The organism is Cytobacillus praedii, assembly GCF_001439605.1.
Classification (GTDB): domain Bacteria; phylum Bacillota; class Bacilli; order Bacillales; family Cytobacillaceae; genus Cytobacillus; species Cytobacillus praedii.
This window is the reverse complement of the sequence record NZ_LMBX01000007.1, coordinates 115,344-225,621: the sequence shown is the minus strand read 5'-3', so window position 1 is coordinate 225,621 and position 110,278 is coordinate 115,344. Positions and strand designations below refer to the sequence as shown.

General features: G+C 35.9%; 103 protein-coding genes and 1 pseudogene (1 of these 104 running past the window's edge). 18 read left to right on the top strand and 86 right to left on the bottom strand.

All coding sequences use genetic code 11. The features are described 5' to 3' along the window. Positions 1 to 107: 107 nt before the first annotated feature. The 3 genes from ASU02_RS10300 to ASU02_RS10290 all read right to left on the bottom strand — a co-directional run bounded on the left by ASU02_RS10300 (position 108) and on the right by ASU02_RS10290 (position 1,968). Complete coding sequence (locus ASU02_RS10300; RefSeq protein WP_057763332.1) at positions 108 to 584, bottom strand: CcdC family protein; 477 nt, start codon at positions 582 to 584, stop codon at positions 108 to 110. Between the two features lie 137 nt (positions 585 to 721). After that, positions 722 to 1,081 (bottom strand): response regulator, encoded by a 360-nt coding sequence (locus ASU02_RS10295; protein ID WP_057763331.1) that lies wholly within the window; start codon positions 1,079 to 1,081, stop codon positions 722 to 724. Positions 1,082 to 1,260: 179 nt separating this feature from the next. After that, entirely contained in the window at positions 1,261 to 1,968 is a 708-nt protein-coding gene (locus ASU02_RS10290; RefSeq protein WP_057763330.1) for a cytochrome c biogenesis CcdA family protein, read from the bottom strand. 289 nt (positions 1,969 to 2,257) lie between these two features. Between ASU02_RS10290 and ASU02_RS10285 the strand changes: the two genes are divergently transcribed. Beyond that, the gene (locus ASU02_RS10285) at positions 2,258 to 2,428 is read left to right on the top strand and encodes an aspartyl-phosphate phosphatase Spo0E family protein (protein ID WP_057763329.1); all 171 of its coding nucleotides are present in this window, start codon (positions 2,258 to 2,260) and stop codon (positions 2,426 to 2,428) included. Between the two features lie 65 nt (positions 2,429 to 2,493). Here ASU02_RS10285 and ASU02_RS10280 read toward each other — a convergent pair whose 3' ends face one another. From ASU02_RS10280 to ASU02_RS10240, 9 genes are all read right to left on the bottom strand, one after another. Beyond that, positions 2,494 to 4,287, bottom strand: coding sequence for an ABC transporter ATP-binding protein (locus ASU02_RS10280; protein ID WP_057763328.1), 1,794 nt, complete (start codon positions 4,285 to 4,287; stop codon positions 2,494 to 2,496). A gap of 4 nt (positions 4,288 to 4,291) precedes the next feature. Further along, positions 4,292 to 6,040, bottom strand: coding sequence for an ABC transporter transmembrane domain-containing protein (locus tag ASU02_RS10275; protein WP_057763327.1), 1,749 nt, complete (start codon positions 6,038 to 6,040; stop codon positions 4,292 to 4,294). Between the two features lie 875 nt (positions 6,041 to 6,915). Beyond that, positions 6,916 to 8,583 carry a DUF2326 domain-containing protein gene (locus tag ASU02_RS10270; protein WP_057763326.1) on the bottom strand — a complete coding sequence of 556 codons (1,668 nt, stop codon included), beginning with the start codon at positions 8,581 to 8,583 and terminating at the stop codon, positions 6,916 to 6,918. Beyond that, positions 8,555 to 8,821, bottom strand: a complete 267-nt coding sequence (locus tag ASU02_RS10265; protein WP_057763325.1) for an ABC-three component system middle component 6 — start codon at positions 8,819 to 8,821, stop codon at positions 8,555 to 8,557. The genes ASU02_RS10270 and ASU02_RS10265 overlap by 29 nt, the downstream gene beginning before the upstream one ends. Before the next feature lie 4 nt (positions 8,822 to 8,825). Continuing rightward, the gene (locus ASU02_RS10260; RefSeq protein WP_057763324.1) at positions 8,826 to 9,812 is read right to left on the bottom strand and encodes a hypothetical protein; all 987 of its coding nucleotides are present in this window, start codon (positions 9,810 to 9,812) and stop codon (positions 8,826 to 8,828) included. A gap of 134 nt (positions 9,813 to 9,946) precedes the next feature. Continuing rightward, the gene (locus tag ASU02_RS10255; RefSeq protein ID WP_057763323.1) at positions 9,947 to 10,540 is read right to left on the bottom strand and encodes a recombinase family protein; all 594 of its coding nucleotides are present in this window, start codon (positions 10,538 to 10,540) and stop codon (positions 9,947 to 9,949) included. Between the two features lie 267 nt (positions 10,541 to 10,807). After that, the gene (locus ASU02_RS10250) at positions 10,808 to 11,647 is read right to left on the bottom strand and encodes a nuclease-related domain-containing protein (protein WP_057763322.1); all 840 of its coding nucleotides are present in this window, start codon (positions 11,645 to 11,647) and stop codon (positions 10,808 to 10,810) included. 70 nt (positions 11,648 to 11,717) lie between these two features. After that, positions 11,718 to 12,533 carry an HNH endonuclease gene (locus ASU02_RS10245; RefSeq protein ID WP_057763321.1) on the bottom strand — a complete coding sequence of 272 codons (816 nt, stop codon included), beginning with the start codon at positions 12,531 to 12,533 and terminating at the stop codon, positions 11,718 to 11,720. 2 nt (positions 12,534 to 12,535) lie between these two features. Further along, positions 12,536 to 12,934 carry a hypothetical protein gene (locus ASU02_RS10240; RefSeq protein ID WP_157684506.1) on the bottom strand — a complete coding sequence of 133 codons (399 nt, stop codon included), beginning with the start codon at positions 12,932 to 12,934 and terminating at the stop codon, positions 12,536 to 12,538. 578 nt (positions 12,935 to 13,512) lie between these two features. Between ASU02_RS10240 and ASU02_RS26400 the strand changes: the two genes are divergently transcribed. Continuing rightward, positions 13,513 to 13,662 (top strand): hypothetical protein, encoded by a 150-nt coding sequence (locus ASU02_RS26400; protein WP_157684505.1) that lies wholly within the window; start codon positions 13,513 to 13,515, stop codon positions 13,660 to 13,662. Positions 13,663 to 14,144: 482 nt separating this feature from the next. Here ASU02_RS26400 and ASU02_RS10230 read toward each other — a convergent pair whose 3' ends face one another. The 9 genes from ASU02_RS10230 to yneA all read right to left on the bottom strand — a co-directional run bounded on the left by ASU02_RS10230 (position 14,145) and on the right by yneA (position 25,432). Then, entirely contained in the window at positions 14,145 to 15,641 is a 1,497-nt protein-coding gene (locus ASU02_RS10230) for a hypothetical protein (RefSeq protein WP_057763318.1), read from the bottom strand. A gap of 287 nt (positions 15,642 to 15,928) precedes the next feature. Then, a complete protein-coding gene (locus tag ASU02_RS10225) occupies positions 15,929 to 18,955 on the bottom strand; it encodes a hypothetical protein (RefSeq protein ID WP_057763317.1) in 3,027 nt (1,008 codons plus the stop codon). A gap of 768 nt (positions 18,956 to 19,723) precedes the next feature. Further along, positions 19,724 to 20,638, bottom strand: coding sequence for a tyrosine-type recombinase/integrase (locus ASU02_RS10220; protein ID WP_232426221.1), 915 nt, complete (start codon positions 20,636 to 20,638; stop codon positions 19,724 to 19,726). A 198-nt stretch (positions 20,639 to 20,836) separates the two neighbouring features. Further along, complete coding sequence (locus tag ASU02_RS10215) at positions 20,837 to 21,049, bottom strand: YneF family protein (protein ID WP_053475770.1); 213 nt, start codon at positions 21,047 to 21,049, stop codon at positions 20,837 to 20,839. 88 nt (positions 21,050 to 21,137) lie between these two features. Next, positions 21,138 to 21,575, bottom strand: coding sequence for a sporulation inhibitor of replication protein SirA (sirA, locus tag ASU02_RS10210; RefSeq protein WP_057763315.1), 438 nt, complete (start codon positions 21,573 to 21,575; stop codon positions 21,138 to 21,140). 381 nt (positions 21,576 to 21,956) lie between these two features. Then, the gene (tkt, locus tag ASU02_RS10205) at positions 21,957 to 23,963 is read right to left on the bottom strand and encodes a transketolase (RefSeq protein WP_057763314.1); all 2,007 of its coding nucleotides are present in this window, start codon (positions 23,961 to 23,963) and stop codon (positions 21,957 to 21,959) included. A gap of 170 nt (positions 23,964 to 24,133) precedes the next feature. Then, positions 24,134 to 24,364 (bottom strand): DUF896 domain-containing protein, encoded by a 231-nt coding sequence (locus ASU02_RS10200; RefSeq protein ID WP_057763313.1) that lies wholly within the window; start codon positions 24,362 to 24,364, stop codon positions 24,134 to 24,136. Between the two features lie 73 nt (positions 24,365 to 24,437). After that, positions 24,438 to 25,088 (bottom strand): YneB family resolvase-like protein, encoded by a 651-nt coding sequence (locus ASU02_RS10195; RefSeq protein ID WP_057763312.1) that lies wholly within the window; start codon positions 25,086 to 25,088, stop codon positions 24,438 to 24,440. A gap of 20 nt (positions 25,089 to 25,108) precedes the next feature. Next, positions 25,109 to 25,432, bottom strand: a complete 324-nt coding sequence (gene yneA / locus ASU02_RS10190; protein ID WP_198317424.1) for a cell division suppressor protein YneA — start codon at positions 25,430 to 25,432, stop codon at positions 25,109 to 25,111. 155 nt (positions 25,433 to 25,587) lie between these two features. Here yneA and lexA point away from each other — a divergent pair, with 155 nt between their 5' ends. Beyond that, positions 25,588 to 26,211, top strand: a complete 624-nt coding sequence (gene lexA / locus ASU02_RS10185; RefSeq protein WP_057763310.1) for a transcriptional repressor LexA — start codon at positions 25,588 to 25,590, stop codon at positions 26,209 to 26,211. 536 nt (positions 26,212 to 26,747) lie between these two features. On the opposite strand, the gene glnA is transcribed toward lexA, so the two are convergent. From glnA to hflX, 4 genes are all read right to left on the bottom strand, one after another. Continuing rightward, positions 26,748 to 28,082, bottom strand: a complete 1,335-nt coding sequence (gene glnA / locus ASU02_RS10180; RefSeq protein WP_057763309.1) for a type I glutamate--ammonia ligase — start codon at positions 28,080 to 28,082, stop codon at positions 26,748 to 26,750. A 36-nt stretch (positions 28,083 to 28,118) separates the two neighbouring features. Then, positions 28,119 to 28,520: a MerR family transcriptional regulator gene (locus tag ASU02_RS10175; protein ID WP_057763308.1), complete on the bottom strand. Its 402-nt coding sequence runs from the start codon at positions 28,518 to 28,520 to the stop codon at positions 28,119 to 28,121. A gap of 167 nt (positions 28,521 to 28,687) precedes the next feature. Further along, positions 28,688 to 29,959, bottom strand: a complete 1,272-nt coding sequence (locus ASU02_RS10170) for a methionine gamma-lyase family protein (protein ID WP_057763307.1) — start codon at positions 29,957 to 29,959, stop codon at positions 28,688 to 28,690. Between the two features lie 14 nt (positions 29,960 to 29,973). Then, on the bottom strand, positions 29,974 to 31,230 hold the full coding sequence (gene hflX, locus ASU02_RS10165) for a GTPase HflX (protein WP_057763306.1): 1,257 nt from the start codon (positions 31,228 to 31,230) through the stop codon (positions 29,974 to 29,976). Positions 31,231 to 31,509: 279 nt separating this feature from the next. On the opposite strand from hflX, the gene ASU02_RS10160 reads away from it, so the two are divergent. Beyond that, a complete protein-coding gene (locus ASU02_RS10160; RefSeq protein ID WP_057763305.1) occupies positions 31,510 to 32,112 on the top strand; it encodes a trimeric intracellular cation channel family protein in 603 nt (200 codons plus the stop codon). Positions 32,113 to 32,183: 71 nt separating this feature from the next. Here the strand turns inward: ASU02_RS10160 and spoVK are convergent, their stop codons facing one another. After that, the gene (gene spoVK, locus ASU02_RS10155) at positions 32,184 to 33,131 is read right to left on the bottom strand and encodes a stage V sporulation protein K (RefSeq protein WP_057763304.1); all 948 of its coding nucleotides are present in this window, start codon (positions 33,129 to 33,131) and stop codon (positions 32,184 to 32,186) included. A gap of 830 nt (positions 33,132 to 33,961) precedes the next feature. Here spoVK and ASU02_RS10150 point away from each other — a divergent pair. Together ASU02_RS10150 and ASU02_RS10145 are read left to right on the top strand one after the other, a co-directional pair. After that, on the top strand, positions 33,962 to 34,252 hold the full coding sequence (locus tag ASU02_RS10150) for a DUF4257 domain-containing protein (RefSeq protein WP_057763303.1): 291 nt from the start codon (positions 33,962 to 33,964) through the stop codon (positions 34,250 to 34,252). 378 nt (positions 34,253 to 34,630) lie between these two features. Next, positions 34,631 to 35,401 (top strand): DUF3298 and DUF4163 domain-containing protein, encoded by a 771-nt coding sequence (locus tag ASU02_RS10145; RefSeq protein ID WP_232426220.1) that lies wholly within the window; start codon positions 34,631 to 34,633, stop codon positions 35,399 to 35,401. 325 nt (positions 35,402 to 35,726) lie between these two features. Here ASU02_RS10145 and ASU02_RS10140 read toward each other — a convergent pair whose 3' ends face one another. The 6 genes from ASU02_RS10140 to miaA form a co-directional block, all read right to left on the bottom strand. Beyond that, positions 35,727 to 36,398: a hypothetical protein gene (locus ASU02_RS10140; protein ID WP_057763301.1), complete on the bottom strand. Its 672-nt coding sequence runs from the start codon at positions 36,396 to 36,398 to the stop codon at positions 35,727 to 35,729. Positions 36,399 to 36,445: 47 nt separating this feature from the next. Next, on the bottom strand, positions 36,446 to 37,342 hold the full coding sequence (locus ASU02_RS10135; protein WP_057763300.1) for an ATP-binding cassette domain-containing protein: 897 nt from the start codon (positions 37,340 to 37,342) through the stop codon (positions 36,446 to 36,448). Between the two features lie 54 nt (positions 37,343 to 37,396). Beyond that, positions 37,397 to 38,431, bottom strand: coding sequence for a hypothetical protein (locus ASU02_RS10130; protein ID WP_157684504.1), 1,035 nt, complete (start codon positions 38,429 to 38,431; stop codon positions 37,397 to 37,399). A 153-nt stretch (positions 38,432 to 38,584) separates the two neighbouring features. Continuing rightward, a complete protein-coding gene (locus ASU02_RS10125) occupies positions 38,585 to 39,802 on the bottom strand; it encodes a hypothetical protein (RefSeq protein WP_057763298.1) in 1,218 nt (405 codons plus the stop codon). A gap of 742 nt (positions 39,803 to 40,544) precedes the next feature. Then, entirely contained in the window at positions 40,545 to 40,775 is a 231-nt protein-coding gene (hfq, locus tag ASU02_RS10120; protein ID WP_053475754.1) for an RNA chaperone Hfq, read from the bottom strand. Positions 40,776 to 40,803: 28 nt separating this feature from the next. Continuing rightward, positions 40,804 to 41,766: a tRNA (adenosine(37)-N6)-dimethylallyltransferase MiaA gene (gene miaA, locus ASU02_RS10115; RefSeq protein WP_057763297.1), complete on the bottom strand. Its 963-nt coding sequence runs from the start codon at positions 41,764 to 41,766 to the stop codon at positions 40,804 to 40,806. 347 nt (positions 41,767 to 42,113) lie between these two features. On the opposite strand from miaA, the gene mreBH reads away from it, so the two are divergent. Both mreBH and ASU02_RS10105 read left to right on the top strand, forming a co-directional pair. Next, a complete protein-coding gene (gene mreBH / locus ASU02_RS10110; RefSeq protein ID WP_057763296.1) occupies positions 42,114 to 43,121 on the top strand; it encodes a rod-share determining protein MreBH in 1,008 nt (335 codons plus the stop codon). Between the two features lie 303 nt (positions 43,122 to 43,424). After that, on the top strand, positions 43,425 to 43,730 hold the full coding sequence (locus tag ASU02_RS10105) for a hypothetical protein (protein ID WP_057763295.1): 306 nt from the start codon (positions 43,425 to 43,427) through the stop codon (positions 43,728 to 43,730). 202 nt (positions 43,731 to 43,932) lie between these two features. Here ASU02_RS10105 and ASU02_RS10100 read toward each other — a convergent pair whose 3' ends face one another. After that, positions 43,933 to 44,562, bottom strand: coding sequence for a hypothetical protein (locus ASU02_RS10100; protein ID WP_057763294.1), 630 nt, complete (start codon positions 44,560 to 44,562; stop codon positions 43,933 to 43,935). Positions 44,563 to 45,240: 678 nt separating this feature from the next. Between ASU02_RS10100 and ASU02_RS10095 the strand changes: the two genes are divergently transcribed. The 5 genes from ASU02_RS10095 to ASU02_RS10080 all read left to right on the top strand — a co-directional run bounded on the left by ASU02_RS10095 (position 45,241) and on the right by ASU02_RS10080 (position 48,908). Further along, positions 45,241 to 45,618, top strand: coding sequence for a hypothetical protein (locus ASU02_RS10095; protein ID WP_057763293.1), 378 nt, complete (start codon positions 45,241 to 45,243; stop codon positions 45,616 to 45,618). A 171-nt stretch (positions 45,619 to 45,789) separates the two neighbouring features. Next, positions 45,790 to 46,035 carry a hypothetical protein gene (locus tag ASU02_RS26955; RefSeq protein ID WP_057763292.1) on the top strand — a complete coding sequence of 82 codons (246 nt, stop codon included), beginning with the start codon at positions 45,790 to 45,792 and terminating at the stop codon, positions 46,033 to 46,035. A 163-nt stretch (positions 46,036 to 46,198) separates the two neighbouring features. Next, positions 46,199 to 46,738, top strand: a complete 540-nt coding sequence (locus ASU02_RS10085; RefSeq protein ID WP_057763291.1) for a GNAT family N-acetyltransferase — start codon at positions 46,199 to 46,201, stop codon at positions 46,736 to 46,738. 925 nt (positions 46,739 to 47,663) lie between these two features. Further along, a complete protein-coding gene (locus tag ASU02_RS27195; RefSeq protein WP_269745972.1) occupies positions 47,664 to 47,792 on the top strand; it encodes a hypothetical protein in 129 nt (42 codons plus the stop codon). Between the two features lie 156 nt (positions 47,793 to 47,948). Beyond that, complete coding sequence (locus ASU02_RS10080) at positions 47,949 to 48,908, top strand: hypothetical protein (protein WP_057763290.1); 960 nt, start codon at positions 47,949 to 47,951, stop codon at positions 48,906 to 48,908. A gap of 55 nt (positions 48,909 to 48,963) precedes the next feature. Here ASU02_RS10080 and ASU02_RS10075 read toward each other — a convergent pair. Both ASU02_RS10075 and ASU02_RS25780 read right to left on the bottom strand, forming a co-directional pair. Then, positions 48,964 to 49,511: pseudogene (locus tag ASU02_RS10075) on the bottom strand (tyrosine-type recombinase/integrase). Positions 49,512 to 49,717: 206 nt separating this feature from the next. Next, positions 49,718 to 49,897, bottom strand: a complete 180-nt coding sequence (locus ASU02_RS25780; protein WP_082631754.1) for a DUF1064 domain-containing protein — start codon at positions 49,895 to 49,897, stop codon at positions 49,718 to 49,720. A 39-nt stretch (positions 49,898 to 49,936) separates the two neighbouring features. Between ASU02_RS25780 and ASU02_RS10070 the strand changes: the two genes are divergently transcribed. Further along, positions 49,937 to 50,122: a site-specific integrase gene (locus tag ASU02_RS10070; RefSeq protein WP_057763289.1), complete on the top strand. Its 186-nt coding sequence runs from the start codon at positions 49,937 to 49,939 to the stop codon at positions 50,120 to 50,122. Between the two features lie 77 nt (positions 50,123 to 50,199). Here the strand turns inward: ASU02_RS10070 and mutL are convergent, their stop codons facing one another. From mutL to ASU02_RS10045, 5 genes are all read right to left on the bottom strand, one after another. Next, the gene (gene mutL / locus ASU02_RS10065; RefSeq protein WP_057763288.1) at positions 50,200 to 52,074 is read right to left on the bottom strand and encodes a DNA mismatch repair endonuclease MutL; all 1,875 of its coding nucleotides are present in this window, start codon (positions 52,072 to 52,074) and stop codon (positions 50,200 to 50,202) included. Between the two features lie 26 nt (positions 52,075 to 52,100). Beyond that, positions 52,101 to 54,701 (bottom strand): DNA mismatch repair protein MutS, encoded by a 2,601-nt coding sequence (mutS, locus tag ASU02_RS10060; protein WP_057763287.1) that lies wholly within the window; start codon positions 54,699 to 54,701, stop codon positions 52,101 to 52,103. A gap of 126 nt (positions 54,702 to 54,827) precedes the next feature. Next, positions 54,828 to 55,445 (bottom strand): PH domain-containing protein, encoded by a 618-nt coding sequence (locus tag ASU02_RS10055; protein WP_057763286.1) that lies wholly within the window; start codon positions 55,443 to 55,445, stop codon positions 54,828 to 54,830. A gap of 99 nt (positions 55,446 to 55,544) precedes the next feature. Continuing rightward, positions 55,545 to 56,174, bottom strand: a complete 630-nt coding sequence (locus ASU02_RS10050) for a LysE family translocator (protein ID WP_057763285.1) — start codon at positions 56,172 to 56,174, stop codon at positions 55,545 to 55,547. 97 nt (positions 56,175 to 56,271) lie between these two features. Next, positions 56,272 to 56,820 carry an outer spore coat protein CotE gene (locus tag ASU02_RS10045; protein ID WP_057763284.1) on the bottom strand — a complete coding sequence of 183 codons (549 nt, stop codon included), beginning with the start codon at positions 56,818 to 56,820 and terminating at the stop codon, positions 56,272 to 56,274. Positions 56,821 to 57,182: 362 nt separating this feature from the next. On the opposite strand from ASU02_RS10045, the gene ASU02_RS10040 reads away from it, so the two are divergent. The 3 genes from ASU02_RS10040 to ASU02_RS10030 all read left to right on the top strand — a co-directional run bounded on the left by ASU02_RS10040 (position 57,183) and on the right by ASU02_RS10030 (position 58,470). After that, positions 57,183 to 57,581, top strand: coding sequence for a hypothetical protein (locus ASU02_RS10040; RefSeq protein WP_057763283.1), 399 nt, complete (start codon positions 57,183 to 57,185; stop codon positions 57,579 to 57,581). A gap of 32 nt (positions 57,582 to 57,613) precedes the next feature. Next, positions 57,614 to 57,913 carry a hypothetical protein gene (locus ASU02_RS10035; RefSeq protein ID WP_057763282.1) on the top strand — a complete coding sequence of 100 codons (300 nt, stop codon included), beginning with the start codon at positions 57,614 to 57,616 and terminating at the stop codon, positions 57,911 to 57,913. Positions 57,914 to 58,116: 203 nt separating this feature from the next. Then, on the top strand, positions 58,117 to 58,470 hold the full coding sequence (locus ASU02_RS10030; RefSeq protein WP_057763281.1) for a hypothetical protein: 354 nt from the start codon (positions 58,117 to 58,119) through the stop codon (positions 58,468 to 58,470). Positions 58,471 to 58,589: 119 nt separating this feature from the next. Here the strand turns inward: ASU02_RS10030 and ASU02_RS10025 are convergent, their stop codons facing one another. The 17 genes from ASU02_RS10025 to yfmF all read right to left on the bottom strand — a co-directional run bounded on the left by ASU02_RS10025 (position 58,590) and on the right by yfmF (position 77,382). Further along, positions 58,590 to 59,021, bottom strand: a complete 432-nt coding sequence (locus ASU02_RS10025) for a RicAFT regulatory complex protein RicA family protein (protein ID WP_057763280.1) — start codon at positions 59,019 to 59,021, stop codon at positions 58,590 to 58,592. Between the two features lies 1 nt (position 59,022). Then, positions 59,023 to 60,567, bottom strand: a complete 1,545-nt coding sequence (miaB, locus tag ASU02_RS10020; protein ID WP_057763279.1) for a tRNA (N6-isopentenyl adenosine(37)-C2)-methylthiotransferase MiaB — start codon at positions 60,565 to 60,567, stop codon at positions 59,023 to 59,025. A gap of 353 nt (positions 60,568 to 60,920) precedes the next feature. Beyond that, on the bottom strand, positions 60,921 to 61,787 hold the full coding sequence (locus ASU02_RS10015; protein WP_057763278.1) for a 2-oxoacid:ferredoxin oxidoreductase subunit beta: 867 nt from the start codon (positions 61,785 to 61,787) through the stop codon (positions 60,921 to 60,923). Further along, positions 61,788 to 63,524, bottom strand: a complete 1,737-nt coding sequence (locus ASU02_RS10010; protein ID WP_057763277.1) for a 2-oxoacid:acceptor oxidoreductase subunit alpha — start codon at positions 63,522 to 63,524, stop codon at positions 61,788 to 61,790. Positions 63,525 to 63,832: 308 nt separating this feature from the next. After that, the gene (locus ASU02_RS10005) at positions 63,833 to 64,768 is read right to left on the bottom strand and encodes a dipeptidase (RefSeq protein ID WP_057763276.1); all 936 of its coding nucleotides are present in this window, start codon (positions 64,766 to 64,768) and stop codon (positions 63,833 to 63,835) included. 167 nt (positions 64,769 to 64,935) lie between these two features. Further along, a complete protein-coding gene (spoVS, locus tag ASU02_RS10000) occupies positions 64,936 to 65,196 on the bottom strand; it encodes a stage V sporulation protein SpoVS (RefSeq protein ID WP_009791522.1) in 261 nt (86 codons plus the stop codon). Between the two features lie 469 nt (positions 65,197 to 65,665). Further along, on the bottom strand, positions 65,666 to 66,463 hold the full coding sequence (locus tag ASU02_RS09995; protein ID WP_057763275.1) for a TIGR00282 family metallophosphoesterase: 798 nt from the start codon (positions 66,461 to 66,463) through the stop codon (positions 65,666 to 65,668). Between the two features lie 291 nt (positions 66,464 to 66,754). Further along, on the bottom strand, positions 66,755 to 68,320 hold the full coding sequence (gene rny, locus ASU02_RS09990; RefSeq protein WP_057763274.1) for a ribonuclease Y: 1,566 nt from the start codon (positions 68,318 to 68,320) through the stop codon (positions 66,755 to 66,757). Between the two features lie 249 nt (positions 68,321 to 68,569). Beyond that, positions 68,570 to 69,610, bottom strand: a complete 1,041-nt coding sequence (gene recA / locus ASU02_RS09985; RefSeq protein WP_053475735.1) for a recombinase RecA — start codon at positions 69,608 to 69,610, stop codon at positions 68,570 to 68,572. Positions 69,611 to 69,847: 237 nt separating this feature from the next. Further along, a complete protein-coding gene (locus tag ASU02_RS09980) occupies positions 69,848 to 71,101 on the bottom strand; it encodes a competence/damage-inducible protein A (RefSeq protein ID WP_057763273.1) in 1,254 nt (417 codons plus the stop codon). 42 nt (positions 71,102 to 71,143) lie between these two features. Continuing rightward, positions 71,144 to 71,722 carry a CDP-diacylglycerol--glycerol-3-phosphate 3-phosphatidyltransferase gene (pgsA, locus tag ASU02_RS09975; protein ID WP_057763272.1) on the bottom strand — a complete coding sequence of 193 codons (579 nt, stop codon included), beginning with the start codon at positions 71,720 to 71,722 and terminating at the stop codon, positions 71,144 to 71,146. A gap of 51 nt (positions 71,723 to 71,773) precedes the next feature. Beyond that, a complete protein-coding gene (locus ASU02_RS09970) occupies positions 71,774 to 72,682 on the bottom strand; it encodes a helix-turn-helix domain-containing protein (protein ID WP_057763271.1) in 909 nt (302 codons plus the stop codon). A 22-nt stretch (positions 72,683 to 72,704) separates the two neighbouring features. Continuing rightward, complete coding sequence (locus ASU02_RS09965) at positions 72,705 to 73,496, bottom strand: DUF3388 domain-containing protein (protein ID WP_053475731.1); 792 nt, start codon at positions 73,494 to 73,496, stop codon at positions 72,705 to 72,707. Positions 73,497 to 73,654: 158 nt separating this feature from the next. Beyond that, complete coding sequence (locus ASU02_RS09960) at positions 73,655 to 73,915, bottom strand: DUF3243 domain-containing protein (RefSeq protein ID WP_057763270.1); 261 nt, start codon at positions 73,913 to 73,915, stop codon at positions 73,655 to 73,657. Between the two features lie 107 nt (positions 73,916 to 74,022). Beyond that, positions 74,023 to 74,745: an elongation factor P 5-aminopentanone reductase gene (gene ymfI, locus ASU02_RS09955; RefSeq protein ID WP_057763269.1), complete on the bottom strand. Its 723-nt coding sequence runs from the start codon at positions 74,743 to 74,745 to the stop codon at positions 74,023 to 74,025. Between the two features lie 73 nt (positions 74,746 to 74,818). Beyond that, positions 74,819 to 76,102 carry an EF-P 5-aminopentanol modification-associated protein YfmH gene (yfmH, locus tag ASU02_RS09950; protein ID WP_057763268.1) on the bottom strand — a complete coding sequence of 428 codons (1,284 nt, stop codon included), beginning with the start codon at positions 76,100 to 76,102 and terminating at the stop codon, positions 74,819 to 74,821. Then, complete coding sequence (gene yfmF, locus ASU02_RS09945; RefSeq protein WP_057763267.1) at positions 76,102 to 77,382, bottom strand: EF-P 5-aminopentanol modification-associated protein YfmF; 1,281 nt, start codon at positions 77,380 to 77,382, stop codon at positions 76,102 to 76,104. The genes yfmH and yfmF overlap by 1 nt, the downstream gene beginning before the upstream one ends. A gap of 501 nt (positions 77,383 to 77,883) precedes the next feature. On the opposite strand from yfmF, the gene brnQ reads away from it, so the two are divergent. Beyond that, the gene (brnQ, locus tag ASU02_RS09940; RefSeq protein WP_057763266.1) at positions 77,884 to 79,230 is read left to right on the top strand and encodes a branched-chain amino acid transport system II carrier protein; all 1,347 of its coding nucleotides are present in this window, start codon (positions 77,884 to 77,886) and stop codon (positions 79,228 to 79,230) included. 327 nt (positions 79,231 to 79,557) lie between these two features. Here the strand turns inward: brnQ and ASU02_RS09935 are convergent, their stop codons facing one another. From ASU02_RS09935 to ASU02_RS09795, 29 genes are all read right to left on the bottom strand, one after another. After that, positions 79,558 to 80,517: an ABC transporter permease gene (locus ASU02_RS09935; protein WP_053475725.1), complete on the bottom strand. Its 960-nt coding sequence runs from the start codon at positions 80,515 to 80,517 to the stop codon at positions 79,558 to 79,560. Continuing rightward, complete coding sequence (locus ASU02_RS09930) at positions 80,518 to 81,564, bottom strand: ABC transporter permease (RefSeq protein ID WP_057763265.1); 1,047 nt, start codon at positions 81,562 to 81,564, stop codon at positions 80,518 to 80,520. 3 nt (positions 81,565 to 81,567) lie between these two features. Then, a complete protein-coding gene (locus ASU02_RS09925) occupies positions 81,568 to 83,091 on the bottom strand; it encodes an ABC transporter ATP-binding protein (protein ID WP_057763264.1) in 1,524 nt (507 codons plus the stop codon). Between the two features lie 258 nt (positions 83,092 to 83,349). Next, positions 83,350 to 84,459, bottom strand: coding sequence for a BMP family lipoprotein (locus ASU02_RS09920; protein WP_057763263.1), 1,110 nt, complete (start codon positions 84,457 to 84,459; stop codon positions 83,350 to 83,352). An 84-nt stretch (positions 84,460 to 84,543) separates the two neighbouring features. Continuing rightward, a complete protein-coding gene (locus ASU02_RS09915; RefSeq protein WP_057763262.1) occupies positions 84,544 to 85,269 on the bottom strand; it encodes a GntR family transcriptional regulator in 726 nt (241 codons plus the stop codon). A gap of 449 nt (positions 85,270 to 85,718) precedes the next feature. Then, on the bottom strand, positions 85,719 to 88,061 hold the full coding sequence (locus ASU02_RS09910; RefSeq protein WP_057763261.1) for a DNA translocase FtsK: 2,343 nt from the start codon (positions 88,059 to 88,061) through the stop codon (positions 85,719 to 85,721). Positions 88,062 to 88,494: 433 nt separating this feature from the next. Next, on the bottom strand, positions 88,495 to 88,707 hold the full coding sequence (locus ASU02_RS09905; RefSeq protein WP_057763260.1) for a YlzJ-like family protein: 213 nt from the start codon (positions 88,705 to 88,707) through the stop codon (positions 88,495 to 88,497). Then, complete coding sequence (locus ASU02_RS09900) at positions 88,704 to 89,453, bottom strand: ClpP family protease (RefSeq protein ID WP_057763259.1); 750 nt, start codon at positions 89,451 to 89,453, stop codon at positions 88,704 to 88,706. Before ASU02_RS09900 ends, ASU02_RS09905 begins: the two co-directional genes overlap by 4 nt. A gap of 350 nt (positions 89,454 to 89,803) precedes the next feature. Continuing rightward, on the bottom strand, positions 89,804 to 91,471 hold the full coding sequence (locus ASU02_RS09895) for a ribonuclease J (RefSeq protein ID WP_269745971.1): 1,668 nt from the start codon (positions 91,469 to 91,471) through the stop codon (positions 89,804 to 89,806). A gap of 129 nt (positions 91,472 to 91,600) precedes the next feature. Then, the gene (gene dapA, locus ASU02_RS09890) at positions 91,601 to 92,476 is read right to left on the bottom strand and encodes a 4-hydroxy-tetrahydrodipicolinate synthase (RefSeq protein ID WP_057763258.1); all 876 of its coding nucleotides are present in this window, start codon (positions 92,474 to 92,476) and stop codon (positions 91,601 to 91,603) included. A 26-nt stretch (positions 92,477 to 92,502) separates the two neighbouring features. Next, a complete protein-coding gene (gene dapG / locus ASU02_RS09885; RefSeq protein ID WP_057763257.1) occupies positions 92,503 to 93,738 on the bottom strand; it encodes an aspartate kinase in 1,236 nt (411 codons plus the stop codon). Between the two features lie 262 nt (positions 93,739 to 94,000). After that, positions 94,001 to 95,050 carry an aspartate-semialdehyde dehydrogenase gene (gene asd, locus ASU02_RS09880; RefSeq protein ID WP_057763256.1) on the bottom strand — a complete coding sequence of 350 codons (1,050 nt, stop codon included), beginning with the start codon at positions 95,048 to 95,050 and terminating at the stop codon, positions 94,001 to 94,003. Positions 95,051 to 95,195: 145 nt separating this feature from the next. Continuing rightward, complete coding sequence (dpaB, locus tag ASU02_RS09875) at positions 95,196 to 95,789, bottom strand: dipicolinate synthase subunit B (RefSeq protein WP_057763255.1); 594 nt, start codon at positions 95,787 to 95,789, stop codon at positions 95,196 to 95,198. A gap of 17 nt (positions 95,790 to 95,806) precedes the next feature. Then, on the bottom strand, positions 95,807 to 96,691 hold the full coding sequence (dpaA, locus tag ASU02_RS09870; RefSeq protein ID WP_057763254.1) for a dipicolinic acid synthetase subunit A: 885 nt from the start codon (positions 96,689 to 96,691) through the stop codon (positions 95,807 to 95,809). Positions 96,692 to 96,893: 202 nt separating this feature from the next. Continuing rightward, complete coding sequence (locus ASU02_RS09865) at positions 96,894 to 97,139, bottom strand: YlmC/YmxH family sporulation protein (protein ID WP_053475713.1); 246 nt, start codon at positions 97,137 to 97,139, stop codon at positions 96,894 to 96,896. Between the two features lie 105 nt (positions 97,140 to 97,244). Beyond that, the gene (locus ASU02_RS09860) at positions 97,245 to 98,480 is read right to left on the bottom strand and encodes a M16 family metallopeptidase (RefSeq protein ID WP_057763253.1); all 1,236 of its coding nucleotides are present in this window, start codon (positions 98,478 to 98,480) and stop codon (positions 97,245 to 97,247) included. Positions 98,481 to 98,603: 123 nt separating this feature from the next. Then, the gene (locus ASU02_RS09855; RefSeq protein WP_057763252.1) at positions 98,604 to 99,557 is read right to left on the bottom strand and encodes a polysaccharide deacetylase family protein; all 954 of its coding nucleotides are present in this window, start codon (positions 99,555 to 99,557) and stop codon (positions 98,604 to 98,606) included. 167 nt (positions 99,558 to 99,724) lie between these two features. Then, entirely contained in the window at positions 99,725 to 101,845 is a 2,121-nt protein-coding gene (pnp, locus tag ASU02_RS09850; RefSeq protein WP_057763251.1) for a polyribonucleotide nucleotidyltransferase, read from the bottom strand. 200 nt (positions 101,846 to 102,045) lie between these two features. After that, entirely contained in the window at positions 102,046 to 102,315 is a 270-nt protein-coding gene (gene rpsO, locus ASU02_RS09845; RefSeq protein ID WP_053475709.1) for a 30S ribosomal protein S15, read from the bottom strand. Positions 102,316 to 102,437: 122 nt separating this feature from the next. Then, entirely contained in the window at positions 102,438 to 103,388 is a 951-nt protein-coding gene (gene ribF / locus ASU02_RS09840; protein WP_057763250.1) for a bifunctional riboflavin kinase/FAD synthetase, read from the bottom strand. A gap of 30 nt (positions 103,389 to 103,418) precedes the next feature. Continuing rightward, positions 103,419 to 104,342 carry a tRNA pseudouridine(55) synthase TruB gene (gene truB, locus ASU02_RS09835; protein ID WP_057763249.1) on the bottom strand — a complete coding sequence of 308 codons (924 nt, stop codon included), beginning with the start codon at positions 104,340 to 104,342 and terminating at the stop codon, positions 103,419 to 103,421. A 376-nt stretch (positions 104,343 to 104,718) separates the two neighbouring features. Further along, positions 104,719 to 105,084 (bottom strand): 30S ribosome-binding factor RbfA, encoded by a 366-nt coding sequence (gene rbfA, locus ASU02_RS09830; protein ID WP_057763248.1) that lies wholly within the window; start codon positions 105,082 to 105,084, stop codon positions 104,719 to 104,721. 16 nt (positions 105,085 to 105,100) lie between these two features. Then, on the bottom strand, positions 105,101 to 105,382 hold the full coding sequence (locus tag ASU02_RS09825) for a DUF503 domain-containing protein (protein ID WP_057763247.1): 282 nt from the start codon (positions 105,380 to 105,382) through the stop codon (positions 105,101 to 105,103). Beyond that, a complete protein-coding gene (infB, locus tag ASU02_RS09820) occupies positions 105,379 to 107,607 on the bottom strand; it encodes a translation initiation factor IF-2 (protein WP_057763246.1) in 2,229 nt (742 codons plus the stop codon). The genes ASU02_RS09825 and infB overlap by 4 nt, the downstream gene beginning before the upstream one ends. Before the next feature lie 19 nt (positions 107,608 to 107,626). Then, complete coding sequence (locus ASU02_RS09815; RefSeq protein WP_057763245.1) at positions 107,627 to 107,929, bottom strand: YlxQ family RNA-binding protein; 303 nt, start codon at positions 107,927 to 107,929, stop codon at positions 107,627 to 107,629. Continuing rightward, positions 107,926 to 108,210 (bottom strand): RNase P modulator RnpM, encoded by a 285-nt coding sequence (gene rnpM / locus ASU02_RS09810; protein ID WP_057763244.1) that lies wholly within the window; start codon positions 108,208 to 108,210, stop codon positions 107,926 to 107,928. Before rnpM ends, ASU02_RS09815 begins: the two co-directional genes overlap by 4 nt. 15 nt (positions 108,211 to 108,225) lie before the next feature. Continuing rightward, positions 108,226 to 109,353, bottom strand: coding sequence for a transcription termination factor NusA (gene nusA / locus ASU02_RS09805; RefSeq protein WP_057763243.1), 1,128 nt, complete (start codon positions 109,351 to 109,353; stop codon positions 108,226 to 108,228). Between the two features lie 71 nt (positions 109,354 to 109,424). Beyond that, a complete protein-coding gene (gene rimP / locus ASU02_RS09800; protein ID WP_057763242.1) occupies positions 109,425 to 109,895 on the bottom strand; it encodes a ribosome maturation factor RimP in 471 nt (156 codons plus the stop codon). Between the two features lie 236 nt (positions 109,896 to 110,131). Further along, positions 110,132 to 110,278, bottom strand: partial view of a PolC-type DNA polymerase III gene (locus tag ASU02_RS09795; protein ID WP_057763241.1) — the 3' end only. The gene runs 4,176 nt beyond the window's last position; 147 of the gene's 4,323 nt are visible here — the last part of the coding sequence; its start codon lies off the right edge, out of view; it ends in the stop codon at positions 110,132 to 110,134.

The window sequence follows — 110,278 nt, the reverse complement described above, 5'->3', positions numbered from 1 at the left end:
TATTGTTCTATTTCTATTTTAAAACAAAAAAGACTGTAGGCAAACTCGATTTTCATCAAGTTTGTCTACAGTCTGAGCCAACGACATAATTGTCGTTGGCTTTAATATTATTTTACCGAACCATAAAGTTCCTGCTGAAGTTTCTTAAAGTTTATATACATCGCTATTCGCCAAGGAACAATCATTCCAAATGCAAGAATCCAGAACATTCCGCTTAACTGGCCATAATCAATCGTTGAGCTTAGTATTAATTTCCCTGCCATGCGAATGACTAGCAGTCCAATTAATATATAAAGAAATGCTTTTGAACGCTTTAAGTATATGTCCTTATCTCTAATTTCAAATTTAGAGGTTTTTATTAATAAAATAGAAAAGAGCAATCCTACAATTACAGCCTCTGCCAGTTCTAAGGGAGTTACACGAAAGTACGGAAAAATGAACATTAGTGCACCTGTGCTCATGAAGATCGGCGGCAAGATTATCTTTTTTGCAGTTGCTGGTTTTTTCGCTGCTTTCATTCGGATGAACATGGCAAAAATAGCCATGCAGATAGCTCCAATCGATGTAATAACAACATAGTTCATTATCTTTCATCCTTCATCCTTTATTTTCATCATACATTATATCCTATTCAACTTAAATGTGGAACTTCAACATAAAAAGCTAACTCAAAAAGGTCATTTATAAGTTCGACTTATAAACCTTGAGTCAGCTTATATCATTAACTTAATACTCTATTAACAGCATCCATTACTCTGCCTTCATCAAAAGGCTTAACGATAAAATCCTTTGCGCCTGCCTCAATTGCTTCAACAACCATTTTTTGTTGTCCCATTGCCGAACACATAATAACTTTCGCTTGCGGGTATTCTCTCTTAATTTCCTTCACTGCCTCTAAACCGCTCATTTCAGGCATCGTAATATCCATGGTAACTAAATCGGGATTCAGCTCGCTATATAGACGAATTGCATCTATTCCCGTCTCTCCTTCACCGACAATTTCATGATTTGCTTTTTTAAGAATATTCGATAAGGTAATTCTCATAAATTTTGCGTCATCAATAATCAGTATCCTTGCCATAGCTGTTTCCTCCTTGATCAATGCAACGGAAGTCCTATCAATTATATCTGATTGACCCATAGAAAACTATTAAAAAGAAAATAATTTAAAATAAATGATAAAAAGAACACATGTTTAAATATATCGAATATTTTGTACAAACACAAATCTAATTGTACGACAAATTTCGTCACCGTGAATTAAAATCCTGTAAATCCACCAAATATCGGTGTTAAAATTGCAATAATCTTAGTCATCCAATCAAAAAATAATACAACTCCCATTACCATCATTATATAGCCGCCAATTTTCATAATCGTTCCACTATGCTTGCGAATCCATTTCATTTTTCCGATAAAGAAAGAAAGGATAAAAAATGGGATGGCAAAGCCTAGAATATATGCAACCATATAAAACATTGCTGAGTTTGGATTGGATGCTGCAAGCGAAATAACAGCCCCTAAAATTGGTCCTGTACATGGTGTCCAACCAGCAGCAAAAGCCATACCAATCAAGGATGAACCAATTAGTCCAGATGGCCGGTTTTTAAATTCAAATCTTCTTTCCTTTAATAAGAATTCTGGTTTAATAAACCCAACGATTAGTAAGCCAAAGAAAAAGATAAATATCGCACCAATTTGACGTATTAAATCTTGATAATCAACAAAAAAACTGCCAATAAAGGAAGTCCCAAAACCAATCGCAATAAAAATAATTGAAAATCCAATAAGAAAGAAAAGTGTATGTAACATGCTGCGCCTTTGAAGCATTGCATTTTCCTCTTTAAGCTCACCAACTGACATTCCAGTTATATAAGATAAAAAGGCTGGGTATAATGGTAAACAGCAAGGAGAAATAAAACTTAGAAAGCCAGCTGCTAACGCTAAAAATACATTTAAATCTGTCATCTTTACCCTCTCCTGTTTATACTGAGTCTTCACTCATTCTAACAAATATGCCTATGAAAAGATAATGTTTAGATTTGAACAATTTGTGTCAGTTATAATTCAATTGGAAAATGAATATGTAAAATTTTGTAGATATCCAAGAAGTTTCTTTTGAATTTTTTCCCATAATTCGCTATACTGTAGTAAATACTAACAATTTTTGTTAGAATCTTTCATGTTTTTACATGGTTTTTTTCTGGGAACCTTATGTAAGATCATTATGTAAAAAAGACTTGAAAGGAAATTGGCTGTGTCAAAACAAGATTTAATTACATTAATTGAACAAAAGAGGCAGGAACTCATTCAAGTAGCTATGAAAAATGGATTCACTTCCTCACTAGCTATTCGAAATAGCCAAGAATTGGATAAATTATTGAATGAATATAATGATATTTTCAAAAAACAAGTGTCTACACATTAGAAAAACCAGCAGTGGTCATATTACATTGCTGGTTTCTTTTTGTTTCTATTTATCATTTTTCCCTATTATCCAACTACATCCTCAACGCGATCTTCCAATCCATTCTGAAGCAGGTACATTTTATGGTATAACCCTCGCTTTGCCAGAAGTTCTTGGTGATTGCCCCTCTCTACAATTTCTCCTTGATGAAGGACTAGAATGAGTTCCGCATCCTGAATCGTCGATAACCGGTGAGCAATCGCAATGGTTGTACGCCCTTTTCTCATCTTCGCTAAGGCTAATTGGATCGCTTCTTCAGTCTCTGTATCAATATTTGCAGTTGCCTCGTCAAGGACAAGGATTTTTGGATTAGCAGCAATTGTCCGTGCGAAGGCTAGCAGCTGCCTTTGTCCACTTGAAAAAGTGGAACCTCTTTCTACAACTTGGTGCCTGTACCCATCCTCCAATTTTTCGATAAATAAATGCGCCTGAACAAATTGTGCTGCAGCTTCAATTTCCTCATCTGTCATGTCATGATTGTGAAGGCGGATATTATCCTTAATCGTCCCAAAGAAAATAAAGGGATCCTGCAAGACTAAGCCCATTTTTGTTCGCAATTCATTCTTAGAATATGATTTAATAGATTGCCCATCAATAAAAATCTCTCCTCTATCAAACTCATAAAAACGCATCATTAAATTAATAATAGAACTTTTTCCGCTGCCTGTATGACCAACTAGTGCAACAGTTTCCCCTGGTTTAGCAGTAAATGAGATATCTCTAAGGACATCCCTTTTGTTGTCATAAGAAAAACTGACATTGCGAAATTCTATTTCTCCCTCTAGTATCCTGCTATTATCTTTTTGCTGCTGTGCAGGTGCAAGCACCGTTTCATCCATTACCTTAAACACTCTAGAAGCTGCAATAATCGCCTGCTGGTACATTGAAAGACGCTGCATCATATTATTAACAGGTTCAAAGAAACGGTCCAAATAGCTAATAAAAGCGTATAAAACACCAATTTCAATCGGACTGTTAAACGATGTAATGCCAAAGAAACTTAATATCAAAATTATCGCAAAAACATAGACTAAATCAATTGCTGGTCTTAATAATAATCCATCAATTTTTATGTTACGCATTCCTGCCTGATAATGCTGATCATTAATATCCGCAAATTCCTTACGCAATCTTCTTTCTTGGCGAAACACTTGAATGATCGCCATTCCTTGCAGCGATTCACTTAACTTCGCATTTAGCTGGCTTAGCCTTTCTCTTAAATCCTGATAAAATATCGAACTATATTTTCGATAGGCTCTCATGATAAGAAAAAGGAGTGGCAGAATCACTAAGCAAAAAAGGGCCAGTTTAACATTTAAAATAAACATAGCAATAAATATTCCAATAATTAGAAAAGCACCTTGAATAAAAGTAACTAATACACTGACAAACATATCTTTAATTGCTTCAGTATCATTGGTAACACGAGAGACAATACTTCCAGCAGGTGTTTTATCAAAGTATTTTAATCCAAGAGCCTGTACTTTCGAAAATACATCTACACGAAGCTGCTGGATAATTTTTAAAGCAATCTCCTGAAACTTAAGTAACTGAAAATAAGAAACAAGAACATTCATTATCTGTATACCTACAAATGCTGCTCCTAAAGCAAAAATTGGTTCAAATACTAGATTGCGCGGATATAGGTAATCATCGATAAATATTTTGATTAATATCGGTCCTAATATGTCTCCTACAGTCGTAACAAGGAGTAATATAAATGCAAGTATAATTGTTTTCATATGCGGCTTCGTATAGGAAAGAAGGCGAAAAAGAACTTGCCGCTGCTCTTTTCCCTTTATAGCTGTCGTCTTTTCCATTTTTCTATCCTCCATGCTCCACAAGTTCTTCTAGCTGCTGATGCAGGTACATATCTTTATACCATCCATTTTCCAGCATTAATTTCTCATGTGTCCCTCTTTGAACAATTCTTCCCTCATCAAGGACAAGGATCAGGTTCGCATGCTGGATTGCACTTAATCGATGTGCAGTAATAATCGTTGTTTTTCCTTCCCTATTCTGTTTTAGTGCATTCAGAATTTCTTCTTCTGTTTTGGCATCAACTGCGGATAAGGAGTCATCTAATATTAATACTTCTGGATTCATAATCAATGCCCTAGCAATGGATATTCTTTGCTTTTGTCCTCCAGAAAGGGAAACCCCTCTTTCTCCAACGACAGTGTCATAGCCTTCACTAAATTGGAGAATATCCTCATGAATATTTGCTGTTCTTGCTGCTCCATAGATTTCATCGATCTCTGCATTAGGATTCGTAAAAGCGATATTCTCAGCAACTGATGAGGAAAATAAGAAATGATCCTGTGGAACATACCCAATTGCTTCTCTAAGTTTCTCTACCCTATATTTAAATAAGGGGTGCCCAGCAAATTGGATCGTTCCATTATATCCTTCAAACTCACGAATGAGCAATTTTAATAAGGTTGTTTTACCTGAACCTGTCTTCCCTACAATGCCCAGCGTTTCTCCTCTTTTTAAGGTAAAGTAAATATCCTCCAGAAGAGGCTCATTTTCGTCCGGGTAGGAGAACGAAGAGACATTGAATTCAATATCTCCGCTTGGAACATTCTCAATCGAGTTGTCTCCATCGATAATGTCCGCTTTTTCAGCGAGAAGAGTCATCACACGATCATTCGATGCACGTCCTCTTTCAACAATATTAAATAGCCAGCCGAATGCAAGCATCGGCCAAATTAGAAGCCCTAAATAGGTAGTAAAGGAAACGAGCTGACCAATTGTCAATTCATCGCTGAGCACATACTTTGCACCAAATGCGATTGAAAGAAAATAAGAAACACCTACTATAAGAGAAATCGTTGGATCAAATAATGAATCGATTCTTGCTACTGATACATTCTTCTGAACAACATCTTCTGATTGTTTACGAAAATCTTGAATATCCTCATTCTCTTGACCAAATGTCTTAATTACTTTAATGCCCGTCACACTTTCCTGGGTTTTATCATTAAGAGAAGAGAATGCCTCTTGTGCTTTATGAAATCTCTTATGCAGCATGGTCCCATACCAGCTAGTTAAAATGGCCATAAGCGGCATCGGAATTAATGCAATTAAAGTCAATTTCCAGCTTATTGTTGTGGCCATAGCAATAATAACAAAACCACCAGTTGCTATTGAATCAACTAAAGTTAAGACACCAGAACCTGCTGTTTGCTGAATCGCCTGTAAGTCATTGGTCGCATGCGCCATCAAATCGCCTACACGCTTTTTTTGATAAAACGATTGAGACATATTTGTAAAGTGTTGATAAAGATTATTTCTTAATTGCTTTGACAATTTTACTGCAGAGCCAAAAATCATTATTCTCCAATAATAGCGCAGGACATACATGATTGCAGCCGCAGCAATTAAAACTCCGATCCATATAAGCATAATTTTTGCTGTTAATGTATCATTTTTAATATGGTCAACAAAGAGTCCAATCACCTTTGGTGGAATTAACTGAAGAAATGCCACAAATAATAAAATGATAATTCCAGTCAAATACGCTTTCTTTTCCTGCTTAAAAAACCACATTAAATCTAAAAATACCTTCATACTCATGTCCTCCGTGATAGTAGATGAACGATTACGATATTGGATAAACCATAACTTCCTACGTATTAAATGAATTTAGTATTAATATCAATTATTTTCCATACTGCAAATTAGGTAACTTAAATAGTTTATCAAATATTGAAAAAATAAGGAAGATTTTTATTTTAGATTACACCAAAAGAAAAAGCACTCATTAAAGAGTGCTTGTCCACCATTATTTCGTTTGTTTGTTCATGGCGTTCATCATTTGATTGATTTTCTTTTGTGAAGGCTTTAAATTTTGAAATATAAAACATTGATACATCAATGTTTTAAGCCAACATACCGACCACTTTTTCTGTTAAGGAAAATATACCACTTATTTAATAGAGTGTCTACCATTGTTTAATAGATTCTTTTAATTGTGGTTTATCTTTCTTCCTATTATATATATTCCCTTAAACCTTTCATTTACCCAAGTCCCATAACATCCTCAAATAATATCTTCTCAATAAAAGCATTTTCATCTTCTAAAAAAGTTAATTATCTTTTATAATCCATCTAATCTGCATACCCTGCCACTAGAAACAAAAAGACACCCTTCTGAGTGTCCAAAATTTATTATAATATTCTCTGTAAGAGATAATGATTTTTTAAAACGTGATTAAATCAACGATATTTAACTTCTTTCTTCCTATTTATATGTGGTGGTAATGTATAATTATTGAAACAGTATTTACAATGCTTTAAAAACTGTATCACTTTATTTCATCACTCCATGAATACACAGTTTAAAAAAACTGACATTCGCTCAATATAAATAATCATCATATTGATATCTTATAAACTAATTAATTTGAGAGAATCAGAGCAGGCTTTAAAAAGAGAGATAAACTCTAAAAGTCAAATTTAAGCAATTTATCATTCTCATCTAATTCTATTTTTGTATATGCACTTATTAATTTCATTAATTCTATATCTTTCTTATTTAGCTGATAATCATTAATAGAAATAATATATTGTTTACCACTTTTCTTTCCTATATTGTGTCCTATTTTAATTAGGTTTGAGACTTGTCGGTTATCAATACCTGAGAAACAAGAAGAGTCTTGTATTAGTATTTCTAATAATTTGTTATACCTAAGGACAAGTAAGTCTATTAATAACTTACGAACTTCTCCAACACCTTCTCCTGTGTCACCTGTTAAGTTTAATTCAATTGCAAATGGTCGATTCCTTTTATGTCGATTTTTTAACTTAACAGAAAAATATGCTTCTACTTTATCCGTATAAATGTCATGTACCATTTGATATATGAAGTTTTTGTATGTATCTATTGCATCGTAATAATTTGAATAAGCATTTTTAACATCAATATATTTTTTAGCTAATTTGTCTTCTTCATCCTTTCTTTGTTTTATTATTCCATCAATTTTTGACAATTCTCCTTGTTGATACATGAGCTTTTGTAATTCCATGCTCTTTTCTTTGTAGATTGCCATTGATTCTTGATAGATTTCATTTTGAGATATAATATGAGCAATTTTTTCAATTTCTTTTTGGGATATATCTATACTTGTTTTTAAATTTGTCTTCTTATGAGCTAGCTCCCTTAATTTCTCTTCGGTTAATGCCTTTCTATCTGAGTAAATATTTTTTTGGAACTTCTCAACCTCTTCTAACCTTTTTATAATTAATTCAGGTATTTCAAATTTAGCTCTATCAAATAATTTCTTTAAATCTTGAGAAGAAATATCTACTTGTTTCAATTCTTCTAGTGATTTAGATAATCTTTTATATTCCAACTTTAACTTCTGATACTCCACCTGCATTAATTTCAAGTGATAATTTTTATCAGCATATTCATCTATAAAATCAGATTTTTCTTTGCCAATTTGGATATTTGTTATTCTCTCATCTAAAATTTCCAGTTCCTTTTCTTTCTCACTAATTGATTTCTTAATCAAAAATATTCTTTCTTCAATTTTTGATAGTTCTATACCATCAAAGAACTGCATGACTCTTTTTTCAAGTGCTGATAATTCTTTAATTGTATTCTGTATTCCATAATATTCATTGGACTCATTGGTTAAATCTTTTAACTCTAATAATTTGAATAAGGAGGTATAATCATCTAAACTTGCTTCCGTTCTCATACTAATTAGATTACTTTTTTGCGAAAGAAAAACCTGCTTACTGTATAGCTTTCTATCAATCTTAAAAAGTTCTTTGTATTCACCTAACTCATATGTTTTACCATTAACTATTAATTCAGATTTCCCCAGTACTCTTTTTACTTTAAATATATTTGCTTCAAATTCAATAAGAGCTTCTAGATACCAACCATATATTTTAGGCTTTATCATTTCTCCATTTTCATTAGCACCAAATATGTAATCAATAAACTTTAAAAATAAAGTTTTCCCGATACTGTTAGAAGTTTCTTTTTCATCATCAGGCTTGTTAACTTTACCGTAAATAATGGAAATTCCATCTTTTTCAAATGAAACTTCTCGGACTTTCTCACCATTTGGATTATTCACTATTAGATTTAATATTTTCATTATAGATTTCTCCTTCTTCAGTATACTCAATCATTCCCACCATAAACATAAGATTTAATGTTAAAATGAACTTTTGATACGTCGGAGGGTTATTTAACTTTTCATTAATATATTTCTTTTCAAACATCTTCCATAATTTATCTAAATGAATAGTTTTTTTGCCTATTACACTTAATATTAATGCCGATAAACCAATTAAACTTTCTGAATTAGAAACATACTTATTCGGTAGAATCATAATTTTAACAACTCACTTTTTCTTTTTCAAAGATGTCACATTTATCAAAGATGTATACTACTAAAATTTTTGCTGGAAACATAAAACTTCTTTTATACTCCCCAAATGCTATTAGATTTTGAATAATCTTATTATAAAGTTCAACACCATTACACTCTTTTGAAAGGTCTTCGTATTCTTGAATAATATATGAAACAACACGTTCAAATTTATCAATATAATTAATATCTTGATATACTGTGCTAACAATTTCTTCTAATAAATGTAATTCCAACATTATATCTTCAATTTCGTCTGCAATATCATTTAATTTGTTTAATGTTATTTTTGAGGGAGATGAAAGCCGATTATAGTCAGAGCTATTGGTTTTAATTTGTCCCCTGAATTTATTCTGGATTCCTTCATTTAATATGTCTATAAACTCATAGAATAGTCTAGAACTCATTGCATTATAATCAATAATAGAATTAACTTTTAATCTTGCACTTAACTTACGTAATTCATGTATACCTAGTTCCTCTAATAATTCCCTTATATAATCGATATTAACAACTTTTGCAATGAATGAAATACTATATTTAGCTTCATATTTGTTCCTTTCGTTTTGAAAGTATCTTTCACTATCATGAGGAAGATTTCTATCTATGGTATTAACAATAAAAATAAATTCTTTGATTTCACCATCCCATTTTCCATCGATATATAAGAGTTCTAATAACTTCTCGAGGTCTTCACTAAACTTCTTTTGAATATCCTGTTTTAATGAACCTCTTAATTGTTGAGGAGAATATATTTGATAAAACCTTTTTAGTTCTATTATCCAACCATCATTTTTATCATCTCCACCAGATGAGTTTGGCATTTCATATGTATAATTTTTTGAATTACAATAAACTTTTAAGATTTCCCCTACTTTTACTTGAAAATTAATATCCGTAGTTCCTTTTAAATCTGTAATAATAGTTTCTATGTAATCGTAAGTGTCTAACACTTCCCTCTCCTCCTATAAATCAAACACTATATGTCCATGTTTTCACTATAGATATATTTTACTATATAAATGTAAGAATTTATCATTAAAATTATATATTCAAAAATAAAAAAGACTCTATAGAGAGTCCAGTTTTACTTTTTCAGTTCTCTTGCTACCCTATACAAAGTGGCTCTACTAATACCAGTTATAGCTTCTATTTCTTTGACTGTTTTGGTCTTAGCATCTTTTCTATTTCTATGATTAAATAAATCTAAAGCATGTTGTAACTTAGGATTTTTCTCTGTATATTTCTTTGGTCGACCTTTGTAAACTCCTCTCTTTTTAGCATCTTCAATCCCCTCTAACTGTCTTTCCTTAATCATGTCGGCTTCAAATTCAGCTATACCAGATAGAACCGTAATCATTAACTTACCAATTGCCGTTCCTGTATCAATCTTATCTCCACCCATATTCAGGACAATAAGATATACACCTTTACTATTTAAGTATTCGATAGTGTTCAAAGCATCCTTTGTACTTCTTGCAAACCTGTCTAATTTCGTAACAACAATTGTGTCACCTTCTTGTACTGTCTCAAGGAGCAAGTTGAATTGTTTCCTGTCCTCTTTTCTTCTTCCACTAACCTTCTCCTTAAAGATTGTTTCACACCCTGCTTCTTGGAGTTGATTAATTTGTGCAGTTAAATTTTGCCCCGCAGACGACACACGACCATACCCAAATTTCATATCAAACAACCCATCCTTCATTTTGATACATGTATATGAGACACTAATAAGCTAAGTATACCAAGCGCTCAATAATGTATCAATAGGGTGTACTCAAATGATACATTTATTATTAAGAGTTTTATTAAAGTCGTTAGATTTATAAACGTTTATAAATTCTCTAATGTCTTTAATAAACTTGAAAAAGGACTGTTTTTTCACAGCCCAGAAAGTATACCTTTACAAGCAAACATTTTAACACTTCCAAAATAAAAACCTCATCATTCTTTACTGACGAGGTTCTTGATGTTCATAACAATATATATTACCATTAAACCGTTTATTGTTTGAAAAACAATATGACTTAACTTTCTCAGAGACTTCCTTCCCACATGTAAAACATGTTGATACTGTTTCCTCACTCCTAACAGCCTTTTCACTATCCATATTTTTCAATCTTTCAACATGTAAGTCTTTTATTTTTGAATCAGTAATATTCATACTCATTAATTTGTTATACATATCCTGCATTTCATCATTGGAATATATTGGTTTTTGATACAAAAGCTTAAGTACACTTATCTTTCTATTAATAAACTCAGATAACTCTGTATCATAAACTATTAAATCATTAGATTGTATCTTTCTTAATTCTTCATTCATTTTAAATGTACATCTTCTATTAAAAGACACCATTGATACATATTGTGCATCTTCTGTTGTTTCTAGAACCGCTTTAATTGCCTGAATATGACCATAATTTTGATTAAATGGATTCATCATTGGAAATTTACCATTAACGCACCACTTAGCTCTATTTCTATCACCATATATAGTCCCCGTATAATTCTTAGTCTCGATTACAAATAATGTGTAAGGGGTGATTACAATGTGGTCAATTTGAGAGAAACCTGATTTTGAATATCGATTTGGAATTAATATATCCTGTAGATACCTACAGTTTTTAGAAAGTTGGTCAAGTTGAATATTTATTTTGTATTCACCAATTTCCCCAATTCTTGCAGGTGTAACCTTAGCCTTACTATCTTTATGCTTAGTTGTAGATGTAATAGATTCTTCTTTAGATGGCTTTTTCTTAGAAAAGCCCTTCAATATTTTTGATAACATGTATTTTATTGCTCCTTAATAGTACACAGTTCTATTATTAAGTTTATTGAAAACTATGTACTAATTAATCTCAAATGTTTCTTTTTATCATTTCTCTTAACTCTTCAATCGTTAATACTTCATCTTTTCTTCTATGTATCATACGGTGGCAATTACTACAAACAGGAACTAAGTCTGTCTCGGGATTAACCAATACCTCTACTTGAATCGTGCTAAGCGGTTTAATATGATGTATTTCTATAAAATCTTTTCCCCGCTCCCCATACACTTTCTCAAAGTTAAATCCACATCCAACACAATTCAGTCCATGTATTTCAATAGCTTTTGCCCTATTATGAGGATTCCTCTCATAACGCTTACCATAATAATAAGAAGTAGCACCATCCTTATGATATACCTCATCTTCAAATAGCTCTGAATCTATATCATTTGTAATTAGGTTAACTAATTCATCATTTTGTTCTTTTATGTTAAACCTAACTAGACACTCAATTACCATTTGAAAATCATTTTTCTGTTGTTCTAAGACGCTTATCGCTTCTCCTAAAATGTAATCTTTAAAGATACCTTTATGTTTATCCTTTAAGCCAATATGATGTAAAATGCCCATTGCTTGGTAACCACGGCTTTCAGATGGATTAAGACCAATTACATTTTCATCTAACCAACGATGTGTCCTTGAGTTAAATAAATACTCAAATACTATTTTACTTCTTGTAGATTCATCATGTGCTTGAAATTCTCTTGAACGCTTAACAGGTTCAAGCTCTGGGATTTCCATTAGAGTGTCTAAAGGTAAATTTGGACAAGAATTTCTTAAATTCTGTCTTAATTCTTTTCTTGCTTCCTTTTGGATATTTCTATACCTTAAGATACCCTCTTGCAACTCTAAACCTTTCTATTAAGTTCTTTGATTAATGCCCTCCCATCTTCTATTGTCTCCGTTTTACTGACTAAAGCAATGTAGAATTCTGTATTAAGGTTCTTGTACTTCTTCTGTTCTAGCTCAGCCATTATTTTTTGCGCCTCATGAAAATTCTCAGTTAAGTGTAATAATATTGAATAAATCCTTTTATTGGGTTTTAATCCTAACAATTGAAGTTCGTTATATATTTCTTGTACTTCTCTATAAGATGTTGTTCTTCCCATTAAATATATAAAAATTTTTAAATCTGGCTTGACCATTGAACTCTTTAATTTTGCAATTATCTTTCTCAACTCATCCATTGACAATCCCCCTCTACACAATCCACTAACCAATATTGGATGTTTTTTAGCCTCATCCAACTACCAGTCCTTCTAGAACACGAGTACAAAGTACAGTTAAATATATTGTAACGATTTGTCAAAGTTTATGACAGGTATTTAGCACTACTTGTCAAATTATGTAGTCATATAGTAAAAAGGAAGTGTTATTCCTGAACGAAATAAGTGTGGTCTTAGATAATGACATTTTAGAAGGAAAGCACCTTGAAGGTATTATTGTTCCAGTAAATTGTGAGTATGGTGTTGTTATTTTGTCTTCCAACATTGAAGTAACAAATTTTATGATATTAAATCTCTATTCACTCGCCTTGAGTAAATCTCACGATGCACTAGCTTCTCTAGGTGAACTTCAGTTCCTTCAATTTTAGCGACCATTATCATGCAAGCGAGTTTATAGAAAGACTTCCACAAATGTCAACGGTGGATTTGTTATACGCTATGAGAGGAAATATTGCATAAATTGAGATGCAAGTTAACAACATAAAATTTTTTACTCAAATAAAGAGTACTGACGCTAAGAGGATAAGTGAGAAAACTTCTTGAATATTAAATTAACACCACTTCTCCACCTTAACTTTACAAATAACAGGAAAAATTGTATGCTATTTACAAGAAGTGCAGTGACTCAAGTAGGACTTAGAGAAATAACCCATCGCCTAACATTTGTCCGATGCAGGGTGGGTTATTTCTTTTTTGTTAGAGAACTAACTACCCTGATTACTGATACGATTAAGGCTAAGAAGCTTTAAATACATTGGTGCTTCGTAAGCCGTGTCTATTTCCAGATTTAAACTTGGTTTACACCTTGAACCATTCATAATATAAATCAAAAAGATTATACTGAGTAAAATGTATATTTTATTCAACATAGAGGAAATAAAATTCATATAAATAGAAATAAATGGTATAATATTCATATGAGGTGCAGTGACTATATAAATATTTGGTTGAGATTTAACCCTCTAACTTTGGTCGGTTGTAGGATGGGTTATTTATTTTCGTATGAGAAACAACTGCTATGAACACTAATACGATTAAGGCTGAAAATGAAATTGCAACCATTATTGCTTCGTAAACCAATATTCATTTCATGTATTGTAAAATACGTATAGTCACTGTCTTCTAAAAGTTTTTAAAACATTCTAGTTGTAAATTATAAATTTAAAATTAATAGTAAAACCCTTAAAAAAGCTCGTAAGTATTTTTACTGAACTTTTTTAAGGGTTTTATTTTAAAATGATTTCTTTGAAAAAATCTGACTCAAATCTTTTTTATTCAAATCACATGGAAAAATTACAATAAAGTTATACTTATGACGATGCTTATAGAGCTTTTTTAGTTTCTTTTTAGCTTTCTTAGTATACCTGATAATTCGCTCGGAATTAGAATAGCAATTCCACCATCCAAAATACTCAACAAAATAAATTTCTTTATTAACAAATAATTTCCAGTCAAACCGCCTTTTCGAAAATTCTCCTTCAAAAACATCTTTATAGTATGGACCTCTCTCAAAATCAAATTGATTGTTGATTAACCAATTTGCAATGTCCCTCTCATCCTCAGAATCCCATTTACACCCATTCAAATCAAATAGGAATTGTTTTTCTTCAAAATACATCTCTTCATAATTTTCACCATATTTATTCTTCAAGTAGTATTCTTTTAAATATTTCTTTTCACATTCTTCACACCATCTATGTAATTGGTTTAAATCATTGAAATTATTCCTGAAATCATAAACACTTTTCCAATTATTACATTTTCCACAATAGCTCTGTCCCTTTTCAAACTTTTCCCGAATTAATTTTCTAGTCATCACACCTTTCTCTCTTGCCAACCTTTCTTGAGTCATATTGTAACAATCTATACACATTGTTCTATACCCTTTTCTGTCCTTATAAAAAAAATCTACGGACTCAGGATAGACCTTAATACATTTTTTACATTTTCTCTTTTCCTTTCCAATTTGATACTTGTAAAGTCTATGTTGTCTTTTCAATTTTAATATTTTTGTAGCATACGCACGAATTGTTTCCCATTTTCTAGGGGCAAGCATTTCACATATCGATTCTTTTTCACCTTCTAAAAAGTTCGCTTGTAAAAATTCAATTTCCCATTTAAGCCATGTTTGCTTTTGTTTCTGTCTAAATAATTCTAACTCATTCCTTTTGTACCTTATACCACTTGTGGTTTTGTTTAATGAAAACGCTAGTTCATCATCAGACATAACATTCCAATTTTCCTTTATAAATCTTTCCTCTTCATACGTCCAAAATTGATTATTGGGTTGTATTCCAACAACTGTTAATATATCGTTCCATTTAGTGGTATTAAACCATTTTTGAAACTGATATGCTGATGGGAAACCATCAGCTTCCTTCATATCATCTCTACAGGGAGTTTTACCATTATGTTCAGTCATCCATCGTTTAATTTCTAGTTCTAACCACAATTTTTCACAATATGGGGAATACCTAATCTCATCAATGATGATTCCATAAATACCACTAGATGGATTCCAATTCATCCCATATTCGTCAAGCCAATACAATATGTCGTCAATAGAAATCTTCTCAAAATAGACATAAAGGTTATCTTCCTCTACTGCAATTTCTTCATTAATAAATTCTAATATATCATTTTCAAGTTCCTCATCTATCTCATTAAACAAAATTTCCAATAACATTCTATGACTTTCTGATACTCGATACTTTGTAATTGGCAACATTAGAATCCTCCATATCATTTGGATTAAAATAAGCTTATTTCCAAGAAAATATACTACATACAACTAGCTATTACAATAAATTTCGACAAAAATACCCGAAAATAATACAATATACCTATTTATATAATTAATTTATTTATGTTATATTTAAATATTAAGTACTTTATTTAGCACTTATAAAAAGTATAATTTAGTCATACAATGTAAATTCCTATCTTCCAAGACCAAAAAAAATAGTACATAGCCCCCATATTATTATATAGAAAACTATGTACAATATTTATTGGTTAGGATTTAAACAACACCTTTTTCCTACTATCCTTTTCATCTCTTTTAACTATATAGCCATGTTCACTGATTAATGCTTTAATACTTGAATTCTTTCTCATAGTATCAGAAAACTGTCTTAACTTCATATTGACTGATTCCCTTATTTCTGTATAGGAAATTTTCTGTTTATGTGAGTTGTTTTTTATATAGTCATATATTGCCTGCACATTTTTATTGTTACTCTTGCTATAAACCTTCAATTCAACTATGTTCATCGGATTCCAATCAACAAATTTGCACCTTGGAAATTTCGTTCCAATCAAGTCTAACAAAACGGTGTCACGATGGAAGAGATATACTTTCCCTTCTACATTTTTAGTATTATCTCTTTGATTACTGCGTTTAATTTCTTGCGAGTAATCCACTAACATATCAAGTAGCTTTACAAGTTCTATATTTGTATCATTGAATCTTCGCATTCTTCCATAATTAGAGCAGGTTGTGTCTTCAAGATAAATATTTCTTTGGTCAAATAAAGCCTTTGCTTTACCGATGTAGTAATGTTCTGTTTTGTGAAGTATTCCGCCAAGAACAACTATACTACAGTCTTTATACGCATTACTCCCTCTTGTTGAACCATAATGAGCTACAATAATTCTTCCTGAACTAATATAGTCATCAAGAAGTTCCTTTATAGAATCCTTATTGTCTTTGAAAACTGGGACATAAATCATTTCTAATGGATTCTCTTTAGCAATCCTTTTTACTTCTTCACAAAAAGCTTTTAATTTATCTTCAGCTTTCATGCTAGTCTTTGCACCACTAATATAATTGCATGTATGGAAAGTAAGTCCTTCATAAGTTCTGATTGGTTCACAGTTTAAAACATGAAACTTTTCATGTTGATACTCAATATCAATATCAGCAGTTCCATCAAAAATAACTGTTTTAAAGTTATTGAGTTTTTCATAAGGAATGTAATATGATGTTGTCAGTTTTACATCCCCCGACTTTTTAAATTCTATGTGACCACCATTTTTCATGATACTTTCTAAAATCTTTGGGATTTTATAAGCATCATCTCCATAGTCATATATACTATTAAATCTAGTCCAGAAATCTTTTGAAAACGAAAAATCATTATTGAAAGAATCGAGTATTTCTCTTCCAAACAACTCATCTTCTAAATATGTCTTTATTTCATCTACAACAATTTTAAACTCATCTAGAATAGTAAGGTTACCATCAAAACTACGCCAATTTAAGTTATCTAGAATGTCTTGAGAGCGTTTATTAAATTCTTTGGAATTTAAAGATTCAACAAAAGTCATTTTAGGTTTTTCATCAATTAATAGCATCTCTCTTTTAGCTATTTCACCTTTATCATTATTAAATTTTACATATTCATCCAGATTATTAGAACGATGATATAATCCTTCCTTAGTCATTAACACAATAGGATAATTTTGTTGGTTTTCACCTTGTGTGTAGTAACGACATTTGTCCTTGAATGAGCAAGCTTTCCCCCTTCTTGCTGCACAAACCTCATACTTCCCTCCATTTTCCTTGTTTAACAAGCATTCATCCTTGTCGAATCCATACATAGCAATTGCAATTTCTTTACCAATATAACTATTAATTTGTCTTTCTAGTTCCTTAACATCTTTTATTCTTTCCTTTATGATAATTGCACCATAGTTTATATTGTCTTTTATCATTTGTTGAAGAAAGTGTTTAATAATTAGAGATTTACCTCCACCCATATCTAAGGGAATCAAATAGGGTTTATCATTATTTGCCTTAAGCATAACCTGAACAATTTCATAGATATATTGTTTATGTTTTGAGTTTATTTGTTGGTTGAAAGTACTTAGTTCTTCAATAATTTTAAATGACACCTTATCAACTTGTTTTTGCTCTAATGTAGTTAATTCAAGATGTGGAAGTTCTTTCAAACTAATCATTTGTTCCTTTATTCTCATTAACTCTACTTCTATATCAATATCATATTTATTCCATACTTCAACAATGTGCCTCCATCCTAGTTCTTTAGCAAGTTGAACTAAAGGATAATGAGTACCACAGCCAGAACAATGATAAAACATATAGTTTTTATCAAACCACGCACTAGGTCTTCTATCTGTATGACTTGGCATTATGCAATGCATTGTAATTTTATCATGACACTCTTTTACGAAATTCGCCTGAAACTCATTATTTAAAAGTTCTAATATATCTTTTCTTCTAGCATCACTAATATCAATTGGTTCACTATCTTCCTTTAGGATGTTTCCAAGAGTTTCCTCTTTCAATTCTGGCAATGCTAATTTCAGTTCCTCTTGGGTATATCTTTTTTCAGCTCCTTTCATCCTCAACTTTACAATATATGGGTTATCTATGTCTTTAACATGCAAGAAGAAAGGTAGTCTCATTACCCTTGATTCATTGACACAGTTTTTATCACCATTAAAATACTGAACCAACTGCATCTGAATGTGTTTAAAGAGTCTATGTTCTCCATTATCTAATAACCAGTACACGTGGTAACCATGTTTTGTCTCTATCACGAAGTTAGGTCTTAATCCAAAACTAAGAATTTGTTCTTTTGTTGATTGTTTCCAAAATTTCATTTTCTCCATATCCCGCCTTAATTCCTTAGGTGCATCAATATCTACAAATTGACAATTAATTTTTCCACCCTTTATCACATGTTCATTGGTAGTCTTACATGAGTTCATTTCATTAAAATTAGGTGAGTTTGGAGTGAAACAAACTGCTGTATGCCCAGCAAACATTAAACATTCACTTATGTACTCAGTAAAATTTTTGAGAGTGAATTCATTTACTTTTACTTTTTCACCTTTATTATTGTTAGTGTAAAAATAATTTTCATGTACTATGACACTTATATTTACTCCTTCCCTTATATCTTCTGGAAAAAATCTGATTTCATATGTATTATCCCCATGAAAATTATTTAGGAAATTAAGCAAATCCTCTCCAAATTGATTTTTGTTTTCTTCAACTATACTCATTAATACCATGAGCTTCCTCCTCCTTTTTACTCGAAATAATAGTACATAGTTTTCTATATAATAAATTCTCAACTATGTACTAACTACCTAATGTAATTCACTAAGTAATCTAGATATTTTCTACTTCTCCTTAGAGATTGCAATTTTTTAAAAGAAAAAACAAAAAGAGCTAACAGTCATTAGCACAACAAATAAAATAGGCAAACACCTATCAATTTTAGCGTTAATGACCATTAGCTCTAAAATCAGCTCAATGGACTATTAGATATTAAAATTTTCCTTTGAATACATACTACAGAAAAACTTTAAAACGGTCAAGATGTAATAGAACAATATTCGTTAATAGATTAACTATGCAATGTTACCATTTAAATCATATAAAGATTCATTTTTTAGAAAATCATTACCCGACCATTCGAAGTATATGCATTCGTTTCGGAATTTTAATTGGAAAAGTTAAATAAATTACGATGTCAGTGCTAAAAGCAGATTTAAAGTTTATCAAGAAAACAATAAGGATAAATAGAAGTAGCAATTTAGAGAAGGTTTTTCCCCTTAAATTTGTTAGGAAAATATAGAATTGGTTTCGTATTCGCAATAAATTTCAATCAACTTTTATACGAGTATGTGTTCTGAGTGGCTCATAATAAATCAATTCTATAATACCTGTAAAATAGCCCCCTCATATAATAAAGCAGAAGAATACCTTCTGCTTTATCGACATATAGCCCTAATTTTTATAATTTCATTAAAGGACTTGATTTCTCACCATTTTTCTCATTGCTTCATTTTCTTAAAATTCATTAAGGGGCTAGAAGTAATTGCTTTATCCAATAATTGTTCATTATTCATTGTATGGAGATAGCGTTGTGTCACAGTGATGTCAGAATGCCCTAACAAGCGTGATAAAGAGTAAACATCTATTTTACCATTAGTTAAGCATTGAACAGCGTAAAAGTGCCTAAATGTATGCGGAGATACCCTCTTATCCTGTATACCTACTCTTTTACCAGCTTCTTTTATTGAATTCCATAATCCTGCATGCGAAAGGCTGTCACCAGAGTAATTTAGAAAATAATTATTCATTATTTCTCTGTCACGAAAGTATTCCCTTTTAATCCTCTCGTATTTGATTAAAATTCTTTTTAGTGCTGGACTAACAAAAACAACTCTTTCCTTATTGCCTTTACCATTAACTAAAATCGTTGTTTCTTTTACATTTTCAGATAGCAATCCTCTAATTTCCATAGCCCTAAGTCCGCAATCAGCCATCATCGCAATCATTGCTTTATTACGGGCATCTATGTAGTTTTTGAATGAAAAAGCGTCTATCATTGATTGAACTTCTTTTTGAGTAAATCCCTTTATGACCTTCTTCGGCATTTTAGGTAATTCCACTTTTTTCGCAATATTCTCTGTTAAATAGTCCTCCTTTACGCACCAATTAAAAAACGCTCGAATTAACTTGAACATTGAAACGATACTTGTTGCTTGTAATTCCTCTTTTTGCTTCCATGTCATATAGGCTTTTAAGTCATGAATTGTTACACTTTCCAATTCTTTAACCGCTCTTTTTTCAAAGAGAAACATCTTTAGTTGCTTTAGTTCTTGGCGCTTATTAATCATGGTCTTTTTCGTAAATCCCTTAGCTTGACAGTAGTAAAAGTATTCTTCTATTACATCTTCCAACAACAAAAAACCACTCCCTCTGCTGAATCTTTCAACAGAAAAAGTGGTTTATGGTTGCAAAAAAGAAAGATTAACCAAATTGAAGTGAAATTTTAGGGGAAGGATTAACCTTTCCACATTCTCTTTAGGAAAATTCCAGTATCATATTGGCTATCAATTGAATGACAAACCCTTATGTATCAAGGATTTGCTTGTCCACCATTATTTCGTTTGTTTGTTCATGGCGTTCATCATTTGATTGATTTTCTTTTGTGAAGGCTTTTGGCCCATTTGCATCATCATCATTTTAAGCATTTGTTCATTAATTGGCGGATTTTTCTTTAAATAGCTCATCATATACTTTCGAGCAATGAAAAATCCTAGTGCTATTCCAGCAAGAAGAGCTAGAACACCGACTAGAATATAAGTCCACATATAAAACTTCCTCCTTCGTGTTGTCTACCATACAGTGTACTAAACCAAAGGTTATTATACAATATTTGCTTCATATTTTCTTCTATTTTTAGACGAATTTTCTTTCTTTGATTGGTTTTAACCAACCATAACGTTGATGTTCAAGGTCAATTGCCAGAAAAGAAGACTCACTTTTCCTTAATACTTCAAAAAAAATTGTTTCCGCATCGTAGTTTCCGCTTGCTTCTAAAACTAAAGATTGATCATTCACCTCAAGCTTTGCATTGCTTCTTTTTCCCATTTTAATATAGTATGCACCTTTTTTGACGAGAAAATCATTCTTTCTATATAATTGTTGATTAACGTACTGATGAAGTTTTAATCCCGGTATTGGTTTTGTAATATATTGAATCTGCTTAGCTAAGATCGATTTCAATGCACCGGATGATTCCTCGTATTCTTGAAATAACTGAAAAAACATCTTTTCCCTGCCGAAGTAATGGGAAGCAAACTCCTCTTCAATTAAATACAAATGATAGGCTCTCATCCAAACCTCTCCTTCCGGGACAACCCCCTTTCTTCCTATTATAATGAACATTCACAAAACATTCTGTCTGTTGACGGCGAAAATTTCCTCTTGTTTTGTCGAAAAACAAACATTCACAATATTGTCAATGGAATTTAAATTTGTATATGCACCATTTCCCCCCTATAAGTACAAAACGAGTCTCCTCTGAAAGAGTGTCCACTACTATTCTGGGAGACTCGTCTGAAAGCCAGAGACTGTTAAATTTTCGATATCCTTACACGTTATCAACACTAGTGATCGAGTACATTGAGGGGGGCAGAGATAAAGTTAGTTTTTTCTCTAAATCATTAGAAAAGCTAATAAAAAAAGAAGAGCAGAATCGCTCTTCTTTGTCTATTATTAGTTTTGCAGTAATGCTTTCACCCGTGCAACGACATTACTAACAGAGAACCCATACTCCTCCATTACTTTTTCACCAGGTGCAGATGCGCCAAATTGATCAATGGCAAGCACATCACCTTCATCGCCAGCATATCGATGCCAGCCAAGTGAAGAACCCATTTCAATCGCTAATCTCTTCTTCACATCTTTCGGAATTACACTTTCTTTATATTCCTTGGACTGAGCTTCGAATCGATCCCATGCAGGCATACTTACTACAGAAGCATAAATATCCTCAAGAGCTAAAACTTTTTGTGCTTCAACAGCCAAATTCACTTCTGAACCTGCAGCAATTAATAGGACATCTGCCTTCTCTTTTCCAGCTGGTGAAACAACGTAACCGCCTTTAGATACCCCATCATAAGCATGTTTACTTGTTCCATTTAATGTCGGAAGGTCTTGACGTGTCAATACTAATGCAGTTGGCTTATCTGTTGATTCAATTGCTAGCTTCCATGCTGCAGCCGTTTCATTCCCATCTGCTGGGCGAATAACAGATAAATTAGGCATTGCCCTTAACGCAGCTAATTGTTCGATTGGTTCGTGTGTAGGACCATCTTCACCTACTGCAATACTATCGTGGGTAAATACATAGGTTACAGGAAGCTTCATTAATGCTGCGAGACGTATTGCTGGACGTAGATAATCAGAGAATACGAAGAAAGTACCTCCAAAAACATTTAGTCCGCCATGTAAAGCCATTCCATTTAATGCAGCACCCATTGCAAATTCACGCACACCAAACCAAATATTTTTTCCATCATATGAGTCAGGAGTAAAGTCCTTTTGACCTTTTATCATCGTTTTGTTTGATCCTGCAAGGTCAGCAGATCCACCAATAAATGAAGGCAAGTTTTTAGAAATGCCATTCAATGCTTCTCCTGATGAAGCACGAGAAGCAAGGCTTTTTCCTTCTTCATATACAGGAATATCTTTATCCCATCCCTCAGGAAGCTCCCCTTTAATAGCTTGATCCAGCTGTGCACCTAATTCAGGATACTCACTTTTGTATTGAGCAAACATGTCATTCCATTCTTGCTCTTTCTTTTCCCCCAGTTCTAGCACTTGTTTTCTAAAATGCGCATAAACTTCTTCAGGAATATGAAAGTCTTCTTCAAATGTCCATTTATATGCTTCTTTCGTTAATTTCAATTCATCCGCACCAAGTGGTGCACCATGAACATCTGATTTACCTGATTTATTTGGGGAACCATACCCAATTACAGTTTTTACTTCAATAAGTGTAGGACGGTTCTCATCTTGTTTCGCTTCTTCAATTGCTTTTGCAATTTCAGAAAGGTCATTTCCATCATCCACTCTTATATATTGCCAGCCATATGAAGTAAAACGCTGAGCAACACTTTCTGAGAATGATTTGTCCAGATCCCCATCAAGTGAAATATCATTTGAATCATATAGGACTACTAAGCGTCCCAAATTTAAATGGCCAGCTAGAGAAGCCGCTTCAGCGGAAACACCTTCCATAAGATCGCCATCTCCACAAATGCTGTATGTATAATGATCAACAATATTCATATTGTCCTTGTTATAAACGGAAGCTAAATGTCTTTCAGCCATCGCCATACCAACAGCCATTGCAATTCCTTGACCAAGAGGACCTGTAGTTGCATCTACACCAGGTGTATGACCGAACTCAGGATGTCCTGGAGTTTTGCTTCCCCATTGTCTAAAATCTTTAATATCCTCCATTGATACATCATAACCAGAAAGATGTAAAAGGCTGTATAGAAGCATAGAGCCGTGCCCAGCTGATAGTACAAAACGGTCACGATTGAACCATTTTGGATTATTTGGATTATGATTCATAAAACGCGTCCATAGGGTATATGCCACTGGTGCAGCTCCCATTGGCATTCCTGGGTGCCCAGAATTCGCCTTTTCAATTGCATCCATAGATAAAGTGCGAATGGCGCTTATTGATAAAGCATCATTTTGATCAAACATTAAAAACATCCTCTCTACGAGTAATCATTACTCTTATAATAATATAGACAGCTTCATCCATATTCAATAAATTGTATCAAAACCTAGCAAAAAAGCAGATTTATTTATATTTTGTCACATTTGCACAACCCTATGTAAAGAAGGAATACAAATCATATGTATTCCTCCGATTAATGAAGATTCTTTTTTTGAACCTCTTTAAGCTTTTTCGGTGTGACATCATTTCCATTTGGATCAACGATTGTTACACCTTTTAATGTATTAAACATTGATGAACGAAATGTCTCTAAATACTCTCTGCGCAGAGCAGATTGCTCCTTAGCTTCTTGTTCTGTAAGACCAGTACCTTTCGCTTTCTTAGCTAGCATATTAATACGATCAAGCTTTTCTTTAGGCAGCATAGTTCGGCTCCTTTATATTTATCATTAAACTCAACTGCCATAATACTAAAAATGCCTGCTTTTGACAAGAAGTTCACTCTGGAGATTCAGATTCAATATATTCCTTATACCTTCTATGTACAGTTGCTTTTGAAATATCATAGCCAAATCCTCTAAGAGTTGCAGCAATTTCCGAAAATGTTAAGTCATTCTTACGGAGTCTAACAATTTCTTCAACCGGAACCTCTATTCGATCCCTTCCGGAATGGACTCCCAGATTGGACAAATTTTTTTGAGGTCTATAACCATTTTTAACAGCTCTTCTCATCCCGCGTTTAATCTTTATATTATGTAGTTTCCTTTGATATTCTTCTACCATGCCGACAATATTTAAAACCATTGAGTCAGATTCTGATAGCTGCAATTCCCCACTATGAGAAATGCTAAATAATTTTATTCCTTCTTTTAATATACAGTGAAGAATGGCAATCTTCGCATTGCCCCGTCCTAACCTTGTTTCATCTTGTATTAAGATAACATCGGCTTGACCCGCTTTTATTAAAGAGAGGAGATCAAGTATTCCTTCCCGTTCCAAGTCATATCCACTAGCTTGTTCTCTAATAACCTTAACGATTTCGAATCCCATATCATTAGCAAGTTTAGTAAGCTCCTCTTCTTGCCTTAATAGGGACGTTTCCTGCGTTTCTTTTGTCGTGCTGACCCGGCAATAGATGATTGCATTCATATATTTCGTCTTCTCCTAATCTATTTACTTTGTGAGCTTGCCACTTCTGTTCCATTGTCCTTTTCTAATGCTATTGGAATAACTAGTTCATCACCTGGATAAATTCTATCACCTGAAATTCCATTATGTCTTTCAACCCATTGTACAAATTCCTTTGCTGAAAGCATATGTTCATCTGATAATTCTTCAGCCAGCTGCCAAAGCGAATCTCCTTCATCAACTGTAATTTTCATCAGACCATCTTCACCCGAAACACTATTATGAATCATTAGTATAAAAGAAGTCACTAAGCTTAAAACGACTAGAATAATAGCATAAGAATATTGATTCCACAATTTTTTCATTATATTTACACCTCAATAAGAATATATGTTCGTTTTGTTAAATCGATTATATACCGAACATTTGTTTCGTGTCAACAATTGTTCGAACTTATGTTTGTACTTTTTACTAATAGATGCTATAATTGGGAAAAGAAATCATAAGTGAGGGAATTATGATGGTAAAATTATCGAAACGGCAACAGGATATATTAAATTTTATTAAGGATGAGGTAAAGCTTAAAGGATACCCGCCTTCTGTTAGAGAGATCGGTGAAGCAGTTGGACTTGCTTCAAGTTCAACTGTTCATGGACATCTAGCAAGGTTAGAAACTAAAGGGCTCATCCGCAGAGACCCAACTAAACCTCGTGCGATTGAAATACTTGATTTAGACGAAAGTGCCGATGTGATCAATTATAAAGTTGTCAATGTACCAATTGTCGGAAAGGTAACTGCTGGTATACCAATAACTGCTGTAGAAAATGTTGAGGAATATTTTCCGTTGCCTGAAAGACTTGCTCCAGCAGATGAGCATGTTTTTATGCTTGAAATTATGGGAGAAAGCATGATTGAAGCAGGAATTTTAGATGGAGATTATGTAGTCGTCAGACAGCAAAGCACTGCTAATAACGGAGATATCATCGTTGCGATGACAGAGGACGACGAGGCAACGGTAAAGAGATTTTTTAAAGAGAAGGATTGGATTAGACTGCAGCCTGAAAACTCAACAATGGAACCGATTATTCTTCGTAATGTTTCTATTTTAGGTAAAGTAATTGGTGTATATCGTGATATTCATTAATACCTCGTCCCCCGTGTTGTTTGCACGGGGGATTGCTAGTTTAAAAGAGATTTTGCTAATATCTTAAATTCTATTTTTTCAAAATTCCATGGTACTTGAAAAAAGGCTTCCGATAAACAGATGAAAATAATCATCGTGTCAAACAGCGGTTTTCTTTATAAATTCTATTTATTATTTACATATTTTTTTATTGTTTAATTAGATATTAATTTAATAGAACTTGCTATCATTTCTTTACTGCGTTTAATTAAAGTAGCCTGAAGATTTTGGGTTAAAGGTAAGTATTACTGCTCCATAATTTGTGGTTAATCCTGAATTTCTTTAATTTTTTTTGGCATTATAGTCTAAACTTCTACTAATCCCCCCGATTAGTAATTTGAAGTGATGGCTTATCAAAATTTACAGCTAATTTATCAATCCTAATAATCTTACAGATTATTTGTAACCCCAGTTTTTGTAACTTATTAAATTATTTCATCTGAGTTAACCATTGTAAAAAACCGCTGGAGCATCCTGCTCCAGCGGTTTCTAAATTATTAATACATCGACATATATTGTTCGCGTTCCCAAGGATGGACTTGAGTGCGGAACATATCCCATTCTATTTCTTTCGCTTCAACAAAGTGTTCGAAGATATGGCCGCCTAAGGCAGAAATAATTGTTTCATTTCCTTTTAATTTTTCTAGTGCCTCAGCTAAAGTTGAAGGCAGATCATCAATTCCTTCAGCAATGCGCTCATCCTTGCTCATCACATAAATATTTCGATCGACTGATGCCGGAGGGACAAGATTATTATTAATTCCATCAAGACCCGCTTTTAGCAGAACGGCCATAGCCAAATATGGGTTTGCTGCAGGATCCACGCTTCGAACCTCAACGCGTGTACTTACTCCGCGAGAAGAAGGAATACGAATTAACGGAGAACGGTTCTGTGCAGACCAAGCCACATAGCATGGCGCTTCATAACCTGGAACTAAGCGCTTATAAGAATTAACTGTTGGATTTGTAACTGCTGTAAAACTTGTTGCATGTCTAAGTATTCCTGCAATAAACTGACGTGCATGATCACTCAATTGCAAATCCCCTTTTTCATCAAAGAAAGCATTCTTGCCCTCTTTAAAAAGAGACACATTGCAGTGCATCCCTGATCCTGCAACACCGAATAATGGCTTCGGCATGAAAGTGGCATGCAAGCCATGTTTACGGGCAATGGTTTTCACAACTAGCTTGAACGTTTGGATTTGGTCACAGGCTGTTAGGGCATCCGCATATTTGAAGTCAATCTCATGCTGTCCTGGAGCTACCTCGTGATGGGATGCTTCAATTTCAAAGCCCATTTCTTCGAGCTCAAGCACAATGTCTCGGCGGCAATTTTCCCCAAGATCAGTAGGTGCTAAATCAAAATATCCTCCATTATCATTTAGCTCAAGAGAAGGATCTCCATTCTGATCCAATTTGAATAAGAAGAATTCTGGCTCGGGTCCTAAATTAAAGTCTGTAAAGCCCATTTCTTCCATTTCATTTAAAATTCGTTTTAAGTTGTTGCGAGGATCGCCTTGGAAAGGAGTTCCATCTGCGTTATGAATATCACATATCAGACGAGCTACTTTTCCTTTTTCAGCAGTCCAAGGAAAAACCACCCATGTGTCTAAATCTGGGAAAAGATACATATCTGATTCTTCGATTCGAACAAACCCTTCAATAGAGGAACCATCAAACATCATTTTATTATCAAGTGCTTTTTCGAGCTGGCTAATAGGGATCTCAACATTTTTAATTGTTCCCAAAATATCTGTAAATTGGAGACGGATGAATTTAACATTCTCTTCAGCTGAAATGCGTCTAATATCCTCTTTTGTAAACTTTGCCATATAATAATTCCTCCCTTTTTGTTTAAAGCCTCTTCATCAGTGAAATAAGCGAGTTATATTCGCCTGACTTGATAAATGTTGATTAAATCTCCCGGCTTGTACGATTTCTTTTCTAAGATGCCTTCTGATTTCATCATTAGATAGTTCTCTCTCTGATTTATCGAGTTTAACATCAGAAGCGATTACTTCTTGATTTTTCACAAATAATAGCTGTTTGATTCCAGCCATATTGATTCCTTGATCAATTAAATCTTTTATCTCAAGGAGTTTGTCAATATCATTGAGCGAGAACAATCTTCTATTGCCTTCAGATCGAGCTGGAGAAATCAATTGGCGCTCTTCATAGTACCGAATTTGTCTTGCAGTCAATTCAGTCAGCTGCATGACAGGCCCAATTGGAAAAAGCGGCATGGAACGTCGAATGTTGCTCCCAGTCACTTCTTTCTCCTCCTTTACATTTTTTCTATTATTAGAATAATCGATGTTAGGTTAGTTGTCAAATGCATGTTAGGTTTTCTTACATGGGATTTTCAAAAAAAAATAAAAGGCTTGGATTTTTGTTATCCAAACCTCTTTATCTAATTATTTTATTTTTATAACTTCTTTTAATTAACATCGATTAGTCCCTTATCTAATAATCCGTTAAGCGCATGACAGATGGCGATTTTAACATGAGAATAAGTGAGGCCACCTTGAACATAGGCAACGTATGGAGGACGAATTGGACCGTCTGCAGATAATTCAATGCTTGCACCCTGTATAAAAGCACCTGCAGCCATAATAACATCGTCCTCATATCCAGGCATAGGACTAGGATATGGTGTTACGTGCGAATTAATCGGTGCCGCAAATTGAATAGCTTGGCAAAACGCCACCATCTTATCTCGGTTATCAAATTGAACCGCCTGGATTAAATCCGTTCTCTTTGCATCCCATTTAGGAGAAGAATTCATGCCAAATCTCTCTAGAATGGCAGAAGTGAACACTGCACCTTTCAATGCTTGACCCACAATATGCGGAGCCATGAAAAAACCCTGATACATTTCTTGGAGACTATAAAGGGATGCCCCTGCCTCCGCACCAATTCCAGGTGAAGTCATTCGATATGAGCATGCCTCCACCCATTTTTCTTTTCCGACAATATATCCGCCTGTCTTCGCAAGTCCGCCTCCAGGATTCTTTATGAGAGAGCCAGCCATTAAATCGGCTCCGATATGACAAGGCTCCAACTCTTCAACAAACTCTCCATAGCAATTATCTACGAAAACTACTACATCCGGTTTGATTTCTTTGACAAACTGAATCATTTCTTTTATTTGTGCAATCGTAAAGGAGGGTCTAGTTGCATACCCTTTCGAACGCTGAATTCCAATCATTTTTGTATTTGGTTTAATTGCCTGTTCAACAGCACGATAATCAACGGAACCATCATTCTTCAAATGCACACTATTGTACGAAATATTGAATTCCTTTAATGAGCCGTTGCCACTTCCCCTTATCCCAACTATTTCTTCTAACGTATCATAAGGCTTGCCAGTGATATATAGCAATTCATCTCCGGGACGAAGGACACCAAACAACGCAATGGAAATCGCATGCGTGCCAGAAATAATCTGCGGCCGAACAAGAGCAGACTCTCCCCCAAATACATCTGCATAAATTTTTTCAAGCGTATCACGGCCAATGTCATCATAGCCGTATCCAGTTGTAGGAATGAAATGTGAATCACTTACTTTATTATTTTGAAAGCTTTGTAATACTCTAAATTGGTTTTCATCAATTCGTTTATCAATTTGCTGAAGGACCAATGCAATTTGCTGCTCCGCTTCATTTACAATCGGCTGCAGTTTTTCCCCATTTGATAATTGTTGAAACATGTTGTTCTCCTTATCTAAATCTTATATTTACTAATTTGTCCTGCAATTTGATGATCCTCTAAAAAATAGCCTTTACAAATGTAGATTTGTTTTTCCTCATGAAAGGATAGTTCACGAAGAACCGTCTCATTTTTTAACTGTGATAGAAATTTCCCTTCTGTAGAAGGCACCTCTACATGATAAAAGCTCATCATACTTAAAACTATTTCTTCCATAAATTTCTTTAAACTATTTCGATCCTCTTCATCAAATGCGCTAATTTGGATTGTCTTCGTTTTTGCTGTTGGGACAAAATCAGAATGCCTGCAATCTTTTTTATTATATACTACTATTTGTGGGATTTTCTCATTTTCTAAATCCTCAAGAAGCTTATTTACTGTTTGTTCATGCTGGTAATAATCTGGACTTGAACTATCTACCAGATGAAGCAATAAATCCGCCTCCCTTACTTCTTCCAGTGTTGATCGAAAAGCTGCGATGAGGGTCGTTGGCAAATCTTGAATAAAACCAACCGTATCAGTTAAAAGCGTTAAGAACCCGCTAGGTAAAATCACCTTTCTAGTCATGGGGTCAAGTGTAGCAAAGAGCTGATTCTCTTCCAAGGAGTCTGCCTCTGTTAGCCGATTAAATAATGTGGACTTGCCAGCGTTCGTATATCCGACAAGGGCAATCTGAAAAGCTTTATTTTTCTTTCGTCTTTCCCGGTACCTATCTCGGTGTTTTACGATCACCTCGAGCTGCGTTTTAATATCATTAATGCGATTTCGAATATGACGGCGATCAGATTCAAGCTTAGTTTCACCAGGCCCACGCGTCCCAATTCCGGCACCCAATCTTGATAATTGGGTCCCCTGCCCCATAAGGCGTGGCAGCAAATATTGAAGCTGAGCTAATTCTACTTGTAATTTCCCTTCTTTTGAACGAGCCCTTCCTGCAAATATATCTAAAATTAATTGTGTTCGGTCAATAATTCGTGCATGAAGATCTCTTGAAAGATTTCGGACTTGGCTAGGGGATAATTCATCATTAAAAATGATTAAATCTGCTTCCACTTCTTCCTGAAGAGCAGTTAGCTCTGAGACCTTTCCTTTTCCTATGTATGTAGCCGGGTGGATGCGCTCACGTTTTTGCGTAACAGTAGCCAATACATGCCCTTTTGCTGTTTCTGTTAATGAACCGAGCTCATCCATCGAATAACCAAATCGTTGATCATCTTCATTTGTTTGACAACCAACTAAAATGACTTTTTCAAATTCAGTCTTTTGTTCCAATCAGCAACCTTCTTTCATTCATTAATCTATTTACCATCATATCAAATATCTTGCAGCAACTCTAATTTTCGTGCCAACTCAAGGTTATTTTTATTATTCCCGATTTCAAATCCTAAATTATAATAAAAGGATTGTAAATTTCGATATTTTTGGTAAAATCATAATGTTTGCAAGAAAACTAGGAATCTATATAAAAAATTAACTTAAAGGGTATCTGACAAGTTTTTCTTTTCATATCCTATTTCAATTGGTTTTCATCATCATAGAGGAGCAAAAATAATGACTTGGGAAGTTTTAAGTATGATCGGAACAATTGCATTTGCCATAAGCGGAGCGATTGTAGCAATGGAAGAGGAATATGACATACTAGGCGTGTATATTTTAGGAATTGTAACCGCCTTTGGTGGAGGGGCAATTCGTAATCTCTTAATTGGGGTTCCTGTATCCGCCTTATGGGAACAAGGACTGTTTTTCCAAATTGCGTTACTATCTATAACAGCCGTGTTCCTTTTTCCGAATAACTTATTAAAGCACTGGCAAAAATGGGGAAATTTCTTTGATGCGATTGGTCTTTCAGCTTTTGCTATTCAAGGAGCACTTTATGCATCTGAAATGAATCATCCGCTAAGTGCAGTAATTGTTGCTGCTGTTCTAACTGGAAGCGGTGGAGGGATTGTGCGTGACCTTCTCGCTCGAAGAAAGCCTCTTGTTTTAAAAGCTGAAATATATGCTGTGTGGGCCATTCTTTGCGGGCTCGCCATTGGACTTAAACTAGCTGTTTCATCTTTTGAATTATATACTTTATTTTTTGTTATTACTGGATTAAGGGTCCTTTCATATACGTATAAATGGAAGCTGCCTGCACGGAGACTGGGTACATAAAAAAACAAGGTCAGCATCTGCTGTCCTCATGAATAAAGGATTCCGTAAAGACGGAATCCTTTTGTTATCAATTAATCCTCTTCAAATACTAAATCATTGCTTCTAATCGTAATTAATTCATGCCGATCATACGTATTTTGCATCAACAACCTCATTGCTTGAGCACGAATTGATTTTTCGATGACATTCCTGATATACCTTCCATTAGAAAAACTTGCTGGGTTTAAAACTGTTTTAACCCATATTAAATGCTCCCGAAGCTTCTTCTCAGCTTCGTGGCTAAAGGTATACTCTCTTTCCTTTAACATTCGTTGCCCGATATCCATCAATTGAAGAATTGAATAATCCGGAAAGTCAATGACAAGAGGAAAACGTGAATGCAACCCCGGATTTAAGGTGAGAAAATAGTCCATTTCTTTCGAGTAGCCTGCAAGAATAAGAATAAAATCATGCTGTTTGTCTTCCATATGCTTTACAAGCGTATCTATCGCTTCTTTCCCAAAATCCTTTTCCCCGCCTCTTCCAAGTGAATATGCCTCATCAATAAAAAGGATTCCGCCTATTGCCTTTTTTATTAAATCACGTGTTTTTTGTGCTGTATGTCCAATATACTCCCCGACAAGATCTGCTCTCTCTGCCTCGATTAAATGGCCTTTTGATAAGACGTTCATTTTTTGAAAGAGCTTTCCAATTAATCGTGCTACAGTGGTTTTTCCAGTGCCTGGATTCCCTTTAAACATCATATGGAGTGCCTGTTTTCCTGCCTTCAGCCCAGACTCCTCCCGTTTTTTATTCACGTATATCCACGCATAAATTTCCTTAATCATTCTTTTCATTTCTTCCATTCCAACCAATGTACCAAGTTCATCTTCAATATCTTTAAGTGCTGCATGTTCTGGTGGAATATCTTTTGGAAGGGGTTGAGATTCAGGTAATTCTTTTGCTAACGTCTTTCGTTTCTGTGAATTAAGGACAATACTAATCTGCCCATTATTTTTCATGCGAATCGGCTGGTCCAAAAGCGTTCACCTCACGTTCTCAAAACAGTATACGCCTAGAAGTCATTTTTGTGACAAATGCCTATATAAGATCAGGGATTGATTCTTATAAAAAAATACTATATCTATATGTATTCAAGCCGCACTGACTTCATTAAAGATTTTACGGAAAACGCTCAAAAATCCCCCGCTCCAGCTAAAACCTTAGTGTTGGGAAACTAGGTTTACCTAAGACCAGTTTGAATGGTATCAATTAAAAAGCTATTAATTAACGGAAAGATGGAACGATGACTATAAAGATAAAGAAGAGTACATATTTTCCCCTCTTTTTTTTATAATAAGTAATTTCTATATAAAATAAAATACAATTATCAAATTGTCTCCCTTTTGCCATTGAACTCTAGCATCATTCTAATTGACGAACAATCGGTTTGGCTAAAAACCTTCCGCTTTTGTAATGGTATATCATTTCAGTTTCAAAGCAATAGCTATTCGGTATTCCGAAGCCATTGCTACTTTATCAAATGTATTTATTGTTTGGCCAATGCCCCTTACCCTGCCTTCAAACGGATGGTGGGAGTTATGCCTTCAGAGACTTTTAATTGAATGGTATTAGTTTGTCTGCTATTTTATCTCAAAGGCAAAGAACTATTCATCAAAATGTAATACATTAGTATGAACACCGCAAAAATGTAATTATTATACAGTAAAGTTTTCCTAGGGTAATTATTGGAAAATTCGGTATTTTTACACATTCTATTTTAACAATATTCTTATATACTAGTAATACACCAAGAATCAAACTAAGGTCGCTTAACCAAAAATCACGACTTTAGGAGTGTGAAGTGCAAATGTTGTTGAACATTATCTTCGCTGTTTTGATTGGTGGACTAGTCGGTGTAGCAGGGCATCTAAGTAAAGAGGGGAAACTAGTAGTGCCCCGAAAAACAAAAAGGTTTATTTATCTAGGATTTTGGGAAGAAGTCATCTTAGGAGCTCTTGGTGCAGTTTTTTTGGTTGTCTATACAGATCCTGATTCAACACTGAAAGTTATCCTCCTTTCCATCATTGCAGGTTTTGGAGGAGAAGCGTTGTTAAAAGGGCTGGAGCTTTTAAAGATTCGACAAAAAGATAATAGATAATGGCATCCGAGTTACAGGATCTCTAGAATCCTATCACAAAAATTTCATAATCCTTGGAAATGGCGAACAGTCTCAGTCACTGTTCGCCATTATTTAATTGCAATGATATAGCCATCATGCCATTAACTCGAATAGAACTTGTCCTTATTATTAACATATTTCAATCTCTTAAAAGTTTTTTATAGCCATTACAATTAGAAAAAAATTTAAAGATATTTTTCAAACTTTTTTCTCCCCCCTCAGCGTCTATTATATGTAACATATCAAGGATACGTATCTAACTAAACAGGGCCCTATAAAAAATATTGTTGTTAGAACGGCGAAAGAGCCACTCAAGATACCACAAATTTAATTAACTATAAAATGGAGATGTTTCTAATGAAAAAAGGCTATAAATGGATTATTGGATTAACTGCTGCTGCAGCAATCATTACAGCAGGTGTGAATACAAGCTCATCTTTTGCTAAAACTTTATCAGATGTACCAGTAGTTGGCACAATTGTAAAGGGAGTTAATTTTACTGCTGAAGGAAAAGTTGTAAATGCCCAGCTCAAGGTTCCTAAAATAGAGAGTCTTGACAATAAAGAGCTTGAGAGCAGCCTTAATCAAAAGTATATAGCTGAAAACCAAAAATTATATGATGAGTTTAAAAAGGATGTAAATGAACTAAAGGAAAAAGGAAATGGTCATTTAAGCGTCCATTCAGGCTATGAAGTAAAAACAGATGATGAGCTCATATTCTCTATCGGACGATATATGAATAAAACTCAAGGCTCTTCATCTACAACAATGACATACGATACAATTGATAAAAAAGACCAAGTTCTATTAACTCTTCCAATCTTATTTAAAAATAATGATTATTTAGCAAATATTAGTGAAAATATTAAAAGTCAAATGAAAGAACAAATGAAGAAAGACAATAATAAAGTTTACTGGTTAAACGACCCGGGTATCGAAGACATTAATCCAGCAAATAGATTCGAGCAGATTTCTGCCGATCAGAACTTCTATATTAACAAAGATCATAAATTAGTTATCTCTTTTGACGAATATGAAGTAGCACCTGGTTATATGGGCGTTGTTGAATTCATTATTCCTACTGAAGTGATTTCTAAAGACTTAACAGGTAATAAATACTTTAAATAAGTAAAAGCAGAAAACTCTAAAGGGGTTCGGGATGAAATCATTCCGAACCCCTTTAGAGTTTTCTGCAGCTTCTATTTGTTCATTACAGAAATGCAATAAATAAAAAATTCAGTTCCTGTTCCTAAGAAATATTGTTTTTTTGCAAACTTAAGGAACGGAACGATCCTTACCAATTTGTTCATCTGCTTTTTTGATTGCATCTGACCATTTGAATGAAAATTCATTTTAATTTCTTGTAGAAAAAGTTAGTCTAATTGTTGTTTCTTTGTCCCGTTCAGATGAAAAGACCTATTGCCCCATGCTATCCAGATTCCCTTGACACTTCTTAAGAGTTAGAACTGAACTGGATTATATTTACTCCTGAAATTTTCAGTTTTTGTCCATCTTTTAAATGAACTTTACTTGCTGTGTGGCTATCTCCTCCTATTACTTCAAATACTTGAGGGGATTCACCTTGCTCGTATATTTGTAAATACCCTAAACCAGATCCAGTTACTGTATAGCTCCCTTCTTCAATATCTTTTCCTACTTCCCAAATGCCTGAACTAAGTTCTGAAGATAGCTGTGTCGTTACAGGCATTATATAAGCTTGTTCAAATCCGTCAACATGAACAATATGTGAGCCATTAACATCAACCGTAATACTCTCTACACCAAGTGGAGCAGTTCCTAAAATATCATGAAATAACAATTTTCCATGTTCATCATGTATATAAACATTCCCTGTTATATGTCCGCCAATTTTATACCTTCCTCGAGGAAGGATAACATCCTCGCCATCCTTATAAATAGGATCAATGATTACTTCCTTCGCATCTAAATTACTGCGGTCAATGGATTCATAAATGGTTTCACTGGTGTTATTAATCATTTCATCCTTTTCTTTTCCAACAATCTCATAGTTTTCCTGATAGCTTATTATTTTCTCTGAGAGTTGCTGACAGCCATTCAGAAAAAGCATACTAGCAATATATAGAAATAAAATGGTTCTTTTCATAGCTTTGCACCTCCGTATGATCTAGCGAGCTGCATACATTATGTAACTCATACCTCAAGATAATATTTTTCATAATTTTCCACTGTTCCTAGAGGCCCAATCTTTAGCTCCTTCCCTTTATAGACAAGTAACCGTTCAATCCACTCTGTTTTTTCTTCTATATCCATGTGCACTAAGGGAATACAAAAAAGATGGTTGGCTATGTAAAGATGATCGTCTGGAAATTTATAATCTGTTAAGAGTTGTTTATACTCATCAGGTTTTAATTCCATTTTAATATAGTCTTTTGTTGAATCCACTAGACTTTGCTGATGAATAATGACTCCATCTTTTAGATAAAGCACTCGGTCGGCATATAAATCTAAGTTTTCGAGTAAATGTGATGCAACGAATATTAACTTTTCTTCCTTTTTCATTTGAATCAAGCAATCCGAGATCAGCACAACATTTGCTATGTCAAGGCCATTCATAACTTCGTCCATAAGCATTACTGGCGTGTCAGCCGCCATCATCATTGCAAAACATAATCTTTGCCGCATACCCAAAGAATAGGTTCTCACTTTCTTCTTAACATAGCTCGTCATTTTCAATTTCTCAATAATGGAGGGAACATGTTTTGTTGTCCCCTTCCACATATTCCCGTACAAGTTCATATGGTCTACACCAGTTAATTCTTCAAATAAATCATCTTGGTCAGGAAAGGTCACTAGTTGTTTGCGAATGGAAAGTTCATCCTTTTCCGTTTTATATTCAAACTTATTATTAAATATCACAACACCCGAATTAGGTTTCAAGTAGTTAGACATTACTTTAAATAATGTTGTTTTGCCTGTACCATTAGGTGCTACTAAACCAATAATTTCCCCTTTTTCAGCTGTTAATGTCAATTTATCTAAAACTTTTTTGTCCTTATAAGCGACAGTAACATCTTTTATTTTTATCACTGCTTCTCACTCCCTTTTATTTGAAATACACTTTACCTTATCCAATATGATGATTTAGAACACTTTCTCTAAAGGCACATCTTTCGGTTTTCTTCGATAGCTATATGTATTGATTAAATAAATGGAAATGTTCAAAAAGATTGTCACTGCCATTAACAAGATGATTGCATACTTGTAGTCTATGGAGCTATTCCCCAACTGAATGGCTAGATCACCCGATAATACTCCAGCAATATTAATGAATTTAATCGGATGTAAATAAGAAGTGTTCATACCAGCGGACACAAGCAGGTCTGGAAGATAATAGATTCCTAATCCAACAAGTAGATTGGCAAAAGCGTTTTGGAATAACATATTAAGCAATATAGAAAAATACAGCAGCACCACGGTAACAAGAGCCATTCCCAGAATAATAAATACAAGATATTGTGCAGTAGAAACTGCCACATAATCTCCAGTTTTATAAATTAATACAGGAAAAGAAAAATCTTTAGCATTTAGTTTTTCAACTGCATAAGTACACCCGATTAGAAAACCAATAAGCAAAAATGAATAAATGTATATAAAATGAACAGCAACTTTAGCATTTACTTTTTTCATGAATGATATTGGAAATCCTTTAACTAGCGTACGATGGCGCTGTTCAAATACAAGTAACTCACTCCCGCTAATTAAGATAATCGTTAAAAATAACAACCCGCTCATTGATTGTAGAGCGTTGACAAAATAATAATTTGTTAAAAATGAATCCGCACCAATTGGCAGCTTGTGATCTTTCATATAGTTTAATAGAGCATTTTCTTTAAGAATTTCTTCTCTTGGTGTAATAAGGTAATCAGGAATTCCTTTATTCCCTAGCTCATGAACCTTTAGGCGCAATTGATTTAATTCCAGGCCATTTTCTATATATTGTTCACTATCGTCCCCAATCCCCAAATAGTACACTTGAAAATTAATCAAGGAAGATTGCTTTGTAAGAATATCGTAGATTTCACTGATTTCAGGTACATCCTCACGCTGAACCTCTATATGATCAAACGTTGCATTCATAATCCTTGCTTCTTCTCTCTTTTGATCTTTTAATGACATTGGTTCTTCCTGGCTGCTATTAATAAAAAATACAAGAAAAAAAAGCAATAGGCATGAAGCTACAAACCAGTTTTTTCGATTGTGCAATAATATTTTTGTTTCAAAAAGTGTATATTTCCAGAACATATTCCATTTCCTTTCTTTTGAAATGGCTCAAATGCCTTGATAAAAACGCCGCTTGTTAATAATGCGGGAAACTGCATAAAGCACAATTTCCAAAATAAGGAGCGTAATCATTAAAACAAGAATCCCTTTTCCATACGTAATCGTCTCTAAATTCACTAAATAGTTTTTTTCCCCTGTAACGATTTTACCGAACTCAAAATACGTTTGTGGAAAATTGCTAATTTTAATACCAAATAAATCTCTTAATGTTCTCGAAAAATAAATCCGTTCGGAGAACAAAATAGCTGTGCTAATCATAAGGACAAGCCAAGCATTTTTAAATAATAAGCTTAAAACAGCATTTAGTCTTATAAAAAGATGGATTAGAATGGGTAAAAAACTGAATGCCATAATCAGAAATTTAGCCATGGATAAAGTGTTATAATCATTTAAACTAGAGCCAAAAGATCCTGTTTTCTCCGTAAGTATAATAGGGACGTGAATATCAAAAGATCCAAAACCATTTAGAATGGTAAGGACTGTGACCGATATTAATAGGAGCCCCGCCAGAATAACAGTTGTATATGTGAATGAAACAAATGTTTTTAAATTAATTAAGCGGTACCATGAAATAGGTATTCCCTGTAAAATTGTCCGATTTTGACGGTCCTTTGCCAACATATCGCTGCTAAAATAGATGGCACAAAATAAAATTGCTAACACAGATGAGCTTAAGAGAAAATTTTGGATTGTCTGCAAAGCAGTTTTTTGTTCAATTATCTTGTAGGTAATGGGCAGCTTCTCTTCTAAATATCCTTGGTAACGAAGTATCGTTTGGTTATATAAGTGAATAGTGTCCTTCCCTGGAAAAGGAGATTTTGAAATAATTAATTCATCTGAAGTAATGCCATGGAAAGCAAAATCCTTCATCCTTAAGTGGCTAAAACGAATGAAATCTTGATCTTCAAATGCGCTAACGAGTTTACTTTTTATCTTATATGAATATTCAGCCTCAGCATAAATGGCTCTCCCCGCCATGTTATGGAAACCGGTTGCGCCTCTTGATTCTCTCCCCTTTTGAATTGCTGCTATATCCTCTATCTCTTGCTTTACTTCTTGGTGATTAAAGGAGTCTGGAGTTTTTTTCGTTGGCAGGACCAAAAAACTGTAACTAAAAATCAAAACTATCAAAGAGATTATAAATAAAATATTTTTCTTGCTTTTGCTTATCGTTTTGAACTCATGGATGATTATTGATTTATTCATCTTGACTTCTCCTTTTAAGGCATCCTATTTCGAAATAAAGTTATTCTGTTCAAATTCATATGTTTTTCATACCAATCTATTATTAATCAATTTTAGTATGGTTTTATTTCAAATTTTGGGTTTTATAGGAAATTCATCTTCCTTATCCATTATAAGAGTTTAATCAAAATAGTACAGTTAAAATTTTAAAATAATTTATATTATTCGGAAAAAATATCAGATTTTAGTAATAAAATAACAAAAAAAGACATAGACAAACCGCCCATGTCTTTATTCCGTTTAATTAACTTGTAAAGATAGCTATAAGTCTATGAGTCGAAGCGGAAGATTGAAAATAGAGATGAAGACATGAAATAGGCATTCCAATCTTCCTTTACATATTAGAATGGCATATTCCAGTTAATAAATTAATCTCAGCTTGATAGAAATACTTTGGTTTTTATGGAATTTAAATAAGAAATTTAAACCAGGAATGATCAATCTTCTCTATATTGCCGTCTTAAAATCTTGGATTGTAATTTTCACTAATTAAACTGCCTTGTTCACAGACTGTTTATCCCCCCATATTCACACTTATCTAATACTTCCAATTGCTTTTTCCTGAATAGAAACAATTGCCGGATTACCATTTTTTCTTTTTTATCTAAAACTATCTCTGTATTCAACTTTTCAACTTACTCAAAAAAAACCCCCGCTACAATAGAAGCGAGGGTCACGTTCATTTATTTATATAACAAGACTTTTACTGGTTATCCATATCCAGCTGTACATTTCGCTGAGGTGCAAATGTTGAAATAGCATGCTTATAAACAAGCTGCTGCTTTCCTTCCGATTCAAATAGTACAGTAAAATTATCAAAGCCTTTAATTTGTCCTCTGATTTGGAATCCATTTAATAAAAAGACCGTTACATTGGTATTATCCTTGCGAAGCTGATTTAAAAATTGATCCTGAATATTGATCGATGTTTTCATACAATTTCCTCCTCTTTTATCTCTAATACTATGTATTCGATTTTAATTGCAGCTTTCCTTCAATATGTGTGGAAATTTCATCAAGTTTTTTTTCAAATCCTTCTAAACCCGCGGCATCAGTCATATCAAACCAGTCGACATTCATTTTATTTCGGAACCAGGTTAACTGTCTTTTCGCGTAACGTCTTGAATTTTGTTTTAACTGTGTGACAGCTTCTTCAAGCGTAACACGGGCATGAAAGTATTCATAAATTTCTTTATATCCAATTGCTTGAATTGATTGACAGTCCTTTAATCCTTGCAAGTATAATTTCTCTACCTCTGGGAGAAGTCCATCTCTTACCATTAAATCTACTCTATAATTGATACGTTCATACAGCTTATCCCGTTCCATTGTTAGTCCAATTATAGCTGTTTCATACATCAATTCAGGCTGCTGTATTTCCTGGTAATCGCTTACGGTTTTTCCTGTACAGTGGTACACTTCTAGCGCTCTAATTACTCTGCGAACATTATTTGGATGGATCTTCCTTGCGCTTTCAGGATCTATTTCCATCAATTCTTGATGCAGCTTCTCATTTCCTTCCTCATCTGCTCTTTTTTCCAGCATGATTCGAAAACGATCGTCAGAAGGAGCTTCCGAAAATTGATAATCATAAATAACTGACTGAATATATAAACCAGTTCCACCAACAATCATGGGAAGCTTTCCTCTTTGAGATATTTCCGTAATTTTCAATCGGACAAGTTCTTGAAACTCGGCAACCGAAAAAGGCTCGTCAGGATTCTTAATATCAATTAAATGATGTGGAATTCCTTCCATTTCAGTTGGCTTAATTTTTGCTGTACCGATATCCATCCCTTTATAAATTTGCATCGAATCCCCGCTAATAATTTCCCCGTTGAATCTTTTTGCTAATTCAATACTTAATTTCGTCTTCCCCACTGCTGTTGGACCAATCAGTACAACAAGCTTTTCCTTCTTGTTCAATTTACTCTCACTGCCTTTACTGCCTACTATATTATCTATTCCCTAATTGTATAACAAGGATATTTTCTCCTATCGTATCATATTGATAAAATTCTTTCCTGTTTTTTATCATTTCACTAACAAAATTAATTTCCACATCTACCCATTATTAACAGAAAAAGATCATGCTATTCATTTATCATTGGATATAATCTGCCATATTCTTTTCATTTATTAAATATATTGGTAAAAATTTCTTCGTTTTTTACATTTGATTTACGTTACGATAACAATTCCTTTTAAACCCCCAAATTCGTGTTAACGTATTAGAAGATTATATGGAATTTGAAGAAAATAGGTGGGAAATAATGATTACAACTTATGAACTAGGAATTGATCTAGGAACTGCAAATATTCTTGTATATTGTAAAAATAAAGGAATTACCTTTAATGAACCTTCCGTTGTAGCAATTGATACAGTGACACAAAAGGTTCTAGCCGTCGGCAAAGAAGCAAAAGAAATGATTGGAAAAACTCCAGGCAAGATCGTCGCTATCCGTCCATTAAAAGATGGTGTGATTGCAGATTATCAAACAACATCGGATATGCTTAGATATGTAATAGGAAAGGCAACTAAAAAAGCAGGTTTTTCAATTAGAAAACCAAATGTAATTATATGCACACCTTCTGGTTCTACGAGTGTGGAAAGAAGAGCCATTCAGGACGCAGCAAAAAATGCAGGTGCAAAGCAAGTCCATTTAATTGAAGAACCTGTTGCAGCCGCAATTGGCGCAGACTTGCCTGTAGATGAGCCCATTGCAAATGTTGTTGTAGATATTGGTGGTGGCTCTACAGAAGTCGCAATTATTTCATATGGAGGAGTCGTAGCCTGCCATTCTATTCGTATTGGTGGAGACAAGCTTGACGATGATATCATCCAATACGTTCGCAGAGACTTCAATGTCCTAATTGGTGAAAGAACTGCTGAGCAAGTGAAAATGGAAATTGGCTATGCACTTATAGACCATGAAGAATTGACAATGGATATTAGAGGCCGCGATCTTGTAACTGGTCTGCCCAAAACGATTACACTATCTTCTTACAAAATACGAGAGGCATTAAAAGAATCCTTGCTACATATTCTTGAAGCAATCCGAGCAACATTAGAAGATAGCCCCGCAGAGTTGAGCGGCGATATCGTTGATCGAGGCGTTATATTATCTGGTGGCGGTGCCCTTCTTAATGGCTTGAAGGAATGGATTGCGAATGAAATCTTTGTACCTGTCCATTTAGCACCAAGTCCCTTAGAATCGGTGGCAATTGGAACAGGCAAAGCTTTGAAGTATATTGGGAAGTTGCAAACTGCGACTAAGTAAAATAGAGAAAATGAAGTGCTCTCTGAAAATGGATGAGAGCACTTCATTGTTCTTTTACCTTAGTTAACATAATATTTTTATGATAAATAGCATATTGTGAATGCAAATTTACCAATTTCAGTTAATCCCGTGAAATTTAGCATTTATGAACGATTCACCTGTTCCTTTTTAATTTAAATAGCTCTAAAGGCTATTAATGGCTTCAAATAATCATGATGAGCTTGAACAATAAAACATGGTATTCGTTACTTTGGGGAATACTTTTACAAGGTTCAAATCATTATAAAACAAAGGGGATATACAGTGGATAAAAGATTAGCTGAAATACAAAAAAGGTTAACAAATGAACAAAAGGACTTAACAATTTTTGTAAGGCATGTATTTGATGAATATGATAAAAAAGGAGATGAGCACCGGCGACTGATGGCATCAAACGCACTAGCAGGAATAAAAACATCTGGTGTTGAAGAAAAAGTATTCTACGATACAATACAAGAAACTAAACAATGGATGCTCGATGTCTTGGAACGTACCGTACAAGACTTTGAACACACTGGTGATAAAAATTGGAATAAAAACTTTCCTGATGGTGTACATGATAAAGTTTAAATTACTTATTTCCCTTTCCAAATGAGATTGTCCCTTATTAAAAACGGAAATACACCTAATTACATTGAATATAAGAATTCTACTCATATTTTATTAATACTAAGTATTTGGAAAATCTAAGTAATTTATCTTTACTCATGATCCTTGCACACCTGGCTCTTCCCAATATAAAAGGCACCTAAATTTAGGTGCCAATCAGCAATTATTCACTTTCATTTAATGCATCAGGATATACGATGGTATTAATAACTTCTCCAGTTGCTTCATTTTTGATAATAATCGTTACTTTATAGTCGTCTGGACTAACTCCATTAAATAATTGATAGTACATTCCTGATAGAGCGAAACCTAATGAAACAAAGCCATCAAAACTATTTTCATATTTTTCTTTATCGACAATTAATGTAAATTCTGAAAATGATTTATTATGAGTAACATCTTTAATTGAAACATAGTCCTCACTATTTTTGGCATCTTCAATAGATTCCAACAATCCCGATTCTAATTCTTTCAACATTTCTTTATGCTTGGACTTTGACATGATGTAAGTTAAGGAACCGTCGGGATTTTGTTTAATATCGTCGATACCCTCATTCTTTGCTTCCTCAATTACCCCATTAATATCTTGATCTTCAAATAATGATGCCGGCAAGGTTATTTCAACATTTAATAGCCCCTTATCAACTTCTATCGATTGTTCATCTGAATTTTCTTTAACCGTTTTCTCAGAAACCCCATCTGATGATTTGTTGTTATCTATTTTCTCCTGTCCGCACCCTGAGGTCATAGCAATCAATATACTAATTAATAATAAGCACAATATTTTCTTCATTCGATTCTCCCCCTTATACACTCCTATTATTCTACCATAATTGTATAAGGATGGAAGATCATTGTTATATTTGAACTTTCTTTAATTTATTTCCTCATTGTTATCCATTGATTTTAGACTCCCCTTCGTTAATTTAGTAAAATTTGATGTGCATCTGGTACTCAGTTTGTTGAACTGAAGACTATATTTCAATTGTGAATAAATAACCCTCTGTATCTATTGCATCTAATTGTATTAGCTATTCCTCCCTTATTTAGAATTCTAGTATATGGATAAGGAATTGCCCTCGAAGTGTATGCATTCAAATAGCTTTGTTGGTAATTTTTAAAATCACCTATAGAACTCATAAAAATGAGTGCAGTAAGTCTTAATGCCCACCAGTTCCTGATCTACTAACTTCATACCACCAGCACCTGGATCTTTTTTTCTTTTTTTATAACCAACGCCACCAAGGTCTTTAGAATCTTTAGCGATGCAGCCACTACTTGTCAAGATGGGAGAATGGTTTAGCAGATAGCTATAGAGCGCCTAATGTTCATCTCTCTTTTTTATTTTATAACCTTTTTGTTACACCCCTACCTTATATATATTTGCCCACAACCAATTCCACTAATTACCAATGAAACCCTTTTCCTAAAATGTTATTATTTTCATAACTTGTTAAAAGGAGGCCATTATATGAAAAAACTTACCATCTTAATTGTTACTCTTTTTGCTTTATTTAGTTTTACGCTTTCACCTGATGCAGCTTCACCAAAAGTAATGTGGGACAATTTAGTGCTAAAACCTGGCCAAATTGGAAGAGTAACAATTTTACAAAAAAACCCATTATTCAAAGTGCAAGTTGACACTTCGGGCGTTAAACTTTTTGACCCTGTTCGGGAATTGAAGCCTGGTGAAGTTTATCGTATCTATGGTACTAAAACTATACAAGGATATGCTCCCCTTTTTGATGTTGGTGGCGGCTATTATGTTATACAAAATACCTATCCAAATTTAGGGCACCTTAAGTATGAAACTCCCTCTAAAGCAAAATTAAAATTATTAAACAAATGATAGTCACTAATTGTGACTTTTTTTTTATTTAACTGAAACTACCTTCTGTTTACTTATAAACTATTAAAAGTACCTGTTATTCTTATTAAACAATGACTAATTCTCCCAAAAAAATGCTATTATTATACAGGTATAAGTTACTATCCAAAGACTAGGAGAATTAGATCAAGTATGCTTTACATTATTATTGGAGTAATATTATTAATTCTTATGTTAGGTGCATTTAAGTCAGATAATGCTGGTTGCGGTTGTTTTCTATTTATTTTATTGGTCATTATTATCTGCATAATATTCTTCCCGATTGCTTTAAACTCTCTAATTAATAGGGTACTCTGGGATGAATTTTCACCAGTTATTTTTGAAATGATCGGCGATTTATGGAAAGATATCACCGATGGAATTTCTAATCTTTTTTAAACTTTCATATTACCTTTGTGATAGGAGAGCAATTCTCCTATCATTTAGTTCACTTCAAACTCGCACTGTATATAAATTGATTTTATGAAATATTTTTTCCTTTCAAAAAACGTTTTTTCTTTCTGATATAATGTAATGTATAAAATAGTGAAAGGAAGATTAGATGCTTAAAAGTGAAAATATTTACCTTAGACCTTTTATTCTCTCGGATGCTGACGAATTACTACTTTTGCGAAATAAAAATCGCTCATTTCTTGAGAAATATTCAATGACTCGTCCTACTACTTACTGGTCTTTAGAAGCACAGCAAGAATTAATAGTAAAATGGGAACAAAACAAACAAAAAGATATTGAATACTATTTTGGCATCTATAAAGTAAATGATCATAAACTCATTGGTACTATTAGCTTATTCCAAGTTTTGCGTGGACCTCAACAAAGGGCTTTCATTGGATATGACTTAGATCAAGAACATAACGGCAACGGTTTTACCACAGAAGCAGCTAAGTTAATCGTCAATTATGCATTTCAAACCCTTAACTTACATAGAATTGAAGCTGGAGTAATGCCACATAACATCGGATCAATAAGAGTTTTAGAAAAAGCTGGTTTTCATAAAGAAGGAATAGCAATAAAAAATGTTAAAATTAACGGCAATTGGGAAGATCATCAGGTGTTAGCTATTATAAATCCAAATGCATAACGCTGTTCATTCCTATTAAAAGTTATATTTATTCCACTCATATGTAAATTCTGTTGAGTGGTTTTTTCTTCATTGTTTATTGCACACAATCGTTCAAAATACTATTAAACATCTTGCTTATTATGTTTTTTAATGATTATTGACCTAATAATTTGGTAATTGTTGTATTATTTAATCACACCAATTTAGGAGGATTAATATGAAAAAATAGTATGATCTATTTAAGATACTCCTGTTATTTTTTTAGGCACAATAGTAGTTAGTTCAGTTATAATCGCTATTCAATTACCTGAAATCGCCAACAGTTTATGGGATATTGCATTTGCTGTTAGAGGAATTAGATAGATCATTAATAAAGAGAAGGAGCAATCCTGCTCTTTTTTAATTGGTAACATTTTTACTCAAGAGTTGATTAACTTTTTTCGCAAATCATAACTGAATGACTGTATTTTAGGATTGTTAAATTGATATAGCGTTTCGACTGACCAATAAGGTGGCATAATTCCGATTCCCTTTTCCGAAATCCATTGACTTCCATTAGCATCATATTTTCGGTCATATTATTCGTCATAATCTGAACCAACGCTATTTGCCTCTTTTGGTACAACATTGGACCATGATTCTTTAGCTACCTCATCGATATAAGCAGCAAACTCTTTAAAACCTTCTTTTGAAAATACATAAGATAAACGTTCTTCTTTCTCCTTTTTACCACTAACATTTTCAAAGATAATGGCTGATTTACGGTGTTTGATAACTAAACCATTTTCGAAAGATTTAGTTAGTTTTTATCTCACGCATATTCATTCCTCCTAAATATTGTGTCGATTTAAATATTGAATTGTCTGATTTTTACGAATTATCTTCAGTTAAAAATTGCCAATATTTGTTATAATTAGTTTGTAATCGGAAAGGAGGTAAGACAATGAAAAAGAAAATATTTTACATAGCTGTCGCGTTAGGAATAATAGTATCTTCTTCTAGTGCCTTTGCTTTAAGTGCATCAGCTTGTTGGGCAGAAAATGCTAATAAGCCTCATACATGTGGACCTTGATTAGATTGGCGCTAAGTTTCTTGGCGCTTTTTTTTATGTTAAAATCGGGATAATTCTGGTAAACTGAATAATTCTTTTGTTAATTGCTCTTACTTTATATAATCTAGACTTAATAAATGGTACTATTTTCTTATTACAATAAAGGAGAGAGTCAATTTGGAATTGAATTTAAATAAATTAAAAGAACTTCTCTATGAAAACCAAGCAATTAGAACGAAAATTCAGCAAGATTATGGTTTTGACAGAGACCCTAAGAATATTGATGAGTTCTCAAGATTATTAATCTCCTCATTAAATCAGCCCGTAAGAGATATAAACAGAGAAATATCTAACTCTGAACTTTTTGAAGCAGCTGTCAAATCATTAGGGAGTAATTCAAGAAACTGGGTAACTTTTATTTCAAAGGAAGAATCATTAAGAACACAGCTTTTCAATTATGACCCTTTAAAAACCTATGAAAATAGTAATAGCCTTGTAAATGATCTCAGACCTTTTTTTCCGGGTCAGAGTTGTTCTAATGACGTTAATGCAGTTTTAAAATGGGCCAAAAAGCTTTCAAATATTGAAAACTACTACTCTGAATACATAAAGCAAGTAATGAATGGTTTTAATAAACTTCATCAAAATAAATTCAATGTAGAAATTGATGAAAAAAATCTTTTCATTTGCATTGCTGGATTCTTCGCAAACCCACCATCAAAATGGGAGGGTGAAGAATTTCTTTCTTGTATAGACCTTCATAGAGACTTTGCAGTATTAAAATTCGATGGTATGGGATACCCACTAACAAGCGAGTTTCTAAGAAATTTAGGTTGGAACGGATTTAAACCAGATAGACATATCAAAAGACTTTTTGACAATTGGTTAGATGTAGAAAATATATTACCAGTCAGTGAAATTAAATTTTTACTAGATATCAATGGTCGAAAAAACAAAGATCTAATTGATTACATTAAATATTCCTTAATTGGCCATAAAATTTCTCCTAAGAATATAAGTCTTTCTGAAGTAGATAATTTTGTTTGGGCAGTTGGTGCATATGTTATTAAAAAGGGAAAAGAAAGCAATTATGATTCTGATGTATTATTTAGAATTCCAACGATAAGTAATACCTAAATTATCGGCCAAGCATGGATTGCTTGTACTTTCTTTAATAAACATAATACAAATTCTATAAACTAAACCCATCAACGGCTTCATCCATAATGTCCTGGTTAATCCCTATGTATCTCATGGTCACAGCCGGACTGGAATGATTAAATTTCTGTTGCAATACTGCTACGTCTTTATATTCCTGATAAAAATGGTACCCAACCAAATGTCTTTCTAAGGGTCTGAGTACCTATCTCACTCAATCCAACCTCTTGAGCTGCAGGATTGAGTATCTTCCATGTCTGAACCCTGTGTATGCGATCCTGTGACCTCTCTTTGACTGGAAAAGATATGCTGCTTTGTTCTTATCAATCGTAAACTTACTGAAATGTTGTTTGAGTTCGTTATTGATCTAAACCGTTTTAACTTTCCTGATTTCTGCTCAGTTATGGTGATATGGCTTTTATCCCTTACATCCCCCACTCTTAATACAAGAAGGTCATTAATGCGTGATCCAGTGTTAATGCCTAATACAAAATAGAAATAGTTGCGATAGTGTTGTTTCATAAGGACATCTTTCATATCCGCAATCATTGCAATGTCACGTATCGGCTGAACGGTTTTCAACGTTCTCACTCCTTATTAAATTTTGTGAACGCTCACTCTTTTTCTCAAATAAGACATTCTTTAACACCGACATCACATAGGGTTTTATTCGAACAGGCACCCCTTCACGTTCCCATGAATTAATAATCTGCGTGGAAACACCTATAACATTAGTAATCTTATATTTTGGAAGATTCACAGTCTTACAAAATTAATTAATTAACTCTTTAAAGTATTCGGAATTCGTTGGATAGTTTTTTACACTCCACAAATTGTCCATTTTTATATTTCAAGAGAGTAATTAAATCCATGAACTTTATTTCAAAAAGCTTTTGCTTGACTGCAAATTCCTTTGTGATTGAACCTTTTATATCAATTATTTGAGTACAGTCATCCAGTTTTATCACTTCATATTAAACTTGCAAATCTAAAAAGGATTCGTTTTCATGATTTACGACATACTCATGCAACTATCTATTATGTATGAAATTGGAGAAAATCCAAAAGTGGTTTCTGAAAGATTGGGGCATTCAAATGATTCAGTAACACTAGATAAATATAGTCAAGTTACACCTAATATTCAGGATGCATCTGCAGAAAATTTTTCAAAAGCATTAAAGAAAAATAACTAAAAAGCGATAAAAGTGGTCAATTCTATAAAATAACAAAGGAGAACCTTAATATATCAAAGGTTCTCCACTACTATAAATTACATCACCCGTTTAAACATCTTCTCCATCTCATAAATCGAATACTGAATGATGATAGGGCGTCCGTGCGGACATGTAAATGGGTCTGTTGTGTGTCTTAGTTCATCAAGCAAGGCTTGGATTTCATCATTTCTTAGATGGTGATTGGCTTTAATGGAAGCTTTACAGCTCATCATGATGGCTGCTTCTTCCCTTAATTTTTTAATATCCACTCTTTTCATTGAAAGAAGCTGTTCAATCATGTCTTCTATGATTTCTTTCTCTTCCCCTTTTGGAAGCCATTGGGGATGGGAGCGAATGATAAAGCTATTGTGTCCAAACGGCTCAAGGAAGACACCTACTTTTTCAAGTTCATGTTTATATTCGTCAATTTTTATATAGTCATCTGTCGAATATTCAAAAGTGAGTGGAATTAGCATTTCTTGAAGCTCACTTTCGACTTGTCCAACCTTTTCTTTAAAGTACTCGTATTTAATCCGTTCCTGGGCAGCATGCTGGTCGATAATATACAGGCCCTTCTCATTCTGAGCAAATATATATGTGCCGTGCATTTGCCCAATTGGATATAAAGGAGGGACTCTTGAAGGCTGATTTTGATTGATTTGGTTAAAATTCGAATCGTTTATAACCACCTCAGATACGTCTTCCACATCTGAAACATATGGACCAGCTGTAAAATCCCTTTCTTCATGCACCTCATTTGTATAATCAGTAAACATTTCTTTCCTCGGCTCATTTTCTATTCGAGTTTCACGAATATAGGAAGGTATAGAGTTTTCCACTGCCGTTACTTGTATAGGATTGAAGACTGGTACATGTTCCAGTTCTAAAAATGTTTGTTCCTCTCTCGGCTTTACTGCTTTAGGTTCTGTAAAACCTGTTGGAATCAATTCCTGTGACTTAAATACATTCTTAATTGCTCCTGTCACAAGTTCATTTAATTCCTGTTCTTTACTTAGGCGCACTTCCATTTTTGATGGATGGACATTCACATCTACAAGAAGCGGGTCCATCTCTATATTTAATAGAACAATTGGGTAGCGTCCTATAGGAAGTAAAGTATGATATCCCTCTTGAATCGCTTTAGCGAGCGGATAATTTTTTATAAAGCGCCCGTTGATCATTGTCGAAATGTAATTCCTTGAAGCTCTAGTAATTTCAGGAAGTGCAGCATACCCGCTAATGCGAAAATCTAGAGAAGCAGCTTCTAGCGGCACCATTTTTTTTACAATATTCATGCCGTAGATAGCTGCTAATACTTGGCGAACATCCCCGTTCCCATTCGTATGCAAAAGCTTTCGGTCGTTATGAATGAGGCGGAACGAAACTTCTGGATGAGCAAGAGCCAGCCGATTGACTACATCGGTAATATTTCCAAGTTCAGTGTGAATGGTCTTCATATATTTAAGCCGTGCTGGTGTATTGAAGAACAAATCGGACACCGTTAAATCAGTTCCCTTCCTTCCTGGAGCTTTTTCAACAGCTTCCACTTTTCCACCCTCAACTTGAACACGAGTACCAATCTCTCCTGTTGAAGTTTTCATGTCAATTCTTGAAACAGAAGCGATACTTGGCAATGCTTCACCACGGAATCCTAATGTTCGAATTCGAAAGAGATCCGTTTCATCTTTAATTTTACTTGTCGCATGGCGCTGGAATGCAGTCAATACATCGTCTTCCTCAATTCCATCTCCATTATCGATGATGCGAATTTTTGCTAATCCCGCTTCTTCTGTCTCTATTTCAATGATGGTGCTCCCAGCATCAATTGAATTTTCCACTAGTTCTTTTACGACAGAGGCTGGCCTTTCAACTACTTCCCCGGCAGCAATTTTATTCGAAAGAGCGTCATCTAACTGAATAATTTTGGACATTGCCTACACCTCCATGTTCAAACCTTTTACCCTTTTAATTTTTTGTGTAATTCATATAGAGTATTTAATGCTTCCATTGGCGTCATATCTAAAATATCAATGTCTCTTACTTTTTCAATAATTCGTTTTTCCTTTGTGCTCAATGCCGATGGTTTCTTCTCAGCGGGTTCATCAAAGAAGGAAAGCTGGGCAGCATCTTCAGCTACGTTATTCATTTTCTTTCCTGCAGGAGGCTGCTTTATCTGCTCATCCTTCTGCTCAAGCTTTGTCAAAATTTCATTCGCTCTCGTAATCAGCTCTGCTGGCAGTTCAGCTAGCTGTGCCACGTGAATTCCATAGCTCTTGTCCGCTGCGCCCTCTTTTATTTTATGAAGAAATACAACTTTGCCATTTTGCTCGATTGCGCTAACGTGAACATTCTTAACCATTTGGAGTTCTTCCTCCAAAACTGTCAATTCATGATAATGAGTGGAAAATAAAGTTTTCGCCCCTAAGCGGTTATGAATATATTCGATAATTGCCTGTGCTAACGCCATGCCATCATATGTTGATGTACCACGGCCAATTTCATCGAAGAGAATTAGACTATCTTGTGTAGCATTTACAATGGCATTCCTTGCTTCCAGCATTTCAACCATAAACGTACTTTGTCCTGAGATAAGATCATCTGCAGCACCAATTCTTGTAAAGACTTGATCAAAGATTGGCATAATGGCTTCTGATGCAGGTACATAACAGCCAATTTGCGCTAATATAGCTGTTAACGCAATTTGTCTCATGTACGTACTTTTACCTGACATATTAGGTCCCGTTATAAGGAGCATTTCTCTCTCTGCATCCATATAACAATCATTCGGCACATACTCTTGTGCGTTCATGACCTTCTCTACAACGGGGTGTCTTCCATCTTTAATCACAATTCTTCTTTCCTTTGTAAATGAAGGCTTCACATAATGTCTCTCTTCACTTACTGTTGCAAAGCATTGCAATACATCGAGCTCACTAATTGATTTTGCCAGAGCTTGCAATCTTGGGATAAATTCCTTCACATGCTCACGTACTGCGGTAAACAATTCGTATTCCAGCTCAACACTCTTTTCTTCCGCTTGCAAAATAAGTGCTTCTTTTTCTTTCAAATCAGGAGTAATAAATCTCTCTGCATTTGTTAATGTCTGCTTTCGCTCATATTGCCCTTCCTTTAAAAGGTGTAAGTTCGCTCTTGTGACTTCAATATAGTAACCAAATACACGATTATAGCCGACCTTCAAAGACTTAATGCCCGTCTTCTCCCGCTCCTGTTTTTCTAGCTGTGCGATCCATGTTTTCCCATTTCTAGTTGCATCACGATATTGGTCTAATTGCTCATGATATCCATCCCTAATCATGTTTCCATCTTTAATGGAAAGGGGGGGATTCTCTACAATCGCACGCTCAAGTAGATCGACAACCTCTTCACAAGCATCAAGCTTCTCAGCAAGTACTTCAGCCTCATTATTTGAAAGTCTTCTAAGAACTTCTTTCAAATTAGGGATCTGGAGCAAGGAACGTCTTAATTGAACTAAATCTCGCGCATTCACATTCCCGAAGGCCACTCTGCCGGCAAGACGTTCAAGATCATATACTTCCTTTAACTTTTCTCTTAATTCTTCACGTTCAAAATAGGATGCAATAAAGGTTTCAACTAGTGTTTGCCGGCGAATGATTTCCTTCTCATTCACAAGTGGACGGTCAACCCATTGCTTTAAAAGCCTGCCTCCCATAGCTGTTTTTGTTTCATCCAGCAGCCACAGCAATGAGCCTTTTTTTCCTTTGGAACGAATCGTTTCAGTTAGCTCCAAATTCCTCTTAGAAAAATAATCAATTTTCATGTATTGATTTGTTTGATAGGTAGATACTTTCTGTAAATGATCTAAACTTCTTTTTTGCGTACGATATAAGTAGTTAAATAGTCTGGATGCTGTTTGACGCAGCTTGTCCTGACTAATCTCATCAAGTAAAGCCTGATAGGAATCTTTACTCTTACAATCTTCCTCAAACGAGATTGTTAGAATAGAACGTTCTTTCAATCTCCGCTGCCAATCTCCGTTGAAATCGCGTGCTATAATGAGTTCTTTCGCACCTGAAATGGATAGTTCATTCAATAATTCATCAAAGCCTGAGCTAACCATAGTAACCTTTGTTTCTCCAGTTGTGAGATCGTTGTAAGCAAATCCAAAGGTTTCATCATCAAAAGAAGTGATTGTTGCGATGAAATTGTTTTCCTTCTCAAGAAGACCTTTCCCTTCCATCCTTGTTCCGGGCGTTATTAATTGAACGACTTCCCTTTTAACGACACCCTTTGCCTGTTTTGGATCTTCCGTTTGTTCACAAATGGCTACCTTATATCCACGTTCAACTAACTGTTCAATATATTGTGGTGCAGAATGGTACGGGACTCCACACATTGGAATCCTATCCTCTGAACCCCCTTCTCTGCTTGTTAGTGTAATTTCAAGCTCCTGTGATGCTTTAACTGCATCGTCGAAAAACATTTCGTAAAAATCTCCGAGACGAAAAAATAAAAAGGCATCCTCGTAATCTGCCTTTACTCTCAAGTATTGCTGTATCATAGGCGTATAAGCTGCCATATTATCCTCCAAATGTTCAAAAGTAACTTTTTATCTTCCTATTATATCATAAAGTTTTAATTAGTTTTGTTTCTCAAGACAAAGAAAAGCAGGATCTTAAAAATTAAGATCACTGCTTTTTATGAATCAATTATTAATATATTTTTCAAATACAAACCCGAAATCTTTTACATTGTATTTCTTTCTGCTATTCATAAGCCAATTAAATGCGGTTTCGTTTAATACTCTGAAGTTATCCACGAAATTATTATCCTGCGGAACAGCTGAACGGCTGAATGTGTTTGAAGTTAATTCCAAGCTCTTCTCTGCGTATGACATGGATACTTCATTTTCATGACAAATTTCCGAAATACGAATGAGTGCTTTATATAAGTCTTTCAATTCTTCAATATATTTCTTATGAACATCTATAGAAAAGTGGACAGACCCAATCACAAATTTTATTTCTACATCCAAATCAACCGTGCCCGCTGTCTCAAGCATCACATCTGAAATTGTATGCTCCTTGTATGAATAACGCTTTAAACTTCTTTTTTTGCTCAGTGCACTTGTTCCATCTAAATGAATTAACGCTTTATTTGTAAAACAATATTCATCCGATTTTGATTTAATTAAAAAGTAAATCTTCTCATTGTCCTCATGGAGAACGTAATCATCAGCATCTACTTTATCATAATCGATAGGCTTAATCACACTTCCAACATCACTTAATCCTAATACATCTGATGCAACTCTTTTGAACATAAACTTCCCCCCTAGACTTCTTTCAATTAAATATTTTAGCACGTGAAGGAAGAAAATGGGATACATAGTTTGTAAATAAGGACAAATTAACCAAGCAAACTAGTTCTTTTCCAAAGCTAATTTTAAACCAAATAGAATTAATACGCCTCCTGTCAGCCCTTCTACTGCTTTCATCGTTGAAGGCTTCTTCATAAAGTCACTTATAAAGTGTATTAAGTAAATATAGAAGAAAAACCAAATCATTGTTAATAAAGTGTAAGTTAAACCTAGTATTAGAAATTCAAAAAATGCATGATCACTTTTCCCTGCAAATTGAGGCAAAAAAGTAAGGAAAAAAACCGCTACTTTTGGATTTAGTAGATTCGTTAGAAACCCTTGCCTAAAGTACGTTTCTTTCCCATATTTATTAACCTGCACAGAATCATCAGCAGCTTGAGGCTGTTTTTTTATAATAAATAGAATCGATTTACAGCCAAGATAAATAAGGTATACAGCCCCTGCATATTTAAGAATAGAAAAGAGGAAAGCTGATTTAACAATAAGGGCAGATAAACCAAACACAGCTGCCATTGTATGAATAAGCAGAGCAACAAGCGTACCAGCTGTTGTTTGTAATCCTGCAGCTTTTCGCTTGGAGATTGTATTCTTTGTGATAACGGCCGTGTCAGGTCCAGGTAAAATTATCAGCATAAAAGCCATGAATATAAACAGTAAATAATTCTCCAATATTAGAGCCTCCCTTTATTAAATTTCCATAATTATAATCTAAATTTACAGAAAATTAAACACAAAAAAGAAAAAACTAGGAAGCAAAACCTCCTAGTTATTACTCTTCTTCATCTCCGACTAAAAAGTCAGGGTTTAAATCTTCGAATGCATCATCTTCAACCTCATCAAAGCCCCATTCCTCGTCATCACAATCACATTTATCATGATGAACAGCTACACATACTTTCGTTTCACCAATCACTTCAACGAGAAATTCTCTTTCCACGTGAACGATAATTTTATTTCCATTTGGTGAAATCACACATTCACAGCAGTTAGGCTGCTGCAATACACGTGCCACTACTTCATGGTCGTCAAGGCAATCAGGATCACGGTATTTTAATTTAATGACATCTTTATAATTAACACGTTCTGTAACAACCTCTGTTTTTGTATTATTATCAAAGGAATACCAAACGTTAATGTCATAGTAGCCGCTAACCTCGACTGTTTTACCGACCTTTTTCGCCTCGTACGTATGGTTTATAATCCAGCAGCCAAGGATGCTTGACGGATGGTGTTTAGGGCATATCGTATGATTGGACTGGGTGAATTTTCGTCCTTTTGCAACGACCGCCTTTGTTATTATCTCTCTGTATTCTCCCATTGCGAGCGAACCTCCTCATTCATTTTCAATTCATCCTATGCGGGATATTAGACTAGTGTGCGATATTTCTTGATGAATGTTAGGTAAATGTATTGGCATATTTCATAGTATGCTTTTTCAGGGCGAATGTGCCATATTACTAAATTAGAGAACACATATATAAAGGTGAATTCTTAAATTAAAATTCTATAAAATAGTCTGTTTCTTAAAATTTCGTCTTCAAGGCTCCCTAACATAATTTATACCTATGTCAGTATCTCCCTCCTAAATTTCAAAAAATTATATGTTTGTCCTAATTAAAACGCGGATACAGCTTGGCTTTTTCACCAATATAATACATTAACGACAAGGAGGTGATCAGGATGACCAACTTAGATAATTCCAACTTCAAGATAAATTTTAATGGCAAAGAAATAAATGGAGAAAATACCAGAGAATTTGCGGATAAAATTTCGAAAAATTTAGGGGAGACATTAAACGGACTTGTTTCTAATAAACTTAGTAACTTATCAGCAAATCCAATGAGCGGAAACCTACTCAATTCGGTTAACCCGTTAAAAAACTTAAATGGGATTTTCAGCCAAAATCCTTTAGGTTCAAATGGAGTTCAGAATATGCTCCCTGCTCTAAGCAAATTGCTGCCAGTATTTGAAACATCTGATGATAATAAGAAAATAAAACTTTCACTAAATGGGGTAACGTTACTTGACTTAGATCTTACTGATCTTACAGATAGTAATAATTCTACTGAAGAAAAATAAGGAAAAATAATACTTAAGAGGAGGTGAGAAATATGTTGTCAAATAGATGCTATGAAGAGAATCAAACTAGGCCTGTTCAGAATCGTCCTGAAGGAGTGAACGGCGTCAGCAACAACGGTGATGCATTCAAGGCCTTTACTTTCGCAGCGCAAGGAAATAGCCCACAGGTAAACATCCCTGTACAAATACCAGTGTCACTTGGTGGTTTTGCTGTTAATGCATCACTTATCAATATTCCAATTCTATCTGCTCAATTCAACGTAGCAAATGGCGGTGATTCACAAGCAATTTCAGTGAACAACGCAAATCAAGTAGAAAGCAACCACGCATAGAAAAGCCAATGCGCTTTGTTCGTCCCGCCAAGCATAAGACAAATCTGTCTATTTGGTGTTCTATGCCTTTCTTGAAAGCTTATTACCAAGAGGGGCAAAGAGATTAGCAAGACTAATAGAAATGCAGAGACTGTTTGTTTAGTCTCTGACCAAAATAAGTGTAGTAGAACCACAGATTGTCCAAGAGAAGGGAGGTATGGAAAATGATTGATAGAAATAAAAAAAATAAATTACAATTAGATCCTGAAGTACTCAAGCAGCTTGGTGTTCCTGAGGAACTGCTTGAAATGGCTGCAGAAGCCGGCATTCCCTCTATTAATAACCATGCTGCAGGCGGGATGGGTGGGCGTGCCATCAACTTAACCTACGTTGATAATTATTCAACCTTGCTTCTCGTATACACCTTCCTTCTCAACTATTTGGGCAATGATTCAAATCAAAATGGTTCAAGAATTTTAAATGAGTCTCTGCTTTCCACACTGAATGCTGCGTTACAAGAACAGCAAGAGTATAGAAAAGAATTTTTAAGAGCAGTAGATCTGCTAAGAAATAATTAGCCTCCACAACCCAAAACAGGCCGATTATCCCTCCTTTTTAATATAAAGAAAACCCCCTGTAATAAAGACAGGGGGTTTTTCAGTTCATATAGCGATGAACAAGGTACATCTGTTATTTCTTAATGATGATGAGAACAATCACTATTTTTTATTTGAGAGCCTGTTTCCCCGCTCAGCAAATCTCCACCTGTTGCAAGGATCACCTCATCTGTAACGGTGTTCGAAATAGCGTTAGCAACCATTTGCAGTAATTCATTCACTTCAATTTGAGATTGTTTAAATTCCTGAACAACAGGAATTGCATCTAATTCATTTTGAAGAGCTTCAAGCTTGTCTTCAGTTTTTTTCAAGGCTTCTTTTTTACCGAAGTGCTGTAAGTTAACCGCTTGCTTTTGCAAGCCTTTTATATTTGAAATAGTTGCACGTATTTTTTCATTTTCGTTAATTTGTGCTTCTGCACGCTTAAAAAAGTCTACTTCTTCCGTTTCAGCAATCATTCGTGCAAGCTCTTTCGCTCGAGCAATAATATCATCTTTTGTATACTTTGCCATTTTACTCCACCTCTACCACATCTAATTCTTCAATCATTTCTCCGTTTAATGACCATGTTTTTGCATTAGTTATTTTTACTTTTACAATTTTTCCAATGGCTGATTTTGGCCCAATAAAGTTGACAAGTTTATTTTTTCTTGTATAACCTGCTAATACATCAGGATTGTTTTTACTTTCGCCTTCCACTAGAACTTCGACGATCTGGTCTTGATACTTTTTCATAGCTTCAGCTGAAAGTTCATTTACAAGCGCATTTAGACGCTGCAGACGCTCCTTTTTCACTTCCATTGGAACATTATCCTGCATTTTCGCAGCAGGTGTACCTTCCCTTGGAGAATAAATAAACGTATAAGCAGCCTCATAACCAACTTCACGATATAGTGAAAGTGTCTCCTCAAACTGCTCATCTGTTTCATTTGGATAACCCACAATAATATCTGTAGTAAATGTTGCGCCTGGAACAGCAACTTTGATTTTACGAATAAGCTCTAAATAATGTTCTCTTGTGTATTTACGCGCCATAATTTTAAGAACTTCATTTGATCCAGATTGAACTGGCAGATGAATATGTTCAACAAGATTTCCGCCTTTTGCCAGTACTTCAATTAAGTAATCGTCAAAATCACGGGGATGACTTGTGGTAAAACGAATACGCGGAATATCGATTTTACGAATTTCATCCATTAGATCTCCTAGACCATATTTCATATCTTCAAAGTCTTTCCCGTATGCATTTACATTTTGGCCAAGGAGGGTTATTTCTTTATAGCCTTGTGCAGCTAATTGTCTAACCTCTTGAATGATATCATCAGGACGGCGGCTGCGCTCTTTTCCACGTGTAAAAGGGACAATACAATACGTACAGAATTTATCACAGCCATACATGATATTTACCCATGCTTTAATATTCCCTTGACGAACCTTAGGAAGGTTTTCAATTACGTCCCCTTCTTTAGACCATACTTCCACAACCATTTCCTTAGACATATATGCCTCATGCAATATGTTTGGCAGGCGATGAATATTATGGGTTCCAAAGATAATATCCACTTGATTATACGTTTTCAAAATTTTGTTGACTACAGACTCTTCCTGGGACATGCATCCACATACACCTAGAAGCAGGTCTGGTTTTTCTTTTTTCAAATGCTTTAAATGGCCAAGTTCACCAAATACTTTATTCTCTGCATTCTCACGAATCGCACATGTATTTAATAATATGACATTGGCATCCTCAACAGTGTCTGTTGGTTCATAGCCTAATCCAAGAAAGATTCCTGCCATTACCTCTGTGTCATGCTCGTTCATTTGGCAGCCATACGTGCGAATATAAAATTTTCGTCCATTTCCCATTCCATGAAATTCTTGTGGAATATCAAAATCTTTATGGTAGGCTACTTCTTCTTTTCCGCGCTTCTTCGCTTCCTTTAAAGAAGGTGGTGTATATACCGCTTCAAAATATTTGCTGTAATCCTTTTCGGATTTTTTGTCCGATGGATTAGCTGTTTGCACTTGTTGACCTTCTAGTCGTTGTTTTTCATTCATTAATTTTGTCCCCTTTCCCTGTTTTGTACCTGCGAGAAAATCTATTGGAAATTCTTAAGCCTCTATAATAAAAAATATTATCGTAATTAAGATTAACTACACACATTATTATAGTATAAAGCCTTTATGAATTGAAAACAATAGAAATCCATCCATGGGACAAGTGCCTATTCTCTGTTCTTTACTCAATATAACAAATGGTATGTACCTATTCACAAATAATAATATTATACGAATTTGTCTAAATTGAACGTGACGATTATCACATCTTATAAAAGTTATTATAGAACAAATTAAAAAAACTCACATAAAAAAATAGTCCAGGAATCTACCCTGGACTACTTTAACTTTTCCTACATAAATTCATTAACAAGTTTATCAAAATGTGCTTGATCTAGAGTTAAATCTGCATGAACTAATGGAGACTCTGAATATCCAGTTAATAGTTCTTGATAAGATTTACGCTCTGTGTCTTGGTAAATCAGACCAGTTACTAAGCCATTATGCTTCATTAATGTTTGCATTGCCAGCTCTTTATTAGAAGAATCATAGCCTTCCACATCGCTCAATTTTGTTAAATTCTCTTTAAACCAGTCATATGTATTGACTTTATTATAAGTAACACATGGACTAAATACATTAATTAAAGAGAAGCCTTCATGTTTAATCCCTGCTTCAATTAATGCTGTCAAGTCCTTAAGGTCTGTTGAGAAGCTTTGTGCAACAAATGTAGCACCAGCAGTTAATGCCATTTCCATTGGAGAAATTGCTTGTTCAATCGAACCTTCAGGTGTTGACTTCGTTTTAAACCCTGTAGCCGATCTTGGTGATGTTTGACCTTTTGTTAGACCGTATATTTGGTTATCCATAACAATATAAGTGATATTTACATTTCGTCGAATCGCATGAATTGTATGGCTCATTCCAATTGCATATCCATCACCATCACCGCCAGAAGCGATAACTGTTAGGTCTCGATTAGCCATTTTTACCCCAGTTGCGATTGGAAGTGAACGACCATGGATACCGTGTAATCCATATGAATTAATATATCCTGAGATACGGCCAGAACAGCCAATTCCAGAGACAACAGCCAAGTTTTCAGGTTCTAGTCCTACATTTGCTGCAGCACGCTGGATAGCTGCCTGAACGGAGAAGTCTCCACAGCCAGGACACCAGTTTGGTTTTACACTATTACGAAAATCTTTAAATGTTGACATTTAGACCAACTCCTTGCATCTTGAATGAATTTCATGCGGCAAGAATGGATTTCCGTCGTACTTTAACATTTTAGTGATTTTTTCAATATTTCCGACGTTCATCTTCATCATATTTGCCAACTGCCCAGTCGCGTTATTTTCAACGACAACAATCTTTTTCGCAGAATTTACGAGCGGCAATAATTCATCAGACGGGAATGGGTAAATTAAACGAATATGTGCATGGTTTACTTTCAAACCATCTTTCTCCAAACGGCCCATTGCTTCTTCAATTGCTCCGCGAGTTGAGTTGAAGCCAACAATTAATAGATCTGCTTCCTCATGTGGAGCGTTTTTGTAAACAGGGGTATCAAATTTAATATTTTCTATTTTGCGGAAGCGCTTGTCCATTTGAGCATTTCGATTAAGTGCTGATTCAGACGGCTTGCCTTGTTCATCATGTTCAACACCTGTTACATGGTGAATCCCATTTTTCATTCCAGGCACCGTACGCGGAGAAACACCATCCTCGGTTACTTCATAGCGCTTAAAATACCCTTTATTTTCGATTTCAGGGAGTTCTTCCGTTACTAGCTTTCCACGGCGAATTTCAACTTTATTGTAATCAAGAGGTTCAACAGTTTGTTTACCTAATGATAACTGAAGATCAGATAAGACAATAACAGGACATTGATATTCTTCAGCAAGATTGAATGCTTCTGCTGTATCATAGAATGCTTCTTGAACCGTACTTGGAGCCATGACAATCTTTGGAATTTCCCCATGTGTCCCGTAGATCATAGCCATTAAGTCAGACTGCTCCTGCTTTGTAGGCAGACCTGTTGATGGACCCCCACGCTGTGTATCAACAATAACTAGCGGCGTTTCCGTAATACCAGATAAGCCGATCGCTTCCATTTTTAATGATAGACCAGGACCTGATGAAGCAGTTAGCGCACGCACACCACCGTAGTTTGCACCAATTGTCATTGTTACAGCAGCAATTTCATCTTCCGTTTGAATAACCGCTCCACCAACTGGTGGAAGTTTTTTGATTAAGTATTCCATAATATCTGATGCTGGAGTAATTGGGTATGCAGCCATGAAGCGGCAGCCACCTGCTAATGCACCAAGTGCAATCGCATCGTTGCCAATCATAAACATACGCTTCTTGCCGTCTGCTTTCTCAAGCTCCATTAATTCCGCGTTGCTTCCCAAATGTTCTTGCATATTATCAAAGCCTGATTTAATGGCTTCCATATTTTTTTCAACAACTTGCTGACCCTTACGTCCAAAAATTTCTTGCACAACTTCTTTAAAAACGTTAATATCTAAATTTAAGACTGCGCATGTTGCCCCTACAGCAACCATGTTTTTCATAAGGGATGTACCTAATTCCGTTGCTAATTCCGTAAATGGAACTGCAAACATCGATGCTTTAGTATCTTCTGGTTTTATTGGATTGAACTTAGCATCCGCAATAATAACTCCTTTTTCATGGAGTTCTTTGTAGTTCAAATCGATTGTTTCTTGGTCGAATGCTACCAAAATATCAAGATCGTCTGAAATGGAACGAACTTGTGTTGTGCTTACACGAATCTTATTGTTCGTATGACCGCCTTTAATACGAGATGAGAAATGGCGGTAACCATACAAGTAGTAGCCTAATCGGTTTAAGGCAATGGCAAAAATTTCACCAGTACTCTCAATACCTTCCCCTTGTTGCCCGCCAACTTTCCACGAAAGTTGATTGATCATGACTTACACCCCTTTAGATACGTTAGAAAAATATGTAAAAACAATATAATAATTGAAGTGTAGCACTCTTTCAGAAACCTTATTTGCGATATAAAGAACAACCATTTAAATAAGGATTTTGAATGGGTACTAAACGCTTTCAATTCTAGACCTAAGTCTAAAAAAAAGCAACCCTTTCATTCTAATTATTGTCGAAAATATGAATATTTTACAACTAATTAAATAATTATAGATTTACGGCTTTTTTGTTGCCTAAATCTCGAAAAAAGTTCTCACTTTATCTAAATGATAGATCTATTCGCCTTTTCTTAGTCCTTATATTTTGGATATCTGCTAAAGAAGTTTTTATGCATAAAATTCTCAACCTGTTTACTAGAATAATATTTTACCAATTCATTTATTAAATAGTCAAAGTCCTTCACATTCCTTATACCTTTAGGCAGCTTTCCATCGTTCCCATCAAAATCTGATCCAAAGCCAACATGCTCTTCTCCTCCCAGAGAACAAACATATTCAAGATGTCTTACTATATCAGACACTGTAGCCGATTTTCTGCTTGATAAAAATTCAGGAACAAAAGTAATTCCAATCACACTATTACGATCAATAAGTGCTTCTATTTGATCATTAGTTAAGTTTCGGGGGTTCGGACAAAGCGAATAACAATTAGAATGAGAAGCAAATGGAAAATCACTATACTCAATCACATCCCAAAATCCGCGTTCAGACAGGTGGGAAACATCACACCATGTTTGGGTCGTATTCAAAACACTGACTACTTTTTTGCCAAAGGCAGATAACCCTGCGCCTCTTTCCTCGAGGATCCCGTCAGCAACATAATTGCTATGATTCCATGTTAGGCCAATTGAAGTAACACCTAACCTTAGAAGCGTTTTTAATTTGATTAAGTCATTGCCTATTGCATCGCACCCTTCTAATGTTAAAATGGCACCGATTTCATCCTCAGCTAGATTATCGAGATCTAACCGATTCTTGATCAAACGTAAGTGTGGGGAAGTTTTGATTATTTTCTCATAAAAGAGCTCAATCATGTATAGCGCCGCATTAAATCGCATTTCATGATGGATAGAGTCAGGAATAAAAATGGCAAAACATTGTACTTTGATCCCCCCTGATTTCATCCCATTTAAATTGACTTCAAGTTTCTCAGAATCATTAAAATCAATACTTGAGTCCAAAAACATTTTGTAAAGCACATCACAATGGGCATCAAAAACTCTCATTTTTATACTCATCCTTCCATCTATGTTTGGACCTGTTTATTAAAAAAAGAACCCGCTTGCTTTTTTATGGCAAACAGGTCATCTTTAATTGATTGCACTTTATTCCTCTAGTATGAAAGAAACAAAAAAATTCAATTCCGTGCAACATCCCCAGCTGCATACGTAATTTACCTAGGTTCAACAATTAGTTTTATTGCGGTTCGTTCTTCCCCATCAATTTTAATATCTGTGAATGCTGGGATACAAATCAAATCCACTCCGCTAGGCGCTACAAATCCTCTTGCGATTGCTACTGCCTTTACCGCCTGGTTTAATGCACCCGCACCAATCGCTTGGATTTCGGCACCGCCTCTTTCACGCAGAACACCTGCAAGCGCACCTGCTACAGAATTAGGATTAGATTTTGCTGAAACTTTTAATATTTCCATTCCTAGCTCCTCCTTGTTTTCCCCTCCCGCGTGCCCATGACCTTTCTTAGACAGCCATGATGTTCCCAATTTGGTGTGATACTCTTTCACCTAAAAATAGGGCATGTATATCGATAATGCCTTTTCGGAAATGAACACGTCAGTATAAATCATTCCATTGCTACTATATTCAGTTCTTAAATCACATATTCCGGCTTGGACAAAATAAAGACATAAACAAATGCGAAAAGTGCCTCGATCATCGTCATATGGACTGAACCGCCACTGACAAAGTAAAGGAAACACGATGATCGATAATGATTCGATGTTTACTTCTCGTAGGTGAGAGGGAAGTCCATTAGGCTAAGGTGCTTGAGCTGGATGCATTCAACTTGTCGCAAAATTAACAACCCTCAATATTATTATTTCTTAGTAAGAATAAAAGACTGCATCCGATTACATATTATGCTATCGGATGCAGTCTTTTGTATTATGAAAAAAATGGATTGTCATCATTAATTAATATTCGATTTATTTTTTTTGCTTTTCCACTGGTTTTATCAATTTCGATAATCACAGCACTTAACTGTTTACGTCCTTCTTTTGGCACTTCAAATCGAACAGGCAAGTTTGTTAAAAACCTTTTTAACACAGCCTCTCTTTCAACGCCTAATATCCCGTCATATGGGCCAGTCATGCCAACATCTGTTAAATAGGCTGTCCCTTCTGGTAAGATCCGGCTATCAGCTGTTTGTACATGTGTGTGTGTGCCAACAACTGCAGAAACTCTCCCATCTAAATACCAGCCCATCGCTTGCTTCTCGCTCGTTGCTTCAGCATGAAAGTCAACAAAGATCGTTGACGTTCTTTTTCTTGCTTCATGTATTAATTCATCCGCTTTTTTGAATGGACAGTCAATAGAAGGCATGAACGTTCTTCCTTGCAAACTAATTACTGCAATTTCCTCTGTATTAAATTTAAGATAAACGATTCCCTTTCCTGGATTCCCTTCAGGAAAGTTTGCGGGCCTTACTAAGTATTTAGCTTGATCAATAAATTCAAAGATTTCTCTATTATCCCATGTATGATTTCCAAGAGTCACTGCCTGTGCGCCAGCTTCTAAAAATCCTCGATAAATCTTTTCCGTTATACCTTTTCCGCCTGCTGCATTTTCACCATTTATAATCGTAATTTGTGGACGATATTTCTCTTTTAGCTTTGGGACATATTCGGTAATCATCTCTCGGCCTTGTGAACCGACAACATCCCCTACAAACAAAATATTCATTGTACTGCCCTTTCTTTATATGTATTTCTTCTATACATTGTATCACAATCTCAATCTTTCCACTCTTCTTAAGAAAGCGCATGCACCTAAGTGATCGCCTTATAAAAGCAGAAGGGACGATTTTACCGAGACAGGAGACTCAATAAGCGAAATCAAATTGAATCCGACTTTTCGTAAAGTGAGAATAAGAAGCTTGATATGCTAGAAAGCTTGCGCTAAACATTCTCAAACCCCAAGTTTATACTGTCATATCTTTCTCAATAAAAATAAAGCGATGCATTTAGCATCGCCTTACTTCGCATATTCCACGGCTCTTGTTTCACGAATAACAGTTACTTTAATATGCCCTGGATAGTCAAGCTCTTCTTCAATCTTTTTACGTATATCTCTAGCTAATCGATGTGCTTCAAGATCGTCGATTTGCTCAGGTTTTACTAAAATTCGAATTTCACGTCCTGCTTGAATAGCAAAAGACTTTTCAACACCATCATAAGATTCAGAAATCTCTTCAAGCTTCTCAAGACGGCGAATATAATTTTCGAGTGTCTCTCTTCTTGCTCCAGGTCGCGCTGCTGATAATGCATCTGCTGCGGCAACAAGAACAGCAATAATTGATGTAGGTTCAGTGTCTCCATGATGGGAAGCAATACTGTTAATCACAATTGGATGTTCCTTATACTTCGTAGCAAGCTCTACCCCAATTTCAACATGGCTTCCTTCTACCTCATGATCAATCGCTTTACCAATATCGTGAAGTAAGCCGGCACGGCGTGCTAATACTTCATCTTGACCAAGTTCCGCTGCTAGCAAACCTGACAGCTGTGCGACTTCCATTGAGTGCTTAAGTACATTTTGACCATAGCTTGTCCGGAATTTAAGGCGACCAAGAATTTTAATTAAATCTGGATGGAGGCCATGAACACCAACTTCAAAAGTTGTCTGTTCTCCAATTTCGCGGATATGCTCATCCACTTCACGGCGAGCTTTGTCAACCATTTCTTCAATCCGTGCAGGATGTATACGTCCGTCCTGTACAAGTTTGTCTAAAGCTAAACGAGCTGTTTCTCGGCGAATTGGATCAAAACCAGATAATATAACAGCCTCTGGCGTATCATCAATAATGAGATCAATACCTGTTAACGTTTCTAGTGTTCGAATATTTCGACCCTCACGGCCAATTATTCGACCCTTCATCTCATCATTTGGAAGATTTACCACAGATACTGTTGTTTCAGCCACATGATCAGCAGCACAACGTTGAATTGCGAGTGACAAGATATCCTTCGCTTTCTTATCTGCTTCTTCTTTCGCACGAATTTCGCCCTCTTTTATCATTATCGCGACATCATGAGCTACTTCCTGCTCGACTCGCTCCAAAATGATGGACTTCGCCTCTTCACGAGTTAAGCCCGAGATGCGTTCCAGCTCTGCTTTTTGTGCACGTACCATCTCGTCCACTTTGCTTTCCATCTCTTCAATATGCTGTTGTCTTTTGTTAAGAGAATCGTCCCTCTTCTCTAAAAGTGTTTCACGTTTATCTAACGTTTCATCTTTGCGATCAAGATTTTCTTCCTTTTGCAGTAAACGATTTTCTTGTTTTTGTAATTCATTTCTTCGATCACGAATCTCACGCTCTGCCTCTGTACGAAGCTTATGAATTTCATCCTTCGCTTCAATTAGAGCTTCTTTCTTTATAGCATCCGCTTCTCGCTTTGATTCTTCTAAAATCTGCTCTGCAGCATCTTTAGCTCCTGCAACTTTTGCCTGAGCAATGGACTTACAAACAAAATAACTAACAACCGCACCAACGAATAGGCCAAGCAAACTGGAGATGATGATTGCTGTAAATAGTTCCATCATTTCACCTCCTCTTGCTATGAACTTTTTGTGTTACGTCTTTAAAGTGTTGGCATGTATATTGAAATACAACATACAGCACTAAGGCTTTTCAACGTTTTTCATATCATCATAAAATGTAAAATATACATTTTTAATTGTAAAGCTGTGGTATTTCATTGTCAAGGCTTACTCTGATAGACACTCATGTTATTTATCCTCCATTTTAAAAAAAGCAAAGCTCGCAGCTTTGCTTTTTTCACCACTATATCAATCAATTAGTTGAAGTTCCTCTTGTTCATCATCACCGCTTACAACATGCTCCCCATCGAGTCCATAATGATCACGGATTTGTGTTTGAATTTGTTTACGGATTTCAGGATTTTCTTTCAAGAAGAGCTTGGCATTTTCTCGACCTTGACCAACGCGCTCATCATTGAAGGAATACCATGAACCACTTTTTTGAACAATGTCCAGCTCAGAGCCTATATCAATAATTTCGCCTTCCCTTGAAATACCTTCTCCATACATAATATCAACCTCCGCTACACGGAATGGAGGTGCAACTTTATTTTTCACAACTTTAATTTTTGTTTTGTTACCTACAATATCTTGACCTTGCTTTATCGCTTCAGCACGGCGCACTTCAAGACGGACAGTTGAGTAAAACTTCAACGCGCGTCCTCCTGGAGTTGTCTCTGGATTCCCGAACATAACTCCAACTTTTTCACGGATTTGGTTTATGAAAATAGCAATTGTTTTTGATTTATTGATTGCGCCTGATAGTTTACGAAGGGCTTGGGACATTAGACGTGCTTGTAATCCGACATGCGAGTCTCCCATTTCCCCTTCTATTTCTGCCTTAGGTACGAGCGCGGCAACAGAATCAATGACAAGAATATCAACTGCACCACTTCTTACAAGCGCTTCAGCAATCTCTAAAGCTTGCTCTCCCGTATCTGGCTGTGAAAGCAATAATTCATCAATATTAACTCCCAGCTTTTGCGCATAAACTGGATCAAGTGCGTGTTCTGCATCGATAAATGCTGCCTGCCCGCCAGCTGCTTGTACCTCTGCAATTGCATGCAGGGCAACAGTTGTTTTACCTGAGCTTTCTGGGCCGTATGTTTCAATAATACGCCCTCTAGGATACCCGCCAACCCCAAGTGCTATATCCAGCGCCAATGATCCGCTTGGAATTGTAGAAATTTTCCGGTCTGTTTGCTCTCCAAGCTTCATAATTGAACCTTTACCAAATTGTTTCTCTATTTGTTTTAACGCCATTTCTAGTGCTGCCTGACGATCACTCATTCATACTTCCTCCTCTTCAACATTCAAAAAGTCTAAGTTTTGCTCTCGTTCAAAACCTAACTCTACTATAACCGTTTTCTTATCTTTTGTCGAGAAAAAAAGCGAACATCCATTCTTCTTTTTTTAATGTCTATTCTTTCATAAAATGAAAGAATAGACTGAGAGAAATGATATTTTCAAAGCATATGACTTTGAGAAAAGCAGAAACTGACGATAATTTAAAAAAATCAGAATGCACTATTTAGCATTCTGACTTCCATTTAATCTCTTTATTAAAAAGTGGCATCCATACTTTACACTTCTAACCCGGATGGCATCTCTCGTTCCGCCAAAATTCAGCTTTTCAACTTGAACTGGCTCATCTTTTATAGAAATACCAATGTACACGGTCCCTACAGGCTTACCTTCTAATTCATCCGGACCCGCAACCCCTGTAAAGCTAATGCCAATATCTGCGTTCATTAGGGAAGCAACATTTTTTGCTAGCTCTCGCGCACATTGCTCGCTAACGACTCCATTTTCAGCAATTGTAGTTTTCTGAACGTTTAGCACATTTTCTTTCACTTCATTTGTATAGCAAACAACTCCGCCTTTAAGAAGCTCTCCTGCCCCTGGTATTGCTGTAAACACCTGCTGGAACATTCCTCCTGTGAGACTCTCAGCGCAAGCAATCGTCAGCTTTTTATCCTTAATAAATTTAATTAACTCATGCATTAAGGATGTTTCATCATAACCATAAAAGTATTCACCGACTCGAGAAAGAATTTGTTTTTCAGTCTCATCCAGCAGTCTTAAAGCCGTATCCATTTGTTTATGTTTAGCTGTTAACCGAAGAGTTACTTCCCCATCCGATGCAAGTGGCGCGATTGTCGGATTTGTTTGAGCATCAATTAAATCTTCAATTTCTGTTTCGAGCATTGCCTCTCCAATGCCAAAAAACCTTAAAACTCGGGAAAGAATCACATCTTCCTCTTGAAGCAGTGACCGAAGAACTGGGTAGCCATATTTCAAAAACATCGGTTCCATTTCTTTTGGTGGTCCTGGAAGCAGCATATAGGCATGGCTTCCACCCTCCAGCAGCATTCCAGGAGCCATCCCATGCTCATTCGGCAAAATATGCGAATCCTCTAAAACAATTGCCTGCTTCTTATTATTTTCTGTCATCTGGCGATTCGTGCGCTCAAAGTAAAGTTCAATCGATTGAAGAGCCTCATTATTCATAATCAGTCTTTTATTTACGTGCTTTGCAATCGTTTCCTTTGTTAGGTCATCTTTTGTAGGTCCTAATCCTCCAGTGAATATTAGAAGATTCGAACGCTCCTCAGCTATTTTAATTACTGCTTTAAGGCGATCAGGATTATCACCAACACAAGTATGGTAAAAAACATTAATCCCTAAATCAGCAAGCTGCCTGGACAAAAAACGAGCATTTGTATTTACAATTTGTCCTAACAAAAGTTCAGAACCAACTGCGATTATTTCTGCATTCATGTAAACGCCACCTTGTTTGTATAGGATGAAAAAAGAAAATAATTATTTTGAATTGACAAAGGCACCCTTATTCTTTGCAAAATAATCCCAGCCAGACCAGATTGTAAAGACGAGCGCTACCCAAAGAGCAATATCTGCAAAAGGAATCGAAAGCATTTCAAAAATTATATTATGCAGTAATAAAGCAGAAATAGCGACAATTTGTGTCCATGTTTTGATTTTTCCTAATTGATTGGCTGCTACCACTTCTCCCCCGCCTGCAAGAATAAGCCGTAAACCAGTTACTGCAAATTCTCGGCTTATAATAATAATTACGATCCAAGAGGCAGCGTAGCCAAGCTCAACTAGAACAATTAATGCTGCAGAAACGAGGAGCTTGTCAGCAAGCGGATCAAGAAACTTTCCTAGGTTCGTAACAAGATTATATTTCCTTGCAAAATGTCCATCCACCCAGTCAGTTGCAGAAGCAACTATAAAAATGAGTGCTCCTACTAAATGTGTAACAGGAAGTGTAGCACCTAGGATGGTAAGCTCTCCCCAAGAGAAAGGAACAAGCATAATAATTAAAAATAATGGAATTAAAAAGATTCGAGAAATAGTAATTTTATTTGGCAAATTCATGATTTTACCTCCAATATAGTAATAACGCGAAAAATAGTCATCAGATGATGACTATTCGTTGTTCGGTAAGTAGCGAATGGTTATATTCTGCGTAACCGATTGACTCGGAGGAATAGCATACTCAACTTTTTCATCATTTACATAAATCTCAGTTTCTGTCGATTTACCAATGACAATAACAGCTTCAATTTCCCTAGAAAAATCAATTACCTGACTTTCATTTTCGCCCTTTTTCAACGTACCAGAGAAAAAGGAAGTTCCTTTTCCATTTAAAATATTGACCCATGTTTCTCCAGTAGAAACTACCTTCAATTCAAAGCGGTCTGTATTTTTCAATTCATATACAGTTTTTTTGCCGCTTGATTGAGCAACAGTGACCTCTTGTTTAGGAGCTTCAATCTCTTCCTCTGCGGTCTCTTCTTCATTCGTTTGATCGTCCTGCTTTACTGAATCTTCACCAGTAGCTTTCTCTTTATCAGTATCTTTCGCAAAATCATCTGATTCCTCAATACGTACGGGTTCCTTTCCGCTGTTCTCAACGGAATCCTTCGTATTTCCTCCATCATTTGAATTTTGAAAAAAAGCATAAGCGGCAGCTAGTGCCCCAACAACAAAAATAGCAATTAATATTTTCGGAAGAATATCAAAAACCTTTGACCTTCCAGTAGAAACATTCTGTCTTGATTGTACACGTGAAAGCTTTTCTGGAATATCTTCATTTATCGTGGAAGGAATATCACTTTTAAACTCTTCAAAAATTTCCTCCGGTTCTATTCCAACAGCTTCCGCGTATTGCTTAATAAACGCCCTAACATAAAACTTTCCAGGCATCATACTATAATTGCCTTCTTCAATACCAATTAAATATCGCTTTTGTATCTTTGTTACTGCCTGCAGGTCATCAAGGCTCATGTTTTTAGCCAACCGAGCCTCTTTCAGTCGATTCCCGAGTTCTGTCAATTCACAACACCTTCCAAGTCACTTAAAAATCAAATCCGCCAAATTCAGAATCAGAAAACATCTTATTTTCATTTACAATGTCATATTTTATTTCTTCCTCTGGGTCATGACGAAGCTCAATAATATAATCGAAGTCATCGATTGAATATTGAGTGTTTTCTACAAAAATATCTGGATGCTCAACCACTTTTATTGCGGGAAGACTCATTATTTCACGGACAAGCTGCCAATGCTTTTCATTTGCTCTTCTAGATGACACAATTCCATCGATAATGAATAGATTGTTTTCGTTATATTCATCATGAATGAGCTGATTACGTATCGTTTGTTTTAAAAGAGTCGAAGAAACAAATAACCATCGCTTATTTGCACAAACACTTGAAGCAACAATTGATTCTGTTTTTCCTACTCGAGGCATTCCCCGGATTCCTATTAGCTTGTGCCCTTCCTGCTTAAATAATTCTGCCATAAAGTCAACTAATAATCCAAGCTCGTCCCTTACAAACCTAAACGTCTTCTTATCATCTGCATCTTGTTGTATGTATCTTCCATGACGAACAGCTAATCGGTCTCTTAATTTTGGAACACGCAGCTTAATTAGTTTTATTGTATCCATCGTATGTAAAATTGACTCTAACCGAACAATTTGTTCATAGTTTTTCGCTAAAATTAACAAGCCTCTTCGGCCCTGTTCCACACCATTAATCGTTACAATATTAATCGAGAGCATTCCGAGAAGGGAAGAAATATCACCAAGCAACCCCGGACGGTTCTTTGTTATTTCATATTCTAAATACCATTCTGTTTTACTCATAAAGACCTCCTTTTACCGTTGCTATACGATTTCTCTTACCTTCTATATCATAAATGATTTTACTTAAAGATGAAAGGATAAACCTATGCAAAAAATGCCATTAGCCATTTTTCGAAAAATTAAAAAAGAGAGGACCTTTCCTCTCTTTTTTAAACAATTTATTTATGTGTCCCATTATCCTCTACAAGCTTTACCATCATGCTAGCAATGGCTTCCTGCTCATCCTTGTTCGCAACAGACCAAAGATCTGAGAGGATTTTTTCCTGTTCATTTTTTGGTTCTACTTGTTTTGCTAAGTAATCACCAATCTGGTAAGCAAGGTTATTAACCGTGTCTTTACTCATCCCCTGCTGCTGTCCCTGATCGAGACGATCACCAAGAAAGTCTTTCCACTGCTGCCAATTATCAAGCACAGACATGATATTATCCTCCTTTAAAACAATGTTGTACACCATTGTACATAGTTATTTTGGATTTCAGAAAGACAAAATATGCATGTAATTTATTGACTATTCATTGAACAACTTTATGTATGCCAGCCACCGTTTACTGCAAGAACCTGACCAGTAATATAAGAAGCCTGATCAGAAAGCAAAAATGAAACAGCATCTGCAATATTTGCTGGTGAAGCCAGCCTTCCCATCGGTATTTCATTTTTCAATTCCTCAAGCTCTTCAAACGAAAAACCATCAAGCATTGCTGTCTGTACGGCCCCAGGAGCCACTGCATTTACTCGAATTCCATTAAAAGCAACTTCCTTGCTTAACGCTTTTACAAACGCAATTTGCGCCCCTTTAACCGTTGAATATGCTACTTCACACGCAGCACCCGTCTGCCCCCAAATTGAGGAAATGACCACTACATTCCCTCCTCTCTTAGAAAGCAGCTTGGGTAAAAGTTCTTTAGTTAGCATAAGCGGTGTTCTTACATGGATATTGATTAATGTATCCGCCTGTTCTTCGTCCAATTCGTGCAGGAGGCCAGAATGGCTAGTGCCGCTGTTATGAACAACTGCATCAAGAGAAAATATATTTTTCACTACTTTTTTATACCCTTTAGTTGTCGTAAGATCTGCTTGAATTGGGATATATTCCCCTCCAAAAAACTGCAATTGCTCTAAGAGCTGTTCGATTGCCTTTTTATTTTCATTGTAATGTAAATATAAAGAATAACCTTGCTCAGCTAGTCTAATTGCAGTTGCTCCTCCAATCCCCCCGCTTGCACCAGTAATTAGCACGAACTTTTTCATTTTTTCTACACCCATTTCCTTGAACAGAAGAAAGCGCCACTATAACGGCGCTTCTTCATTCTTATCTTCTCATTTATTTTTTTGGCACAACTTGACATACCGTGAATTGTTCTTCTCCTATTAGCTCATTTGCAGCCAGCTCTATATCTGCTATAGTAATGCTTTCAAGTGTTGGCACAACTTCGAATAAATCCATGTCATTAAACGCATATCTTGTAAACTGATTGGCAATATATTCAGGTGAATTAACGGCACGTAAAAATGCACCGATTTTCTTCTTTTTTGTCCGTTCGATGCTTTCATCAGTAATTGTTCCCTTTGCTTCCAAAAGAATCTTTTTTATCGTGTCTGCAAGACGGTCGGGATTACTTGTATCCCCGCCAACCATCGCAAATCCAAACCCATTCTCCTCCGTGTAATCAAATGAAAATGTTTCATCAATAAGCCCTTCATTGTATAAAGCACTATAATGCTCGGAGCTCTTTCCAAATAATATATCAAGCATCACATTCAAGCTTAATTCCTTCTTTAGCATTTCTTTGCCAGATTGAGTAACGTTACGTGCTTTTATCCCCACTAAGCATTTAGAGGTTTGCACATTCATTTGAAGTACCTGCTTTTTCTGGGCAACTGCTACTGGCTCATCTTCAAATTTCCGTTTGATTTCTGGCAGCTCTTTATACTCCTTGTGATCCTGATTATCCTTTACCATCTTCATAACTTGTTCCTGATCAACAGGACCAACAATGAACAATAACATATTGCTCGGATGATAAAACGTTTCATAGCACTCATATAGCATATCCTTTGTTATATGAGAAATCGATTCAATTGTGCCAGCAATATCAATTTTCACTGGGTGGTTCTCATACATATTTTGGATTAACCCAAAATACAGGCGCCAATCCGGATTATCATCATACATCGTAATTTCTTGACCGATAATCCCTTTTTCCTTTTCAACTGTTTTTTCAGTAAAATACGGTGCTTGAACAAAATCAATTAATGTTTCAAGATTTTGTTCCACATTAGATGTACTAGAGAACAAATAAGCAGTTCTTGTAAAAGAGGTAAATGCATTTGCTGATGCTCCTTGTTTGCTAAATTGCTGAAATACGTCGCCATCTTCTTTCTCAAAAAGCTTATGTTCTAAAAAGTGAGCGATTCCATCTGGCACCTTTACATAGTCATCTTTTCCCGGCGGAAGAAAATGATTGTCTATCGATCCATACTTCGTTGTGAATGTTGCATATGTTTTATTGAATCCATGTTTCGGAAGGATATACACATCAAGCCCATTATTTAACTTTTCATAATATAATTGTTCATGCAACTGATCAAACGTTATTTTTTCCATTATTTAACATCCCCCTTCCCTGTCAAAAAGTAAATAGTATCTAAATTTATCTTATTTGCAACGGCAATAATATCTTCCTTTGTCACATGATCCATTTTTTCCATCCATTCATCGAGGGAGATATCTTTCTTTGAAACAACATTATGATATAGAATTTCAACTATTCCTCGTGAGGTGTCAACTGTTTCAAGCAGTTGATTTTTAATCACCGCTTTCGTTTGCACGATCTCCTCTTCTGAGAAATCCCCACTTTTCATCGCATCCATTTGTTCATTAATAATTCGAATGGCTTGATCGTAATTTTTATTATCAATTCCCGACATGACCATCATTAATCCTTTATGACTTTCAAGTCTGCTTGTTACATAATAAGCAAGGCTTGCTTTTTCTCTTACATTAAGAAATAACTTTGAATGTGAGAATCCTCCAAAAATTCCATTAAACACTTGAAGAGCATAATAATCCTCATCCCCGTATTTGATATTTGTCCGGTAGCCAATATTTAGTTTCCCTTGTTTTACATCCTGTTCTTCAATTACTTCATGGAAATTGTTTTTCTGTTTATATTTATCCGAATCAATGAGTTGAGGTGTCCGTTCTGAAAATTGGAATCGCTCTTCAGCCAGCCCAACTACTTCTTCTTCCGTTACATCTCCAACTATATAAAGATCAAGTTCATCCGTCTTCATTGCATTTTGGTAATATTCATATAAGCTTTCTGCTGTAATAGAATCTACATTGTTCATATCCCCATGAACATGGAGGGAATAAGGTTCCTCCTTACACATTTCCTGAACCAATCGATAATTGGAATAACGCATTTTATCGTCATAAACGGATTGTATTCTTTGCTTCAATGTTCTTTTTTCATTTTCTACCGTTTCTTTATGGAAAGCACCTTCTCTTACATTTGGTCTCATTAATAAACCTGCCAAAAACTCGATAGCCTTTTTTAAAAGGGGCGTTGGGTCGGATAAAAACTTTTCATTGGCAACTTCCATCGACAAACTTATAATATGGAACTCGCCTTTTTTGGCCAAATCCACAAATAAACTCCCACCATATAGTTCATCTAAATAGGATCGCAGCTTTCCTGTTGTCGGGAACTCTTCGCTGCTGCTCTGTAATACATAGGGTAAAAGTGCCCGTAAAGTAACATCTTCTTTCTTTAACGGTGCTTTCATTTTCCAAACGATCGTATTGGTTTTATACTTTTCGGTCTTTACAATATGAACTTTATAACCAGCCATTGGTTTAACTGTTTCTGAAATAATATTCATATGACGTCCTCCTAATCGTTTTTATGTATCTCGTCCAAGATTTATTTTCTGCAAACACCTTTAAATTAAATCATATTCTAACTATAACTTGCCCTATTTCTTCTTTTCAAGTTATTGACACAATAGTATGTTCACAGACGCAAATTAGATATAAGTGTACTCCAGCCCCAGGTTATGCAAAGGTATCCCATGAACCCCTCGTCTTGAGTTTTTCATGGAATACATAGCAAGAAAGATCCATTTTGAATAAATATACGAGCGTTTTCAAATATATAGATAAATGTTCAGGATTTGAAATTATTCCCTAAATAATGCTGGAAAATGACTAAATATTTTATTAAAATAATATATTGTGTTCATTATCCTGATATGTTATTTTATTAAAGCAATATATCAATTGGGTCCGAGAGGTGGCAGTTTTTTTAAAATATTATATCTAAATAATAATTTTCAGAATAATTGATTTTATCAAGGGGAAATTAGTAGAAAGGGGTAGTAGTTGTGAATCAAAAGATTTCAACTTCTTATATTATTGTTTTAGGGTTAATGCTATTTGCATTATTTTTTGGAGCGGGCAATTTAATATTCCCAATTATGATGGGCCAGGAGGCAGGAGCTAATATCTGGGTAGCTATGGCTGGATTTGTCATTACTGGTATAGGATTACCTATATTAACTGTTATCTCTCTAGGTTATTCTGGGGAAAGTGATATTCAATCATTAGCAAATAGAGTCCATCCATGGTTTGGGTTAATATTCTCTATTATTTTATACTTAGCTATCGGACCTTTATTTGCTATACCAAGAGCAGGAACGGTATCCTTTGAAATTGGTATTCGTCCATTAATCCCAGAATCTTGGGATACGATGGGGCTGTTTATTTTCTCGATTCTTTTCTTTTTAGTTGCAACATTACTTTCACTTAATTCTTCAAAAATTGTTGACATCTTAGGTAAATATTTAACACCAATAAAAATAAGCTTTTTGTCTATTTTAGTCATTGTAGCTATTTTTAAACCACTAGGTGTTCTTCAGAAACCTATCGGTGAATACACAAACAATTCATTCTTCAGTGGTTTTTCAGAAGGATATTTAACAATGGATGTTTTAGCAGCTTTCGTATTTGGTATTATTATTATCAATTCGCTTCGCTCTAAAGGGGTCGAATCAGGTAAAGTGATTTTGGTATCTACACTGAAGGCTGGTTTAATTGCTGCAATTCTTTTAGCATTCTTTTATAGTGCTTTGGCATATATGGGAGCAAGCAGTGTTTCGAAATTAGGTATTTTAGATAATGGCGGCTCAGTTTTAGCTGGGGTAGCTAATCTCTACTTTGGATCTTTTGGCGGTGTCATACTTGGCGCTCTCATCACTATGGCATGTATGACTACCAGTGTTGGTCTAATCAGTTCTTGTGCCACCTATTTCAATAAAATTTTGCCTAAAGTTTCTTATCGCAGTTTTGTTATCATCTTTGCCATCTTTAGTACGGCTGTTGCTAACTTCGGATTAAGTCATTTGATTTCAATTTCAGCACCGGTATTAACAGCCATATATCCATTAGCAATTGTATTATTGTTATTAACTTTCTTCCACAATACATTTAACGGGAAGAAGATCGTTTATCAATTAAGTATGTTATTCACGTTTATCGTAAGCGTATTTGATGGATTAAATGCAGCTGGATTTGGAATAAAGCCAGTTGATCAATTATTTTCTTCTATCCTTCCATTATATGAAGTTGGATTAGGCTGGCTATTACCTGCGGTTATAGGGGTAATACTTGGTATTATTATAGGTTTATTTAATCCAATGGGAAAAGAAAAAGAGGAAGAACAATTAATTTAATAGCAATTAAAAGGCAGCCACAAGAGATTAAAGAGCATTCTTTAATCTTTTGTGGCTTTTCATTTTGAAAGGTTGGTTAAAATTTTCTTTTCTTAAAACTACAAGTCACTTCACTCTTTTATTTTGTTTGTACATTACCATACTAAATGGATTACTGGAATAATTAACATTTTGATATATCAAAGGTAGCGAAAAGCTGCCTTTTTCTCTTTAAATCAAGCATCTCTCTTTATTCAAAATTGACTCGATTATGGATAAGTGCAAATCCTGCAATCATATCAAAAAAAAGACCCACTCTTCATAATAGAGTTAGGTCTTTCATACTTTTTAACGGTTTCCTTTAATATATGGGACTCCAGATGCTTTTGGTGCGTCAGCACGGCCGATAAAGCCAGTTAACGCAAGAATTGTTAGCACATATGGAGCAATTAGTAAATACACATTTGGTATATTCTCAAGGAACGGCAAGCTTGAACCAATAATACTTAAGCTTTGAGCAAAACCAAAGAATAATGCCGCACCCATCGCACCAAGCGGATGCCATTTACCGAAGATCATTGCTGCTAGTGCCATGAACCCTTGTCCACTAATTGTTGCATGGCTGAAATCAGAAGTAATTGATTGTGCATAAATTCCACCGCCAATTCCACCAAGTGCTCCAGATAGAATAACAGCGATATAACGAATTTTCGTTACATTGATTCCCATAGTATCAGCAGCCATCGGATGTTCACCGACAGAACGAAGTCTTAAACCAAATGGTGTTTTGAAAATCACATACCATGCAATAAATGCAATAATTATTGCTACATAAGACGTATAGTATGTGTTAGAGAAAAATATCTTTCCTAAAATCGGTATATCACTAAGGATTGGAATATCTACTTTACTGAAACCTTTTTGAATGATATCAGTTTGACCTTTATCGTACATAAATTTCACAAGAAACAATGATACCCCTACTGCTAATAAGTTAATAGCTACCCCGGAGACTGTTTGGTCTGCTCTAAATGTAATAGAGGCAACTGCATGAATAACAGAGAATAGGCCGCCTACAACCATTGCTGCCACTAAGGACACCCAAGGAGTCATATCCCCAAACACATCAGCAAATGTTAAGTTAAAGACGATTGCAGTGAATGCGCCAATAACCATTAAACCTTCGAGTCCAATGTTAACCACACCGGAGCGCTCTGAAAAGGTACCGCCAAGTGCAGTAAAAATAAGCGGTGCAGCCCACAGCATAGTTGACGGGATAACAATTGATAGTATATCCATTAAGCTCACTTACTTCGCCCCCTTTTTGCCGATACGATCAATAAAGATTCGGATCATATAACTTGCAGCTACAAAGAAAACGATTAACGCAATAATTATATCAACAAGTTCATTTGGTACACCTGCTTCAAGCGGCATGTTTAGCGCTCCTACTTTTAAAGAACCAAATAAGACAGCAGCTAAAATAATCCCGATAGGTGTATTTCCACCAAGTAATGCTACGGCGATACCATCAAAGCCGACACCTGTAAAGCCACCTCTTATAGATGCGTAGCCAAATGTACCTAGACCTTCCATCGCACCAGCAAGACCAGCAAAAGCTCCAGAAATAACCATTGATAAAATAATATTTGATTTTACACTCATTCCCGCATATTCTGATGCATGCTGATTAAAACCAACTGCTTTCAATTCATAGCCTCTAGAAGTTTTTTCTAAAATAAACCACATAATAAATACACATATAAGTGCAACAATAATTCCCCAATGCAGACGAGAATAGTCTGTCAGACCTTCTAGAAACGGGGAACGAAGAGAAGCTGACGGGAAAACATCTGCTGTCCGGTCACTCTTTTCTGAAAGGACAGTGCGGATAATATAGTTTGCTACATGTAATGCAATATAGTTCATCATAATCGTAACAATTACTTCGTGAACGCGAAACTTCGCTTTTAAAAGGCCAGGTATAAATGCCCATAGTGCACCGGCAGCGGCAGCTGCTAACACAGCTAATGGAAGGTGGATGAATTTAGGTAATTCAAACGCGACTCCAACCCATACTGCCGCAAGCCACCCAACAATTAATTGACCCTCTACTCCAATATTGAAAAGGCCTGTTTTAAAGGCAAATCCAACAGCAAGCCCTGCAAGAATATATGGGGTAACCTGCCGAATTGTTTCACCAGTATAATATATATCACCAAATGCTCCATCCCAAAGAGCAATAAATGCTGCACCAGCATCATAGCCAGTTATTAACATGATAATCGTACCGACAATGATTCCTAATAATACGGCAAGAATCGGCACGATAATATTTTTCATGCGACTAGACATCTGTTATTCACCTGCTTCCTTCCGTTTAGAACCGGCCATTAATAACCCTAATTCTTGTTCTGTCGTTTCCTTCGGATCAACAATCGCAACGATTTGTCCTTCATAGATTACGGCAATGCGATCACTTACATTCATTACTTCATCAAGTTCAAATGATAGTAATAGAACCGCTTTTCCATTATCACGCTGTTCAATTAGGCGCTTATGAATAAATTCAATCGCCCCGACATCAAGACCTCGAGTAGGCTGTGCTGCAATAAGCAGATCTGGATTTCGATCAACTTCACGGCCGATAATAGCCTTTTGCTGATTACCACCCGATAAAGCCCGTGCGGGTGTAAATTCACTTGGAGTACGGACATCAAACTCATCTATTAAGCCTTTTGCTTTTTTGTAGATTTCTTTATAGTTCAGTATTCCGCCATTTGAATATGGTTTTTGATAATACGTTTGAAGGACCATATTTTCCCCAATTGGAAAATCAAGAACAAGTCCATGTTTATGACGGTCCTGCGGAATATGCCCTACACCAGATTCAGTTACCTTTCTTGGTGAAAAATTGCGAATTTCCTTTCCATTTAACAGGATTGAACCGCTTTCAGACTTTCTTAGGCCTGTGATTGCTTCAAGCAATTCGGTTTGGCCATTGCCATCTACCCCTGCTATGCCCACTATCTCTCCTGCTCTGATTGTGAGATCTAAGCCATTAATTGCTGGCAGCCCGCGGGCATCCTTTACTCTTAAATCTTGAATTTGAAGCACTTCCTGTTTGGGACTTGCTTCAATTTTTTCTGTTTTAAATGTAACTTCACGGCCAACCATTAAGCTAGCTAAATCATTAGGATTTGTTTCACTAACATTAACCGTCCCGATGCCTACGCCTTTTCGAATAACTGTTACACGATCACAAACTTCCATTATTTCTTTCAGCTTGTGTGTGATTAATATGATCGATTTTCCCTCTTTAATCAGGGTCTTCATGATTTGAATAAGTTCATGAATCTCCTGCGGAGTGAGTACAGCTGTTGGTTCATCAAAAATTAGGATCTCTGCCCCACGGTATAGTGTTTTCAAAATTTCCACACGCTGCTGCATCCCAACAGAAATATCTTGAATTTTTGCGCGCGGATCAACAGCTAAACCGTATTTCTCGGAAATCTCACTAACCTTTTTTTCCGCTGTTTTAATATCAATTTTTCCGCCTTTTGTAATCTCACTTCCAAGGATTATATTTTCTGTAACCGTAAACGGATCAACTAGCATAAAGTGTTGATGCACCATTCCAATTCCTAGATCATTGGCAATATTCGGATTGGTAATTTTTACAGACTTGCCTTTTACTTTGATTTCTCCCTGTTCAGGCTGATAAAGTCCAAAAAGGACGTTCATAAGTGTAGATTTCCCTGCACCGTTTTCACCAAGCAAAGCATGGATTTCACCCTTTTTCACTTGCAGCGTAATGTTATCATTCGCTACAATCCCAGGAAATTCCTTGCGAATACCCAGCATTTCAATAACGTAATCCATTTTTTCACTCCTTTAAAAATAAGGAAATTTTTAGTAGTAAGAGGTCAGACTTTATAAACTGAAAAAATAAACTATAGAAATAAATTCTATAACTATTTAAATCACAATTAGTCTATAGTTGATAAACCTAAGTGAAAAGTTGAATGGCTTCAACGTTTCAATTAAATTACCAAAATAGAAACTGAAATATAATCGCTTAAAAAAGGAATAAGGGGTCCGTCCTGCAACCCACTTATTCCATTTTTATTATAAGTATTATTATTCTGCTTTGAAATTAGCTAGCTCATCTAAAGTACCAGGAACAGTGATATCACCATTCTTGATTTTATCTGTCCATTCTTTTACAGCAGTTTCGATATCTGCTTTTGTTGTTACTTCTTCATTAATTGGAGCTAAGCTAACACCATCTTCAGCTAAACCATAAACAATTGTTTCTCCGCCAGGGAAGTTACCTTCCATTGACTTTTTAGAAATATCTTGTACTGCATGAGAAACACCCTTCATTGCAGATGTAATGATTACATTATGTTCTTTGCCGTCGATTTCAACTACACCTTCGCCGGATTGGTCAGAGTCAACACCAATTGCCCAAATTTCTCTTTTTGGATCTTTCTTCTTAAGATCTTTTGCTTCTGTAAATAATCCGTTACCAGTACCGCCAGCAGCGTGGAAAATTACATCAGCACCAGAAGAATACATTTGTGCAGCAGTTGCTTTACCTAAGTCAGCTTTATCGAATGCTCCTGTATAATGAACATCCACTTTAATGTCAGGATTTACAGCTTGGATACCTGCTAAGAAACCTGCTTCGAAACGCTCAATAACTGGGCTTTCCATTCCGCCGATAAAACCAATATGATTTGTTTTTGTAGTTTTTGCAGCAGCAACTCCAGCAAGGAATGCAGCTTCTTGCTCTTTAAATAATACGCTTACAACGTTTGGCTGTTCAACTACATCATCAATGATTCCGAAGTGAACGTCTTTTTGTTGCTTCGCAATTGTATCAACGTCAGCTTTTAATTTAAAACCGATTCCGAAAATTAAAGAGAAATCTTCACGAGCAAGCTTATTTAAGTTTGTCGCATAGTCTGCGTCTGATTTAGATTGAAGGTAGTCATATCCGCCTTTTCCTTGCTCAAGTCCATTTTCAGAACCGAAAGCTTTAAGACCTTCCCAAGCAGATTGGTTAAATGACTTATCATCAACACCGCCAACATCTGTTACCATTGCAACTGAGAACTTGCTTTCTTTGTCTCCGCCGTCCTTAGCTGTACCTTCATCCTTTTTGTCACCATTTCCACATGCACCTAAAATCGTTCCAGCTGCTAGTGCAAGTGACAAGACTAGACCAAATTTGCGTTTCTTCAAGGTATGTACCCCCTATTATTTTTTTACCCGATAGTAGAAATTATTATAGGTACGATCGTTTTAATTCCATTAAACCCCTATCTTTTATACTCTTTTTCTAAGGACTTGGAAGCTAAACTTATCGGCTCTAAAATAATTGACTGAATAAAGAATCGGCTCGTCCATTTCGTCGAAATGCATTTGCTTTAATACAAGTAATGCAGTTTCAGGATCACATTCGAGGATTGGCGAAACTTTTTCGTGGTAGCCAATGGGTTCAATCGAAGCAACCGCATATGCAATTCTCCGGCTAGTTCCATTTTCAAGCATATTGAAAATGGATTCTTGCTCGTGAGAAAAAGTACCAGTTAGTATTTTATCAGGAACTTTATCAATACAATACACGACTGGTTCACCATTAGCGGTTCTAACCCTTTCAATCACCACAATTTCTTCATCCATCGTACATGAGAAACGGCGTATATCCTCTTCTGTCGGTCCTATTGTTGATGAACTCAAGAAAATAGTCCCAGGCTTCATCCCTGCTTGTAATATCATGTCAGTAACGCTGCTTAGCTGTTCAATACCTGAAGTAAACAATGGCTTTGCATTTACAAATGTACCAACTCCGTGTCGCCGAATGATAACGTTTTCTTCTTCGAGAATACGAAGAGCTTCCCGGAGTGTCGCTCGGCTTACACCAAGCTGCTTTGCAAGATCAAATTCAGAAGGAAGTTTCTCTCTTTCCTTATAAATTCCATTTTCGATATCTTGCTTTAAGTGGTCAATCACTTGTAAATATAAATGCCGGTTATCTGACTTAATAGACATGCAGTGTTCCTCCAACCAATTTTCGTAAAGGACATCAGACCTCTGATGTTCAATCATTCCTACTAATCGAAAATACTATAACACTTTTTACCTAATAATGAAATAGTATTTTCAAAAATGACTTAAAAAGGTGATTAAATTATCACTCCCATTTTCAGTTGCATAATCAAAAAACAAAGAATGCCTTGAAAACGGTGTCATCGGGATTACACCTTATTTTTCACTACGCTAAACCTATTTATTAAATGAATATTTCTCTTTTATTTTCTTTAGATATTCTCATTAAAATTATCCCGTTTTTCATTATGTTAATTAGTATAGCATAAAAAAAGGCCTATCTAATGATAGACCATTTTTATTTAGGAAGTTTTCGCTAACATTAGCACTTACCAATAATTTTCATCAAAATACATGGTGTACTCTCAACATTTTTTTGAAATTATCTTTATTTATGAACTTGCTTCGTCAGAAGGCTTGCCAACTAGAACTGCCCTTGGCTTACTGCCTTCATATGGGCCTACGATTCCTCTTGCTTCCATCTCATCAATCAGCCTAGCTGCCCTTGAGTAGCCAATCCGAAATCGTCGCTGCAGCATGGAAACAGACGCCGTCTGCATTTCAAGAATAAGCTCAACTGCGTCATCATATAAATCATCGTCAACCGCAGTTGTTGTTTCCGGAATATCATCTGGTATCATTTCTTCCTGATATTGAGCCTTTTGCTGTTCAATGACAAAGCTGACAACCTCCTCAACTTCTTCATCTGACAAAAATGCTCCTTGAACCCGAACAGGCTTGGATGCACCTACCGGCAGGAAGAGCATATCTCCTCTGCCCAGCAATTTTTCAGCTCCACCCATATCAAGAATGGTGCGAGAATCAGTTGCAGATGAAACAGCAAATGCAATTCGGGAAGGAATATTCGCTTTAATGACTCCTGTAATGACATCAACAGAAGGGCGCTGTGTTGCGATAATTAAATGGATTCCTGCGGCTCGAGCCATTTGTGCAAGCCTAGTAATTGCATCCTCTACATCTGAAGAGGCAACCATCATTAAATCGGCAAGCTCATCCACAATCACGACAATGTAAGGCAATAACGGCTGTTGCCCTTCCTCTTCTGCATTATGTCTGTTCACATGATCATTATAGCCTTCAATATTTCTTGTGCCTGAATGGGAGAATAATTCATACCGTCTTTCCATCTCACTGACAACTTTTTTTAATGCTTGAGACGCCTTTTTCGCATCTGTTACTACAGGTGCCAGCAAATGAGGTACCCCATTATAAACATTTAACTCTACCATTTTTGGATCAATCATCATCATTTTCACTTCATGTGGTTTTGCTCTCATTAAGATACTCGTAATAATGCCATTAATACAGACACTTTTCCCGCTCCCTGTTGCACCTGCCACTAGTAAATGGGGCATTTTATTAAGTTCTGCTAATACAGACTCACCAGTAATATCACGGCCTAGTCCTATCAATAGTTTCGAATTCGGCTGATCATTTTGCTTTGATTCAATTACTTCTCTTAATGAAACCATAGCAACTTCCGAATTCGGTACTTCAATTCCAATAGCTGATTTCCCTGGGATTGGAGCCTCTATCCGAATATCCTTTGCAGCTAGTGCAAGCGCTAAATCATCATTTAAGCTAACAATTTTGCTCACCTTTACGCCTACATCTGGATGCACTTCATATTTTGTAACAGCTGGACCTAAATGCACCTGGGTAACCCGCGCCTTTACACCAAAGCTTTGAAATGTTCTTTCCAGCTTGGCTGCATTTGCATGAATTAATTCATATTCCCCACTTTGATCGGTCTGACGAGGAAGCTTTAATAATCTCATTGGCGGCAACTCATAATCTTTATTTTCAACCTCTGTAAATGTAATCTGTGGCGAGGAATCTATTTCTGATTCTAATGCTGAAAGCTCCTTCTCCTTTTTCAGCCCAGAACTTTCTGTTTTTTCATTCGCATACAAATCCTTTTGTGTAAAACTAGAGATGATAGGTTCAGGATTAAACTCATCGTAGGATTCTTTTCCGCTATTAATCATAATAATTGGTTCTGCTTCTTGTTCCTTCGCTTTTTCTTTTGCCTCTTTTAATTGGGCTTGTCTAACTAATTTTTTTTCTTTATGTGACCCTGACCATTCTTTCCAATCATTAATAAAAGCTTCCCATTGTCTTTTTAAGACATTAGAAATGGCTGTTCCTAGTTTGCCTAAAGCATCCCCTAGTGTTTTCCCAGTTAAAAGAATCAAGCCGATAATAATAAGTACGAAGGCAATGATTTTTGTTCCTGCTCCATCAAACAGAAAATAAAAGAGTGCAAACAGGGTTGCGCCAATCATTCCTCCACCTAAGTCTGTCGTACTCGTTTCCCCGTTTACTTCCATCCAAAATAATTCCCATGTGTTCGCAATGACACTTGGATCCTGAAATTGCCCGCCATTCGAAAGAAGCTGAAATAGCTTAACATGGCTTAATAATAGGATAGAGCATAAAATTAAATAGATTCCGAATAACTTAGTATGTAATAAGTATGGGATCGTTCTCTTCCACATGAGGTAGCCTGCAAAAACAACTAAACCTAATAGACTTAATATATACCATTCACCCATGAAGAATCTAAAAAACATAACTGTTGCTTTTCCCACCGCTCCAAGCTTTGCCATCGCAATGGCGGATAATGCAATCAGTACTAAGGCAAACAGCTCGTATTGAATTGTTTTCTTTAAATTTTCTTTTTTCTTTGTTCTTCTTCGCTTTTTTTTGGCCATTTAATCACCTAATTCAATTTCTTCTTTTTCCCATTTTAAACAAAAATATCATTTGCCATCCATTTTCAGTTTTTGAATAACCAATGCTGAAGCCCGATGATTAGGATAGCATTTGAAGGGACTCAATTGAAAGACATTCTAAACGATTCTGTTGTCTAGTCTTGCGCGACCCTAAGCTCACAAATGCGTAACGCCCTGTCAAATTGATATCCCCCATATCTTCTGTAGGCTAGGCAGGGGCTCCTCCTATAAGCTGCTATATTCTGCAATTTCATACGCTCGAAGCATTTCTTGTTGAGCTATACGCAGACCAGCCAATAACAAAGTTATCTAAAATATCCGAATTTATTGCTTCCTATATAGTGAAGAAAGCAGCCATTCGATGGCTGCTCTAAAGTTTCTCTATATTATATCATATTGCATCAATACACTGTTAAGCTAATGTTATTTTTGTTCCGGGGGTATATTTATCATCCATGAAATGTGTGGGATCACTGCTCATAACCCTGACCACCGTACAATCCTGACCACCATCCATTTCTACAAGAAGTGGGATTCCATTATACGTAACCACTTTTTGTTTGCTAAATTCAGCAGCGTCCGTCGGAAAGACAAGTTCATGAGGCATGGAAGTATATAGTATCATTGGACAATCCCTTCATTCCCTTGTTTATTATTCTCTATTAATTCTTCTAATTTTTTTAGTGCTGGACCAATGCCACCAACATTATCAATTAGCCCATATTTCACCGCATCCGTACCAACTACATTTGTTCCGATGTCCCTTGTTAGGTTGCCTTTTGCAAACATTAAATCTTTAAAGCATTCCTCTGAGATATTTGAATGTTTCGTAACAAAATTAATTACTCGATCCTGCATTTTATCTAAGTATTCAAATGTTTGCGGAACGCCTATCACAAGACCTGTTAATCGAATTGGATGGATCGTCATCGTTGCTGTTTCAGCAATAAAGGAGTAACTGCATGAAACGGCAATTGGCACACCAATCGAATGACCTCCTCCAAGTACAATGGAAACAGTTGGTTTTGATAATGAAGCGAGCATTTCCGAAATAGCTAAGCCAGCTTCTACATCTCCTCCTACTGTATTCAATATAACAAGCAACCCTTCTATTTTTGGATTTTGTTCAATAGCAACAATTTGTGGAATAAGATGCTCGTATTTGGTCGTTTTATTTTGCGGCGGCAGTTGGAGATGACCTTCAATTTGACCAACAATTGTTAAACAATGGATTTTTGAATCCTGCGAAAGCTGTGGAACATTGGTTTGGCCGAGCTGTTGTATTTTATCTATGAGACTTGGCGGTTGTTCTTCCTTTGGTTGATCAGGCTGTTCATTTAAAGAATCATTTTGTTTTTTATCATTTCCCATCGTTTTTTCTCCCTTCAATCCTATTAAGGCTGTAAATATCAAGCCATATAGATTTAGTATGGTCGTTGAAGGAGATTTAATGCGGGAAATCAATTAAAGTACAATTGCGGAACTGCATTCAGGACAATCTAATAGCCAATTGTATCTGCGCCTCTTCCAAGAGACTTCCTTTGGCCTAAACACAGACAAATACGAGACAAATCCGCTAGGAGGTTGTTCTTAAACCTTCCGGTTGGCAGACTTTTGGCCAAGGGGACCGCTACTAGACAAGCTTGGACCCACAAGGGGGATAGCCACTGGAGCTTGATATACAAAGAAAGCACAGCAATGAGCTGTGCATTTTGTTTAATCTATACCTCCATAATAATCGGTAAGATCATTGGTCTTCGTTTAGTTTTCTCAAATAAGTATTGATTCAGTTCATCTCTCATATCTTGTTTGATGCCTGTCCAATCGAATGAATCTTTCGAAATGCTTCTTTCCACAATATCGCGAACTCTTTTTGTTGCTTCCACTAGCAGCTCTTCTGACTCCCTCACATAAACAAAACCTCTAGAAATAATCTCCGGTCCAGCTGATATTTTTTTCTCTTTTTTATTTAAGGTGACAACCACTAATAAAATCCCATCTTGTGAAAGGAGTTTTCGATCTCGTAGAACAATATTCCCAACATCTCCAACACCGCTTCCATCAATGAGCACATTCCCTGCCGGAATTCGGCCAGCCGGGTGTATTTCTTCATCAGCCAGTTCTACCACTTCACCTTTTTCAGGTATAAAAATCTGATCACCTGTTAAGCCGCATTCCAAAGCTAACTTTGCATGCGCCTTTAACATCCGATACTCACCATGTACTGGAATAAAAAACTTCGGTTTCATTAAGTTAATCATAAACTTTAATTCTTCTTGACTTCCATGACTTGACGTATTGAAGGTTCCCCTGCCAGAAATTACACTAGCACCAGCTCGATATAACATATCAATAGTCTTAGCAATGAATACTTCACTTCCCCTTAATGGCGTACCCGCAAGGAGAACAGTATCCCCTGTTTTTACATTTACTTGCTTATGTGTCTGTTTGGCCATTTTCTGTAGAACTTCAATCGGTTCACCTTGCGTGCCAGTAGTTAAAATTACAAGTTCATCATCAGGATGAGCTGATATTTCTGTTATCGGGACCAGCGTTTCTTCAGCAACGTGTAAATATCCCTGCTGGAGAGCAATATCAACTGCCGTTTGTGTGAATCTGCCCACGATTACTACTTTCCGCCGACTTTCAAAAGCTGCATCAAAGATATGCTGAATTCTTATAATATCTGATGCAAATGAGGCAGCAATAATTCTTCCTTGTGCACGTTGAAATGCATCCGTAACCTGTTTTATTACTTTTGATTCAGATAAAGTATACCCAGGTTTTTCCGCCTCTGTGCTATCAGATAAAAGACAGAGCACACCTTCATCACCAATATACGCCATTTTTCCAATTTCTGTTTTATACCCTTTTGCTGCTGCTTGATCAAATTTAAAATCTCCAGTATAGACAATACTTCCTTCTGGTGTATGGATGCAAATGCCCACACTGTCAGGAATGCTATGGGTAGTATGGAAAAAAGATACCTTTGCTGAGCTGCATTCAACTTTTGTATCTGAATTAACCTCGATAAATTTCGGATTCCCTTTAAACTCTTGTTCCTTCACTTTTGCTTTTGCAAGTTCCAGAGTAAACCTTGTCCCATACACAGGAACATCAATTTCATTCAAAATATAGGAAAGAGCACCGATATGATCTTCGTGTCCATGTGTCAAAAATATTCCCTGTACTCGTTCCTTATTTTGTATCAGGTAAGTGATATCAGGAATTACAATATCAATTCCGAGCATTTCATTTTCTGGAATCATTAATCCAGCATCCAGTACAAATATGTCCCCATCCACTTCCACAAGGTACATATTTTTACCGAATTCCCCTACTCCTCCTAATGCCATTAACTTGATGCTTGTTTTTCGTTGATTGTTCAAAGTAAACTTCCTCCTACAATATGTTGTCCGACCATAGATCAGTTACCAATATTATACTTGAATGAGGAAATAAATAAAATATTTAAAAAACCAATCAAAAAGGATCTCTGATTGGTTTCTCCTGATATACTATTCTTTTGTCTCGAATAATGCCACTAAAGCTGTTCTCTCCTGCTCAGTTAAAGGAACAAGGGGCAGTCGAACAGAGCCGACATTAAGCCCTTTAAGCTGCAGCGCCGTTTTTACTGGAGTCGGGCTCGGAGCTGCAAACAGACCTTCCATAATAGGCAGCAATTCTCGATGAATGGATGCGGCCTTTTTATTATCTCCATTTAAAAATGCCTGTAACATCTCCTGCATTTCATTTCCAATTACATGTGATGCTACAGAAACAATGCCATAACCGCCAATTGCTAGGACAGGGATTGTCAATGCATCATCACCACTATACAGAAGGAAATCTTCATCTGTACCGGCAATAATTTTAGCCATTGCATTCAAATCTCCACTTGCTTCTTTAACAGCAACGATGTTTGGAAGTTTAGATAGTCGGATAACAGTTTCCGGAAGAATATTAACCGCTGAACGTCCTGGTATATTGTAAACCATCACTGGCAATTTCGTATTTTCAGAAATGCTTTTAAAGTGCTGATAAAGTCCTTCCTGATTTGGTTTATTATAATAAGGGGCAACTGCCATAATTCCATCGACCCCAATTTGTTCTGCCTTTTTTGTTAATTCGATGGAGGCATACGTATTATTGCTGCCAGTACCTGCAACAACAGGGACCCTTTTATCAACCACTTTAACCACATGCTGAAATAATGCCAGCTTTTCTTCCTTTGATAAGGTTGGAGATTCCCCTGTTGTACCCGCAACAACAAGGGATTCCGTTCCATTCTCAATGAGATGATTAATGAGCTGTGTTGTTTTCGAAAAATCGATATGTCCTTTCCTATCGAAAGGTGTAACCATTGCTGTTGAAACCCGGCCAAAATGAATCATTGCTACACTCCCTTTTAAATCTAATCCTATTTACTTTGCAGTACATTATCTTTCTCTAATTGGAAGGCATCATGTAGGGCATTGACTGCTTTACTTAAATCATGCTGTTTGACAAGCACCCAAATTGTTGTATGACTATCAGCAGATTGCAATATACGAATCCCCTGTTCAGATAAAGCTGTTACAATTTTTGCTGCGACACCTGGGACACCTTGCATTCCTGCTCCAACAACAGAAACCTTTGCACAATCAAATTCCACAATCGGGTTATGTCCTAAGTTCTTTAATATACTAATTGCTTTATCGGACATTTCTTCTGTTACAGTATAGTTAACGCCATTCGGATAAATGTTAATGAAGTCAACACTAATTTCTTCATTTGCCATTGCCTGAAACACTTCAGCTTGTAAATTATATTGGTCTTTTTTCGCAATAACTTTAATTTGTGTGACATGGGAAAGATGAGCGATTCCAGTAACTAATCGTTCTCTTATATCAGTACCCCGGCCTTCTTTGTTTATTGTAGTCACTAATGTCCCTAAGCCATCTGAATAATTGGATCGAATGCGTATGGGAATTTTTGCTTGCATAGCTATTTCTACGGCTCTTGGATGAATAACTTTTGCCCCCTGATAAGCCATATTACACACTTCTGTATAAGTAACAACTGATAGCGGCCGGGCATTTTCAGCGATACGCGGATCTGCAGTCATAATTCCATCCACATCTGTAAAAATCTCAATCCATTCCGCATTCAATGCAACACCTAATGCTGCTGCAGATGTATCACTTCCACCTCTGCCAATCGTTGTCACATCCCCATTTTTTGAGGCTCCTTGAAATCCAGCAACAACGACGCAGTCATTTACTTCTAATTCCTTAAGCAGCCTTTCACATCTCATATCAATGATTTTAGCATTTGTGTGATCATTATTTGTTCGAAACCCTGCCTGAGCACCTGTTAATGCTGTTGCTTGAATGCCATGCTCTAGAAGCATATTCGTAAAGACAACACTCGATATAATCTCACCACAAGACAATAAGAGGTCATTTTCTCTTTTGTTAATCATCATCTTTTCCTTTTCAATAAGAGAAAGTAATGTATCCGTTGCATAAGGATCCCCTTTTCGGCCCATAGCTGAGACGACAACTACTAATTTATATCCATCTGATATTGCCTTTTTAATATGTTTTAATGCATGTTCTCGACTATTAATATCACGGACAGATGTGCCTCCATATTTTTGCACAATAATTTTCATTGTTACACCTCTGAATATCTCTTCATTTAAAGTTAAAAGCTAAAGAAGCCTAACTTAGCAAGTGCAACGATTAGAATATGAAAGAGGCTATTTGTACAATGATAACAAAGCTTAGGCTTATTCAAATGAAATACGTAAACGCCTTGTTCACCCCCGACAAAACAAGTCAAGCCTCACTGAAAGGTGTTCTTTACCTTTCTGGGAGGTTTGGCTTGCGGCCTCGAGTGGGTAGGCGCTATAGCTCGACAATTCCCTATTGGTTTTATTTCACGATACCTAAATTTATAAGACTTTCCGCTATTTGGACTGAATTCCATGCAGCCCCTTTTAATAGATTATCAGATACAACCCACATATGGAAACCTTTTAGTTCATCCAGATCCTTGCGAATTCGCCCGATGAAGACATCACTTTTACCCACACAATCAGCCGGCATAGGATAGATTTGATTATCTGGATCATCCTGTAAAATAACACCAGGAGCGGTTGCCAGTAAATCCTTGATTTCTTGTACACTTATTCCTTTTTCATTTATTTCAAAATAAACTGATTCTGAATGACCTGTTGCAACAGGCAGCCTTACACATGTTGCTGCTACATGAAGATCAGGCAGACTCATAATCTTCTTCGTTTCATTAATCATTTTCATTTCTTCAAATGTGAATCCATTTTCCACAAATTTATCAATTTGTGGAATGGCATTAAACGCAATTTGATAATGATTCTTCTCTCCCTTTACAGGAAGAATAGCGGGTTCATATGATTCATTATGAATAATAGCTTTTGTCTGGCTGTAAAGCTCATCAACAGCCGCTGCTCCTGATCCAGAAACAGCTTGATAGGTTGAAACAATGACTTTATTTAGTCCATACTTTTGCCTAATAGGCTCTAGAGCAACAACCATTTGAATTGTTGAACAATTAGGATTCGCAATAATTCCTTGATGTTTAAGTAAAGCTTGTTCATTCACCTCTGGTACGACTAATGGAACGCTTTCTTCCATCCGAAATGCACTTGTATTATCAATAACGATCGCTCCATGTCTAACAGCATGCTCTGCATACTCTTTTGAAACACTGCCACCTGCACTAAACAGAGCAATATCAACACCGGAAAAGCTATCAGGATTTACTTCCTGAATAGTATGCTCTACACCTTTAAAGAGTAGCTTCTTTCCAGCTGATCGCGGAGAAGAGAGCAAAGTAAGAGTAGAAATAGGAAAGTTTTTTTGTTCTAGCGTATTTAACATTTGCTGCCCTACCGCCCCTGTTGCTCCAAGTACTGCTACATGATATCCATCTTTCTTTTCCATTCCAAATCCCCTTTCTATTTATGACTATTTTTCTAGCAAAAAGCAGCATTAAACATATGAAAGAATTTTCTTATAATATCATTCATTCTAACATATTCATTCTTTAAAGTAATAAACTTTTTGCTAGAAAAATGCAGGGGGTTATTTAGTCCTTATACCTTTCAATTATAACTGGCTGTAATTGTTTTCCTTCCATAGCCATTTCTACTGTATCTGATAATTGCGTCATCCTTGCTACCATTGAATTAGGCTTTTTCACTGGGTCATCCTGGCCATACGGAATAAAATATATGTTTTTCGTTGCCATCAATCTCATTAAATTAACACCATTCAAACCCAGTGCGTCATTTGTTGATATCCCTAACACAACTGGCTTGTGATTTCTTAATGTTGCTTTAGCTGCCATTAATACTGGAGAGTCTGTCATCGCATTAGCAAACTTGCTCATTGAACTTCCTGTTAGTGGCGCAATGACCATGCAATCTAATGGAATTTTCGGTCCAAGCGGTTCAGCTTTGACGATGGAATCAATTACTTTATTACCTGTTAAATCCTCTATTCGCTGGATCCAATCCTCACCCTTGCCAAATCTTGTTTCTGTATTTTGTACCGTAAAAGTGACAACTGGCAGTACCTCGGCTCCCTCGTTTACAAGCCTTTCGATTTCTGGAAATACTGCATCATACGTACAATGTGAACCCGTAAGTCCAAAACCGATCCGCTTTCCCTTTAAACTCATCTGATTCGATACCCCTTTCACTTTTTTACATCTTCTTTTATTAATTGTGACAGGACATTTGCCAAGATTTTTCCTGCTGTTTTCGGAGCGACAATACCCGGCAATCCTGGTGCAAGCAAGGCCTTTACTCCTCGTTTTTCTGCATATCTAAAATCTGTTCCTCCTGGTTTAGAGGCAAGATCAATAATCAATGTATGAACAGGCATTTTTGAAATAACGGATGCTGTGACGATCAAATACGGGATTGTATTAATACAAATATCAACATCCTTTACCTCGTTATCCAAATCACTTAAATAAAATGGAGTAAGCCCCATTTCTGTAATTCTTGCAATATGCTCACTTTTTCTTGCTCCGACCTTCACATTCGCTCCGAGTGCTTGGAAGGTTCTTGCTACACTCATTCCGACTCTCCCTAGCCCTAATACCGCAATAGTAGAGCCGTGAATTGTAGTATCAGTATGTTGGATAGCCATCATAATCGTTCCCTCAACGGTCGGAATGGAGTTATAAATAGCGACATCGTCTCTTTCAAATAATTGAACAAGGCGCCGATTGGCCTGTTTCGTTATTCCGTCTAAATAGGAGTTGCTGATTCCTGAGTAAATGGTACAATGTGGAGGTGTTTCGTTTAGCATTTCTTTTCGTAAATAAACCTTTTCATTTGAAAAGATTGTTTCAATTTGGCCATCTGAGCCAGTTCCAGGTACTGGAAGAATAATGACATCCTTATTTGAAAATTCCACTTCATCTATTTTTTCCTTGACTGCTCCTGTAAAAGCATGATCCAATTGCTCAAAGCCAATCAAAGAAAGCTTTGCATCTAGATCTGTAAGTTTGCGAATGATCTCAAGTTGCCTTGCATCTCCGCCGATAACTGCTATTTGTATCCCTGTCAGCATGAAACCCTCACCTTCTTCTAAAGATTCGTACAGGAATTTATATTAGAACTACTTCAACATCTTATGTATCGAAATGAAAATCGGTGAGTTTTCCACGAAAGAAAAACACGTTCCTCCCTCTTGAGTAAGTTTTGCAGTTAATTTTTATTTAAATGCAAAAAAAAGGCAGACTGGCTATGCCAGTCTGCCTCGCTTTCAATTGTTATTCCTCTTCTTCTGATATATCGAGAATAATCATATCATTTCCGATTTTTTTTATATGACTCCATGGAACTCTGATTTCATCACCTTGTCTTTTAAGGCCAAACCATTTCAATGAAGGAATAACCAATGCTTGTATTTGTCCATTTTTCTCATTAATTTCTAAATCTGTTTGGCCAAGAACCCCTAATCTTTCTGCTTTCTTCACGTCTACAATTTCTTTTCCGCTTAATTCACTTAATCTCATCTCTCAGCCCTCCATTTTATTTCCTCCTTATTAACTTATCGTTGCGATTTAAAATTTAGACTAAAGAAAAACAGCCTGCGGCAAGCAACAGGCTGTTCTTTACAATTATATATTCTTCGGCATTTCTCCGTCCGGACTTATTAAGGCAATTGAATAGTTGTCAGTAAATATGTCATTTGCCATATTATCTACACCCTGTTTCGTAACAGCATCAATCTGTTCAATAATTTCATCTAACGAACGATGACGTCCTAATAAAAGCTCATTTTTCCCGTTTCTGCTCATACGGCTATTCGTACTTTCTAAGCTTAACATCAGACTGCCCTTTAATTGTTCTTTGCTATTATTTAATTCCTTTGCTGTTATGCCTTCTTGTTTCAGTTTGCTTAAGGTTTCTTGCATCGTTTCAAAGAGAACATCCAGCTGAGCTGCCCCAGTCCCCCCATAAAGGGTAACAATACCGCTGTCCTGGAATGCGGAATGATAGGAGAATACCGAGTACGCTAGCCCTTTTTGTTCCCTAACATCCTGGAATAAACGGCTGCTCATGCTGCCCCCAAGAATATTATTTAAAATGATCAGATCATACATATCATCATGACCAACCTGCAGTCCGTTAAATCCGATACATAAATGAGCTTGCTCAGTGTCCTTTTTTCTTGCTATTTTGTTTGAATGAAATACTGCTTTATGTTCTGATTTCTCCCGTGTGCCACCTTCATATGACCCAAAAAATTGTTCAACCTCATGTATAAACGATTCAGAGATATTCCCAGCAATAGAGATTACAACATTATCAGGTGTATACATATTATGTACATACTGCTTTAATGTATCGCCATTAAAGGTAGCTAATGTTTCTTCAGTTCCTAGAATTGGATAGCCTAACGGATGGTTTTCATAGATCGCTTTACTTAACAGATCATGAACAATATCATCCGGTGTATCCTCATACATTTTTATTTCCTCATAGACAACTTTCTTCTCTTTATCCAATTCTTCATCGACAAAAGTAGAATTAAAAAACATATCGGCTAGCACTTCAAGTGCAAACTTTGCATGTGTATCTAATACTTTTGCATAGTAGCAAGTATATTCTTTTGATGTAAAAGCATTTACTTGTCCACCGATACTATCAAAAGACTCAGCAATCTCTCTAGCTGTCCGAGTTTTCGTTCCTTTGAAAAACATATGTTCAAGAAAGTGAGATATCCCATTATTCTCCGGATTTTCATCCCTTGAACCCGTTCCAATCCAAACACCAATAGCAACGGAACGAACCGTTGGTATATTTTCTAATACAACTCTTACTCCATTATTGCAAGTATACTTTTTAATCAAATAAATTCCTCCTGTTCCAGTACTCTGCTGCATCCCTCTAGTTTATACTATCTTCGTAAAAATTTCCAAAATATTCGTCTTTCCTCTATAAACAAAGGAGTAAGTCAATCCAAAAACAATCACTTATCTTTTTTCTATCGACCGTTCAGTATTTAAAACATCAGAAACCGTTCCTATTTGTAAGTTTTTTTGCTTAATTTGCATAATTAAACGATCGAGAGACTTAGCGGTCGGATCAGTTGGATGCATTAATATTAATGCACCATTATGCACTCTACTCATTACTCGATGGATTAATTGATCAGGAGCAGGCTTTTTCCAGTCAACTGTATCAACTGTCCACATAACCGTTCCTAGTTTTTCTTGTGCGGCAATTTGGACAGTTTCGTCTCTATAGCTTCCACTCGGAGGCGCAAACCAATGGATAGGCTTTTCCGTGATTGCTTTAATGACTTCATTTGTCTTTAGAATTTCCGTTCTTGTCTTTTCAGAAGTGATTTTAGCCATTTCTGGATGGGTATAGGAGTGATTTCCCACTTCATGACCAGCATCATCAATCATTTTTGTTAAATCCGGATTATTTTGTACCCATCTGCCCTCTAAAAAAAAGCTTGCTGATACATGATGCTTTTTCAGCGTTGCAAGAATATCTGGTAAATATTCATTTCCCCAAGCCACATTTATAATAAATCCGACCATTTTTTTATCTGGATGTCCCTTATAAATTGGACTTGGCGGCAAATCATTTAAATTTATTTTCGGTTTTATTTGCTTAAATACTAGTTTATCTTTATCGTATTTACCTTTCGGCTTCATTTTTTTATAAGAGGCTTCTAAATCCACTTCTATCCCATTCAAGCCGGGAATTGCTTTCCACACTCGATCAATGACCGCATCCTGCGGAGGAATATAATAGTCAGAAGATTTATTTACAATCTCAGTATATAATGGATCCTTATACTTTATTACGTTTTCGGAATCTGCTCTCAGACCAAAAACATATTGAGTTGTAAATGGATTATTCACGAGCAATAAAGCAAAAATACAAATAACAGCAAAATGAGTCACCTTTCTCATCCTTACTGCCTCCTTCACTTAACAGTATGTTTTGAAGGGACAAGGTAGAACGCCTAAGTCCTCACTATCTAGTATGCAATATTTGCTTATATTTAACACACGAATATTTTTTTAGGGAATTACATGCAAAAAGCCAGGAGTGTCCCCCTGGCTTTTGGTTGTCTATATTACTTTTCAGCCTTTTCAGCTTGTTCGCGCTGTTCTCGAAGAACAGCTTTACGTGATAAATTTACCCGTCCTTGTTTATCAATTTCTGTTACTTTAACAAGTAATTCGTCGCCTATTGCAACAACGTCTTCCACTTTCCCTACGCGTTCCTCAGCAAGCTCAGAAATATGCACAAGACCGTCTTTTCCATTGAAAATCTCAACAAATGCACCGAATTTTTCTATTCGTTTTACTTTACCTAAATACATTTGTCCAACTTCGACTTCACGTACAATATCTTCAATGATTTTTTTCGCTTTTTGATTCATCTCTTCATTAGTAGATGAAATAAAGACCGTTCCATCTTGCTCAATGTCAATTTTCACGCCAGTTTCTTCAATAATCTTATTAATTTGCTTTCCGCTTGGTCCAATAACATCACGAATCTTATCTGGGTTAATTTCCATTGTCAAGATTTTTGGTGCATACTTGGAAAGCTCTACTCGAGGCTGCTGAAGCGTGCTCAGCATAGAATCTAAGATCTGCATACGACCCTTTTTCGCCTGCTGAAGTGCTTCCTCTAAAATTTCACGAGAGAGTCCTTCAATTTTAATATCCATTTGTAGAGCTGTTACCCCTTTTGCAGTTCCAGCCACTTTAAAGTCCATATCACCTAAGTGATCTTCCATTCCTTGAATATCAGTTAAGATGGAATAATGTTCACCCGATTTAATGAGACCCATCGCAATCCCAGCTACTGGTGCCTTGATTGGTACCCCAGCATCCATCATCGCTAATGTGCTTGCACATATACTTGCCTGTGAAGTAGAACCATTTGATTCTAATACTTCTGAAACTAGACGAACTGTATATGGAAAATCCTTTTCGGATGGAATGACTGGCTCTAATGCACGCTCCCCTAATGCTCCGTGGCCTATTTCACGACGGCCTGGGCCTCGGATTGGACCTGTTTCCCCTACACTAAAGTTAGGGAAGTTATAGTGGTGCATGAAGCGTTTCTCTTCTTCAATCCCCAGTCCATCAAGAATTTGAACATCGCCAAGTGCACCAAGTGTACAAATGCTGAGTGCCTGGGTTTGTCCACGAGTGAATAATCCAGAACCATGTGTACGGGGCAGCAATCCTACTTCTGAAGACAATGGTCGAATAACATCTAAGCCCCTGCCGTCAGGACGGACCTTATCCTCCGTAATCAAGCGGCGTACTTCACCTTTTACAATTTTATCAAGAATTTGCTTCACTTGTTTGATTTTATCTTCGTCTGCTTCTTGTTCTTCATATTTTGCAATGATTTCATCTTTTACAACTTTAATCGCTGCTTCACGTGCATGCTTTTCCTGAACTTGGATGGCAACAATCATATCCTTTTCACAAATGCTGCGTACTTCAGCTTCTAATTCAGGATTAACTTGATATAGAACGATTTCCATTTTTTCTTTGCCAATTTCAGCAACAATCTCTTCTTGGAATGCAATTAAACGTTTAATCTCTTCATGACCAAACATAATTGCTTCAAGCATGATTTCTTCAGGTACTTCCATCGCTCCAGCTTCAACCATATTAATGGCATCCTTTGTACCTGCAACGACTAAATGGATATCACTTTTTTCTGTTTGTTCAACAGAAGGATTGATAATGAATTCTCCATCTATTCTGCCTACAGTTACACCTGCTATTGGGCCTTCAAAAGGAATATTTGAAACACATAATGCTAAGGAAGAACCGAACATTGCTGCCATTTCTGAAGAGCAATCCTGATCAACACTCATAACCATGCTAACTACTTGAACATCGTTACGGAAACCATCTGCAAATAACGGACGGATGGGTCTATCAATTAAACGGCTTGCTAAAATGGCTTTTTCACTCGGACGGCCTTCTCTTTTAATGAAGCCTCCTGGAATTTTACCAACAGCATATAGGCGTTCCTCGTAATTCACAGTTAAAGGAAAGAAATCTAAATTCTTTGGTTCTTTTGATGCAGTTGCTGTACTTAGGACAGCTGTATCTTCATAACGGACTAATACCGCCCCATTCGCTTGCTTCGCTAATTGGCCGATCTCTACGGTTAATTTGCGTCCAGCCCAATCTATGGAATAGGTATGCTTATCTTGCCCCATTTTCGTAACCCCTCTCTATCGTATACTTTATAGGTTGTACAACCTTAGTTTATAAATTGATAATATACATGTTAAGTATGAAATCATACGCCATTCATAGTATGTACACTTTTATTACTAGTTAAAATGCTCGTTTATGTATGTAAACATGTGTTCTTTTTAAAGCTAATAAAAAAGCGGGATAAATCCCGCTTTTCTAATTATCGACGTAAGCCTAGTTTATTGATTAACTCACGGTAACGTTGAACATCTTTGTTACGAAGGTAAGTTAAAAGGTTACGACGTTTACCTACCATTTTCAAAAGACCGCGACGTGAGTGGTGATCTTTCTTATGTGTACGTAAATGCTCATTCAATGTGTTAATTTCTTCTGTAAGGACAGCGATTTGAACTTCTGGAGAACCTGTATCGCTCTCATGAGTTTTAAACTCATTGATTAGTTCGTTTTTACGTTCTTTAGTGATTGCCATCCGTTTCACCTCCTAATTTATCAATCCCCATTTACTGAGCAAGCGTCGGTGACTCGACATGCCAAGCAAAGGTTCATTTAATACGTTTATAAGAATACAACTTTTTATGACAAAAAGCAAGGCTAAACCTTGATTTTTTCAAAGTAATGCAGAGCATTTTGTTTATCTTCCGCAATTTGTGCTACAAGTTCATCAACGCCAGAGAATTTTTGCTCTTTTCTTAAGTGTAAATGCCATTCAATTGTAGCCTGTTGACCGTATATATCCTGGTCAAAATCAAAAATATGGACTTCAATCGATGGAAGTGCTGCTGACTGACTTTTAAATGTTGGTTTATGACCGACATTGCATACCCCTTCATGCCATTTGCCATTTACAAAAAAACGAACACAATAAACACCAAGTGGAGGTATGATATAATCACCTGTTAGTTGTATATTAGCTGTTGGAAAACCAATTGTACGACCACGCTTGTCCCCGTGAATGACAGTTCCTGTTGTTTGATAATGCCTGCCTAAGAGCATCGGAAGTTCTTCCATTTTTCCTTGATGAAGCAAGGAACGAATTAATGTAGAACTTACCTTTTCATTATTATTTGTTAATTTTGGAACAATTGTAAAGCTAAATTGATCCCTTGAATGAAATGGCATTGTTTCCATTGTTCCTTTTCCCATTCTGCCGTAGGAATAGTCGAAACCTGCAACTACATGTTGGATATTAAGGCCAATTACATATTGATCGATAAACTCCTGTGGCAATAAATGGGCAAAATCCTTTGAAAAATGAACAACAAATAAATAATCTATGCCCAATTCAGAAATAAGTGCCTTTTTATCTGTAAGCGGGGTAATATATTCAATATGTTTTACGCTTTTTCCTAAAACAACTGACGGATGCGGATCAAAGGTCATAACAGCACTCTTCATTCCCTTTTCCCTCGCCATTTTTTTTGCTTGTAATATCACTTCTTGATGGCCTAAATGGACGCCATCAAAATAGCCTAGTGCCATAACTAATTCAGGAAAATCATTTTTTTCTATTTGATGTGGATGTTCGATTGATATAACTTCCATTGATCGTTCACCTTTTTTCTATTTAGAGCCTTATTCTTGTGAATCATTTCTTAAAACTTTAGCCGGCTTCATCAACCCTTGCTTTTGCGGATGATGTTCGTATATTGCCAGTGCCGCGCCTTCGTCTGTCTCAAGCACAATTGGCCCCTTTGTGTCTTTAAATTGCTCAGGGATGTTTAAAACAGCCCCATTTTTTACTTTCTTTGCTACTGTATCATTTATCCTATATTTCGGCAAATGGGAAAGTGCTGTTTCTAAGGGATAAATCTTTTCTGAAAGAGTCCCTGTCTCTATTTCTCTTTCAATATCTTCTAATGTTAAACAATCTGAAATGGAAAAAGATGCAGATTGTATTCGAGTAAGATCAGACATATGTGCTGGAAACCCAAGCTCGTTGCCAATCATCACAGCTAACGTTCGGATATACGTTCCTTTGCTGCAAGAAACACGAAACCGAAAGCGAATCGGGTCCCCATTAAAGGTTGTTCGATCATCCAGCAGTTCTAATGAATAAATCATGACATTTCTTGATGGGCGTTCAATTTCTATTCCTTGTCTTGCATATTCATAAAGCCGCTTCCCATTCACTTTTACAGCTGAGTACATCGGTGGCGTTTGCGTTATTTCTCCAGTCAATTTTTCCAGAATGGCTAATATCTTTTCTCGTGAAAATGGTTGTTCCACTTTTTTATGTTCTACAATATCACCAGAAGAATCCTCTGTCGTTGTAGAAAAGCCAATCGTAACCTCTCCCTCATATGACTTCCCAGCATCCGTTATGTATTCAGCCACTTTGGTTGCTCTTCCTAAACAAATCGGAAGAACCCCTGTCACATCCGGGTCAAGCGTTCCTGTATGACCAATTCGTTTCATTTTTAGCAGTTTGCGTAATTTAAATACACAATCATGTGAAGTTAGTCCCTTTGGTTTAAGTAAAGGCAATATTCCTTCCAAACTAAATCCTCCATTTCCGAAAAAATCATAAGCGCCTGGATCATCGACGTATAAACTAGAGGCTCCTCCATTCTTGCTTTGGCACCCCAGTAACCTCCAGTCTAGCTGTACTGCTCTGTGCCCAAAACAGCGCCATGCTGTATGTCCATTTTATGCTTGCCAGGGCTGAAGAGTAGCCACGCCTATTAATCTCTGAGATAAATTGTGACATAATCAGCGCGAGCGAATCGATGTTCCTTATTTCAAGGAGGAGACCTGAAGTTTGTTTTCAATAGACGCTGTGGTTAGATCATTCTTTGACTCCGAATTTTATTCTTTCATACCTCTAAAAAAATGGATAGACGAATGTCTATCCATTAAAAGTAATTGTTCACTTTCAATCCTCATTCTCTTTTGAGCGCTCTTCATCATGAATTTGATGGAGCAATGTATCAATCCGATTGCCATAATCAATGGATTCATCGAACTCAAAGAAAATTTCAGGTGTCTTTCGCAAGCGGATACGCTGTCCAATTTCTGAACGAATAAAGCCCTTTGCTTTCGCTAAGCCTTTAAGCGTGTTTTCCCTTTGCTCATCACCGCCGAGAACTGAAATATATACAGTTGCTTGTTGGAGGTCCCCAGTAACTTGAACATCTGTTACGGTTACAAACCCTACACGCGGGTCTTTAATTTTTCGGCCGATAATTTCGCCTAATTCCTTTTTCATTTGTTCTCCAACTTTGTTTGCTCGAAGGCTCATTTATATTCACCTCTTCTTAAAGCCACTCAATGTCTGTTATTGTGCGTTCGATTTCTGGAAAAGAATCAATGAATGTAAGTGCATTCTGTAATTCTTGTTCCGTTTTTACCTTAGAGGAGGATACGGCAACAATGGCTATTTTCGTCCGTTGCCAGACATCCTGGAAATCCACCTCTGATACTGAGATATTAAACCTCTGCTTCAATCGGGTAAGAATCCGCAGCAAAACTGCTCTTTTTTCTTTTAAAGAGTGAGCATCATAAATAATACACTCACAGGCTGCTAAGCCAATGATCATTTACGCTCAATCTCCTGCATAATAAACGCTTCAATAATATCTCCTTCTTTTACATCATTGAAGTTTTTAATGGTTACACCACATTCATAGCCTTGACTTACTTCTTTCGCATCATCTTTAAAACGTTTTAATGCATCAATTTCCCCTTCAAAGACTACAATGCCATCTCTGATTAAACGGATACCACTGTCTCGAGTAATTTTCCCGTCAGTAACATAGGATCCTGCAATTGTACCAACTTTTGATACTTTGAACGTTTGGCGAACTTCTGCTTGACCAATAATTTTCTCTTCAAATTCTGGATCAAGCATCCCTTTCATTGCCAATTCAATTTCTTCGATAACTTTATAGATAATTCGGTGTAAACGAATTTCTACACCTTCTGTATCGGCTGCACGTTTCGCATTAATATCAGGGCGAACATTGAATCCGATAACAATCGCATTAAAAGCAGCAGCTAAGGTAATATCAGACTCATTAATTGCACCCGCACCTGTATGCAGAATACGTACATTTACGCCTTCTACATCGATTTTCTGCAATGCTGTTGTTAATGCTTCAGCAGAACCTTGTACGTCTGCCTTTACAACTAGATTAAGCTCTTTCATTTCCCCTTGTTTCATGTGTTCAAACAGGTTATCTAAGCTTACACGCGTTTTTTCACTACGCTGTGCTTGTAAGGCTTGTTGTGCACGTGACTCACCAACTTGACGAGCTGTTTTCTCATCATCTAATACTACGAAACGGTCTCCAGCTTGTGGAACTTCATTAAGTCCTGTAATTTCAACAGGAGTCGAAGGACCCGCTGTCTTCACACGGCGACCTAAATCATTGACCATTGCACGAACACGTCCGAAAGTATTCCCTACAACAATTGGATCTCCTACTTTTAATGTTCCATTTTGAACAAGCAGGGTTGCAACTGAACCGCGGCCTTTATCTAATTGTGCCTCAATAACCGTTCCTACAGCATTACGATTTGGGTTCGCTTTGTATTCTTCTACTTCGCTAACAAGAAGAATCATTTCAAGCAGATTATCAATACCTTCCCCTTTTAAGGCTGCTATAGGTACAAAAATAGTATCCCCGCCCCAAGCTTCGGGAACTAATCCATATTCAGTCAATTCTTGCATCACTCTGTCAGGATTAGCTGCTTCTTTATCCATTTTATTAACGGCTACAATAATTGGTACTTCTGCAGCTTTCGCATGGTTGATCGCTTCAATTGTCTGCGGCATTACCCCGTCATCTGCTGCGACTACAAGAATGGTAATATCAGTTACTTGAGCACCACGTGCACGCATAGTTGTAAAAGCAGCATGTCCTGGCGTATCTAAAAATGTAATCTTCTTCCCATTTTCTTCAACTTGATATGCACCAATATGCTGGGTAATACCACCAGCTTCACCAGCAGTTACCTTTGTATTACGAATGGAATCCAATGTTGTTGTTTTCCCGTGGTCTACGTGTCCCATAATTGTTACAACAGCAGGACGCTCAACTAAATCCCCATCATCATCATTAGTGAAATATACTTCTAAATCGGTTGTATCAATAATGACTTCTTCTTCAACTTCTACACCATATTCACTAGCAATTAATTCGATCGCATCTTTATCTAGATCCTGATTGATTGTCGCCATCACACCAAGCATAAATAACTTTTTGATTATTTCTGATGGTTCACGGTACAGCTTTTTCGCTAGCTCGGCAACAGTCAAGGATTCAGTAAATGTGATTTTTGCTGGTAATTCCTTAACCTTCTTAGGAGCAGGTGTAACAGGTGCTTGCTGCTGTTTGCCTTTATTATTTTTGTTTTTATTTCTATTATTGTTGTTATTGTTAAAGCTGTTGCCTCTTTGATTGTTATTGTTTTTATTGAAAGGTTTATTTTCTCTCGATTGGTTCCCCTGCCCTGCAGTTTTTGCTGCTGGTTTAGAAGAATTGTTTTTGTTTGCAGATGAATGATTTCCGTTATCTGCAGAGTTTGTTTTCACTTGTCCATTTTGCTGTGGTTTTTGGTGTGTGTTTGATTGTTTATTCTGCATTTGAGGTTGCTTCTCTTCTTTCTTGCCATAGATTCCGTCTAATTTTTGGACGGCAGCCGCTTCAATTGTTGTCATATGATTAGAAACCTCAATATTCATATCTTTTAATTTCGTTATGACATCTTTACTTGAAACATTTTGTTTTTTTGCATATTCGTAAACGCGCATTTTACTCATACTTTCACCCCCGCTGGAATTAATCGAGCAACGACTTCAGCTTTTTGGCAAATCCATCATCTAATACCGCTACGACAACACGGGCTTCTTTACCGATCGCATGACCAAGTATCTCCCGATTCTCAACAAGCTTATATGGTACGTGATAGGATTTACACTTATCTGTCACTTTTTTTGCTGTGTTAATAGAAGCGTCTGCTGATAGCAATATGAGCTTCGCTTTACCGTTTCTAATTTCTTTGATAGTAAGTTCTTCACCCGAAGTAACTTTCCGTGCCCGATTTGCTAAGCCAAGCAATGACATCCATTGATTTACACTCATTTGGATTGTCGTTTCTCCTTCTCAATTAGCTCAAGAAGTTCTTCATAAATAGAATCTTCTATTTTTACTTCTAAATGATTAGCTAATATATTTTTCTTTTTTGCAAGCATCACTGCTTCTTTCTCTTTTGAAAGGTAAGCACCGCGCCCGGACTTTTTTCCGGTGAGATCGACCGCTACTTCTCCTTCTTTTGAACGAACGATGCGAACGAGTTCTTTTTTCGGCCTCATTTCACCGGTTGCGACACATTTACGCATAGGAACTTTTTTACGATTGTTCACGCTCATTCACCTCAATTATTCCATGTCATCCGATAGATCTAAATTTTCATCCTCGAAATCATTATCATCATAATTTAACAATGTTTCCTCTCTCGGATATATGCCAGACTCTCTCGCATCAGTTTCTGATTTAATATCAATTTTCCAGCCTGTCAGTTTTGCTGCTAGGCGCGCATTCTGACCGCGTTTGCCAATTGCAAGTGAAAGCTGATAATCAGGGACGATAACAGTTGTTGCTTTATCTTCCTCATTCACAATCACATCTAATACTTTTGAAGGGCTTAACGCATTCGCTACGAAAACAACTGGATCCTGAGACCATTTGACAATGTCAATTTTTTCCCCTTTAAGCTCATTGACAACTGCTTGAACCCTTGTTCCCTTTGGTCCAACACATGAACCAACTGGATCAACCTCTTCATTATCAGAATGAACTGATATCTTAGAACGATCACCCGCTTCACGCGCAACTGATTTAATTTCGACTGTACCATCATAGATTTCTGGCACTTCAATTTCAAAAAGTCTTTTCAAAAGTCCAGGGTGTGTTCTTGATACAAATATTTGCGGACCTTTTGTTGTCTTTTCAACCTTCGTAATAAATACTTTAATACGATCATGAGGTTTGTAATGTTCATTAGGCATTTGTTCATTAGCAGGAAGAATCGCTTCGATTTTCCCAAGGCTAACATAAATAAATTTAGAATCTTGCCGCTGAACAATTCCAGTCATTATATCTTCTTCGCGGTCAATAAATTCAGAATAGATAATTCCTCTTTCTGCCTCTCTCACACGCTGAGTAACAACTTGTTTAGCTGTTTGTGCAGCAATCCGGCCAAAATCTTTCGGTGTCACTTCTAATTCTACGATGTCTTCTATTTGATAATTTGGATTTAATTTACGGGCATCTTCAATCGAAATTTCAAGTCTAGGATCAAATACCTCATCAACCACTTCTTTGCGAGCAAAGACCCTCATCATACCGCTGCCAAGATTTAAATCAATCCGAACGTTTTGAGCTTGATTAAAATTTCTTCTGTATGCAGATACAAGTGCTGCCTCAATTGCCTCAATAATCACTTCTCGTGAAATCCCTTTTTCTTTCTCAAGCAAGGTCAGAGCATCTAACAATTCACTGCTCATGAAACATATATCCCCCTTATTAGAAAAGCGTAAGCGCTAGACATTATTTTTCTTCTAGAAATAATAGCTGATTATGAAAAAACCACTGCTAAACGAGCATTGGCTACTTTTTCATATGGAATTTCCACAGTTTTCTTTCTCGTTTTAATTTTGATTTCTACCGTCACGATTTGGCCATCAAACTGTGTTAAAATTCCTTCAAATGTTTTCTCCCCATCGATGGGCTCATACGTCTTAATAAAAACATTTTTGCCGATTGCTTTTGTAAAATCCTTTTCGTTTTTAAGAGGGCGTTCAGCTCCCGGTGATGATACCTCTAAGAAATAGTTGTAAGGTATGGGGTCAACCTCATCAAGCTTGACGCTTAATTGTTCACTGACTAGACCGCATTCTTCAATGTCGACACCTGTTTCCTTATCGATAAATATGCGAAGAAACCAATCTCTTCCTTCTTTTACATATTCAATATCAACTAATTCTAATTTGAGTTCATCCAAAATAGGGGTGACTAATTCTTCAACCGTTTCAGTCACTTTGCTCATAATATCCCTCCTTTATCAACAATCTTAACCTCGCGTTGTTTTTCTCAATAGTAAAGATTAAACTTTCTAGACAGAAAAAAAGCGTACACAACACGAAAGAGTGGGTTGCCCCACTCTTCTTTTACGAGAGTTATAAATAGTATTTCCATTAAAACTATACCATAACCAATTTTTTTATGCAAATGGAATTACTGTCATTTCAAGGTTTTCAAACGATTTCTCCTACTTCATTCTAATTAAAATAAGGAAAGCTGATTTTGTTCTGGCAATGATTCTAAGCATCCATGATTATCCAGATACTCGATGATTGTTTTAGACAACTTTCCTCGCTGCTGAAGGTCCTCCTTCGAAAGGAATTCTCCTTCTTCCCTAGCTTTCACAAT

Excerpts from the sequence above, each read along its gene's own strand:
- ASU02_RS09855 (WP_057763252.1), bottom strand. The coding sequence starts at position 99,557 with ATGAGAAAGGTGACTCATTTTGCTGTTATTTGTATTTTTGCTTTATTG.
- rimP (WP_057763242.1), bottom strand. The coding sequence starts at position 109,895 with ATGAGCAAAGTGACTGAAACGGTTGAAGAATTAGTCACCCCTATTTTG.
- dpaB (WP_057763255.1), bottom strand. The coding sequence starts at position 95,789 with ATGAGTTTAAAGGGAAAGCGGATCGGTTTTGGACTTACGGGTTCACAT.
- ASU02_RS10280 (WP_057763328.1), bottom strand. The coding sequence starts at position 4,287 with ATGGAAAAGACGACAGCTATAAAGGGAAAAGAGCAGCGGCAAGTTCTT.
- ASU02_RS10300 (WP_057763332.1), bottom strand. The coding sequence starts at position 584 with ATGAACTATGTTGTTATTACATCGATTGGAGCTATCTGCATGGCTATT.
- ASU02_RS10270 (WP_057763326.1), bottom strand. The coding sequence starts at position 8,583 with ATGAAAATATTAAATCTAATAGTGAATAATCCAAATGGTGAGAAAGTC.
- ASU02_RS09825 (WP_057763247.1), bottom strand. The coding sequence starts at position 105,382 with ATGATCATTGGCTTAGCAGCCTGTGAGTGTATTATTTATGATGCTCAC.
- ASU02_RS09915 (WP_057763262.1), bottom strand. The coding sequence starts at position 85,269 with ATGTCTATTAAGTCAGATAACCGGCATTTATATTTACAAGTGATTGAC.
- pgsA (WP_057763272.1), bottom strand. The coding sequence starts at position 71,722 with ATGAATTTGCCAAATAAAATTACTATTTCTCGAATCTTTTTAATTCCA.
- ASU02_RS09900 (WP_057763259.1), bottom strand. The coding sequence starts at position 89,453 with ATGGGAAATGATAAAAAACAAAATGATTCTTTAAATGAACAGCCTGAT.
- yfmH (WP_057763268.1), bottom strand. The coding sequence starts at position 76,102 with ATGGAAAAAATAACGTTTGATCAGTTGCATGAACAATTATATTATGAA.
- ASU02_RS10030 (WP_057763281.1), top strand. The coding sequence starts at position 58,117 with ATGATTGATAGAAATAAAAAAAATAAATTACAATTAGATCCTGAAGTA.
- ASU02_RS10055 (WP_057763286.1), bottom strand. The coding sequence starts at position 55,445 with ATGTTCAAAAGAGTTGCATCAGATGTATTAGGATTAAGTGATGTTGGA.
- yneA (WP_198317424.1), bottom strand. The coding sequence starts at position 25,432 with ATGAAAAAATTGTGGAATCAATATTCTTATGCTATTATTCTAGTCGTT.
- ASU02_RS10290 (WP_057763330.1), bottom strand. The coding sequence starts at position 1,968 with ATGACAGATTTAAATGTATTTTTAGCGTTAGCAGCTGGCTTTCTAAGT.
- ASU02_RS26955 (WP_057763292.1), top strand. The coding sequence starts at position 45,790 with ATGCTTTACATTATTATTGGAGTAATATTATTAATTCTTATGTTAGGT.
- hfq (WP_053475754.1), bottom strand. The coding sequence starts at position 40,775 with ATGAAAACATCGATCAATATTCAGGATCAATTTTTAAATCAGCTTCGC.
- ASU02_RS09865 (WP_053475713.1), bottom strand. The coding sequence starts at position 97,139 with ATGAGATTAAGTGAATTAAGCGGAAAAGAAATTGTAGACGTGAAGAAA.
- ASU02_RS27195 (WP_269745972.1), top strand. The coding sequence starts at position 47,664 with ATGAAAAAGAAAATATTTTACATAGCTGTCGCGTTAGGAATAATAGTA.
- infB (WP_057763246.1), bottom strand. The coding sequence starts at position 107,607 with ATGAGTAAAATGCGCGTTTACGAATATGCAAAAAAACAAAATGTTTCA.
- tkt (WP_057763314.1), bottom strand. The coding sequence starts at position 23,963 with ATGTTTGATCAAAATGATGCTTTATCAATAAGCGCCATTCGCACTTTA.
- glnA (WP_057763309.1), bottom strand. The coding sequence starts at position 28,082 with ATGGCAAAGTTTACAAAAGAGGATATTAGACGCATTTCAGCTGAAGAG.
- ASU02_RS10275 (WP_057763327.1), bottom strand. The coding sequence starts at position 6,040 with ATGAAGGTATTTTTAGATTTAATGTGGTTTTTTAAGCAGGAAAAGAAA.
- dapA (WP_057763258.1), bottom strand. The coding sequence starts at position 92,476 with ATGATTCATTTTGGCCGGGTTTCAACAGCAATGGTTACACCTTTCGAT.
- sirA (WP_057763315.1), bottom strand. The coding sequence starts at position 21,575 with ATGAGAGCCTATCATTTGTATTTAATTGAAGAGGAGTTTGCTTCCCAT.
- ASU02_RS09980 (WP_057763273.1), bottom strand. The coding sequence starts at position 71,101 with ATGAATGCAGAAATAATCGCAGTTGGTTCTGAACTTTTGTTAGGACAA.
- asd (WP_057763256.1), bottom strand. The coding sequence starts at position 95,050 with ATGGAAAAGAAAGATGGATATCATGTAGCAGTACTTGGAGCAACAGGG.
- ASU02_RS10070 (WP_057763289.1), top strand. The coding sequence starts at position 49,937 with ATGATTTACGACATACTCATGCAACTATCTATTATGTATGAAATTGGA.
- ASU02_RS09965 (WP_053475731.1), bottom strand. The coding sequence starts at position 73,496 with ATGAGTAAAACAGAATGGTATTTAGAATATGAAATAACAAAGAACCGT.
- ASU02_RS10265 (WP_057763325.1), bottom strand. The coding sequence starts at position 8,821 with ATGATTCTACCGAATAAGTATGTTTCTAATTCAGAAAGTTTAATTGGT.
- ASU02_RS10225 (WP_057763317.1), bottom strand. The coding sequence starts at position 18,955 with ATGGTATTAATGAGTATAGTTGAAGAAAACAAAAATCAATTTGGAGAG.
- spoVS (WP_009791522.1), bottom strand. The coding sequence starts at position 65,196 with ATGGAAATATTAAAAGTTTCAGCAAAATCTAATCCTAATTCTGTAGCA.
- ASU02_RS10095 (WP_057763293.1), top strand. The coding sequence starts at position 45,241 with ATGAAAAAACTTACCATCTTAATTGTTACTCTTTTTGCTTTATTTAGT.
- ASU02_RS10010 (WP_057763277.1), bottom strand. The coding sequence starts at position 63,524 with ATGATCAATCAACTTTCGTGGAAAGTTGGCGGGCAACAAGGGGAAGGT.
- ASU02_RS10130 (WP_157684504.1), bottom strand. The coding sequence starts at position 38,431 with ATGTCATTAAAAGATCAAAAGAGAGAAGAAGCAAGGATTATGAATGCA.
- ASU02_RS09995 (WP_057763275.1), bottom strand. The coding sequence starts at position 66,463 with ATGAATATTTTGTTTGTAGGGGATGTTGTCGGTTCACAAGGCCGAGAG.
- ASU02_RS10035 (WP_057763282.1), top strand. The coding sequence starts at position 57,614 with ATGTTGTCAAATAGATGCTATGAAGAGAATCAAACTAGGCCTGTTCAG.
- rbfA (WP_057763248.1), bottom strand. The coding sequence starts at position 105,084 with ATGAGCCTTCGAGCAAACAAAGTTGGAGAACAAATGAAAAAGGAATTA.
- yfmF (WP_057763267.1), bottom strand. The coding sequence starts at position 77,382 with ATGAATATTATTTCAGAAACAGTTAAACCAATGGCTGGTTATAAAGTT.
- mutL (WP_057763288.1), bottom strand. The coding sequence starts at position 52,074 with ATGTCCAAAATTATTCAGTTAGATGACGCTCTTTCGAATAAAATTGCT.
- ASU02_RS10160 (WP_057763305.1), top strand. The coding sequence starts at position 31,510 with ATGACTTGGGAAGTTTTAAGTATGATCGGAACAATTGCATTTGCCATA.
- ASU02_RS10005 (WP_057763276.1), bottom strand. The coding sequence starts at position 64,768 with ATGAGAGTTTTTGATGCCCATTGTGATGTGCTTTACAAAATGTTTTTG.
- ASU02_RS10100 (WP_057763294.1), bottom strand. The coding sequence starts at position 44,562 with ATGAAGAAAATATTGTGCTTATTATTAATTAGTATATTGATTGCTATG.
- mreBH (WP_057763296.1), top strand. The coding sequence starts at position 42,114 with ATGATTACAACTTATGAACTAGGAATTGATCTAGGAACTGCAAATATT.
- ASU02_RS09930 (WP_057763265.1), bottom strand. The coding sequence starts at position 81,564 with ATGTCTAGTCGCATGAAAAATATTATCGTGCCGATTCTTGCCGTATTA.
- ribF (WP_057763250.1), bottom strand. The coding sequence starts at position 103,388 with ATGGAAGTTATATCAATCGAACATCCACATCAAATAGAAAAAAATGAT.
- ASU02_RS10140 (WP_057763301.1), bottom strand. The coding sequence starts at position 36,398 with ATGAAAAGAACCATTTTATTTCTATATATTGCTAGTATGCTTTTTCTG.
- ASU02_RS10295 (WP_057763331.1), bottom strand. The coding sequence starts at position 1,081 with ATGGCAAGGATACTGATTATTGATGACGCAAAATTTATGAGAATTACC.
- nusA (WP_057763243.1), bottom strand. The coding sequence starts at position 109,353 with ATGAGCAGTGAATTGTTAGATGCTCTGACCTTGCTTGAGAAAGAAAAA.
- ASU02_RS09905 (WP_057763260.1), bottom strand. The coding sequence starts at position 88,707 with ATGATACTATATACTTCCATGCCTCATGAACTTGTCTTTCCGACGGAC.
- ASU02_RS09925 (WP_057763264.1), bottom strand. The coding sequence starts at position 83,091 with ATGGATTACGTTATTGAAATGCTGGGTATTCGCAAGGAATTTCCTGGG.
- ASU02_RS10025 (WP_057763280.1), bottom strand. The coding sequence starts at position 59,021 with ATGGCAAAGTATACAAAAGATGATATTATTGCTCGAGCGAAAGAGCTT.
- pnp (WP_057763251.1), bottom strand. The coding sequence starts at position 101,845 with ATGGGGCAAGATAAGCATACCTATTCCATAGATTGGGCTGGACGCAAA.
- rpsO (WP_053475709.1), bottom strand. The coding sequence starts at position 102,315 with ATGGCAATCACTAAAGAACGTAAAAACGAACTAATCAATGAGTTTAAA.
- ASU02_RS10040 (WP_057763283.1), top strand. The coding sequence starts at position 57,183 with ATGACCAACTTAGATAATTCCAACTTCAAGATAAATTTTAATGGCAAA.
- ASU02_RS10045 (WP_057763284.1), bottom strand. The coding sequence starts at position 56,820 with ATGGGAGAATACAGAGAGATAATAACAAAGGCGGTCGTTGCAAAAGGA.
- ASU02_RS10150 (WP_057763303.1), top strand. The coding sequence starts at position 33,962 with ATGTTGTTGAACATTATCTTCGCTGTTTTGATTGGTGGACTAGTCGGT.
- ASU02_RS09960 (WP_057763270.1), bottom strand. The coding sequence starts at position 73,915 with ATGTCTGTGCTTGATAATTGGCAGCAGTGGAAAGACTTTCTTGGTGAT.
- recA (WP_053475735.1), bottom strand. The coding sequence starts at position 69,610 with ATGAGTGATCGTCAGGCAGCACTAGAAATGGCGTTAAAACAAATAGAG.
- ASU02_RS10230 (WP_057763318.1), bottom strand. The coding sequence starts at position 15,641 with ATGTTGCCAATTACAAAGTATCGAGTATCAGAAAGTCATAGAATGTTA.
- ASU02_RS10255 (WP_057763323.1), bottom strand. The coding sequence starts at position 10,540 with ATGAAATTTGGGTATGGTCGTGTGTCGTCTGCGGGGCAAAATTTAACT.
- dapG (WP_057763257.1), bottom strand. The coding sequence starts at position 93,738 with ATGAAAATTATTGTGCAAAAATATGGAGGCACATCTGTCCGTGATATT.
- dpaA (WP_057763254.1), bottom strand. The coding sequence starts at position 96,691 with ATGCTGACAGGGATACAAATAGCAGTTATCGGCGGAGATGCAAGGCAA.
- ASU02_RS09910 (WP_057763261.1), bottom strand. The coding sequence starts at position 88,061 with ATGGCCAAAAAAAAGCGAAGAAGAACAAAGAAAAAAGAAAATTTAAAG.
- ASU02_RS10250 (WP_057763322.1), bottom strand. The coding sequence starts at position 11,647 with ATGTTATCAAAAATATTGAAGGGCTTTTCTAAGAAAAAGCCATCTAAA.
- ASU02_RS10145 (WP_232426220.1), top strand. The coding sequence starts at position 34,631 with ATGAAAAAAGGCTATAAATGGATTATTGGATTAACTGCTGCTGCAGCA.
- lexA (WP_057763310.1), top strand. The coding sequence starts at position 25,588 with ATGGTAAAATTATCGAAACGGCAACAGGATATATTAAATTTTATTAAG.
- ymfI (WP_057763269.1), bottom strand. The coding sequence starts at position 74,745 with ATGAAAAAGTTCGTGCTAATTACTGGTGCAAGCGGGGGGATTGGAGGA.
- ASU02_RS10200 (WP_057763313.1), bottom strand. The coding sequence starts at position 24,364 with ATGCTGCCTAAAGAAAAGCTTGATCGTATTAATATGCTAGCTAAGAAA.
- ASU02_RS10125 (WP_057763298.1), bottom strand. The coding sequence starts at position 39,802 with ATGAATAAATCAATAATCATCCATGAGTTCAAAACGATAAGCAAAAGC.
- ASU02_RS10015 (WP_057763278.1), bottom strand. The coding sequence starts at position 61,787 with ATGTCAACATTTAAAGATTTTCGTAATAGTGTAAAACCAAACTGGTGT.
- miaB (WP_057763279.1), bottom strand. The coding sequence starts at position 60,567 with ATGAATGAAAAACAACGACTAGAAGGTCAACAAGTGCAAACAGCTAAT.
- ASU02_RS10215 (WP_053475770.1), bottom strand. The coding sequence starts at position 21,049 with ATGTGGACTTATATTCTAGTCGGTGTTCTAGCTCTTCTTGCTGGAATA.
- ASU02_RS10195 (WP_057763312.1), bottom strand. The coding sequence starts at position 25,088 with ATGAATGCAATCATCTATTGCCGGGTCAGCACGACAAAAGAAACGCAG.
- ASU02_RS10170 (WP_057763307.1), bottom strand. The coding sequence starts at position 29,959 with ATGTTTCAACAATTATCAAATGGGGAAAAACTGCAGCCGATTGTAAAT.
- ASU02_RS09815 (WP_057763245.1), bottom strand. The coding sequence starts at position 107,929 with ATGAGTGTAAATCAATGGATGTCATTGCTTGGCTTAGCAAATCGGGCA.
- ASU02_RS26400 (WP_157684505.1), top strand. The coding sequence starts at position 13,513 with ATGCTATTTACAAGAAGTGCAGTGACTCAAGTAGGACTTAGAGAAATA.
- mutS (WP_057763287.1), bottom strand. The coding sequence starts at position 54,701 with ATGGCAGCTTATACGCCTATGATACAGCAATACTTGAGAGTAAAGGCA.
- rny (WP_057763274.1), bottom strand. The coding sequence starts at position 68,320 with ATGGAACTATTTACAGCAATCATCATCTCCAGTTTGCTTGGCCTATTC.
- ASU02_RS10085 (WP_057763291.1), top strand. The coding sequence starts at position 46,199 with ATGCTTAAAAGTGAAAATATTTACCTTAGACCTTTTATTCTCTCGGAT.